Origin of the sequence: Lentilitoribacter sp. EG35, from assembly GCF_040784015.1 — a bacterium.
Lineage (GTDB): Bacteria > Pseudomonadota > Alphaproteobacteria > Rhizobiales > Rhizobiaceae > Lentilitoribacter.
On the sequence record NZ_JBFNGQ010000006.1, the window covers coordinates 1 to 114,940 of the forward strand.

The 114,940-nt window shown below is 45.2% G+C and carries 120 protein-coding genes, 3 tRNA genes and 1 pseudogene (1 of these 124 cut by a window edge); 62 read left to right on the forward strand and 62 right to left on the reverse strand.

Annotation, left to right across the window (positions count from 1 at the left end; translation table 11 throughout):
- Positions 1-293 precede the first annotated feature (293 nt).
- Positions 294-746 (forward strand): GNAT family N-acetyltransferase, encoded by a 453-nt coding sequence (locus tag AB2J24_RS11375; protein ID WP_367385558.1) that lies wholly within the window; start codon positions 294-296, stop codon positions 744-746.
- A gap of 116 nt (positions 747-862) precedes the next feature.
- Here AB2J24_RS11375 and AB2J24_RS11380 read toward each other — a convergent pair whose 3' ends face one another.
- The 9 genes from AB2J24_RS11380 to AB2J24_RS11420 all read right to left on the reverse strand — a co-directional run bounded on the left by AB2J24_RS11380 (position 863) and on the right by AB2J24_RS11420 (position 7,782).
- Positions 863-1,057, reverse strand: a complete 195-nt coding sequence (locus AB2J24_RS11380) for a hypothetical protein (protein WP_367385559.1) — start codon at positions 1,055-1,057, stop codon at positions 863-865.
- 34 nt (positions 1,058-1,091) lie between these two features.
- A complete protein-coding gene (locus AB2J24_RS11385; protein ID WP_367385560.1) occupies positions 1,092-2,180 on the reverse strand; it encodes an alpha/beta hydrolase in 1,089 nt (362 codons plus the stop codon).
- 224 nt (positions 2,181-2,404) lie between these two features.
- Positions 2,405-2,761: a MerR family transcriptional regulator gene (locus tag AB2J24_RS11390; RefSeq protein WP_367385561.1), complete on the reverse strand. Its 357-nt coding sequence runs from the start codon at positions 2,759-2,761 to the stop codon at positions 2,405-2,407.
- A gap of 101 nt (positions 2,762-2,862) precedes the next feature.
- On the reverse strand, positions 2,863-3,627 hold the full coding sequence (locus AB2J24_RS11395; protein WP_367385562.1) for an SDR family NAD(P)-dependent oxidoreductase: 765 nt from the start codon (positions 3,625-3,627) through the stop codon (positions 2,863-2,865).
- 229 nt (positions 3,628-3,856) lie between these two features.
- Positions 3,857-4,774, reverse strand: coding sequence for an MYG1 family protein (locus AB2J24_RS11400; RefSeq protein ID WP_367385563.1), 918 nt, complete (start codon positions 4,772-4,774; stop codon positions 3,857-3,859).
- Positions 4,775-4,937: 163 nt separating this feature from the next.
- On the reverse strand, positions 4,938-5,324 hold the full coding sequence (locus tag AB2J24_RS11405) for a MerR family transcriptional regulator (RefSeq protein ID WP_162653741.1): 387 nt from the start codon (positions 5,322-5,324) through the stop codon (positions 4,938-4,940).
- A gap of 8 nt (positions 5,325-5,332) precedes the next feature.
- Entirely contained in the window at positions 5,333-6,772 is a 1,440-nt protein-coding gene (gene mgtE, locus AB2J24_RS11410) for a magnesium transporter (RefSeq protein ID WP_367385564.1), read from the reverse strand.
- Positions 6,773-7,076: 304 nt separating this feature from the next.
- A complete protein-coding gene (locus AB2J24_RS11415; RefSeq protein WP_162653739.1) occupies positions 7,077-7,484 on the reverse strand; it encodes a phospholipid-binding protein in 408 nt (135 codons plus the stop codon).
- Between the two features lie 221 nt (positions 7,485-7,705).
- A tRNA-Asp gene (locus tag AB2J24_RS11420) sits at positions 7,706-7,782 on the reverse strand.
- A gap of 192 nt (positions 7,783-7,974) precedes the next feature.
- Here AB2J24_RS11420 and AB2J24_RS11425 point away from each other — a divergent pair.
- Positions 7,975-8,050: transfer RNA gene (locus AB2J24_RS11425), tRNA-Val, on the forward strand.
- 190 nt (positions 8,051-8,240) lie between these two features.
- On the opposite strand, the gene AB2J24_RS11430 is transcribed toward AB2J24_RS11425, so the two are convergent.
- The 3 genes from AB2J24_RS11430 to AB2J24_RS11440 form a co-directional block, all read right to left on the reverse strand.
- Positions 8,241-8,591 (reverse strand): hypothetical protein, encoded by a 351-nt coding sequence (locus AB2J24_RS11430; RefSeq protein ID WP_162653738.1) that lies wholly within the window; start codon positions 8,589-8,591, stop codon positions 8,241-8,243.
- 175 nt (positions 8,592-8,766) lie between these two features.
- Positions 8,767-10,524, reverse strand: coding sequence for a methyl-accepting chemotaxis protein (locus AB2J24_RS11435; protein WP_367385565.1), 1,758 nt, complete (start codon positions 10,522-10,524; stop codon positions 8,767-8,769).
- A 14-nt stretch (positions 10,525-10,538) separates the two neighbouring features.
- The gene (locus AB2J24_RS11440) at positions 10,539-10,850 is read right to left on the reverse strand and encodes a hypothetical protein (RefSeq protein ID WP_367385566.1); all 312 of its coding nucleotides are present in this window, start codon (positions 10,848-10,850) and stop codon (positions 10,539-10,541) included.
- Positions 10,851-11,225: 375 nt separating this feature from the next.
- Between AB2J24_RS11440 and AB2J24_RS11445 the strand changes: the two genes are divergently transcribed.
- Both AB2J24_RS11445 and AB2J24_RS11450 read left to right on the forward strand, forming a co-directional pair.
- Positions 11,226-12,008 carry an OmpA family protein gene (locus tag AB2J24_RS11445; RefSeq protein ID WP_367385567.1) on the forward strand — a complete coding sequence of 261 codons (783 nt, stop codon included), beginning with the start codon at positions 11,226-11,228 and terminating at the stop codon, positions 12,006-12,008.
- Positions 12,009-12,262: 254 nt separating this feature from the next.
- Positions 12,263-12,757, forward strand: coding sequence for a GNAT family N-acetyltransferase (locus AB2J24_RS11450; protein WP_367385568.1), 495 nt, complete (start codon positions 12,263-12,265; stop codon positions 12,755-12,757).
- A gap of 79 nt (positions 12,758-12,836) precedes the next feature.
- Here AB2J24_RS11450 and AB2J24_RS11455 read toward each other — a convergent pair whose 3' ends face one another.
- Entirely contained in the window at positions 12,837-13,970 is a 1,134-nt protein-coding gene (locus AB2J24_RS11455; protein WP_367385569.1) for an anhydro-N-acetylmuramic acid kinase, read from the reverse strand.
- 143 nt (positions 13,971-14,113) lie between these two features.
- On the opposite strand from AB2J24_RS11455, the gene tyrS reads away from it, so the two are divergent.
- Positions 14,114-15,367, forward strand: a complete 1,254-nt coding sequence (gene tyrS, locus AB2J24_RS11460) for a tyrosine--tRNA ligase (RefSeq protein ID WP_367385570.1) — start codon at positions 14,114-14,116, stop codon at positions 15,365-15,367.
- Positions 15,368-15,389: 22 nt separating this feature from the next.
- Here tyrS and AB2J24_RS11465 read toward each other — a convergent pair whose 3' ends face one another.
- On the reverse strand, positions 15,390-18,716 hold the full coding sequence (locus tag AB2J24_RS11465) for a DUF3971 domain-containing protein (protein ID WP_367385571.1): 3,327 nt from the start codon (positions 18,714-18,716) through the stop codon (positions 15,390-15,392).
- Positions 18,717-18,883: 167 nt separating this feature from the next.
- Here AB2J24_RS11465 and AB2J24_RS11470 point away from each other — a divergent pair, with 167 nt between their 5' ends.
- From AB2J24_RS11470 to AB2J24_RS11495, 6 genes are all read left to right on the forward strand, one after another.
- Positions 18,884-19,351, forward strand: a complete 468-nt coding sequence (locus AB2J24_RS11470; RefSeq protein ID WP_367385572.1) for a peroxiredoxin — start codon at positions 18,884-18,886, stop codon at positions 19,349-19,351.
- Between the two features lie 34 nt (positions 19,352-19,385).
- The gene (locus AB2J24_RS11475) at positions 19,386-20,222 is read left to right on the forward strand and encodes a ferritin-like domain-containing protein (RefSeq protein WP_162653730.1); all 837 of its coding nucleotides are present in this window, start codon (positions 19,386-19,388) and stop codon (positions 20,220-20,222) included.
- Between the two features lie 129 nt (positions 20,223-20,351).
- Positions 20,352-21,683, forward strand: coding sequence for a peptidoglycan DD-metalloendopeptidase family protein (locus AB2J24_RS11480; RefSeq protein ID WP_367385573.1), 1,332 nt, complete (start codon positions 20,352-20,354; stop codon positions 21,681-21,683).
- Between the two features lie 309 nt (positions 21,684-21,992).
- The gene (locus AB2J24_RS11485; RefSeq protein WP_367385574.1) at positions 21,993-23,408 is read left to right on the forward strand and encodes a DEAD/DEAH box helicase; all 1,416 of its coding nucleotides are present in this window, start codon (positions 21,993-21,995) and stop codon (positions 23,406-23,408) included.
- A 72-nt stretch (positions 23,409-23,480) separates the two neighbouring features.
- Entirely contained in the window at positions 23,481-23,975 is a 495-nt protein-coding gene (locus AB2J24_RS11490) for a hypothetical protein (RefSeq protein ID WP_367385575.1), read from the forward strand.
- A gap of 22 nt (positions 23,976-23,997) precedes the next feature.
- The gene (locus AB2J24_RS11495) at positions 23,998-24,363 is read left to right on the forward strand and encodes a diacylglycerol kinase (protein ID WP_162653726.1); all 366 of its coding nucleotides are present in this window, start codon (positions 23,998-24,000) and stop codon (positions 24,361-24,363) included.
- Between the two features lie 75 nt (positions 24,364-24,438).
- On the opposite strand, the gene prfB is transcribed toward AB2J24_RS11495, so the two are convergent.
- From prfB to AB2J24_RS11525, 6 genes are all read right to left on the reverse strand, one after another.
- Positions 24,439-25,567, reverse strand: a protein-coding gene (prfB, locus tag AB2J24_RS11500; RefSeq protein WP_162653725.1) for a peptide chain release factor 2 whose coding sequence is annotated in 2 segments (ribosomal slippage) — positions 24,439-25,497 and positions 25,499-25,567 — 1,128 coding nt in all. Because the reading frame shifts where the segments join, the coding sequence is not laid out codon by codon here.
- A gap of 139 nt (positions 25,568-25,706) precedes the next feature.
- Positions 25,707-28,169 (reverse strand): penicillin-binding protein 1A, encoded by a 2,463-nt coding sequence (locus AB2J24_RS11505; RefSeq protein ID WP_162653724.1) that lies wholly within the window; start codon positions 28,167-28,169, stop codon positions 25,707-25,709.
- Between the two features lie 228 nt (positions 28,170-28,397).
- Positions 28,398-29,627, reverse strand: coding sequence for an MFS transporter (locus tag AB2J24_RS11510; protein ID WP_162653723.1), 1,230 nt, complete (start codon positions 29,625-29,627; stop codon positions 28,398-28,400).
- 177 nt (positions 29,628-29,804) lie between these two features.
- On the reverse strand, positions 29,805-30,209 hold the full coding sequence (locus tag AB2J24_RS11515; RefSeq protein ID WP_367385576.1) for a GFA family protein: 405 nt from the start codon (positions 30,207-30,209) through the stop codon (positions 29,805-29,807).
- Between the two features lie 155 nt (positions 30,210-30,364).
- The gene (locus AB2J24_RS11520) at positions 30,365-30,793 is read right to left on the reverse strand and encodes a VOC family protein (protein ID WP_367385577.1); all 429 of its coding nucleotides are present in this window, start codon (positions 30,791-30,793) and stop codon (positions 30,365-30,367) included.
- Positions 30,794-30,858: 65 nt separating this feature from the next.
- Complete coding sequence (locus AB2J24_RS11525; protein WP_367385578.1) at positions 30,859-31,275, reverse strand: 4-oxalocrotonate tautomerase; 417 nt, start codon at positions 31,273-31,275, stop codon at positions 30,859-30,861.
- A 92-nt stretch (positions 31,276-31,367) separates the two neighbouring features.
- Here AB2J24_RS11525 and AB2J24_RS11530 point away from each other — a divergent pair, with 92 nt between their 5' ends.
- Entirely contained in the window at positions 31,368-31,772 is a 405-nt protein-coding gene (locus tag AB2J24_RS11530) for a winged helix-turn-helix transcriptional regulator (RefSeq protein ID WP_367385579.1), read from the forward strand.
- A gap of 165 nt (positions 31,773-31,937) precedes the next feature.
- On the opposite strand, the gene AB2J24_RS11535 is transcribed toward AB2J24_RS11530, so the two are convergent.
- The 3 genes from AB2J24_RS11535 to AB2J24_RS11545 all read right to left on the reverse strand — a co-directional run bounded on the left by AB2J24_RS11535 (position 31,938) and on the right by AB2J24_RS11545 (position 35,244).
- Complete coding sequence (locus AB2J24_RS11535) at positions 31,938-33,485, reverse strand: alanine/glycine:cation symporter family protein (RefSeq protein ID WP_367385735.1); 1,548 nt, start codon at positions 33,483-33,485, stop codon at positions 31,938-31,940.
- 18 nt (positions 33,486-33,503) lie between these two features.
- Positions 33,504-33,941 (reverse strand): universal stress protein, encoded by a 438-nt coding sequence (locus tag AB2J24_RS11540; RefSeq protein ID WP_162653720.1) that lies wholly within the window; start codon positions 33,939-33,941, stop codon positions 33,504-33,506.
- Positions 33,942-34,356: 415 nt separating this feature from the next.
- Entirely contained in the window at positions 34,357-35,244 is an 888-nt protein-coding gene (locus AB2J24_RS11545; protein ID WP_367385580.1) for a LysR family transcriptional regulator, read from the reverse strand.
- Between the two features lie 111 nt (positions 35,245-35,355).
- On the opposite strand from AB2J24_RS11545, the gene AB2J24_RS11550 reads away from it, so the two are divergent.
- On the forward strand, positions 35,356-36,099 hold the full coding sequence (locus tag AB2J24_RS11550) for an aspartate/glutamate racemase family protein (RefSeq protein WP_367385581.1): 744 nt from the start codon (positions 35,356-35,358) through the stop codon (positions 36,097-36,099).
- Positions 36,100-36,116: 17 nt separating this feature from the next.
- Here AB2J24_RS11550 and AB2J24_RS11555 read toward each other — a convergent pair whose 3' ends face one another.
- Together AB2J24_RS11555 and AB2J24_RS11560 are read right to left on the reverse strand one after the other, a co-directional pair.
- The gene (locus AB2J24_RS11555; protein ID WP_367385582.1) at positions 36,117-36,824 is read right to left on the reverse strand and encodes a GntR family transcriptional regulator; all 708 of its coding nucleotides are present in this window, start codon (positions 36,822-36,824) and stop codon (positions 36,117-36,119) included.
- Positions 36,821-38,197, reverse strand: coding sequence for a formimidoylglutamate deiminase (locus AB2J24_RS11560; RefSeq protein WP_367385583.1), 1,377 nt, complete (start codon positions 38,195-38,197; stop codon positions 36,821-36,823). Before AB2J24_RS11560 ends, AB2J24_RS11555 begins: the two co-directional genes overlap by 4 nt.
- Before the next feature lie 93 nt (positions 38,198-38,290).
- Between AB2J24_RS11560 and hutI the strand changes: the two genes are divergently transcribed.
- The 14 genes from hutI (at position 38,291) to AB2J24_RS11630 (ending at position 54,540) form a co-directional block, all read left to right on the forward strand.
- Complete coding sequence (gene hutI / locus AB2J24_RS11565; protein WP_367385584.1) at positions 38,291-39,490, forward strand: imidazolonepropionase; 1,200 nt, start codon at positions 38,291-38,293, stop codon at positions 39,488-39,490.
- On the forward strand, positions 39,487-41,007 hold the full coding sequence (gene hutH, locus AB2J24_RS11570) for a histidine ammonia-lyase (protein ID WP_367385585.1): 1,521 nt from the start codon (positions 39,487-39,489) through the stop codon (positions 41,005-41,007). Before hutI ends, hutH begins: the two co-directional genes overlap by 4 nt.
- Entirely contained in the window at positions 41,004-41,789 is a 786-nt protein-coding gene (hutG, locus tag AB2J24_RS11575) for an N-formylglutamate deformylase (protein ID WP_367385586.1), read from the forward strand. Before hutH ends, hutG begins: the two co-directional genes overlap by 4 nt.
- Complete coding sequence (hutU, locus tag AB2J24_RS11580; protein WP_367385587.1) at positions 41,786-43,456, forward strand: urocanate hydratase; 1,671 nt, start codon at positions 41,786-41,788, stop codon at positions 43,454-43,456. The genes hutG and hutU overlap by 4 nt, the downstream gene beginning before the upstream one ends.
- 409 nt (positions 43,457-43,865) lie before the next feature.
- Positions 43,866-44,540 (forward strand): GntR family transcriptional regulator, encoded by a 675-nt coding sequence (locus AB2J24_RS11585; RefSeq protein WP_367385588.1) that lies wholly within the window; start codon positions 43,866-43,868, stop codon positions 44,538-44,540.
- A gap of 199 nt (positions 44,541-44,739) precedes the next feature.
- Positions 44,740-45,780 (forward strand): TRAP transporter substrate-binding protein, encoded by a 1,041-nt coding sequence (locus tag AB2J24_RS11590; RefSeq protein WP_367385589.1) that lies wholly within the window; start codon positions 44,740-44,742, stop codon positions 45,778-45,780.
- 18 nt (positions 45,781-45,798) lie between these two features.
- A complete protein-coding gene (locus AB2J24_RS11595; protein ID WP_367385590.1) occupies positions 45,799-46,389 on the forward strand; it encodes a TRAP transporter small permease subunit in 591 nt (196 codons plus the stop codon).
- Positions 46,386-47,729 carry a TRAP transporter large permease gene (locus AB2J24_RS11600; RefSeq protein ID WP_367385591.1) on the forward strand — a complete coding sequence of 448 codons (1,344 nt, stop codon included), beginning with the start codon at positions 46,386-46,388 and terminating at the stop codon, positions 47,727-47,729. The genes AB2J24_RS11595 and AB2J24_RS11600 overlap by 4 nt, the downstream gene beginning before the upstream one ends.
- Before the next feature lie 11 nt (positions 47,730-47,740).
- On the forward strand, positions 47,741-48,559 hold the full coding sequence (locus AB2J24_RS11605; RefSeq protein ID WP_367385592.1) for an SDR family oxidoreductase: 819 nt from the start codon (positions 47,741-47,743) through the stop codon (positions 48,557-48,559).
- A gap of 21 nt (positions 48,560-48,580) precedes the next feature.
- Entirely contained in the window at positions 48,581-49,525 is a 945-nt protein-coding gene (locus AB2J24_RS11610) for a 3-keto-5-aminohexanoate cleavage protein (RefSeq protein WP_367385593.1), read from the forward strand.
- Positions 49,526-49,568: 43 nt separating this feature from the next.
- A complete protein-coding gene (locus AB2J24_RS11615; protein ID WP_367385594.1) occupies positions 49,569-50,516 on the forward strand; it encodes a 3-hydroxyacyl-CoA dehydrogenase in 948 nt (315 codons plus the stop codon).
- Complete coding sequence (locus tag AB2J24_RS11620; RefSeq protein WP_367385595.1) at positions 50,513-51,781, forward strand: hydroxymethylglutaryl-CoA reductase, degradative; 1,269 nt, start codon at positions 50,513-50,515, stop codon at positions 51,779-51,781. The genes AB2J24_RS11615 and AB2J24_RS11620 overlap by 4 nt, the downstream gene beginning before the upstream one ends.
- 90 nt (positions 51,782-51,871) lie before the next feature.
- Positions 51,872-53,398 (forward strand): UxaA family hydrolase, encoded by a 1,527-nt coding sequence (locus AB2J24_RS11625; RefSeq protein WP_367385596.1) that lies wholly within the window; start codon positions 51,872-51,874, stop codon positions 53,396-53,398.
- An 8-nt stretch (positions 53,399-53,406) separates the two neighbouring features.
- Entirely contained in the window at positions 53,407-54,540 is a 1,134-nt protein-coding gene (locus tag AB2J24_RS11630; protein WP_367385597.1) for a DUF4147 domain-containing protein, read from the forward strand.
- Positions 54,541-55,133: 593 nt separating this feature from the next.
- Here AB2J24_RS11630 and AB2J24_RS11635 read toward each other — a convergent pair.
- The 8 genes from AB2J24_RS11635 to AB2J24_RS11670 form a co-directional block, all read right to left on the reverse strand.
- The gene (locus tag AB2J24_RS11635; RefSeq protein ID WP_197742758.1) at positions 55,134-56,135 is read right to left on the reverse strand and encodes an ABC transporter permease; all 1,002 of its coding nucleotides are present in this window, start codon (positions 56,133-56,135) and stop codon (positions 55,134-55,136) included.
- An 11-nt stretch (positions 56,136-56,146) separates the two neighbouring features.
- Entirely contained in the window at positions 56,147-56,905 is a 759-nt protein-coding gene (locus AB2J24_RS11640; RefSeq protein ID WP_197742759.1) for an ATP-binding cassette domain-containing protein, read from the reverse strand.
- Between the two features lie 23 nt (positions 56,906-56,928).
- Positions 56,929-58,149, reverse strand: a complete 1,221-nt coding sequence (locus AB2J24_RS11645; RefSeq protein WP_162651116.1) for an ROK family transcriptional regulator — start codon at positions 58,147-58,149, stop codon at positions 56,929-56,931.
- A 78-nt stretch (positions 58,150-58,227) separates the two neighbouring features.
- Positions 58,228-58,872 (reverse strand): AAA family ATPase, encoded by a 645-nt coding sequence (locus tag AB2J24_RS11650; protein ID WP_162651117.1) that lies wholly within the window; start codon positions 58,870-58,872, stop codon positions 58,228-58,230.
- Positions 58,865-59,713: a PfkB family carbohydrate kinase gene (locus tag AB2J24_RS11655; protein ID WP_162651118.1), complete on the reverse strand. Its 849-nt coding sequence runs from the start codon at positions 59,711-59,713 to the stop codon at positions 58,865-58,867. Before AB2J24_RS11655 ends, AB2J24_RS11650 begins: the two co-directional genes overlap by 8 nt.
- Positions 59,710-60,783 carry a class II fructose-bisphosphate aldolase gene (gene fba, locus AB2J24_RS11660; protein ID WP_162651119.1) on the reverse strand — a complete coding sequence of 358 codons (1,074 nt, stop codon included), beginning with the start codon at positions 60,781-60,783 and terminating at the stop codon, positions 59,710-59,712. Before fba ends, AB2J24_RS11655 begins: the two co-directional genes overlap by 4 nt.
- Before the next feature lie 10 nt (positions 60,784-60,793).
- A complete protein-coding gene (locus AB2J24_RS11665; RefSeq protein ID WP_162651120.1) occupies positions 60,794-62,281 on the reverse strand; it encodes a family 43 glycosylhydrolase in 1,488 nt (495 codons plus the stop codon).
- Positions 62,282-62,363: 82 nt separating this feature from the next.
- A complete protein-coding gene (locus AB2J24_RS11670) occupies positions 62,364-63,440 on the reverse strand; it encodes a sugar ABC transporter substrate-binding protein (RefSeq protein WP_162653491.1) in 1,077 nt (358 codons plus the stop codon).
- A gap of 496 nt (positions 63,441-63,936) precedes the next feature.
- Here AB2J24_RS11670 and AB2J24_RS11675 point away from each other — a divergent pair.
- Positions 63,937-64,968, forward strand: a pseudogene (locus AB2J24_RS11675) (IS110 family transposase).
- A 345-nt stretch (positions 64,969-65,313) separates the two neighbouring features.
- Here AB2J24_RS11675 and AB2J24_RS11680 read toward each other — a convergent pair.
- Genes AB2J24_RS11680 through AB2J24_RS11690 form a run of 3 tightly spaced genes read right to left on the reverse strand, consistent with a single transcriptional unit; the run spans position 65,314 to position 66,103 of the window.
- The gene (locus AB2J24_RS11680; protein ID WP_162651121.1) at positions 65,314-65,538 is read right to left on the reverse strand and encodes a GDCCVxC domain-containing (seleno)protein; all 225 of its coding nucleotides are present in this window, start codon (positions 65,536-65,538) and stop codon (positions 65,314-65,316) included.
- A complete protein-coding gene (gene merF, locus AB2J24_RS11685; protein WP_162651122.1) occupies positions 65,514-65,717 on the reverse strand; it encodes a mercury resistance system transport protein MerF in 204 nt (67 codons plus the stop codon). The genes AB2J24_RS11680 and merF overlap by 25 nt, the downstream gene beginning before the upstream one ends.
- Complete coding sequence (locus AB2J24_RS11690) at positions 65,714-66,103, reverse strand: hypothetical protein (RefSeq protein WP_162651123.1); 390 nt, start codon at positions 66,101-66,103, stop codon at positions 65,714-65,716. The genes merF and AB2J24_RS11690 overlap by 4 nt, the downstream gene beginning before the upstream one ends.
- Before the next feature lie 44 nt (positions 66,104-66,147).
- Between AB2J24_RS11690 and AB2J24_RS11695 the strand changes: the two genes are divergently transcribed.
- On the forward strand, positions 66,148-66,540 hold the full coding sequence (locus AB2J24_RS11695; RefSeq protein ID WP_162651124.1) for a MerR family transcriptional regulator: 393 nt from the start codon (positions 66,148-66,150) through the stop codon (positions 66,538-66,540).
- Positions 66,541-66,555: 15 nt separating this feature from the next.
- Here AB2J24_RS11695 and AB2J24_RS11700 read toward each other — a convergent pair whose 3' ends face one another.
- Entirely contained in the window at positions 66,556-67,131 is a 576-nt protein-coding gene (locus AB2J24_RS11700) for a hypothetical protein (RefSeq protein ID WP_162651125.1), read from the reverse strand.
- Positions 67,132-67,203: 72 nt separating this feature from the next.
- Between AB2J24_RS11700 and AB2J24_RS11705 the strand changes: the two genes are divergently transcribed.
- The 5 genes from AB2J24_RS11705 (at position 67,204) to AB2J24_RS11725 (ending at position 70,055) form a co-directional block, all read left to right on the forward strand.
- The gene (locus tag AB2J24_RS11705; protein WP_162651126.1) at positions 67,204-67,773 is read left to right on the forward strand and encodes a Crp/Fnr family transcriptional regulator; all 570 of its coding nucleotides are present in this window, start codon (positions 67,204-67,206) and stop codon (positions 67,771-67,773) included.
- An 83-nt stretch (positions 67,774-67,856) separates the two neighbouring features.
- Complete coding sequence (locus AB2J24_RS11710) at positions 67,857-68,312, forward strand: c-type cytochrome (protein ID WP_162651127.1); 456 nt, start codon at positions 67,857-67,859, stop codon at positions 68,310-68,312.
- 8 nt (positions 68,313-68,320) lie between these two features.
- Positions 68,321-68,677, forward strand: a complete 357-nt coding sequence (locus AB2J24_RS11715) for a copper resistance CopC family protein (protein ID WP_162651128.1) — start codon at positions 68,321-68,323, stop codon at positions 68,675-68,677.
- 5 nt (positions 68,678-68,682) lie between these two features.
- The gene (locus AB2J24_RS11720) at positions 68,683-69,558 is read left to right on the forward strand and encodes a copper resistance D family protein (protein ID WP_162651129.1); all 876 of its coding nucleotides are present in this window, start codon (positions 68,683-68,685) and stop codon (positions 69,556-69,558) included.
- Between the two features lie 8 nt (positions 69,559-69,566).
- Positions 69,567-70,055, forward strand: a complete 489-nt coding sequence (locus tag AB2J24_RS11725) for a c-type cytochrome (protein WP_197742761.1) — start codon at positions 69,567-69,569, stop codon at positions 70,053-70,055.
- Between the two features lie 125 nt (positions 70,056-70,180).
- Here the strand turns inward: AB2J24_RS11725 and AB2J24_RS11730 are convergent, their stop codons facing one another.
- Complete coding sequence (locus tag AB2J24_RS11730; RefSeq protein ID WP_162651130.1) at positions 70,181-70,525, reverse strand: hypothetical protein; 345 nt, start codon at positions 70,523-70,525, stop codon at positions 70,181-70,183.
- Complete coding sequence (locus tag AB2J24_RS11735; RefSeq protein WP_162651131.1) at positions 70,506-71,012, reverse strand: antirestriction protein ArdA; 507 nt, start codon at positions 71,010-71,012, stop codon at positions 70,506-70,508. The genes AB2J24_RS11730 and AB2J24_RS11735 overlap by 20 nt, the downstream gene beginning before the upstream one ends.
- A gap of 260 nt (positions 71,013-71,272) precedes the next feature.
- On the opposite strand from AB2J24_RS11735, the gene AB2J24_RS11740 reads away from it, so the two are divergent.
- Positions 71,273-71,929, forward strand: coding sequence for an SH3 domain-containing protein (locus AB2J24_RS11740; RefSeq protein ID WP_162651132.1), 657 nt, complete (start codon positions 71,273-71,275; stop codon positions 71,927-71,929).
- Positions 71,930-71,940: 11 nt separating this feature from the next.
- On the opposite strand, the gene AB2J24_RS11745 is transcribed toward AB2J24_RS11740, so the two are convergent.
- The 4 genes from AB2J24_RS11745 to AB2J24_RS11760 form a co-directional block, all read right to left on the reverse strand.
- Positions 71,941-72,369, reverse strand: coding sequence for a helix-turn-helix domain-containing protein (locus AB2J24_RS11745; RefSeq protein WP_162651133.1), 429 nt, complete (start codon positions 72,367-72,369; stop codon positions 71,941-71,943).
- 205 nt (positions 72,370-72,574) lie between these two features.
- Positions 72,575-72,742: a hypothetical protein gene (locus AB2J24_RS11750; protein ID WP_162651134.1), complete on the reverse strand. Its 168-nt coding sequence runs from the start codon at positions 72,740-72,742 to the stop codon at positions 72,575-72,577.
- A 10-nt stretch (positions 72,743-72,752) separates the two neighbouring features.
- A complete protein-coding gene (locus AB2J24_RS11755; RefSeq protein ID WP_162651135.1) occupies positions 72,753-73,415 on the reverse strand; it encodes an acyl-homoserine-lactone synthase in 663 nt (220 codons plus the stop codon).
- Between the two features lie 105 nt (positions 73,416-73,520).
- A complete protein-coding gene (locus AB2J24_RS11760) occupies positions 73,521-74,249 on the reverse strand; it encodes a helix-turn-helix transcriptional regulator (protein ID WP_162651136.1) in 729 nt (242 codons plus the stop codon).
- A gap of 133 nt (positions 74,250-74,382) precedes the next feature.
- On the opposite strand from AB2J24_RS11760, the gene AB2J24_RS11765 reads away from it, so the two are divergent.
- From AB2J24_RS11765 to AB2J24_RS11780, 4 genes are all read left to right on the forward strand, one after another.
- Positions 74,383-74,571 carry a hypothetical protein gene (locus AB2J24_RS11765; protein ID WP_162651137.1) on the forward strand — a complete coding sequence of 63 codons (189 nt, stop codon included), beginning with the start codon at positions 74,383-74,385 and terminating at the stop codon, positions 74,569-74,571.
- Positions 74,572-74,635: 64 nt separating this feature from the next.
- Positions 74,636-74,812, forward strand: coding sequence for a hypothetical protein (locus tag AB2J24_RS11770; protein ID WP_162651138.1), 177 nt, complete (start codon positions 74,636-74,638; stop codon positions 74,810-74,812).
- A gap of 302 nt (positions 74,813-75,114) precedes the next feature.
- Positions 75,115-76,488: a tyrosine-type recombinase/integrase gene (locus tag AB2J24_RS11775; protein WP_244627802.1), complete on the forward strand. Its 1,374-nt coding sequence runs from the start codon at positions 75,115-75,117 to the stop codon at positions 76,486-76,488.
- Positions 76,489-76,603: 115 nt separating this feature from the next.
- Positions 76,604-77,011, forward strand: coding sequence for a hypothetical protein (locus tag AB2J24_RS11780; RefSeq protein ID WP_162651139.1), 408 nt, complete (start codon positions 76,604-76,606; stop codon positions 77,009-77,011).
- A gap of 144 nt (positions 77,012-77,155) precedes the next feature.
- Here AB2J24_RS11780 and AB2J24_RS11785 read toward each other — a convergent pair whose 3' ends face one another.
- Positions 77,156-77,437 (reverse strand): ribbon-helix-helix protein, CopG family, encoded by a 282-nt coding sequence (locus AB2J24_RS11785; RefSeq protein ID WP_162651140.1) that lies wholly within the window; start codon positions 77,435-77,437, stop codon positions 77,156-77,158.
- 270 nt (positions 77,438-77,707) lie between these two features.
- Between AB2J24_RS11785 and AB2J24_RS11790 the strand changes: the two genes are divergently transcribed.
- The gene (locus tag AB2J24_RS11790; RefSeq protein ID WP_162651141.1) at positions 77,708-77,920 is read left to right on the forward strand and encodes a hypothetical protein; all 213 of its coding nucleotides are present in this window, start codon (positions 77,708-77,710) and stop codon (positions 77,918-77,920) included.
- Positions 77,921-78,009: 89 nt separating this feature from the next.
- Here AB2J24_RS11790 and AB2J24_RS11795 read toward each other — a convergent pair whose 3' ends face one another.
- Positions 78,010-78,570 carry a tyrosine-type recombinase/integrase gene (locus tag AB2J24_RS11795; RefSeq protein WP_162651142.1) on the reverse strand — a complete coding sequence of 187 codons (561 nt, stop codon included), beginning with the start codon at positions 78,568-78,570 and terminating at the stop codon, positions 78,010-78,012.
- A gap of 329 nt (positions 78,571-78,899) precedes the next feature.
- Here AB2J24_RS11795 and AB2J24_RS11800 point away from each other — a divergent pair, with 329 nt between their 5' ends.
- From AB2J24_RS11800 to AB2J24_RS11810, 3 genes are all read left to right on the forward strand, one after another.
- Positions 78,900-79,169 (forward strand): hypothetical protein, encoded by a 270-nt coding sequence (locus AB2J24_RS11800; RefSeq protein ID WP_162651143.1) that lies wholly within the window; start codon positions 78,900-78,902, stop codon positions 79,167-79,169.
- A complete protein-coding gene (locus tag AB2J24_RS11805; RefSeq protein WP_162651144.1) occupies positions 79,166-79,831 on the forward strand; it encodes a hypothetical protein in 666 nt (221 codons plus the stop codon). Before AB2J24_RS11800 ends, AB2J24_RS11805 begins: the two co-directional genes overlap by 4 nt.
- Positions 79,832-79,956: 125 nt before the next feature.
- A complete protein-coding gene (locus AB2J24_RS11810) occupies positions 79,957-81,228 on the forward strand; it encodes a hypothetical protein (protein ID WP_367385598.1) in 1,272 nt (423 codons plus the stop codon).
- 318 nt (positions 81,229-81,546) lie between these two features.
- On the opposite strand, the gene AB2J24_RS11815 is transcribed toward AB2J24_RS11810, so the two are convergent.
- Together AB2J24_RS11815 and AB2J24_RS11820 are read right to left on the reverse strand one after the other, a co-directional pair.
- On the reverse strand, positions 81,547-81,765 hold the full coding sequence (locus AB2J24_RS11815) for a hypothetical protein (protein ID WP_162651146.1): 219 nt from the start codon (positions 81,763-81,765) through the stop codon (positions 81,547-81,549).
- Entirely contained in the window at positions 81,765-81,965 is a 201-nt protein-coding gene (locus AB2J24_RS11820; protein WP_162651147.1) for a hypothetical protein, read from the reverse strand. Before AB2J24_RS11820 ends, AB2J24_RS11815 begins: the two co-directional genes overlap by 1 nt.
- Before the next feature lie 869 nt (positions 81,966-82,834).
- Between AB2J24_RS11820 and AB2J24_RS11825 the strand changes: the two genes are divergently transcribed.
- The 4 genes from AB2J24_RS11825 (at position 82,835) to AB2J24_RS11840 (ending at position 85,560) form a co-directional block, all read left to right on the forward strand.
- Positions 82,835-83,707, forward strand: a complete 873-nt coding sequence (locus AB2J24_RS11825) for a phage integrase N-terminal domain-containing protein (protein WP_162651148.1) — start codon at positions 82,835-82,837, stop codon at positions 83,705-83,707.
- Positions 83,704-84,006, forward strand: coding sequence for a hypothetical protein (locus tag AB2J24_RS11830; protein WP_162651149.1), 303 nt, complete (start codon positions 83,704-83,706; stop codon positions 84,004-84,006). Before AB2J24_RS11825 ends, AB2J24_RS11830 begins: the two co-directional genes overlap by 4 nt.
- A gap of 212 nt (positions 84,007-84,218) precedes the next feature.
- Positions 84,219-84,569 carry a hypothetical protein gene (locus tag AB2J24_RS11835; protein WP_162651150.1) on the forward strand — a complete coding sequence of 117 codons (351 nt, stop codon included), beginning with the start codon at positions 84,219-84,221 and terminating at the stop codon, positions 84,567-84,569.
- On the forward strand, positions 84,562-85,560 hold the full coding sequence (locus AB2J24_RS11840; protein WP_162651151.1) for a 5'-methylthioadenosine/S-adenosylhomocysteine nucleosidase: 999 nt from the start codon (positions 84,562-84,564) through the stop codon (positions 85,558-85,560). Before AB2J24_RS11835 ends, AB2J24_RS11840 begins: the two co-directional genes overlap by 8 nt.
- Positions 85,561-85,653: 93 nt before the next feature.
- Here the strand turns inward: AB2J24_RS11840 and AB2J24_RS11845 are convergent, their stop codons facing one another.
- Entirely contained in the window at positions 85,654-87,102 is a 1,449-nt protein-coding gene (locus tag AB2J24_RS11845) for a MobA/MobL family protein (protein ID WP_162651152.1), read from the reverse strand.
- A gap of 333 nt (positions 87,103-87,435) precedes the next feature.
- Here AB2J24_RS11845 and AB2J24_RS11850 point away from each other — a divergent pair, with 333 nt between their 5' ends.
- Entirely contained in the window at positions 87,436-89,073 is a 1,638-nt protein-coding gene (locus AB2J24_RS11850; protein ID WP_162651153.1) for a type IV secretory system conjugative DNA transfer family protein, read from the forward strand.
- On the forward strand, positions 89,070-89,945 hold the full coding sequence (locus AB2J24_RS11855) for a M48 family metalloprotease (RefSeq protein ID WP_162651154.1): 876 nt from the start codon (positions 89,070-89,072) through the stop codon (positions 89,943-89,945). The genes AB2J24_RS11850 and AB2J24_RS11855 overlap by 4 nt, the downstream gene beginning before the upstream one ends.
- A 43-nt stretch (positions 89,946-89,988) precedes the next feature.
- Here AB2J24_RS11855 and AB2J24_RS11860 read toward each other — a convergent pair whose 3' ends face one another.
- A complete protein-coding gene (locus tag AB2J24_RS11860) occupies positions 89,989-91,146 on the reverse strand; it encodes a tyrosine-type recombinase/integrase (RefSeq protein WP_162651155.1) in 1,158 nt (385 codons plus the stop codon).
- 113 nt (positions 91,147-91,259) lie between these two features.
- Positions 91,260-91,335 (reverse strand) — tRNA-Trp (locus tag AB2J24_RS11865).
- Positions 91,336-91,773: 438 nt separating this feature from the next.
- On the opposite strand from AB2J24_RS11865, the gene AB2J24_RS11870 reads away from it, so the two are divergent.
- The 5 genes from AB2J24_RS11870 (at position 91,774) to AB2J24_RS11890 (ending at position 99,508) form a co-directional block, all read left to right on the forward strand.
- Positions 91,774-94,113: a methyl-accepting chemotaxis protein gene (locus AB2J24_RS11870; protein ID WP_367385599.1), complete on the forward strand. Its 2,340-nt coding sequence runs from the start codon at positions 91,774-91,776 to the stop codon at positions 94,111-94,113.
- A 322-nt stretch (positions 94,114-94,435) separates the two neighbouring features.
- The gene (locus AB2J24_RS11875) at positions 94,436-96,682 is read left to right on the forward strand and encodes a methyl-accepting chemotaxis protein (protein WP_162651157.1); all 2,247 of its coding nucleotides are present in this window, start codon (positions 94,436-94,438) and stop codon (positions 96,680-96,682) included.
- 258 nt (positions 96,683-96,940) lie between these two features.
- A complete protein-coding gene (locus tag AB2J24_RS11880; RefSeq protein WP_162651158.1) occupies positions 96,941-97,534 on the forward strand; it encodes a YceI family protein in 594 nt (197 codons plus the stop codon).
- A gap of 82 nt (positions 97,535-97,616) precedes the next feature.
- A complete protein-coding gene (locus AB2J24_RS11885; protein ID WP_367385600.1) occupies positions 97,617-98,837 on the forward strand; it encodes a cytochrome b/b6 domain-containing protein in 1,221 nt (406 codons plus the stop codon).
- 362 nt (positions 98,838-99,199) lie between these two features.
- A complete protein-coding gene (locus AB2J24_RS11890) occupies positions 99,200-99,508 on the forward strand; it encodes a Dabb family protein (protein ID WP_367385601.1) in 309 nt (102 codons plus the stop codon).
- Between the two features lie 148 nt (positions 99,509-99,656).
- Here AB2J24_RS11890 and AB2J24_RS11895 read toward each other — a convergent pair whose 3' ends face one another.
- Positions 99,657-99,803 carry a DUF1127 domain-containing protein gene (locus AB2J24_RS11895; RefSeq protein ID WP_162651161.1) on the reverse strand — a complete coding sequence of 49 codons (147 nt, stop codon included), beginning with the start codon at positions 99,801-99,803 and terminating at the stop codon, positions 99,657-99,659.
- A gap of 265 nt (positions 99,804-100,068) precedes the next feature.
- Here AB2J24_RS11895 and AB2J24_RS11900 point away from each other — a divergent pair, with 265 nt between their 5' ends.
- The 4 genes from AB2J24_RS11900 (at position 100,069) to folD (ending at position 103,352) form a co-directional block, all read left to right on the forward strand.
- The gene (locus AB2J24_RS11900) at positions 100,069-100,665 is read left to right on the forward strand and encodes a hypothetical protein (protein ID WP_367385602.1); all 597 of its coding nucleotides are present in this window, start codon (positions 100,069-100,071) and stop codon (positions 100,663-100,665) included.
- 60 nt (positions 100,666-100,725) lie between these two features.
- Positions 100,726-101,667 carry a hypothetical protein gene (locus AB2J24_RS11905; protein WP_367385603.1) on the forward strand — a complete coding sequence of 314 codons (942 nt, stop codon included), beginning with the start codon at positions 100,726-100,728 and terminating at the stop codon, positions 101,665-101,667.
- Positions 101,668-101,791: 124 nt separating this feature from the next.
- The gene (locus AB2J24_RS11910; RefSeq protein WP_367385604.1) at positions 101,792-102,283 is read left to right on the forward strand and encodes a hypothetical protein; all 492 of its coding nucleotides are present in this window, start codon (positions 101,792-101,794) and stop codon (positions 102,281-102,283) included.
- Positions 102,284-102,449: 166 nt separating this feature from the next.
- Positions 102,450-103,352, forward strand: a complete 903-nt coding sequence (folD, locus tag AB2J24_RS11915) for a bifunctional methylenetetrahydrofolate dehydrogenase/methenyltetrahydrofolate cyclohydrolase FolD (protein WP_162651165.1) — start codon at positions 102,450-102,452, stop codon at positions 103,350-103,352.
- Positions 103,353-103,355: 3 nt separating this feature from the next.
- Here the strand turns inward: folD and AB2J24_RS11920 are convergent, their stop codons facing one another.
- The 3 genes from AB2J24_RS11920 to AB2J24_RS11930 all read right to left on the reverse strand — a co-directional run bounded on the left by AB2J24_RS11920 (position 103,356) and on the right by AB2J24_RS11930 (position 105,297).
- Positions 103,356-103,820: a GNAT family N-acetyltransferase gene (locus AB2J24_RS11920; RefSeq protein WP_162651166.1), complete on the reverse strand. Its 465-nt coding sequence runs from the start codon at positions 103,818-103,820 to the stop codon at positions 103,356-103,358.
- 100 nt (positions 103,821-103,920) lie between these two features.
- Entirely contained in the window at positions 103,921-104,487 is a 567-nt protein-coding gene (locus AB2J24_RS11925; RefSeq protein ID WP_367385605.1) for a DUF1993 domain-containing protein, read from the reverse strand.
- A 270-nt stretch (positions 104,488-104,757) separates the two neighbouring features.
- Entirely contained in the window at positions 104,758-105,297 is a 540-nt protein-coding gene (locus AB2J24_RS11930; protein ID WP_162651168.1) for a winged helix-turn-helix transcriptional regulator, read from the reverse strand.
- Between the two features lie 40 nt (positions 105,298-105,337).
- On the opposite strand from AB2J24_RS11930, the gene AB2J24_RS11935 reads away from it, so the two are divergent.
- Positions 105,338-105,715, forward strand: coding sequence for a VOC family protein (locus AB2J24_RS11935; RefSeq protein ID WP_162651169.1), 378 nt, complete (start codon positions 105,338-105,340; stop codon positions 105,713-105,715).
- 63 nt (positions 105,716-105,778) lie between these two features.
- On the opposite strand, the gene AB2J24_RS11940 is transcribed toward AB2J24_RS11935, so the two are convergent.
- The 6 genes from AB2J24_RS11940 to AB2J24_RS11965 form a co-directional block, all read right to left on the reverse strand.
- Positions 105,779-108,628, reverse strand: coding sequence for a DUF2339 domain-containing protein (locus AB2J24_RS11940; protein WP_367385606.1), 2,850 nt, complete (start codon positions 108,626-108,628; stop codon positions 105,779-105,781).
- A gap of 146 nt (positions 108,629-108,774) precedes the next feature.
- Positions 108,775-109,299 (reverse strand): hypothetical protein, encoded by a 525-nt coding sequence (locus tag AB2J24_RS11945; RefSeq protein ID WP_367385607.1) that lies wholly within the window; start codon positions 109,297-109,299, stop codon positions 108,775-108,777.
- A gap of 27 nt (positions 109,300-109,326) precedes the next feature.
- Entirely contained in the window at positions 109,327-109,788 is a 462-nt protein-coding gene (locus tag AB2J24_RS11950; RefSeq protein ID WP_367385608.1) for a hypothetical protein, read from the reverse strand.
- Positions 109,789-109,801: 13 nt separating this feature from the next.
- The gene (locus AB2J24_RS11955; protein WP_162651172.1) at positions 109,802-110,008 is read right to left on the reverse strand and encodes a hypothetical protein; all 207 of its coding nucleotides are present in this window, start codon (positions 110,006-110,008) and stop codon (positions 109,802-109,804) included.
- A 23-nt stretch (positions 110,009-110,031) separates the two neighbouring features.
- Entirely contained in the window at positions 110,032-110,973 is a 942-nt protein-coding gene (locus AB2J24_RS11960) for a nucleoside hydrolase (protein WP_367385609.1), read from the reverse strand.
- Positions 110,974-111,957, reverse strand: a complete 984-nt coding sequence (locus AB2J24_RS11965) for a GlxA family transcriptional regulator (RefSeq protein WP_367385610.1) — start codon at positions 111,955-111,957, stop codon at positions 110,974-110,976.
- 149 nt (positions 111,958-112,106) lie between these two features.
- Between AB2J24_RS11965 and AB2J24_RS11970 the strand changes: the two genes are divergently transcribed.
- Positions 112,107-112,643 carry an NUDIX hydrolase gene (locus AB2J24_RS11970; RefSeq protein WP_367385736.1) on the forward strand — a complete coding sequence of 179 codons (537 nt, stop codon included), beginning with the start codon at positions 112,107-112,109 and terminating at the stop codon, positions 112,641-112,643.
- Here AB2J24_RS11970 and AB2J24_RS11975 read toward each other — a convergent pair.
- On the reverse strand, positions 112,640-112,999 hold the full coding sequence (locus AB2J24_RS11975; protein ID WP_367385611.1) for a hypothetical protein: 360 nt from the start codon (positions 112,997-112,999) through the stop codon (positions 112,640-112,642). The genes AB2J24_RS11970 and AB2J24_RS11975 overlap by 4 nt on opposite strands.
- A 159-nt stretch (positions 113,000-113,158) precedes the next feature.
- On the opposite strand from AB2J24_RS11975, the gene AB2J24_RS11980 reads away from it, so the two are divergent.
- The gene (locus tag AB2J24_RS11980) at positions 113,159-113,689 is read left to right on the forward strand and encodes a copper chaperone PCu(A)C (protein ID WP_367385612.1); all 531 of its coding nucleotides are present in this window, start codon (positions 113,159-113,161) and stop codon (positions 113,687-113,689) included.
- A 290-nt stretch (positions 113,690-113,979) separates the two neighbouring features.
- Here AB2J24_RS11980 and AB2J24_RS11985 read toward each other — a convergent pair whose 3' ends face one another.
- Positions 113,980-114,411 carry a helix-turn-helix domain-containing protein gene (locus tag AB2J24_RS11985; protein ID WP_367385613.1) on the reverse strand — a complete coding sequence of 144 codons (432 nt, stop codon included), beginning with the start codon at positions 114,409-114,411 and terminating at the stop codon, positions 113,980-113,982.
- Between the two features lie 40 nt (positions 114,412-114,451).
- On the opposite strand from AB2J24_RS11985, the gene AB2J24_RS11990 reads away from it, so the two are divergent.
- On the forward strand, positions 114,452-114,940 hold the 5' portion of the coding sequence (locus AB2J24_RS11990) for a DUF2938 domain-containing protein (RefSeq protein WP_367385614.1). Its footprint extends 45 nt past the window's final position; the window shows 489 of its 534 coding nt (coding positions 1-489); it begins with the start codon at positions 114,452-114,454; its stop codon lies off the right edge, out of view.

Here is a 114,940-nt window from a genome sequence, read left to right on the forward strand (position 1 = left end):
AGCTTGATACAATGAAAAAGACATAAACCAAGATCAAAACGGGCTAATACCCTGACAATACTACTCGCGATCCAAAACCGCGCTAGACAATCCAAATCAACTCAAACACTTTATCAACAATATCGGCACGAATTTGAAGTCACGAACGCCAAAAGAGAGTTCTGCTCAAGAGCCCAAAGCAGAGCTAGAACTATATGACAAGCATTGTTGAAAGTGGCCCTTTGCAGACTTTATCAACTGTCTTCAGATTGTTAAAATTTAATGATTAAAGCCGATTCATGGAGAAAAACGCTTTGGAATTCGATGATGCACAAATTGAAGACTTGGATGCAATTATAGCACTTAGGCGTCGTGCATTTGAGAAGATAACGCCCTCCCATTATTCTCCCGCCGAGGTTGAAAATTTGCTAAATGATTATGATCGGGCGCAGTTTTCCAAAATGATTAGAGATAGGCGTTTATTTTGCTATAAGAAGGGGACAAAATTGTATGGAACGGCAGGGTGGGAAGGTAGTGCGATCAGGCATGTATACGTCGACCCTGACCAGTTTGGAGTTGGAATTGGTTCCAATTTGATTGAACATACAATTTTGGACTTCAAAAAACGGACGGGATGTGAGCGTATGACAGCTGGAGTGATAATTTATGCTCGAGGTTTTTACGAGAAGTCGGGATTCAACGTCGTTGCAAAGAAAAAAGCGTGGGATGGCAGCGAATTTTATGAGATGAGCAGGCCTCTCAAATAAGCAACTTGAAGACGTATACTTGATATCTCCTCTTGTGCTGGTTTTCAGACCTTCATCAACTCATCAGATCAATCAATTGCAGACATAACAACCCTTGCTAGTGGGCTATCTGTTCCCTAGTTTGAAAGCTCGGCCTTTAGTTTGGCGAGGCGGTCAAGAATGGCGTCTCGTCGTGTGTCCAGCTGATCCCGCAAGCGGTCGATATGGGCAAGTTTTTCAGTCAGTTGGGCAATGTCCAAGTTAAGAAGCTGGTCGAACGACAGCAGTTGAGGTGTGAATTGTGTAGCGCGACAACCCACCTTCTGGAACAAAGCTTCGCTATTCACTCAATGCTATGATCTCTACTTATCTTTCAACATTGGACACGACCATTTTTTGCACCGTCCATGGGAGAATGATGTTTTCAAGTCGCTCGCTGACATGCTGCCGGTGATCTCCAGCGTAAACATCCAACCTATGAGGTATGCGCTCTTGTCCGAGGCGATGCGAAAATTCAAGCGTGCCGGTTGGGATATGCAAAAACTGATCACCAAGGCCCACCCCTATTGCTAATCCACGTAGATCGCGAAGCGCCTTTCGAGCATTATGCACTTGACGTGATGGCAAAGCATCTAGGTAGCGATCATATAAGAGATCATCGAGAACAACCTCTCCGCGCACAATATCGAATGGGAAATTTGCATAGACCGGTGGTGCCTTCGCGTTCGGACTGAATGCATTTAGAATGCCGATGGTCGCGATGGGATAGAAGTCGCGTTTCTCAATAAGGTCGAGCAGATCTTCTTCAGAATTAACAGCAGCCGCTCGTTTCCATGCGTCATTTCCAAAACTAAGATCATCTCTTGCACTGAGGCAGCAGGGACTAAGCGCCCAAACCACCGAAAACACTCCCGGTTGAGTCATTGCTAGATTCAGTGCGCCATATCCACCCATTGAGTGACCAATGATAGCGCGGCTATCAACTTTTGCTAGCGTGCGAAAATTCTCATCGATAAAACTAACGAGATCGTCTGCTATATAATCTGCCCAGTGTCCGCTGACCGATGAGTTGCGATAATAGCCACCACCATATTTGTTGCCACCATCTGGCATAACGACAATCAATTCCGGGATCTTGCCTGTTGAGATCAAACGATCTAGAATTTCTGGCACCTTGTAATTTTCGCTCCAAACCCCACGGTCATCAAAAATCCCGTGAAGCAGATAAATAACGGCATAATTTTGCTCTAAGTTTTTATCGTATCCGGGAGGAAGATAGACTGCTACATTTTGGATATCGGGAGTTTTAAGAAGGTTTCCAGTCAATGCTGGGGCGGGTACCTTTACTTCTTCTATTCTTCCACTCAAATTATCTGTAGATTGAGCCATTGAAATTCCGAGTGTTAGAAATATGGCACCAATTTGGAATAGAAAGAAAATGAACAATTTTCGCATGCGTAAACCTTCTCTATAGACATATTTCATACGTGGGAATTAAACGTTAGATTTTCAATGCTGCCTGACATAGTGATATAATGTAAAATTATGCTTTTTGATGTGGCAGCCATTATCAGTTTGAAATCGTGCATGTCTCCCTATGGCACCTTACAGACCTTCATCAACTCATCAGATCAATCAATTGCAGACATAACTACCCTTGCAAGTGGGCTATCTGTTCCCTAGTTTGAAAGCTCGGCCTTTAGTTTGGCGAGGCGGTCAAGAATGGCGTCTCGTCGTGTGTCCAGCTGATCCCGCAAGCGGTCGATATGGGCAAGTTTTTCAGTCAGTTGGGCAATTCCGCCTTCACAAGGGCCATCAGCATCGTCTGACAGGCAGGCACTCATAGCCAGTATTTCGCGGGTGGAAAAGCCCGTTGCAATGAAATCACGGATGCGACCGGCGCGGCGTAAATCGGCTTCGCTATAAATGCGATAGCCATTGTCTGTCCGGCGCACATCCAAAAGACCAACCTTCTCATAATGACGCAAAATACGCTGTGTAATGCCGAGCCTGTCGGCGGCTTCCTTGGCCTGCATTATGTTTCCTTTTAAACTCACTTCCATATAGATGGTAAACTCGTGGTCGAAGATCAAGTATATCGGGCTGGTGCACCGCTCCTACCCGATATCGCCTACGGTTAGCTACGATCTGCCCAACCACCGTCCACGGTGATTATCTGACCCGTCAGCCATTCGTTATCCGAGCTGCCAAGTCTCAGCACCCAGGGCACAATATCAGAAGGGACACCGCGCCGCCCTAGCGGAACCTGGCTGGCTTCCTGCTCTTCGATTTGTTGCGCCATCTCGTCCGGCAATCCCATCATGCCTGTCAACGCACCGCTTTTAACCGGACCGGGTGCAATGGCGTTAACACGAATACCCTCGCCTGCCATCTCGATGGCCCAGGATTTCGTCAGATGCTCCAGAGCCGCTTTTGTCGCCGCATAATGGGCCATCATGGGAACTGCGTTCCGTGATACTGCGGTGCTAATGTTCACAATCGCACCCTTTGTTTGCGCAAGTACCGCTCGCCCTTCGCTCACCAACATGGAAGGCGCAATAATGTTCACATCAGACATGTTCTTGATCGCGTTGGCATCATATGCGCCCATTGGCATGGGCTGGCCAGCACCTGAATTATTGACAATAAGATCAAGCCGTCCCCACCGGTTCAACACAGCCTCAACAATACGTTTGCCGCTATCAGGGTCAGCACTATCGATTTGCAATGTTTGCACGCCCTCAATTGCCGTAGCCGCGTCAGTGAGCCTTTCGGCATTGCGCCCGGTTATCAGAACCCCTGCCCCACGCTCGGCAAGTGCCTGCGCGGTGGCGTGCCCGATGCCAGAGCTGCCTCCCGTCACAATTGCCACTTTATCCTGCCAACTATTATTCGATATCATATCGCATTTTTCTCCTGTTTTTGAATGCAGCACACATTGATGCGAACGGAGATTTAGCGCATTGACACTAGTGTAAGGGTCAAGGGTTTTTTACGAAATTTATTTAGTGAACTGACCAGAATAACAGAAGGTTTAGATTAACGAACTCTGGAACAAGGCTGACCTATATAGGTTCATCAATCTCAAAGATTAGAAACACATTTGCATTTGTCTAAAAGCTTAAACTGAACTACCTAGCTTCTCTCACTGCAAGGTCAGCCATTTTCATTATTGCTTCGCGTGAATCTGCAACCGCGATAAATAGCGCATTGTGGCAAAACTTGGCACCTTTTACGCCACATGCTTCTTCTAAAGCTGCGTCTGTTAGCCCTGCCCATGCAGCGGGTAAATCTGCGCGTTGATCGAATGTGTCTTTTGACAACTTAATGCCATTAAGCGTCCAATCTTCTCCGCGCGGATTAACAACAAACAGCATGTGATCGGCACCTACCTCATCAAGCGCTGCACCATAAGGCATGCCCATGGGTAATTCCAGAATAGGTGATGCACCAGCTTTGGCGATGGCTTCCATCACGATATTTTTCGCGCGGGCTTTTGCTGTGATATTACCGATTTGTGCCTCTACAAAACTACGCGCGATTGGCAAAGTTGCAAAAAAGGCATCGTCGTAAGCTGTTGGCGAGATATCATCAAACACGGGCTTTAAACTTTCAAAAAACGCTGGGAGTGTTAAATCTGACAATGGGCCCGCCACAGATGGCTCCATCGCACCATTGTCCAACAGATCGATGGGCAGCACAAATTTCCTATCAAACGCTACATGAATTGCCTCAATATTATCTGCGGGCACGTCCAAACTCGTTAAATATTGATGCCCATAATGCGCCCAAATCAAACCAAAAGAGCTAAATGGTTGACCATCTTCTCGTAAAGGACTGGGCCGCTGATGATGATCGAAGACTTGCGCATCGGCATTGTAGTCACCGCCTACATCGTAAATGATTTTATCATCGGCAGGTGCCAGCCATTTATGATCGCGCGTTCGTTTAAGTTCAGCCTTAGGGAAAAGACGGGTTAGGATGACAGAGGATAGCAATTCGTCTGCATGAAAGCCGCCTGAATGGGTGACTAGATGGGTGATCGTCATGATTGGGAAATACTCCAAAGGCATATGGTTCAAAAGCCAACCAATATGGCTGCTTATGGGTTATCTGTAAGGCCCTGTTTACAGGCAATTGCGCCCATATCAACCGTTTTATTCATGTTAGATAGAAACGTTTAAGCAAGATTCATCAGCAAATTCAACCAGATTAGGTTCCGACACCAATTTCAGCGAGTTTTGCAAGGCAGGAATCTTCGAGATTATCCAAATCATCAATCACCAGCTCCAAGTCGCGACGCTGCTGCCTAAGATCGGCGCGTTTTTTCTCAATGCCATCCATTACACCGCGCAGCTGATTGGTAGTATCAGGCAGTTCGACTTGAAGCTTGAGCATCTCTGCAATTTCGGCGACAGAAAACCCTACCCGCCTTGCACATAAGATTTTATCAATCCGGCGACGATCAGCACCTGTGTACAGCCTTGTGCGCCCCCGGCGCTCTGGTCTAATCAAGCCTTCATCTTCGTAAAAGCGCAACGTGCGAGTAGAGATATCAAATTCTCGGGTTAGCTGGGTGATTGTATATAAATTGACCATGGATGCACCTATAAGAACGAGAACCACCATCCCGCAAGCCCCAAGAAGGCAAAAAATCCAACGACATCAGTCACGGTAGTAACAAACACAGTGGACGAAATAGCAGGATCAACGCCAAGCTTATCGAGCATGAGTGGCAACAAGATACCCGCAAGCGCGGCCGAAATCATGTTTATAATCATAGCAATCCCGATTACAAAACCAAGATCAATATTATCAAACCAAAATGCGGCAACAACGCCGATAAGCGCAGCAAAAAGCACTCCATTGACCGCGCCAACAAGTGCCTCACGTTGGATAATACGCCCGGTATTGTATATATCAAGGTCACGGGTGGCGAGCGCCCTCACCGTCACCGTCATCGTTTGAGTGCCAGCATTACCACCCATAGAGGCAACGATAGGCATGAGCACCGCGAGTGCGACCATTTGCTGGATGGTTGCATCAAACGCACCGATGACCATAGAAGCGCCAATTGAGGTGAGTAGATTGATCAAAAGCCATGCGAAACGCGATCGAAATGCTGCAAAAACATTATCAGATAATTCCTCATCGCCCACGCCAGCAAGTGCTTTGATATCTTCTTCGGCTTCTTCGTGGATAACATCAACAACATCATCAATGGTAAGAACACCTACCAGGCGCTCGTTATGATCGATCACGGCTGCAGAGAGCAAGTCATATTGCTCGAACACGAGTGCCGCCTCTTCCTGATCCATCAGGGCCGGAATGGGATGGATCGTATCATTTAGAATTTCTTCCGTACGAACCTGTCGCTTTGTGCGTAAAATTTTATCGAGATCAATGGAACCTACAAGTTTATAGGTCGCATCAATTACAAAAATTTGGCTAAAGCTTTCCGGCAGGTCTTTGTCTATGCGCATATAGTCAATTGTTTGCCCAACCGTCCAAAATGGCGGCACGGCGACAAACTCACTTTGCATTCTACGACCAGCAGAATCTTCGGGATATTCCAGCGAACGACGAAGACGAACGCGTTCTATAAATGGCAACTCGGCAAGAATTGCATCTCGATCCGATGCTTCAAGATCTTCGAGAATAAAAACGGCATCATCAGAATCAAGCTCACCAATCCGGCGCGCAACATCCTTGTTTGGAATATAGTCGACAATTTCAACACGAATTGCCTCATCAACTTCCGTAAGTGCAGCAAAATCAAACGAATCTCCAAGCACCTCAACAAGCTTCTGCCGTCGCCTTGGTTTAAGAGATTCGAGCAGATCACCCATCTCAGACTCGTGAAGAGCTGCAACCAGACCATTAAGATGATCTATATTGCCGCTATCAAGCGCTCTACCGACTGTTTTTCGGAAATCGGATCGAATACGGCCTTCATCATCATAGATGCTTCCATTATCATGGGAATCTTCGAGTGTCTTCACCGCAATATCCACATCCTGATCGTTATGACTATCTGTTTCGACCATTTTGATACCTGCACATACAAGAGTCTGATGTAGCAATCAGTCCCGACTCAAGTTTTAATCTATGTCAAAATAACCACAACGCCACTACCTGACAAAAGGAAAGTGAGTTTTTCCAGACTATGCCAACTATTTGGCCCATCTACACTGCGCCTTGGAAACTATTTTATCGCCAAAAGCTATAAGTCATGTTTATGACGGGTTCGCAACGACTGGTATGGATACACGACAAGCCCCCAGCGTGATGTTGGGAGCGGAGAAATTCACATGGGCTTGTACAGTAAATGCTTACTTCAAAGCTACTATGTTACGGATAACTCCTACGCGCCTTCGCAACGGCTAGTTTTTTGCCTTTGGCATCTCTGGCGGTGGCAGTCCACTCATAGGTATGTTTACCATTGGGAGGACATGGGCTTTTATATTTAAATGCCCCGCGTGCAATGCTTGATCCACCTTTATATTTAACCTTGCCCCCGCCATGATTGTAGGACGGAACATTTCGATCCTTCATCTTGAAATCAATTCTGGCAGTTCCAGTAGGTACGTTCTTAAGCGTAAACGGTGGGTTTTGTACCCGATTGGGCTTACCGCTTGTACATTTTTTTAGACCGCTCCAACTAAACCCAATACTAAAATCCGCAGCAAATGCATGATTGATAGGTAGGAGTGATAGTGAAATTGTTGTGAATATTACGCCAGCACTTAACTTAGCCATTATAACTCTCCATTTCGATTTAGCGGATAATGCAACCAGTTTAGTATAACAGTTAAGTATGACACTTCAACGTGTAAGTAGTTTTACTTTTACATCAGGTATGGCATCGACGCAGAGGATTTAAGTCCGGCAATTATAAAGCACCAAAAACAAAAAAAGCACGATCATCGACCGCGCCGTGTGTACAAGCAAACTTCAAAGATAGCGTGGAAAGTGAAAAATGGCGCGAGTGACGGGACTCGAACCCGCGACCTTCGGCGTGACAGGCCGACACTCTAACCAACTGAGCTACACCCGCCATTTTTCATTTTTGATTTGCTTTTCAGCGAACCGTGATGGGTGATTAAGCTTTATCGTAGAATCTGTCAAGCACTCTATTCATGCTTTTTTGCAAAAAGGAGACATTTTTTCAAAAATACATTTTCTTTGAAAAATGTGGATTTTTCTCTTGCACTTATCTTCACAAGAGCCTAAACGAGACCTCGCAAATGGGCGATTAGCTCAGTTGGTAGAGCGCTTCGTTTACACCGAAGATGTCAGGAGTTCGAGTCTCTTATCGCCCACCATTTGCTTCGCAGGGTTTTCAACCGTTCTTTCAATTACAAGAACTTTGCCTGTGAAAGTGTTAGGTTAACTTCCTCAAGAAAATATCTTCCCTCCTGTTCGCGCTGTAAGTTTCGGCATGAATGATTAAAGTACGACTAAAATGCCTTACTTGCGTGTGGAAGCTTGCGGTGTATTCAATCTTTAACCACTCTACTTCAGTGATTGCAGATAGCGTTCACCAGTATAATCGCCCTTCTTTAGCATCAATTTTGATATGGCTTCTGCCTGATTGAGTTTATTATTTTTGACAAAAGTAAAGAAACGCTTTCTCAGCTTTGCAAGATGAGCATCATCGGTAGATTGCTCAATTTGCCTCGTTTTGATGTTTTGCTGCTTAATCATGTCTGGAATTTGATTTATAATTCCTGTGGCGTAGCTTTCCGTTATCTTGTCTTCCCAAAAAGCGGGATCTTCAAATTTGGGGTCAATGTCTTTAGCACTCGCTATGAAAGAACATGCGCAGCAAATAACGGTGATCGGTATATAATAGATCTTATACATCTGCATTTCCAATGGTCTGTTCAGTAGGCAGGATAACATTTTCTCATTTATTTGGTGTTAACTGCCCCATAATAACAAAAGCCGAGCAACAAAGCCCGGCTTAAATATTTTGATGTTAAGCTCAATCCGACCGCAACATATATTACTGTCGCGATCGCATTTTGCTCACTCTGAATTAAAACTCATCCCAACCATCTGCCTCTTCAACAGCTTCAGCGCTATTTCCATTAAAAGCATTTGCCACTTTCTTCACCATAGCTTTGGCGGGAGATGGTTTTGGATCGTGCTCATCTGTGGCAGATGCAGGCATGACGGGCGTTGCCTGAGCGACGGGGCCTGACGACGGAACATTTGCTTGTTTTGCAACGACTCCGTTACCTATATCAAATGTCTGTATTAGCTCGGCAAGCACTGCAACTTCATCGGCAATATGTTGTGTGACAGCCGTGTTTTCCTCAACCATTGCAGCGTTTCGTTGTGTAACCTGATCCATAGAGTTAACAGCGCTATTAACCTCTTGAATTCCAGTCAACTGTTCTGCCGCACCTTGGGATATTGTGCCAATCTGGGAATCAATCGTTGCGACATGTGTTGATATTTTCTCCAACACTTCACCTGTTTGTTGTACAAGTTGAACACCATTGGCAACCTCATCACCGGATTTGGTAATCAATTCCTTGATCTCTTTTGCAGCGGACGCAGACCGTTGAGCCAACTCGCGTACCTCTTGCGCAACAACAGCAAAGCCCTTTCCTGCCTCGCCTGCACGTGCCGCCTCAACACCAGCATTCAATGCCAGTAGATTAGTTTGGAAGGCGATTTCGTCAATAACGTTGATAATATTTGAAATATCGCCAGATGCTTTTTCAATTCCCTCCATCGCAGCAACAGCACTGATCACAACTTTGCTTGATTTTTCAGAATCTGCACGAGCATTACTTGCACTAACAGCAGCTTCATTGGCTCGTTCAGACGTTTCGCGAACTGTTGCGGTAATCTCATCTAGTGCAGCCGATGTTTCTTCCAATGATGCCGCTTGTGTTTCTGTGCGTTGCGATAGTTCATTTGTCGCATTACTAATTTCAACGGAGTTTTCTCTCAAATTTGTTGAGACACTGTTCATTTCGCACATCGTTTTAGCAAGTTTGGCAACTGAGCCGTTGAAATCGGTACGTAACTGATCAAGTTTACCTTCAAATGGTGATGGTATGTTTGCCGTTAAATCACCATTAGATAACTTTGTTAAACCGTTTGCCAATGTCTCAATAACATTTTGCAGTTTCGCGTTTTCCTCTGTGCGCTCTGCTTCGCGCTGAGACTGCGCTTGTGTATTTGCATCTTGAGCGTCTCCTGCAATTTTAGTTTGCTCTTCCGCTTCTTTCTGAGCAGCTTGCGCCTCAGAAATCGCCAATTGCGTAGAAGCAAAAGATCGCCACATCATATTCGTAAGTGCTAATAACACGCCCGCTTCTGCGACAAGAATTACAGCATGCAAACCAACACGAAGGACCGAACTTTCGCCGGGAAAAACTGCGGCAGGAATAACAAAATAAAGTACGACATGATGAACAGCTGTCAAACCGGTGAAGGCAAGTATTGGGCGCCAATCGATGCATGCTGCACAGATAGCTAGCATTGCAAAGAAATACATATGCATATCTATTTGAAGATCAGAACCGGAAAACGCGCCAACAAGTAATGCCACCTGCGCGGCTTGCGTCAGGCCAGCAGTTGTTCTTGCAACTACACCAGCCTTATCGGCTCGCCATGTAAATGTCCCCAATAATGCCATCGTTAGACCACCGGCAATAAGTACGATCATCTGAGGATGTGCAACAAATATTGCCCGAACAGCAATTAAGGCTGCATTCACCCATAATAGGGTGACTAAGACCTTCATGCCTATATGCCGAATATCTTCAATAGATTTCATTTTCTGTTTCCTCTCTAAAGACAAGCGGCAGCAATGTAGCCATCAATTACTATAACTGCGCCCGCCTGATAAAGTTTACTAACAAAGTCGTCTGATTCTGAGGTAGTGACAGCGATCCAGTCCAACCGTCCGCCATTGACGAGTGCTCCCCCAGCATCTGCGATAACCTGGATAATCTTGCTTGGTTCGCTCCATGGCGGCAGAATAACGGCCACCTTTTCGCTCTTCGGCATAAGTATTGGGATGACTAAAACAACAAAACAAATGAAAACATTCACGCCAATGACGATTCTCATGTTCCGATTTTTATTATTGGTTGCTGTCATCAAGATTCATAACTTATTGAATAAAATAGAAAATACTTAATTCACGAAAAGTACTCGCACTATTTCAAAGTAGAGTTACAACAACATTGTTCATTTATGATTGATTATTTATTAAAATTTGAACGAGTTTCTTACTGGTAGGAAGTGAGAACAATCCGATTTTGCTAAGTTCAAACCCACAAATTTCCGCAAAAGCTTCATCTAATCCATAAACTAATGATCCAATTTCAATAAATATAGTCACCTTTTCTCGCGGCCAGATCACAGAAACGTGTTGTAACTTGAACATATTGGGAATATTTCCCGCTGGATATAATATTCCCGCGTGTTAGTTTTTTCAAAGAATTAAACTTAACCTAAATTCAGGGAAATCTCATGAAACTCATTTCATCCACTCTATTCGTCACGCTTCTTGCAAGCACAACATTCTCTCTGGCTGATAATGCTATTCAGCAAACGAAAGCTACTGCTCTTGAGCGCATCGAAATTGCACAATCCGCCGCTGCTGACGAGATCAAGAAGAAAGCAATGATGCTTGCAGAAGAAGCAAAAAAAGCGATGATGATGGCCGAAGAAGCGGAAAAAAAAGCCATGATGGCAGCCGAAGGTGAAGATAAGAAAAAGGCTATGATGATGGCCGAAGAAACGAAAAAGAAAGCCATGATGGCAGCTGAAGAAGCTAAGAAAGCTGAAATGATGGCCGCAGAAGAAGATAAAAAGGCCATAATGATGGCTGAGGAAGAGAAAAAGAAAGCCATGATGATGGCGGCTGAAGAAACTAAGAAAAAAGAAATGATGGCTGCCGAGGAAGACAAAAAAGCTATGATGATGGCAGTTGAAGCTTGTGATGCGGCCGAGTTTGCGGTCACGGGCTTTGGCAACGCAACAGCTGCTGCCGATTCCATCGCGGATGTTGTCATGAAAGTTAAGGAGCTTTCAGGTGATGCGGCTTGCGCTATCGAAATCACTGGCTATTCAAGCAAAGCAGGGCCCAAAAGCGTAAATATGGCTTTATCTGAAGAGCGTGCGGAATGGGTGAAAGGTGAGCTTATGTCCGCAGGTGTCGATCTTTCCCACACAATGGTAAAAGGTGCTGGCGAAACTGGTCAATTTGGTAGCAGCTCTGCAAACCGTCGTGTTATGATTTCTGTGAAATAGTAACGCTAGTGAATATGACAAAGGTCTCTATGGGTCCCATAGAGGCCTTTCCTCGCAATGGATTGTTGCATTGCACCATACCTTATAATAGAATAGGATTATGGTCCGTACAAATACAAACATGCGATATTATACAAACCGCTCCAGATAGAGGTGGTTGACGTTTAATGTGAAAACATGAACCGCCCAATGAGTAAGTTGGAGTGGTTTTTTTATGCCATCAATTTATTCCAAAATCTAAAAGGATAAATGCAATGGCTCGTCCAACTGACCCCAATTTAACCATGCGCAAGGCAAATGAGCGTGATTTAGATTTTGCATATCGGCTCTATGAGCAAATCCAAGCAATTCACGCCGATGCGGAACCTAAAATTTTTAAACGTCCGCAAGAGAGGAACAATTACGCGCCATTATTCTCCAATCTACTGGAGGTGCCAAACGGAAACTTGCTTATTGCAGAAAATAACAGCGAGGCAATTGGGCTTATCTACTATCTCATCACTGAAACAGAGGACAGCCTTATAGCATTTAAACACAAACGTGTACAAATCGAACAAGTAGTGGTGTCTCAACAACATAGGGGAAAAGGATACGGGACCTATATGATTGAGTATGTAAAACGTTGTGCGAAATCAGCTGGTGCAAAACGGGTCCAGATAGATGCTTGGACATTTAACGAGACGGCACGAATATGTTACAAAAAAGCTGGATTCAATACGGCTCGGAAAATCATGTTTTTAGAGTTGTGATGCGCGCTTATCAGATATTCAATTTTATGTAGAATGTATGTGCTCACACTCCATGTTCACTGTGGGATGAGTACGGGGCTCAAATTAGATTCGCCAACACTCCACCCGAAGCAGGTATATTTACGCCAGTTGTTGAAGGGTATGTCAGTGGTAGACCTTTCATCGAGCGTATTGCAAGGTAGGCCCATGCTTCGGCCTCGACTGCATCGCCGGAAATTCCTGCCTCTTCTGCCGTTACCACATTACAATCAGACGAGAGTGCTTCTTCAAGCTCTACAATGATGGCTTTGTTTAAGCGTCCACCGCCACACAAAATCCATAGTTTCGGCTCAAGCGGCAAACGAGCAACAGAGGCGGCAATGAGTTGTCCAGTAACATGAGCGAGCGTTCGCGCACCATCCTCCAATGAGGCACTGGCTTTGTCTAAAATGGGGAAATCAAGCCGGTCTAAAGATCGTCCATCCGAGATAAGCTCCTTAACATTTCCAATGTAGTCAACAGCAACATCTGAAATAACTTTACCACGCAAACCAATCTTTCCGCCATCATCATATTTTTGACCCGAATGCGCTTCCACCCACTGATCAATCAAAATGTTACCTGTTCCGCAGTCAAATGCATGCAATTCACTATCCGATAGGTTCGCAGGAAATACAGCCGAGATATTTGAAATGCCACCGATATTAACAATCGCCACGCCATTGTTGGCAGAACTCATATTCGCAACCAGTGCTCGGTGATAGGCGGGCGCAAGTGGAGCACCCTGCCCGCCATTCGCCATATCATTGGCGCGCATGTCATAAACGACTGGAATTCCTGTTCGCTCAGACAGCAAATCACCGTTACCAAGTTGAACTGTTAGCGCCTCTCCAGGCTTATGTAGAATAGTCTGACCGTGAAACCCGATCAAATCGACGTCGGACATGCGCAAGTTATGCTGTGCAAGAAACTCTTCAATTGCATCTGCATGTCGTCCCGTCAGTTCTCGCTCAAGATCTGCCAACCCATCGGGCCGCTCATCACGTGACTTTATAACCTTTGCTTCAACTAAAGCCTGCTTAAGCTGGTTGCGAAATTCATCATCATAGGGAATCGATAAAAACGGGCCACGTTCGAGATCGTTTTCACCATCTGATCGCAAAAGCGCTACATCGATGCCATCCAGCGACGTGCCACTCATCAGACCAATTGCATTTAGATGTTTCTGATTCATTGAAACGAATTTAACTGATCTTCTGACTTAATCAAACAAGAGGGGTGAAATCTTGATAAAACAGTGCTAAACGCCGACAAATATATGTTTCGAACTTATTTCTATGCAACATTTTTCGTTGGAAGACCAAAAGGCAATTCGTTATGTCCGCGTTCAAATCTGAATTTCTGCACACTCTCGCAACTCGTGGCTTTATTCATCAAACAACTGATGATTCTGGGCTTGATAAACTTTTTCAAACGGAAACTGTGACTGCCTATATCGGCTTTGATCCAACTGCAGCGAGCCTGCACGCTGGCTCGCTTACTCAGATTATGATCCTGCACTGGCTACAAAAATGCGGACATAAACCAATTTCTCTTATGGGTGGTGGCACCGGCATGGTGGGTGATCCTTCTTTTAAAGAAGAATCTCGCCAACTGATGACGATCGAAAAAATTCAGGAAAATATCGATAGTATTCAGAAAGTATTTTCAAACTATTTGACCTATGGCAACGGCAAAACCGATGCCATGATGGTCAATAATGCTGAATGGTTGGCAAAACTGAATTACCTCGATTTTCTTCGCGATGTTGGTAAGTACTTTTCAGTCAATCGGATGCTGTCCTTTGATTCTGTGAAAACGCGCCTTGATCGCGAGCAATCACTCTCATTTCTTGAGTTCAATTACATGATCTTGCAAGGATATGACTTTGTAGAACTTGCAAAACGTTATGACTGCCGCGTGCAGATGGGTGGATCAGATCAATGGGGAAATATTGTTAACGGTATTGATCTTGGCCACCGCATGGGTACTGAGCAACTTTACGCGGTTACAACTCCGCTTTTAACCACATCTTCCGGTGCGAAAATGGGTAAGTCAGCCAATGGCGCCATCTGGCTAAATCCCGATATGTATTCACCTTATGATTTTTGGCAATATTGGCGCAACACTGAAGATGCGGATGTTGGTAAATTCTTGAAACTTTTCACAACATTATCAATCGATGAGATTGAACGCCTTGCAGCACTTGGCGGCAGCGAGATCAATGAAGTTAAAAAGATATTGGCAACTGAAATCACCGCTATGGCGCACGGTCGCGAGACCGCAGAAGGCGCAGCGGAAACAGCTCGCAAAACCTTTGAAGAAGGTGCTGTTGCGCATGATCTACCGAGCATTAACCTACCATCTTCGGATATCGCAGAAGGCGTTGGCCTGTTGTCGCTTATTGTAAAAGCGGGTTTTGCCTCTTCCAATGGCGAAGCACGTCGTCACATTAAAGGTGGTGCGATCAAGATCAACGACAAGCAGATGACCGATGAACGCATGCTCGTGAATGAAAGTGCCATTTCCGATGATGGTGTTATCAAACTTTCTATGGGTAAAAAGAAGCACGTCCTAATCAGGCCTGAATAGACCTAAAACCTAAGTATTTTTGTTAAAACTCAAAGATACTTCGGAAAATACCCGGCGCTATAATTGATAGCGGGTTCACCTGTATTTGTGGGCTATCAGCATTTCCGCTAACCTTAAACGTTATACCTAACAGTGCCTTGTCCTTACCGTTGCCCAACAAGGCACCCAAGATCGGGATCTCACCAAAAAAGCTGTTAAGTGCATATGCGGGCATGAATGTGCCTGAAATGTTGGTATTGTCTTTTCTGTCATAAAGCATGCCATCAAAAGCCGCACCAATTTGTGGTCCACGCACGATACCTTCTTTAATATCAAGACGCCCGTTATTGAGTTGAACACTAATATTTGCTTGGGTGAAATTCACGCGGCTTACGTCCAAGCGACCTTTCAGTGCTTCATTTAAGCTGCGTTCCTTTGCACTTGCACGCGTGGAGACAAGCGTCTTAAGGCGCTCATCACCAATGACTTTGAAATTACGCATATTTACATTGCCAACATGAGGCCCGTTGCCGCTTTTGGTTAGGCGCAGGTCCACAGAGCCTCCTTGAACAAAAGCATAGATGTCAAAAAACCGCCAGAAACTGCCAGAATCATCGCTGGCAACGGTCACGACATCACCGTTTTTGTCGCCTTTTAACTGTGCCGCAACCGATCCACCTGCGCTCGTTCGACCTGTGAACTCAGCTAAGCTAGGTATCCCGCCACGCTCAGAATATTTCATGGTTGAAACTGATAAAACTTCATTCCCGAAGCCATAAACTTTGTCGATCTTACCCGTCAGGTCTATTGCCGCTTGGCTACTGTCATACTTTAACGTTGTCGTTTCGTCTGCCTTCAATTGAGCAATCAGAGGGCGCATATCAAAAGATTTACCACTAATGTTGATCTTGTAACCATTCCCCTGTCTTGTGACAGTAAAGCCATAATTATCTTTGGGTGATAGTTTCACATTAGAGAAATTAGCGAACTTTACGCCACTCGCATCTAAATCAAGCGCTCCGATTGCAGAGAACCCTTTTCCGAAAAACTTGAAATCTGACAATTTCGCAGAATTTCCGTTCTCTATGACAACAAAAGTTGCTTTTGCCGGAACACCCTTTGCCTTTTTCCATGCAGTGCCGGGCGCAATAACGACGCTGTTTTTGAGATCAATCTCAATATTATTTCGAACACCGTCAACACGCTCTTGCTTAAACCCAACTTTGCCAATGATCACATCATTTACATCTAAGCCGAATTTAGTTCGATCTTTTGCATCTAGAATACCGTTCAACGCAAGTTTGCGAGGGACATCGGAATTACGGATGGGTTCCGTCACCTGTGCACTTAGGTTTACACCATCAACTCTGAGCTTGGCGTCCATAATTGCGCGTTCGCTATTAACGTCAACTTTACCCGTAATATTCGTCAAAATATGCTTCTCAATCGGCACAGAAAGGTCAACCCCATTTAGATCTAGCTCAACTTTCCACACAGGATCTGGTGGGTTTTGATCAGGGATTAGGCCCAATTTGGCGATGACGTGCGCATCCACTAAGCCTGAAATGTCCTCTGGTACGATCCCAATATCATCCAGCGCATCGATAGGTTTAAAGCTGATAAGTTCCGCGGCGGCATCAGCCCAGCCCGTCAGGTTAAAGTCAACATTAGCCATAAGCGGCACTTGGTTCGTATCAGGAATGGTAATGGTGCCATTCACAATATCCATTTTCCGATTTGATGGAAAAAAGGACGTACCCTTATCAATGGAAATTGAAACTTTGGTACCACGCAGTTTCATATGCCCGTTGGCATTTCTGACGGGCGGAACATCTCCGACAATATTCACTCTGGCGTTGGTGAAATCATAATCAACTTGATAATCTTCGTCTTTGTGCATGATTGGTCGAACAGGATTTGCAAAACGGCCCGCATCGACATGCAGATATAGATTTACATTCTTTATATTCCCACCAAATATATTGTTTGTTGCCCAACCGCGCGTGCCGCGACCTAACCAAAACGGCCAAAATTGTTTGGCAACCGCTGTCTCGATTTCCGGCACCTGAATAGCAATATTTAGTTCGGGAGAACCTTTGCCCATAAACCTGATAACGGCATTGCCAGCTGCATATTTTCCGCCCGTTGCTATAACTAATTCTTCAGCATTAAGTTCGCGCTTTTCAAAACTGTAATATCCAAATGCTTTAGCCGAGAAGATTATCGGAACTTCATTGGTATCAATTGGTGCCAAGACCCCCTCGCCGACGACAAAGTCAAAAACGATACCTTCCTTGCCCTTATCTTTAAAATTTTCAGCATCAATTAGCCCGCCAGAAATTGGAAAGACAGATTTAGAAACTGCAATGTCAGATTGAGCGAGTTCTATGGCTTTTTTGCCTGCATCATAGAACCAATTGAGCTGAGACTTTTTTAGTTCAGCCAATTCACCACCCATTTTAAGATCACCAGGATCAATATCTAGCGACAGTTTAAACTCCGGCAAGCTGGATTCGCTTGCACGCTTGAGATTAAAACTCGCAACCATTGTTGTATCTAAACCGGATCGGAACTCGGGATTTGGGTCATTCGTTTCGAACTGAACGGTAAACTTTCCAATACTACCTTCAATGGTTTGATCATCGGATTGCACTTTTCGTGTGAATGATAACGGAAACTCATCTTCGCCCAGTTGGATAATACCATCAACAGCTGATAAATGCCCTTCAGTACGAAGCACAGTCGCTTCCTTTATGATCAAACCACCAAAACGCTCAAATGCCAGATGGCTTATCTTTACATCCTCAAACGTAATCGAATCGGCATCGCGTAAAATATTATTTCTCTCAGCACTTTCAATTTGAGAGAATATCATCTCAATGAAACCATCAAATTCCTGTATTTTTGGGATAAACGTACCCTGATTGCTTGTATCTGTTTGCTGGTTTGGTGTTAAATTGAGTTCCACATCGGAAATGTCTACCGCCGATATTGTGGCTGTACCCCGAGCGAGTGTAATCGGATCAATTTTCATTTGAGCACGATCCACATTAAGCTCGTAAGCTAATTGTGCATCACGACCACCGCTAAACGAAAACTCACGTGCCTCGACTGAAATGCGCCCATCTCCCGATAGTCGCAACGCTGTTTTTTCAATATTTATAGCACGGTTTTCACCAACGATATTCTTGAAAGTACTTTGTGAATAGTCAGAAATGTACGTATCAGCCATACCGCTTTGCAACACGCCGACGGCCACGCAGAATAGAATTAGCACTACAATGACAACCCAGGAAAAGTAATGGACGCAGTTATAGCATAGGCCCAGAAAGGAACCTTTGCCATATTCGACATTTCCATTTTTCTTCAATTGTCGCACCTTATTGTCTTTATCTTGTTGATCAGAGTTTAATTAGAACCCAAATCACTTCTCCCCGTCTTGTGAAGCAGATAATACAATCCAGTGCGTTTCAAAGATAGGCTTGAAACTCCAATAATATTATCAATGAACCACTAATATGGACAGAGGATCCACCAATGAGCGAAATCATAGAAAATATGACAGCCCCAAGTTTTAATTTACCAAGAGATGGTGGCAAAACTGTGAATCTTTCCGATTTCAAAGGCAAGAAAGTAGCACTATTCTTCTATCCAAAAGATGACACCAGTGGCTGCACTAAAGAAGCCATAGAGTTCACAGAACACGTAGCTGACTTTGAAGCAGCAAACACCGTTGTTATTGGCATGTCTCCTGATCCGGTGAAGAAGCATGACAAGTTTATCGCCAAGCATGAACTCGGCATTATTCTTGCGTCTGATGAGGAGAAGACAACACTTGACGCATATAATGTTTGGAAAGAAAAAAGCATGTACGGCAAGAAATATATGGGCGTTGAACGTTCAACATTTTTGATCGATCAGGATGGAAAAGTTCAAAAACTTTGGCGCAAAGTAAAAGTTCCAGGACATGTGGAAGACGTTTTAAAAGCAGCACAAGAGCTTTAGCCCTTCCTACAGGAGCATTTTAAGGTGACGGATCATGAATAATCAAGCTACAGCTCCATTATTTCATTCTCTCAGAGATGGTGCAAATCGTGCCATTTCTTCACCTGATCTTGAAGAGAAGATGTTACTTGCACAAACCGCCGCCACCAAATGGTTTAGTGGCACGCTTTCCTTGAAATCGCCGCTAGACAAGAAAAACGTCCTGCGACCCGGACGACCTGAAAAACCTGAGCTCGTCCCTCCCATGCAAGTTGGCCGTCGGGCTATCAGTACCGTAGAAGGTCGTATAGCTCTCATGCATGCTATTGCGCATATCGAACTTAATGCAACAGACCTTGCGCTCGACATTGTTGCTCGATTCGCATCTAAGCCCATGCCGAGATCTTTTTATGATAATTGGATGCAAGTAGCGTTCGAAGAGGCCAAACATTTTAAACTGATACGCGATAGATTACGCGAAATGGGCGCAGATTATGGTGATTTGTCTGCTCATGATGGCCTATGGGAAGCCGCCCACGATACACGCAATGATTTGACAGCGCGATTGGCAGTTGTTCCGCTGGTTCTTGAGGCACGTGGGTTGGATGTAACACCTGCACTACAGGCCAAAATGCGTCAAACCGGGGATCATGAGAGTGCTCGCATTCTGGATATTATCTATGAGGATGAAAAAAAGCATGTAGCGGTGGGCGCCAAATGGTTTAGGTTTTTATGTTCACGAGAGAAGAAAGACCCAAGTGCGACATTCAAAACTTTGGTTCAGGCAAATTTCCGCGGAAAATTTAAAGCCCCCTTCAATGAACTCGCAAGAGCTGAGGCTGGAATGACTCCTTCTTTCTACCGCACTCTTTCCCCTCAAAGTAGATCTTGACCTGCCCGTACTGTTAAACTTGGAAAAATTCTCATATTGTGATGATGATGAGCCCTGAAAAAATAATTTGTTAACCATAATAAGGCTTAATGACCCTACCAAAAGATTCTCATAAATGGTGGAGTTAGATTGCATAACAAGGGCAAATCAGTTTTCGGTCAAAAAAAGTCCAAACATGTGTTGATCCTCGCAAATGATGATAAAGTTCGTCATATGGTGATCAAGCCATGGATTTTGGGTATTGCAGTTAGCTTTGTCGCGGTTATGGTGATTGGCCACTTGCTTGCAACAACTTATCTGGTTGTTCGCGATGACTTGGTGGGCAGCTCCATGGCCCGTCAAGCGCGTATGCAACATTCATATGAAGACCGTATTTCGCAACTCCGCTCCGAGCTTGATCGCGTAACCAGCAAACAGCTCCTGAACCAACAGCTGGTTCAAGATAAAGTTGCAGAATTGATGCAACGTCAGACGACCCTATCTGATCGACATGGGCAACTATCGCCTATCTTGGATCGCGCAGGAATTATTGACGTAGAACCACAACAAATCCCCATTCCGATGATTAACCCATTAAAACGGGCTAAGAGCGCATCTCTTAATCGCAATGTTCTGCAGGACCATGTCTCAAGCAATAAAAAACCAAAGATATCTTCATTTGATACAGCATCTATTTCAGCTGTAAGCGCTTTTGCTCCGGTCCAACAAATTACCAACTCAATATCACCTACTCAAACATTCGTAAAAACCAGTTCGGATAATCTATTTGGCAATGTTGCATTATCATTACAAAATATCGAACACGAACAAATAGCTCGCATTCAAGCCTTAGCGGAAAACACCGCTACCAGAACCGCACAAATCACGCAGATACTTAAAGGATCCAAACTGCCTGCACCAAAAATTGATGCGGACGATGAAAGTGCCATCGGCGGACCGTTTGTACCTCAGAGTGAAAGTGACACATTTAATTATTCTCTACGTGGTCTGGATTTAGCACTCCGCCATTATGATCAGGTCCTCACCCATATTGAAAACCTACCACTGAAACATCCGGTTATTGGTTCAAAAATATCAAGCAAATTCGGTAATCGTCGCGATCCATTTCTTCGGCGCTACGCCTTTCATGCTGGCATTGATTTCAAAGCGCGCACCGGCACATCTGTTAAACCAACAGCAAATGGACGTGTGATAAAAGCCGGATGGCAAGGCGGCTACGGGAAGATGGTTGTAGTCGATCATGGAAATGGCACAACAACGCGCTATGCCCATCTATCACGCATTCTAGTTAACCATGGCCAAATGGTCTCAATTCATACGATCATTGGAAAAGTAGGCAGCACAGGTCGATCAACTGGTCCTCACCTGCATTATGAGATTCGGGAAAATGGCAAAGCAATTAATCCATTAAAGTACCTTAATGCGGGCTCAAAGTTACGCCCTATCTTGAAATCATCGTAAATAAATCGATTTGATTTAAAATTGAGTAAAATTGTATAAACTGATTTCTGATTTAAATCAATTAATTCAATTAGTTAACGCACTAAATGGTACGATTTCTCACGTGAACTCCAACTAAATTCACTTTCATTCCGCCATTATCAAAAACCTTACTCTGGGGCTAATGTCATATCATTGCCACAATGGAGCAAAAACATTGCGCAAAGCGCCTGCAATTTCTTGACTTTAGAGCTGTTAGCTACTACGCCACGGTAAAATTAAGTGGCATAAAACGTTAATTTAAACTTTAAAAACGGAAGCTAGCTGCATTTGACAACTTTTTCAGATCTCGGACTTAGCACTAAAGTACTAACAGCAGTTGAAGATGCTGGTTATACAACCCCAACACCAATTCAGGCGGGAGCAATTCCACCAGCATTGCAGCGTAAAGATGTTTTGGGGATAGCTCAAACTGGTACGGGTAAGACAGCCTCATTTGTTTTACCAATGCTAACGCTTCTTGAAAAAGGCCGAGCTAGAGCGCGTATGCCGCGCACCTTGATCTTGGAACCAACTCGTGAGTTGGCGGCACAAGTCGCCGAAAATTTCGACAAGTATGGCAAAAATTTACGCCTCAATGTTGCGCTTCTTATTGGCGGCGTCTCATTTGCCGAGCAAGATCGTAAACTTGAGCGTGGCGCGGATGTGTTGATTGCGACACCTGGCCGATTGCTCGATCATTGTGAACGCGGCAAGCTTTTGATGACAGGTGTAGAATTGCTTGTGATCGATGAAGCTGACCGCATGCTGGATATGGGCTTTATTCCTGACATTGAGCGAATTGCAAAACTTATTCCGTTTACACGCCAAACATTGTTTTTCTCCGCAACTATGCCGCCAGTAATTCAAACATTAGCGGATCAGTTCTTGCAGAACCCAACACGTATCGAAGTCGCGCCACCATCTTCTACTGCAGCGACAGTAACCCAGCATTTGGTGAAGTGTAAATCTAAAGACTATGAAAAGCGCGAGACTCTACGCGAATTAATCCGCACTCAAGAAGATGTGCAAAATGGTATAATCTTTTGTAACCGAAAGAAAAGCGTTGCTGACCTCCACAGATCGTTAGAGCGTCATGGGTTTTCGGTTGGCGCACTTCATGGTGACATGGATCAACGTTCGCGTATGACGACATTGCAAGGCTTTAAGGACAATGAAATCAAGTTCTTGGTTGCCTCCGACGTCGCTGCACGTGGGCTTGATATCCCCGCAGTAAGCCATGTATTCAACTATGATGCGCCTACGCATGCAGAAGATTATGTACACCGCATTGGCCGCACGGGTCGTGCTGGTCGCGAGGGAGCCGCTTTTACAATGATCGGTAAGTCTGACAAAAAATATATCGATGCTATCGAGGCACTTATCAACACTAAGATTGAATACTTTGAACTTGCTGGCGACACAAAAAATAGCGCGCCGGTGGACGCTAAAGCCAAACCTGCGAAGCGCACTCGCAAGCCAAAAAAGCAAGATGCTAATGAAGCGGCAGCGCCAGTACGATCAAATAACACACTGGATACAACCTCAGAAAACGTGGTTAGCAGTGTTGGCAACAACCGCAACGACAATGTAAAAAAACCACGCAACAATAACCGCCGAAAAAATGACAGAGATGATGGGCCAACCCCTGTAGGTTTTGGTGATGAAATCCCAGCATTCATGTTGATCAGCGCAAAAGCGAGTTAAAAGCTCATTTTTGACACGAAATTGTGCTATTGATTCTGACATCAGATTACTGATTTTGGAGAATGTAGTCGCATGTTTAAAAAATTTATTATAACCCTCGTACTCAGCATTGCTTTTAGCACCAGCATATTGTCGCTCAATATACAGACGCTGAGCGCACAAACACTAGAGGAAGCGCTTGCACTCCCAACTCGACTTCTTTTTACCATTAGCGGAGGCTCTTGGGCTGAAGAGCTTGAAGTAGACGGCACCGCCACGACACGCAAAGGCTATTACCGCCTGTCAGCATTTCGCCAACAAGATAATACAAGTGCTTTGTTCCTTCAAAAAATTGCAAATACGGATCAGGGACCTGAAGAGGTTCTCACACTTGAACTGGAAGAAGTATCTGCAATGAATGCCTATATCACGGACATGCGCCCTGAAAGCTCTACAGGCAGCAGTTCAAATGCAGGCTTTGCTGCATATGTCTATCTAAAAACCGATCCAAGCATTGTCGAACCTACGACCTATTCTATCTATGTTGATGATTTAGATGATATTTTTATTGAACAGGCTTCAAACTAGACCGAGGTAGAGATTGCTGATCGTGAAACATACGGGACTAAAGCGCATATTTTCAGCAATAGGCTATTCAATTGATGGCCTTCTGGTGCTTATGAAAGAGCCTGCCCTTAGGCAAGAACTCATCCTATCTCTTCTGGTGCTGATTTCTTTTACTCTTGTTGGCGCAAGCGCCATTCACTTTGTCACCATGTCCATATTACTGCTTATGGTTATCGCAGTCGAAGCCCTTAACACGGCAATAGAAAATATTGTCGATAGGATTTCACCCGAAATTTCCGATTTTGCAAAACGGACAAAAGATCTAGGTTCCAGCGCAGTTTTTCTACTGATCTGCGGTATCGTAATCTATTGGATATATGTCTTGGGGAGCACACTGAGTGTATTCTAGAGCCTGAATTGTGTTGCCACTTTAAGCATCTGCACCTATCAAATTGATTCATATAACTCATTTAAAGCATTGAATTTAATCGATATCTTCGACACTGACATTGCCGCCAAAGGCACGATGCGCAAGTGTTGCTTCCATAAAGCCGTCAAGCTTTCCATCCAACACGTCATTTGGAGACGTGCTTTCATACGCAGTTCGAAGATCTTTGACGAGCTGATATGGCTGCAAAACATAAGAGCGAATTTGGTGCCCCCAACCAATTTCGGATTTTGACTCAGCCTCGGCGTTTGCAGCATCTTCACGCTTTTTAAGCTCGTTCTCATAAAGCCGAGCTCGCAACATATCCCAAGCTTTTGCCTTGTTTTTATGTTGTGAACGCTCTTGCTGACACTGTACCACTATGCCTGTAGGTTGGTGGGTAATCCGAACTGCGGAATCAGTCGTATTAATGTGCTGACCGCCCGCGCCCGATGCGCGATATGTATCGATACGGCAATCACTCTCTGCGATTTCGATATTGATTGAATCATCAATAACGGGATACACCCAAATACTGGAAAATGACGTGTGCCGACGCGCATTACTATCAAACGGTGAAATACGTACAAGGCGATGCACACCTGATTCTGTTTTCAACCAACCATACGCATTGTGGCCTTTGATGTGTAATGTGGCAGATTTAATACCCGCCTCTTCACCATCATGGATCTCCATGAGTTCCACTTTCATGCCGCTGCGCTCGGCCCAACGTGTATACATGCGCAACAACATATTTGCCCAGTCCTGACTTTCCGTTCCACCAGCGCCGGAATGAACTTCCAAATAGGCGTCATTTGCATCCGCTTCGCCGGAGAGCAGAGATTGCAGCTGTTGTTTGGCGGCATCAGCCTGTAATGCGCGAAGAGCATCCTCGGCCTCGGTAACGATATCACTATCGCCCTCTTCTTCGCCCATCTCTATCAACTCAACATTATCAGAAAGTTGAGATTCCAGATTATTCAGTCCATTGATAGACTCTTCCAAGAACTGACGCTCTCGCATGAGTTTTTGCGCTTCAGTTGGATCATCCCATAATGTTGGATCTTCGGCTTTGTTGTTTAGATAGCCGAATCTCTTAATGGCTTGATCCCAGTCAAAGATGCCTCCTTAGCAGCCCGATTGTCTGCTCAATGTCATCGGCAAGTGCTTGTATTTCTGCGCGCATTTTTTATCTATTCGTATTGGATTATCTATAGAAAATGAATGTTGCCCGATGTTAGTCCCGAGCTTCAGCGCGGAACTTAGTCATCAACCGAATGAATGTAAAGCTTTGGTTTCAACCATATTGAGATAAGCGCAGACGCCTAGTAGAGACCACCCGTCCCGGAACCAACGGCTCTATTAGCTTGTGGCGATACTTCCAAAATTTCATCGCCTGTCGCAAAATCTTCCATGCCAATTACAGAGAAAATATCTGCAGGACCGGTACCAGGCTTAAATGCTTCCAAGATTACGTCTTGCTCGCCCTCAAATGCCTCCATACCTGTTTTGCGGTTAATTGGAATGAACTTCATCCCCTGTGGAATACGAAACTCGACAGGATGCGCATCTTTAAGAGCCGTTTTCATAAACTCATTGAAAACTGGTGCAGCTAAGCCACCACCTGTTGACCCGCGCCCCATTGGTCTTGGCGTATCATAACCAATGTAAACGCCAGCAACGAGATCAGGTGTATAGCCCACGAACCAGGCATCGCGCTCGTCATTTGTGGTTCCGGTTTTACCCGCTGTTGGCTGGTTAAGCTTGATTTTACCTGCCGCAGTTCCGCGTCTGACAACGCCTTCCATCATGGACGTAATTTGATAGGCAGTCATTGGATCTAGAACCTGTTCACGCGTATCTGTGATTTCCGGCTCTTCCTGTGAAAGCCATGCCGTAGCAGAACAAGCTTCACAAACGCGCTGCTCGTGGCGGAAAATTGTGCGTCCATAGCGATCTTGAATACGGTCAATCAATGATGGCGTGATCTGCTTACCACCATTTGCCAACACTGAATAAGCTGACACCATGCGCATAACTGTAGTTTCCGCAGAACCAAGAGAAGCCGCTAAAACAGGGTACAATTCGTCATATAGACCAAAACGTTCCGAATATTCTGCAACAAGGGGCATGCCCATGTCATTGGCAAGACGTACCGTCATCAGGTTACGGGATTTCTCAATTCCAAGACGCAAAGTTGATGGGCCAGCCGAACCGCCACCATAGTTCTTAGGTCTCCAAACCTTACCACCGGAAACAAGCTCAATTGGGGCATCTAAAACCACAGAGGCCGGTGTATATCCATTATCTAGTGCTGCCGCATATACAAAAGGCTTAAATGAAGAGCCTGGCTGACGCATTGCTTGCGTGGCGCGGTTAAATTCACTTTGCGCATAGGAGAAACCACCAACCATGGCCAAAACTCGACCTGTATGAGGATCCATAGCAACTAGGCCGCCCTGAATTTCTGGCAACTGGCGAAGACGCCAATACTCTTCTCCATCTTTGTTTTCTGTTTTCTGAACGTAGACGACATCTCCAGGAAGAAGAATATCACTAACCTTCTTAACTTTGCGACGTTTTCCATCTTCGGAAATTGTAAATGCCCATTTCATCGTGCTACCCGAAATGGAAATTTGCTCGCGCGCTTTTTTCACATTGCCTGCAACATTCTTGCCCGGGTTAAGGCCCAGTTCTGCATCCTCATCCGATGCGGCCAAGACAACAGCTAAATTCCAACTCGGCAAGTCAGACAATCTATCTATCTTCGATAAAGCCTCACCCCAATCAAGATTAACATCAACCTGCTGAATAGCACCGCGATAACCACGTTGCTGGTCAAATCGCATGAGGCCATTTTGAAGCGCATTGCGGGCTGCAGCTTGTATTTTGGGATCAAGCGTTGTGCGAACGGATAAACCACTTTCATACAGCGCTTCATCACCAAACCTACCAATTAAACGTCGGCGGACCTCTTCCGAAAAATATTCAGATGCAAACAGGTAATTGCCGCGCGGACGCGGGTTTACATCCAGTTTTTTCTCTTTTGCTTTTTTTGCCTCTTCAAAAGAAACATAACCATTGTCCATCATCCGATCGATAACATAATTACGCCGCTCAATAGCTGCCTCGGTTTTACGATAAGGATGGTAATTGGAAGGCCCCTTTGGCAAGGCAGCCAAATAAGCAATTTCGTGCAATTCCAACTCATTGACTGATTTATCATAGTAAGTCAGCGCAGCGCCAGCAATGCCGTAAGAGCCTAGACCAAAGAATATCTCATTGAGGTAAAGCTCCAAAATGCGATCTTTACTATAGGCTTCTTCAATGCGGAATGAGAGAATGGCTTCCTTGATTTTTCGGTCAATTGTTTGATCAGAAGTCAGAAGGAAGTTTTTGGCCACTTGTTGCGTAATTGTCGACGCGCCAACCAAACGGCGACCTTTGCCGTAATTTTCAACATTGGTAACAATAGCACGCGCAAAACCTTGCCAATCCATACCACCGTGAGAGTAGAAATTCTTATCTTCTGCGGAAATAAAAGCAGCTTTCACACGATCTGGAACGGCCTGAATGGGCAGGTAAAGGCGTCGTTCACGGGCATATTCTGCCATCAGCTCACCTGTTGATGAGTGAACCCGTGTTGTCACAGGAGGTGCGTAGGAGTTCAAAACTTCGAAATCAGGAAGATCTTTGGTTACATCAGATACATACCAGGCAACGGCAGCTGCAATGATGAAGAAAAAGATTGTTCCGATGCCAAAAAAATAGCCGATAAGACGCATCATTTGATTCTATTTAACCCTTATATGCCGCAGTGGTCAGTCATTATGAAATCCCCAAGGTGGAGAAAATTTATGCCAAGATTGTGTACAAAATTAGGCTCTGGCGACGAAAATACATATCGTCAGTTACGCGAACCATTACGTCTGGCTCCTTTTATAGCACGATTCGTGTTTTTCAAGCAGAAAAGCTAGTCTGCACATTAATCCACCGGGCAAAGTTTCACAATGTGATCAGGCTTGACTTGGTATCAGTCTTTTGAAAATCGTTTCATGTCCATCTGTTGGGAAACGAGGGACTAAAGTTGCCAAGACCAAAGACACACACGCCATTAATGCGGCAAGCGTATAAACCATGGACGGGTCATACAGCCAAAGATACCCAAGGGCGGCAGGTAAGAAAACCGCAGCGATGTGATTGATCGTAAATGCAACGGCTGCCGTTGCAGCTTGATCTTCCGGGCTTGCAATCTTCTGGAAATAGGTTTTTTGCGCAAATGCCATGGCAAATAATATATGATCGATAATGTAAAGCACCGCTGCCACTTCCCATGGCCAGCTAAACCAGTAAACACCTGCATACAGCAAGAAAACACCTAAAAGACCTATATACTCAACAATAAGAGAAAAACGCTCGCCCATTCTGGCAATCATTTTGCCCACTAACGGACTTGCGATCATCGTCGTCAGGTGGTTGATCAACATAAGGCCAGCAATATGGTGGAGTTGAAAACCATACAATTCGACCATCATGAAAGCGGCGAAAACCACGAAGATTTGCCGCCGCGCACCGCCCATAAAGACCAGCGCATAATAAAGCCAGTAACGCTTCTTAAGCACAACCTTCCTACTTTGAACGGTGTCTGGTCGAAAATTGGGAAATGCAAACCAGCAATAAAGCGCAATAATCATTGATACACTGCCAGAGGCCCAATAGACAGTTCTATAGTCCAGATCAAACAGCTCCCAAAGACCTATAATAGCAGCATAGGAGATGAGTGCACCAAAGGCCCCTGCGGATACAATCCAGCCAAGTACTTGCGGCGCTTTTTCTTTTGCCAGCCATTGCAATTGCAGGCTTTGCGCCACGGTTTGATAATAATGAAACCCTAAAGATGAAACGAATGTAATAACCAAAACGCCCTGCTGCGTTGGGAATTCTGCGGTCAACGCCGAGCCTAATCCAAGAAGAAACAGCGACATAATGCCAAAGGATTGTTCACGAATGAGCGCATAGATGAAAATCGCCAGAAACGCCAGAAAACCCGGAATTTCTCGCACTGTGTGCATCCAACCATTGTCTGATCCGTCAAATTTAACGACCTCAATTACAAAATTGGCAGCAACGGCCATCCACGTTGAAAATGTCATCATCGTGGCAAATGCCATGAGAACCAGCATAGCTTCCGGTCGTTTATACAATGGGAAAGCCTGCGCTTGTTTCAGCGAAACTTCAGATTTCATGAACAATTTTGGGACCTTTATTTCTTTCTTCGACAAATGTCTTAGAAAACACCTGATTAACTATTCTATTCCTGATTACCGATAAAACAAACACCTTTTAGCAGCTAATCGACGACCCTCTTCAAGTTATTAATTTCATTAAAGTATTTGTGTGAACGATACGAAAATCATCGAAACTTAATCCTCAGACACATAGTCTCCAGAAAATTTCTTTAAATCATCATCGATTTCATACCAGTCTGGTTTTGAAGCTGTGTGGATGTGAAGTGAAGGGCGTATCTTGGGATCATCATCCAGAGCGGAAGCTGCGACCACATATATATCTCCAGAATTCATATCACCCAATGATGTGCCGCATTCCTTACAAAAACACCGCTCAAATTTGGCATCTGGCCCACCTTTGAATTTACCAATTTCATCTTGCCCATCCGTGATGACAAGATCATCGGACTTGCCAATCAGCACTGCGGAGAACACGCCAGCAGCTTTGCGGCATCTTGAACAGTGGCAATAACTGAGCGAATATGGTTCGCCAGAAATTTGAAACTTAATATTCCCGCACAGACAACTTCCCCTGATCATATTATATTTCACTTTTTGGATGTGACAATAAAGAACACAACATGAACAAATTACTCCCTCTTGTCAATATTCTTTCTCTCCAATGTTAAAACAACGGTGAAATTTACAAAAAATGCATTGGGTGGTTGATCACATGCTGTATCTTATGCTTCACCTCATTTTTTCTCAATTAATTCAAGTATATTGCCGTCAGGATCTTCAATAAAAGCAATAGTTTCCGGATGATCGCCAGCGTCATTTTTAGATTTCATTGGGCCAGGTTCCCTAAGGTAGGAAATACCGCATTCAGAAAACAGTTCGTTTATTTCTTCAAAACTATCCACTTCAAGGGCTATATGCCCAAACTGGTTTCCACGTACAAAAGATCCTTCGTCCCAATTATAGGTCAACTCGATAACACTAGCTTCCTGCTCGCTTTGATATCCGATAAACACCAGAGTAAATCTACTGTCACTAAAGCTTTCTCGCCGGACCTCCTCCATCCCAAGAATTTGGCAGTAAAAATCAATTGAACGATCAAGATCACTCACACGTAACATGGTGTGCAATATCCTACTTGGTCTTGTCCATGTACATATCTCCATTAGTCAAGGCTCCAACTGTTGGAAATTGTTCCAACAGTTGGGCTGAACACGTTCATAAATTGGCATTAGCCCTGCGAAATTGCCTCTTCTAATTCCGCATTCGTCATGGCTCGACCGTCTAAATTCCATGACCCATCTACTGTATGCACTAGGTTGGTGTAGATTTGCCGACGTTCAACTCGACCCTGACTGTATTGTTCTAAAATGTCGGTCGCCTCAGCGAAGAAGCCTTGTTGTATTGACCTATCAGCCAGCGCAAATGACGGTGTTAAACATTCCAACCATATTCCCGGAACAGAAACACCTCCCGCAAGTGTCAAGCCATCGCCGTATTCTTGGATATGCATTGTGATGTTTGGTGTCATCACGCTATTACCCGTAAGGTCATGCCATTTAAGGAACGCGTCCGTGATCTTTTTTCCAATTTCTTGAATTAAACTTTTATCCAGAACAGATTCTGAATAACTTAGAGTGAGTGGCATTTTTATCTCCTATTATTAACTTGCAAAATGCAATACGTGATAATTAAGCTTACGTATTGCATTTTGCAAGTAAAAAATATATATTTCAATTCATGAGCAAAAATGAACAAATAAGATCATCTGGATGCCCTATCGCTTACGGATTGGATATTATCGGTGACCGCTGGAGCTTACTGGTCATTCGGGATATCATGATTAGGGGTAACAAGACTTACAGCGACTTTCTGGAAGCTGAAGAAGGCATCGCATCGAATATTCTCAATGATAGATTGAAGAAGCTAACCAACCTTGGAATTCTTGATAAATCAAGAGATCCTAACAATCGACGTAGTTTTGTATATGAGTTGACTGAAAAAGGTCACGACCTAGCTCCGCTCGTCATCGAAATGGTTATTTGGAGCGGCAAACATGATACGCGTGAAAATGCCAGCAAAGAGGTCCTAGCGAAGGTTCTGGAAGATAAACGCCAGTTCGAAATGGAGCTTCGCGGGAAATAAAACTAGGGTGAGAACCCGCGCTAGTTAATGCACTACCCAAATCATGCTCGGAACATTGTTACGTCACTTTAGTGCATCTAGGTGCACGTTTTTCATAATAAACATGTAAAAGGGCGGCAATTATGCCGCCCCTCATCAAAAGCAAATTCAAATCATATCATCTTGTTATGAATTGAATTTTTTGATCTCGCCAGATGCCAATCGTGAGCTATAGGAAGCGAGCTCTTTTCTCACCAAACCAATCAGGAAGTACAAGGCAAAGATGTTCACAACTGCCATTGCAAAGATCGCGGCATCAGAGAAATCGATAACCGGGCCCAAGCTAGCTGCCGCACCAATCACAATGAAGATACAGAAGATTGATTTAAACGTAAGTTCAGATCTTTTTCCTTCTCCAAAGAGGTATGTCCAGCTTTTCAAGCCGTAATACGACCATGAAATCATAGTCGAAAATGCAAACAATACGACGGCTATAGCAAGCAAAAACGGGAACCATGAGATTGATGCTCCGAAGGCTGCAGATGTGAGAGCAACGCCTGATGTACCACCTACCGTCTGAATAGCATTACCTGCCTCATTCAGCACAAAGTTTCCGGTTTCGGCATCCATAACCAACTGACCGGAGATTGTGATAACCAACGCCGTCATAGTACAAATAACAACTGTATCGATTAGCGGCTCGAGTAGTGACACAAACCCCTCAGTAATAGGCTCATTGGTTTTCACCGCCGAGTGCGCAATCGCTGCAGATCCCACTCCAGCTTCGTTGGAGAAGGCTGCTCGTTTGAAACCCTGAATAAGAGCGCCAACAAAGCCACCTGCAACACCTAAACCAGTGAATGCACCAGCGAAGATTTGACTAAAGGCCCAACCAATTTTGTCATAATTGACAAGAAGGATTATAAGCGCTGCACCAACATAAAGAATACCCATGAAAGGCACGACTTTTTCGGTAACACTGGCGATTGACTTGATGCCACCGACGATGACGGCAAAAACAACACCGGCAAAAATAATGCCCGTGATCCAACCCGGATAATCTCCAACAATTCCGCTAATTTGCGCATGCGCCTGATTGGCCTGGAACATATTACCACCGCCAAGTGCACCCAAGATACAGAAAACAGAGAATAGAACCGCAAGAAATCTACCACCTGGTAAACCAAGTTCTTTGAAACCTTTGGAAATATAGTACATCGGGCCACCGGAAACGGTGCCATCTGCATATTCATTCCTATATTTTACACCCAGCGTACATTCGGTAAACTTTGATGCCATACCTAAAAGGCCAGCCAAGATCATCCAAAAGGTTGCACCGGGTCCACCGATGCCGACAGCAACGGCAACACCTGCAATGTTACCCAGACCAACCGTACCGGAAAGCGCTGTTGCTAAAGCTTGGAAATGGCTAACTTCACCGGCATCATTTGGGTCTGAATAATCACCCTTAACAAGGCTGACCGCATGTTTGAAGTAACGGAACTGAACAAACCCGAAATACAGCGTAAACACGGTCGCAGCTATGACGAGCCACATTACGATCCAGGGGAATGATGTCCCCGGAATGGGTGCAAAGATCAGACTTACAAATGGTCCGGTTACAGTTGCAAATACCTCATTTACTTTTTGATCAAGTGTCATTGCTTCTTGCGCATAAGTCGGCAAGACAACAGATAAAAAGGTGATTATTGCTAAAGAGATTGTTTTAAGCATTTTCATTTTGGCTGCCCCCTAGTTTACGACGGTTACAGGCACGGATGCGCTCATAACCAGGTTAGAAGTGGAACTGCCAAAAATACGGTTGGATATCCCCCCTTCAGATGAACGCGCGACGATGATTTGTTCCGCATTTTCTTCATCAGAAATACGACTCAACGTCTCTGCAACATCACCATGCTTCACCAAACCACGTACGGTTAAACCGCTGTCGCGAAGCTGAGCAACGGCAGGATCAACAACCCGCTCCATAGCCAAGGAAATTTCTTGTTCCCTGCGTTTATGACGTTCGGCGTTTTCTTCTGCGGTTTGGAATGAAAATGGTGACCATTCCACCACATAAACGACCAGCACTTCACAGCTGCCAATGAGTTCGGCCAGTTTTTTGGCATAAGCAAGCGCCCGCTCGCCCGAACCATGTCCGTCAAGGCCGACTACTAATTTAGTAGACATCATATCTTCTCCTGTTTTTGTCCCCTTTTATATGAACTCACGGACACTCATCCATCAGTTCATTGGGTAGAATCCGGCATATAGACGAAAACTCCCACGTGTGATGGTACACTAAATGGAAAAGGAAAATTACCTTTTTTAAAAAGGTTAAGCTAAATAGTAGACTGAATTTTATAACTTTTTAAGCTATATTGCCTGATATATGCACGTTAAGAGTTGGATAGCCCAGAAAGAAAACAAGGAAAAATCGAGATGTATATTCTGGATAACACTCAAAAAGTGTATTTTTAAACACTCATAAATTGGAATAACTAAGAACATAAAACTTGCTGTCTGGATTGGGGAAACTTGTCAGCATATGGCATATTAAACCCATACAGATTATCAATCTTTAATTAATTTTTGAATGGTGATCTTAGTTATGATGAGAGATTTCTGACAAATCCAACCATACGGAATTATGTTGTTCATTGCGAGCATCGGTAAGACTGAACATTTTGATCCCCAACTCCTGTTCAGGCAAAACTGAGCTGAGACTGATTAGGCGCTGTTCATCTATGTGATCAAAAACAAGCGATTTTGGCAACCAAGCGACGCCATAACCGTCAATCGCAAATTGTAACATGGCAAGTGTCAATGATGTTTCAGCTTTAGGGGACACTGTTACACCCGATGGCAATTGGGGAACAATTGCCCGTTCAAACACCTTCCCCAAGAACACATCCGACGGATAACTGATGACTGGAACTTCATTCTGCTCCGCTGCTGAGCGCATGGATGGTGCACATACTGGTATCAGCGTATCCACTCCAAGTGATATGGATTCAAATGCCTTGGGAACGACAGCCTTACGAATACCAAGCGTGTCATACATCATTGCAAACTCAACTTCCCCCGAAAGTAAAAGCATTAAACATTCATCACCATCGCCGGATCGAACACGTACTTTTCGTTTCTGTGGCCGAAGAACCCCAGCAAGTTTTGATGATAGCAGCGTTGTTAGTGCGTGTTGACATGCTATTGTGACCGTATGACCATGCGGGTTTGATACTTCTCTCATTGTATTTTGCAAACGTTGCAGCCGGCTACACAGGTCACGTAGTTCTGGCTCCAATGCGGCAACACCGGGCATTAATGTGACGGGCTTACGAGTGCGATCAAACAGAACTGCACCAACACTATTTTCAATAAGTCGAATACGGCGGGTGAATGCGGATTGCGTCAAAAACCTTTTTTCCGCAGCGTGTGCAAGTGAGCCATGGTCAAGCACAGCCAATATGTCTTCTATCCATTCAAGTCGCATAACTCACCTCATTCATAACTTGCATTTTTTGCATATTATATGCGGAATTTCGCATTATGAAACGTATTTTTCAATTGATAATATGAGCAAAACAAAATTTTGGAGAACACCATGCGTCTCAATAAAATGCAAATGAAAGATACAAAGTCAGATAAGTTGCGCCGCATCGGCATGCTTGGCGGCATGGGTGTTGAAGCAACCATTGCATTGATGCAGCGTGTACATGGGGCAACACTTGCCGAAGATGATAAAGATCAGGTTCCGATGATTATAGACATGAACCCGCAAGTTCCGTCTCGTATTGAGCACCTCATTAAACAAAGCGGGGTTAACCCCGGACCTACCCTTGCGGATATGGCAGCACGGCTTGAAGTTGCCGGCGCAGAGGCATTAGTTATACCCTGTAATACAGCGCACTATTATGCTGATTGGGTGGAGGCAAGCTCTGAAATCCCGCTTATTCACATGCCAAAATTGACTTGCGCACATCTTGCAAAGCTACTTCCCGCAGGCTCAAGAGTAGGGATTTTGGCATCTCCTGCCACAGAACAAATTGGTCTTTTTCAATCGCTGCTTGAGGATGTTGGCTTAACTGCCATTTATCCAGAAAATACAACAGCCATCTTAGCGTCTATTCAGCGGATTAAGAAGGCCGGTCCATGCGCTGATGATCTTGCTTTGCTAGATGAAGAAGTTATACGGCTGAAGAACCGCGGCGCTTGCGCAATATTGGTAGGTTGCACAGAATTTTCATTGCTCAGCAAGCAGATAAAATCGGACATTTCGATCGTTGATGGCCTCGACATTCTAGTAGATGAGATTATCGCATTCTCAGGAGCCAAAAGAAGGCAATAGTGCTAGGTTCGGAACACCTAATTTGTTATCGATCTTACAATACGATGACCCGGCATATGAGATAAAATAACATGAGTCACTGCTTTATTGGCAATCCATGTCTGTCTTTCTAGATGCATAAGCGGAGAACTGTGCGGTATATTCAAATGTTCCTGTTGGGATTTACTGGCTGAACCTGCATAGATTGTCAAAGCTGCCCGATCATACGAGATGTTTTCCAAGAGCCATTCATTTGCAGAATGAATGGTGAAATCCACATTTCGAGCTTCTGGTACCGTGCTTAGACTTATCCAGCGATCTTCAAGCGCATAAGGCGCGCCATCAGCCATATGGAGCGCAACGATATGCAACATCTCTTCGCCACGAGATTGTTCTAACGCAAAGGTAACGCCATTTGGCGGCATCTTAATTTCGCGCCCTAACATTCCATAGCTATAAACGGACCCGCGATCCTCTACTTCATTTCGCACGATCTGGATATCTAAAACAGCTTTTGCAACGGGATGCCTTGCAACTCGTGTACCCGACTTTCGTTTCCGCTCTAGAAATCCATTTTCGGCAAGCTCTCTGAGTGCGCGGTTGACGGTGGAGCGAGAACATTCGAATTCTTTAGCAAGATCCATTTCGTTGGGGATTTGCGCGCCGGGCTTCCAAACACGGTTTCTGATGCGGCGAAGAACTTCCTCTTGAACACCCTGCCAGGAATTAATGCTTATCTGGTTCAAAACTCTTCCCTCAACCCCTTTACAGCGCGTAGATATTCGTTGGTAATTTCGTCTTTATGTATATGCCTGCCAGATGAAACCATATGCCGTCCTGCACTCCACACATCTGTAATCATCCGGTTATCTCCGGTAAAGACAAAACTATCGATCAGCTTGTCCTGATGAAGTCCGCAAAGATCCGCATGCTTCATATCGAACGCTAACATGTCGGCCCAGAAACCTGCTTTTAATGCTCCAGTCTGGCGACCCGCACTTGCCGCCCCCCCTTGCAGGACGGCATCATAAAGCCTGCGCCCGGTTGAAAATTCCGACGTTGCCAATGCCGCACGAGAATTGTCCCGAAGCCTTTGAGAATAATCAAGAGTGCGCAATTCCTCACAAAGAGAGATACGTATATTACTGTCAGACCCAATGGCAACGCGACCACCAACATCAAACCACCGCGGCCCGTCGAAAATACCATCGCCAAGACTAGATTCAGTAATTGGACATAAGACAGCCGTTGCACCAGTTTTTGCCAATTGCTCGGTTTCATGCGGCAACATCTGCGTAAGATGGATAAAATGCCAACGTGCATCTGGTCCAATTTGGTCCAAAACCCACTCAACTGGACGCGCGCCTAGCTCTGAGACAACCTCCTCAACTTCTGGAATTTGTTCGGCCAGATGCATGTGAATGGGGCCATTTGGAAATAACGTGGCCATTTGTTTAAGATCCGAAGGCGCAACAGCACGCATACTATGGGGCGCAACACCGCTGGACCAGTCACTTGCGCCATTGCGAACCAAACCAGCACAGTCTGACGCTAATGTCCTAAAGCGGTCTAAATCGTTGCAAAATCGATCCTGACCACTCACGGGAACGCGTTTGTTTAATCCACCATATTGATAATGAACTGGTAAAAGCGATAGACCGATGCCTGTTTGCTTTGCGGCTTCTGTAATTCGCATAGCCATTTCGCCAAGTTGACCATAGGGTTGGCCGCCTTGTGCATGGTGAAGGTAGTGAAACTCCACATTTGTCGCATATCCTGCTTCCAGCATCTCCATCTGTACATAGGCCGCAATTGCTTGAACCTGCTCTGGTGTTATCTCTTCCAAAAAACGGAACATGAGGCGTCGCCAGCTCCAAAAGCTATCACTTTTGCTTGCGCCGCGTTGCTCGGTCAATCCAGCCATTGCTCGTTGAAAACTATGAGAATGGGCATTGGCGGGTGCAGCCAGGATGCAACTATATTTTTCAGCATCCCCTACACCATCTAGCGGTGAATCGGGCGTCACCTGCTTTATTCTCCCATCTTGATCGACATCAATCAAAACATTGGTTTGCCAGCCGTCCGGTGTAAGTGCACGTTCTGCCCAAATTTTCTGCATTTTGTTCTCTTGACTCCAATTCGTGTATATTCTTATATGTTTGCACATAATAAAAAAATGAGCAAACATAATATATTTGAGGTTCAGTAGAATATGCAAATATTGCTGCACAATTTAACCGCTGCAACCATGTCCTTGGACGGCCCATATGGACTGATCGAAGATGCGGCAATCCTTATTGAAGACGGTAAAATTGCATGGGTCGGTCACCAAATGGATGCACCAAAGAACAGTGCAGAACCGATAGACCTGGAAGGTCGCACCGTTACGCCCGCTCTGATCGATTGCCACACACATCTGATCTATGGCGGGAATCGCGCCAAGGAATTTGAGATGCGTTTGCTCGGTGCAAGCTATGAAGAGATTGCACGCGCCGGGGGCGGCATTAACTCCACGGTATCCGCGACCAGAAATGCCAGCGAAGACGAACTTGTTGCATTGGCACTTCCTCGTCTGGATGCTCTGCTGGCCGAAGGGGTCAGCACCATCGAAATCAAATCCGGTTACGGCCTATCGCTTGAAAGTGAGCTTTCAATGCTTCGCGCCGCACGCCGCCTTGCAACCTTGCGCCCGGTGCGTATTAAAACAAGTTTTCTTGCCGCTCATGCCGTTCCAAAAGAGTATGCAGGACAGGCAGACACTTACATTGATGACGTTTGCATTCCCGCTCTAACTTCCGCTCATGCGGAGGGATTGGTAGATGCTGTTGATGGATTTTGCGAAGGAATAGCTTTTACCACTGATCAGATAAGTCGTGTTTTTGATGCAGCGGAAGCTCTTAAACTACCGGTCAAACTGCACGCAGAGCAGCTCAGCCATATGGGTGGCACCCAATTGGCTTCGTCCCGTGGCGCATTGTCAGCAGATCATTTGGAATATGCGATGGAAGAGGACGCGAAAGCGATGGCAGAATCAGGCACCGTCGCAACGATTTTGCCCGGCGCATATTATACCTTGCGTGAAACCAAACAGCCACCCATCCAAGCGTTTCGCACTCATGGAGTGGATATGGCGGTTGCAACAGATGCCAATCCCGGCTCATCTCCCATGTGCTCTCTGCTTTTGGCAATGAATATGGCTTGCACAATGTTCAAAATGACACCGGAGGAGACTTTGCGTGGCGCAACCATAAATGCAGCACGTGCATTGGGACTAACAGACTGCGGAACCCTTACAAAAGGCAATCGCGCAGACCTTGCCATTTGGAATATCTCATATCCATCCGAACTTGCTTATCGTATCGGATTTAACCCCCTTCACTCTCGTGTTTTTAACGGAAAGCATATTTTATGATCCTCACCCCAGGACAAGCTACACTCGAGCAACTGGAAACCATTTGGCGAAGTTCCTGCCCGGTAAAACTCATACCAACCGCGCAACAAGGCATCAAAGCCTCTTTTAACATGGTGGCAAAAGCGGCGGCGGGTAGCGCAGCGGTATATGGCGTTAACACAGGATTTGGAAAACTTGCTTCGGTCAAAATTGCCCACGAGGATACAAGCACCCTACAGCGTAACCTGATCCTATCACATAGCTGTGGCGTGGGAGAACCTATTGAACCTTCAACAACCCGATTGATGATGGCGCTAAAATTGCTTTCTCTTGGGCGCGGCGCATCAGGCGTAGCACTTGAAACAGTGACACTCATTGAGGATATGCTTGCGGAGGATGTTTTGCCTCTAATCCCTGAGCAAGGCTCCGTTGGCGCATCGGGTGATCTTGCTCCGCTTGCACATATGGCAGCCGTGATGATTGGAGAAGGTGAAGCCTTTTATAAAGGTACTCGCATGTCAGGTGCACAAGCTCTTAAAAAGGCGGGACTTACACCCCTCGCCCTTGGTCCGAAGGAAGGTCTAGCCCTGATCAACGGTACGCAATTCTCCACCGCATCAGCATTGGCGGCACTGTTTGATGCATGGCGCATGGCCTGTACCGCACTGATTACAGGTGCCATGTCGACCGATGCGATTATGGGGTCCACAGCACCACTACAGCCTGAAATTCACACATTGCGTGGCCATCGCGGGCAAATTGAAGCCGCCAATGAAGCGCGCCGATTGCTCAAAGGAAGTGAAATTCGCGAGAGTCACCGTGAAGACGATCTAAGAGTGCAAGACCCCTATTGTATTCGTTGTCAGCCGCAAGTTGCGGGTGCCGCAATAGATATTTTGCGTTTTGCCAGCCAAACACTGGAGATTGAAGCAAATGCCGTGACCGATAATCCACTTGTTTTAGCTGACGCCGGAATGATTGTCTCTGGTGGTAATTTCCATGCGGAACCAGTGGCATTTGCAGCTGATCAAATCGCGCTCGCAATTGCCGAAATTGGTGCAATTTCGCAAAGACGAGTTGCCATGATGGTTGATCCGGTGATGAGCTTTGGTCTGCCTGCATTCCTCACACATAAACCTGGTCTTAATAGTGGTTTTATGATTGCCGAGGTTACAACCGCAGCACTCATGAGCGAAAACAAATTCCTCGCAAACCCCTGCTCCACAGACAGCACGCCCACCTCAGCCAACCAAGAAGACCATGTATCGATGGCAGCTCATGCTGCGCGGCGCTTGATGCGTATGAACAAGAATTTTTCAACCATACTGGGCGTAGAAGCACTTTGTGCCGCTCAAGGGATTGAAGCGCGGGCACCGCTTAAAACTGCACAAAACCTTGCATCCGTGGTCGCATGTATCCGCGCCAAAGTGCCAGCTCTTGATGAAGACCGCCATATGGCGGCTGACTTGGAATTGGCTTCAAAATTAGTGCGTGAGGGTGACCTTGTAGCTGCGGCAAGCTGTGAGGTGAGGCTTTGATCAATATTGAAATTACCGAAAGTAGTTCGCCTTTAATCCTTGGTTTGCCGCACACGGGAACTATTGTTCCAGATGATATTACCGACAAACTTAACCCGGTCGGCCGAGCTTTGGCCGACACCGATTGGCATATTCATAACCTCTATGATGGCTTGGCAGATGCGACCACAGTGCGCACTCCTATCCATCGCTATGTTATTGATGTAAACCGTGATCCAGCGGGAAAAAGCCTCTATCCGGGACAAAATACAACAACGCTCTGTCCGCTGACTGATTTTGATGGTCGTACAATCTATAAAGATGGTTTTGAGCCGGATGAGGATGAAATTAATCATCGTTGTGAGACTTACCACAAGCCCTATCACACAGCGTTGGCAGACCAGATAGCGCGAGTTAAATCCAAACACGGGTTTGCTATCCTATATGACTGTCACTCAATCCGAGGGGAAATTCCCTTTCTGTTTGAAAATCGCCTGCCGGATCTTAACATTGGCACCAATAACGGCACGACATGCGACGGCTCCGTTGAAGCGCTTGTTACAAAAGAATGCCAAGATTCCGAGATTTTTTCAAATATCTTAAATGGGCGGTTTAAAGGCGGCTGGACAACACGCCATTATGGGAAACCCAAAACGAGCGTCCACGCAATACAAATGGAAATTGCGCAAGCCAACTACATGATAGAAAAGGCACCATGGACGTATCTGCCAGAGCGAGCGGAACCATTACGTGCCCTTCTAAGCAACATCTTAATATCCTTGACAAATTGGAGACCCAATTGACCGATCAGCGCAAAAATTCACGTGACATATATCCGCCAACAGGCACAGAGTTGAACGCAAAACATTGGACGACAGAGGCTCCCCTTCGCATGTTGATGAACAACCTGCACCCTGATGTTGCTGAGAACCCACATGAACTTGTGGTTTATGGTGGCATTGGCCGCGCTGCGCGGACATGGAAAGATTTTGACCTGATGATCGACACGCTTAAAAAACTGGATGAAGACCAAACCATGTTGGTGCAATCTGGCAAGCCTGTGGCAGTTGTGCAAACGCACAAAGATGCACCCCGTGTTTTGATAGCCAACTCAAATCTTGTGCCGCACTGGGCCAATTGGGAGCACTTTAACGAACTCGATCGCAAGGGCCTTATGATGTACGGTCAGATGACCGCTGGAAGCTGGATTTACATTGGCACGCAAGGCATTGTTCAAGGCACCTATGAAACCTTTATTGAAGCTGGTCGGCAACATTATGATGGTGATCTAAAGGGTCGCTGGATTTTAACTGGCGGTCTTGGCGGCATGGGCGGAGCACAGCCACTGGCAGCCGTTTTTGCAGGCGCGTGTTGCCTTGCAGTGGAATGTAATCCAGACAGTATTGATTTTCGCCTGCGCACCAAATATCTGGATGAGAAGGCAGAAACGCTGGACGAAGCGATGGAGATGATCGAGCGGTGGACAGCAGCTGGAGAAGCAAAATCTGTCGGTCTTCTGGGTAATGCAGCCGATATTTTTCGGCAGATTTATGATCGTGGCATTCGCCCGGATATTGTGACAGACCAAACCTCCGCGCACGATCCAATCAACGGTTATCTACCGCAAGGCTGGACGATGGCTCAATGGAAAAACATGCGCGAAACTGACCCCAATGAAGTTGAAAAAGCAGCAAGAGCCTCGATGAAATATCAGGTTTCTGCCATGGTAGACTTTTGGAATGATGGCGTACCAACTGTAGATTATGGCAACAATATCCGACAGATGGCACTGGAAGAAGGGTTGGAAGACGCTTTCACTTTCCCGGGTTTTGTTCCAGCCTATATTCGACCGCTGTTCTGCAAAGGTATCGGCCCATTCCGTTGGGTTGCATTGTCGGGTGATCCGGAAGACATCTATAAAACCGATGCGGCAATGAAAGAATTATTTCCTGAAAACAAACATCTGCATACCTGGCTGGACATGGCGCAAGAACGAATTTCGTTCCAGGGATTACCAGCGCGGATATGCTGGATCGGGCTGGGAGATCGCCATCGTGCCGGACTAAAATTCAATGAAATGGTCGCAAACGGCGAACTAAAAGCACCCGTTGTGATTGGTCGTGACCACCTTGATAGTGGCTCAGTCGCATCGCCAAACCGCGAGACTGAAGCTATGATGGATGGGTCCGATGCCGTATCTGACTGGCCTCTCCTCAATGCACTGGTCAACACGGCTTCTGGCGCGACGTGGGTATCCATTCACCATGGCGGCGGTGTTGGAATGGGTTTTTCCCAGCATTCTGGTGTCGTAATTGTGGCCGATGGTTCAGAAGATGCCGCAAGGCGACTAAACCGCGTTCTTTGGAATGACCCGGCCTCCGGCGTGTGGCGACATGCAGACGCTGGATATGAGGACGCCAAAGATTGTGCCCGCCTCCATAACCTCAACTTACCTGGAATTCTGGGTTAAGAACTTCCCAGCCCCCTCATAATGACCTAACTATAGATTGGCTCTTGTGAGGGGCTGAAGAGTTAGAACCCTCGACCTACTTTTTAGACCGTGTTCAAATTAATTATTAAACTTCTGGCAGAAACATTAATTAGATGCGTTGTTTCTTTTGAAGGCGAATACTATGTTCTTGTTCAAATTACCTATATCGACCGAAAGCAAACACATTGTGGTTAGCTGGATAGGTTTGTCCAAAATTCGTCAATCAAGCTTGACCTATCTATTACATGCGGTTCTCCCACGAATCGAAAGAAGTTAGCGAACGTGCATTCTAAAGACTTCCACTCTGAAACCAGCACTTAACTCGTAAATTTACGATCACCAACTGAACTCTGGACTTCTACGCCAAAAATATGCGAAGACACGCGACATGTTTAAAAACGCTAAACCAATCCATAAAGACAAATTAAACGATCAAGTTTACGATCGGTTGTGTATGCTACTGCGAGAAGGTGAGTTTACACCTGGCGAGGCTGTTCGTGTTGCGCGTGTCGCCGAGGCCTTTGGTGTCAGCGCAATGCCCGTACGTGAAGCGTTGACGCGGCTTCTTGCCATTGGTGTGGTTGCAAATGTCTCAGGCCGCTCAGTAGGTGTGCCAAGCCTGGGGTATGAAGAATTGACAGACTTGCGCGATGTTCGCCTTGAGGTAGAGGTGCTAGCTGTCAAATGGGCACTGCAGAATCGGAACGATGCATTCATCGCTGATCTGGAGGCATTGCTGGAACGGCTCGAAAAAACCGAACAATCTGGTAATATTAGAGGCTATATCAAAACCAATTACGAGTTTCATCTAAGACTCTATCAACAATCGCACTCCCCTGTGTTGATCGATATAGTCGATACGCTCTGGCTGCGCGTCAGCCCGCACCTTTATCAATTGGAGCGCGAGAGCCAATACAAGGTTTCCAACAGCCATCACCGTAAGATCGTACATTATGTTCGTGAAGGTGATGTAAAAGGTGCCTCAGATGCTCTCGTCGATGATATCTCAGATGCATATGACGTACTCGTCAGAACAATGTTCTCAGGCGAGACCACGCGCTAAAGTGTGCAGTTTGCGCTTTCCAATAGCAATTCTCTCTCCCACCTACCGCTAACCACAGATCTCAAATGAATTGCTCGATATATTTTGCTTCTTGATTTTTGATCAAAAATCAATTATTGAAATTTTATTGATCAAAAATCAGTCGTTACTTTTGAGGACATAGTGCCATCAAAAGTGACGCAAATGGGAGGAATAACAAATGAAATTTAATGGTTTAAGCGCGGCTATAGTCGCTGGCGCAATTGCAGTTGGCGCATCACAATCAGCGGCAGCCGATACTCTGGACGTGCATATGAGCATACCCAAGGATCTAACATTCTTGGCAGACAGCGCTAAATTGATGGACAAAACCCTCAGAGATATGAGCGGTGGAGATGTAGGTCTTAATCTATTTGGTTCTGGTGAACTGGTTCCTGCCGGAGAGATCCTTGAAAATGTTAGTTCAGGCGCTATTCCAGCTGGTTGGAGTTTCCTCGGTCAATGGGGCGGCAAAGTACCCGTTGCGCAAATTGGTGCCACACCATTTGGTGCAGGACCGGAATCTCTAGCTGCTTGGCTGCATGTGGGCGGTGGTCTTGAGATCGTTCAGCGTGGCTTTGACGACTTAAATGTCAAAGTTCTGGCTTGCCACGTCACCAATCCAGAGCCTGGTGGTTGGTTCAACAAAGAGATTACTTCTGTCGAAGACTTTAATGGCTTAAAGATGCGAATGGCTGGTGTAGGAGCACGTGTGCTAAATGAATTTGGCGCCTCAGCGCAATACTTGCCTGCTAGCGAAATTTACCTTGCGCTAGAGCGTGGACGCATTGATGCAACAGAATTTTCCCTACCAATCATTGATAAAAACCTTGGCTTTAACGAGATCGCCAAGTTCTATTACTACCCTGGTTGGCACCAGCCAGGCAGCGCCGATGTTCTTATGATCAACATGGATGTTTGGAATGACATGGGTTCCGAAAAACAAGCCATGTATGAAGCAGCTTGTCAGGTCAGCCTTGCATGGACTTTGCAATACGCCCCATCCGCACAAACACCGCAAATTGAAGAATTTGAGGCTGGTGGTACGATCGTAAAAACATTCCCAGATGAAGTTTTGGCGGAGCTGCGGGTTGCAACAGAGCGAGTATTAGGCACAGAAGCTGAAAAGGACCCGCTATATGGTGAAGCTTATAATTCAATGAAAGCTTTCGTAGCCTCATCGGGTCGTTGGACTTCGCTTCAAACTCTCCCTGCCGAGTAAGCCAAAATGGCAACTGATATGGACTCACCTTCAAGTAGTCCAGATCGCGGCATAAACCCTGTCCATACGGTGCTTCGCGGAATCGTATGGATAGGTCGGGCCGCGGCTTGGCTCATTGTTCCAATTCTTGTCCTCGTTTTGATCAGCGTTATACTTTCAGCTGCAAAAGTCGGCACAATCTTCCAATGGGAAAATGATATCTTCCTGTTTGGCTCAAAACTAACTTTGGCAAGCCTTGGTGATCTTCAATGGCACCTGTTTGGTATCATGCTGATGCTTACTATGGCCGGAGCGATCGTCAGCGATGCCCATGTACGTGTCGACTTCATTCGGCAAAATATGAGCGAGCGGCAAAAGATCATCGTAGACATCTTGGGGCATCTTATCTTTCTACTGCCGCTCTGCGCGATCGTTGTCTACAACGGATATGACTTCACTGATCGCTCCTTCAATATGAACGAAGGTTCGGACTATGACGGGCTCTACAACCGATTTGTCCTAAAGGCATTCATCCCTATCGGATTTGGACTGATGTTTCTGGCCGGGATCGGATTGACCATTCGAAATATTCTCAAACTATTTAAGTCTACAAAGAAAGCGAACCAATGATTGAGCACATTATTCCTCTGACGATGGTTGTGTGCCTGCTCATCGGCATATTCAGTGGTTATCCGGTAACTTTCGTCCTTGGAGGTATCGGTATTCTGTTTGCCTTAATCGGAGGACTGCCCTTCGCATTCCTCAAAATTGGGGTCTCCCGTATTTACGCCGGGGTTATCGAGAATTGGTTGCTACTCGCGGTGCCGCTATTTGTGTTCATGGGTGCGATGCTTGATAAGTCGGGGCTTGCACAAAATCTTCTTTATTCGCTTGAACGAGCGCTGGGTCGTAAACGTGGCGGGTTGGCCATTTCGGTTGCTTTACTTGGCATCATCATGGCGGCAAGCACAGGCATCGTCGGCGCTTCAGTTGTCATGCTCAGCACGCTCGCTTTGCCCATCATGTTACGTGAAAAATACAAACCTGAATTGGCTGTTGGAACGATTGCAGCTTCGGGTACGCTCGGCATCCTCATTCCACCGTCGATCATGCTTGTACTAGTGGGTGATATCCTCCAGATTTCCGTTGGAGAGCTTTTTCTTGGGGCGATTGTTCCTGGCTTGCTTTTGGGTGGTCTCTATATCGGCTACATTGTCTTCGTTGCATTGACAAAACCAAATGATGCACCTGTTTCGACGGAAATCCCCGCTGAAGGCTCCTTAGCGGTGGCTCTTCTGCGCGATTTGTTCGCGCCGCTTGTTCTTATCCTGACAGTTTTAGGTTCTATTGCCACTGGGACAGCAACACCAACCGAAGCAGCAGGGCTTGGTGCAATTTGCGCAATGATACTAGCAGCCATCAATCGCAAACTTACATTTCAAACGCTTTCCACATGCGTTCGTGAAACTGGCAACACCTCGGCGATGATCCTAGGTGTGCTGGTTGGTGCAACGATCTTCGGGATGGTGTTCAAAGGCCTCAAGGGCGACAAAATGATCGAAAACGCCATCTTGCATTTTGACCTAAGCGCTTATGGTACATTAGGCCTGCTTCTCTTGTTGATCTTCGTGATGGGCTTTTTTCTGGAGTGGGTGGAGATCAGCTTTATCATACTTCCGCTTTTCGCACCCATTGTCGCAGGTTTGGATTTTGGACTGGGCATTTCGCGCGAGCAACAACTATTGTGGTTTGCCATGCTTGTCGCGGTCAACTTACAGACTAGTTTTCTGACCCCGCCGTTTGGATATTCTCTATTTTACATCAAGGGTGTAGCCCCACCCGAGATCACTATTCGAACAATCTACAGAGGCATCATTCCCTTTGTTGGTTTGCAACTCGTCGGCCTAGCGCTGTTGATCATCTGGCCAGATCTTGTGCTTTGGGTCCCAGATGCAACATTCGGCAAATAAAGGAGAAAGAAATGGGTGATCATTCAACTGATTCTTCATTGGGCATCGATGCCATACGCTTACCTGGGTTAAACCAAAAAAAAGCCGTCATCACGGCTGGCGCCAGTGGCATTGGCTATGCAATTGCTCATCTCCTGTACGCACAAGGTGCTCAAATCGCAATTTGTGACGTTGATGCTGATGCACTGCAATTGGCCAGCAGTAAGCTTGGCAATTGCATCGCTATACAGGCTGATGTTTCAAACGAATCCGACGTCGAGGCTTTCTTCAATACTGTTGGTGAAAAATTCGGTCAATTGGATGCATTAGTGAACAATGCTGGAGTTGCCGGCCCAACAGGCAATCTCGAGGACTTGTCTGCGAAAGATTGGCGAAACTGTCTTGATGTTTGCCTAACCGGTCAATTTCTTTGCGCGCGTAAGGTCATCCCTATGATCAAGGCAAATGGTGGTGGTGCGCTGGTGAATATGTCATCGGCCGCTGGGAAACATGGTTACGCTTATAGAACGCCGTATTCAGCAGCTAAGTTCGGCGTGATCGGCCTAACGCAAAGCCTAGCCAAAGAGCTAGGCCCGGACAATATCCGTGTGAATGCTGTTCTACCCGGCATTGTCGAGGGTCCGAGGATGGAAGGTGTCATACGTGACCGCGCTGAGGCAACTGGCGTCGATTATGAAACAATGAAGGACGAATATCTTCAAAAGATATCTTTGCGCCGCATGGTCTCACCCAAGGATGTCGCTGCCACTGTGGCGTTCTTGATTTCGGACGCTGGTGCAAATCTCTCGGGCCAGTCCTTATGCGTTGACGCAAATGTCGAAACACTTTGATCCAAATTGGAATTTTTTAAAATGAGTACAACAAACAAACACACAGGTAAGGTCATTATCACCTGTGCTATCACTGGCGCCATTCACACCCCATCCATGTCGCCACATCTGCCGGTCACACCCGAAGAAATTATCAAAGATTCGTTGGAAGCAGCCAAAGCCGGAGCGGCAATTCTACATCTACATGCACGTCATCCCGAAGATGGTCGTCCTGACCAAAGTCCTGAAGGCTTTGCCAAGTTTTTACCCAGAGTAAAACAAAGCACAGATGCCGTCGTAAACATTACCACGGGCGGCAGCCCATATATGAGCGTTGAGGAGCGCGCGGCTCCTGCTGCTAAATACCAGCCAGAATTGGCCTCTCTGAACATGGGTTCGATGAATTTTGGGCTCTACACGATGCTCAATCGATTCAAAGAGTTCAAACATGATTGGGAACGTGAGCACCTTGAGGGATCACGTGACCTTGTCTTTCGTAACTCGTTTCAAGATATCGAATATGTTCTGGAAACCTGCTACGGCAACGGAACACGGTTCGAATTTGAATGTTACGATACTTCGCATCTTTACAATCTGGCGCATTTTGCCGATCGTGGTTTGGTAAAGGCTCCGTTCTTTGTGCAATCCGTTTTCGGCCTGCTCGGCGGCATTGGCACGCACCATGAGGATGTCATGCACATGAAACGGACGGCAGATCGTCTGTTTGGCGATGATTACCGCTGGTCGGTGCTGGGCGCAGGTGCCAACCAATTCCGGATTGCAACACAGTCGGCCACATTAGGCGGCAACGTGCGAGTTGGGTTGGAAGACAGCATTTGGGCTGGTCGTGGACAATTGGCAAAATCCAATGCTGAACAGGTTCGCAAAGTGCGCGCGATCATTGAAGGCCTTGGCTTGGAAGTTGCAACGCCTGACGAAGCGCGGGAAATCCTTGGGCTCAAAGGCGGTAGCGAAGTCGCATTTTAACTAAACGTCAGATTACGTACCATGTACAATAAGGAAAAAGATCATGGAAAAGATTGCAGTAATTGGCTGCGGATTGATTGGCCAAGGCTGGACTGCTGTGTTCGCTCAGGCAGGGTTTAACGTTGCAATGTATGACGCATCTTCTGATGCAGCTAAGCGAGCACTTAAAGCGATGGAACCTCGAATTTCGGATCTTGCTGAGTTTAATCTAGTAGAGACCGATGAAGTCCCGCAAATTTTGGGTAGAATTTCAGTCGCCGGAAACCTTGAAGAAGCCTTAGACGGAGCTGTATACGTACAGGAAAATGGCCCGGAAGATGTTGGTATTAAGAAAGAAATCACGGGATCTCTCGACGCGATTGCTGCTCCGAGCGTACCTATCGGGAGCTCAACATCCGGCATATCGGCTTCACGTTACTGCGAGGGCATTGCAGGCCGACATCGGTGCCTTGTTGTCCACCCTATCAATCCACCACATCTTATTCCCGCGGTCGAAATCGTCCCTACCCCATGGACCGACCAAAACATCGTCTCAAGGGTAAACGAGCTGATGCTTCAATGCCGCCGCGAAACGATTGTTCTGAACGAAGAAATCGACGGATTCATTGTGAATCGCCTGCAAGGCGCATTGCTTGAAGAAGCGTTTAAACTGGTGGGCAGCGGCATCGTATCAGCTACAGATCTGGATAAGGCAATTTGTGATGGGCTGGGACTTCGCTGGTCTTTTATGGGGCCTATGCAGACCATTCACCTGAATGCGCCAGATGGCGTTGACGATTATGTTGCGCGATATGGAAAAATGTATCGTGGTTTCGGAATTGGCTCGTATGAAACAGTTGATTGGGCCAAGATTGCCAACGAAAAACTCGTAGCTGAATTATCACAGAAAACGCCTGTTGCCGAAATTCCCGAAGCGCAAATAGACAGAGACAGAAAATTGATGGTTCTATTGCGCCACAAAGCAACTCAATCCAAGAGGGATTGCCCATGAAAGCGATAACCAATTCCCGACTTGAAGGCCTGCGTGATTTGATGCCGAACGAACGATTGCAGACAGTTGCACAGGCCGCCAACACAGATATTGCTGCGCTTGGGGGAAACGTTTTAGGCGATCAACTGGCCAATGGCATGATTGAAAATGTCATCGGTAAATTTGAGCTACCCCTTGGTGTGGCCACCAATTTCGTGGTCAATGGCAAAGATTATCTGATACCCATGGCTGTTGAGGAACCCTCTGTTGTGGCAGCAGCGTCTTACATGGCCCGGATTGCCCGTGAAAGTGGCGGGTTTACTGCTGATGCAGATGATCCCATCATGCGAGCACAAATTCAGGTTTTGCGTGTTCCCGATCTGGAAGCCGCCAAGACAGATCTGGCGGCAGCCGAGCCTGATCTGATCAAAGCGGCCAACGAAGTGGATACCGTTTTGGTTCAGTTGGGCGGCGGTTGCCGCGGCATTGAGGTGCATAGCTTTCCAGACACACCTGTCGGTCCGATGCTCGTGGTTCACTTGCTGGTTGATGTGCGTGACGCCATGGGCGCCAATGCTGTCAATAGTATGGCTGAGCGACTTGCCCCCTCCATCGCCTCTATTGCCCAGGGCGATGTGCGCCTGAGAATTCTTTCCAATCTCGCAGACAAAAGGCTGGTCAGAGCACGTGTCAGAATTGATGCGGCGACGCTCAAGACCAGTTCGCTAAGTGGCAATGATGTGGCGCAGGGTATTGTCGAAGCCTGCGCGCTGGCGTTGGTTGATCCATATCGTGCTGCGACACACAACAAGGGTATCATGAACGGGATCGACCCGGTGGTACTGGCAACAGGCAATGACTGGCGCGCCATCGAGGCCGGGGCTCACGCCTTTGCCGCGCAAAGTGGACGTTATACGTCTCTGACACGCTGGGAATTAAAAGACGGCTTTCTCGAAGGCAAAATCGAACTACCTATGGCACTGGGTCTGGTTGGTGGAGCTACCAAAACGCACCCGGCAGCACAAGCAGCCATCAAGTTGTTGGATGTAAGCTCTTCGAGCGAGTTGTCACAAGTCGCTGCCTCGGTGGGGTTGGCTCAGAACATGGCCGCGCTACGCGCCTTAGCGACGGAAGGAATACAAAAGGGGCATATGGCCCTGCATGCCCGCAATATAGCGATCGCAGCTGGTGCTGTTGACGACCAGATCGATGAAGTTGCCCGCAAGATAGTACAAACTGGAGAGATCACCGTTGCCCATGCCAAAACCCTGCTTCAGCAAAGGTAACCCTAGAAAACTAAATTCGCCACCAGACAGAAACAAATGATCATCGGTGGCGTCAAAAATAATGCGTACACTCATAGCTCAGGAAAAAACATGCCAACTTCCCCTATCCTAAATTTAAATGACAATGACAATATCGCTGTGGCTTCGCGAAAGATCGAAAACGGTACAGCGCTTACACCATCTGGTCTTGTTGCTAAGGATAACATACCATCTGGGCACAAAGTGGCTCTAACTGAGATCAAAGCCGGTGAACAGATCACCAAATATGGCAGCATCATTGGCGTCGCCACGCAAAACATCGCCCAAGGTGCTCATGTTCACACGCAAAACGTAGCAATGGCCAGCTTCCACCGGAATGAGAACTATGGTGAGAATGCACAGGATACGAATATTCTGCCGCAGTCACAAAGGGCAACTTTCAATGGTTATCGCAGGGCAGATGGGGGTGTCGGCACTCGTAACTATGTAGGCATTGTTACATCGGTAAACTGTTCGGCGTCGGCGGCAAAACTATTGGCAAGAGAAGCCGAGCTTTCGGGCCTGTTGGAAAAATACCCGGGCGTGGATGGTGTTGTTCCAATTGTACATGGTGCGGGGTGCTGCATCGGTACCGATGACGACGCTTTTCGCAAGCTCCAACGCGCAATTTGGGGCTACGCCACACATCCCAATTTCGCATCCGTCTTGATGTTGGGCCTTGGCTGTGAGGCCAACCAAATTCCTCTGATGCTCGAAGCTTATGGCAGACCCCTCGATGAAAGTTTTCAATACTACACGCTACAAAGTGCAGGTGGCACACGCAAATCCATTGAGAAAGGTTTATTGTGGCTGGAAACAGCTTTGGAAAAGGCCAATAAGGCCGAGCGCGAGCCAATCGACGCGTCCCATCTAACTGTCGCGTTACAATGTGGTGGTTCGGATGGGTATTCAGGGATAACGGCCAGCGCAGCGTTGGGTTATGCCGTTGATCTGTTAGTCAAGAACGGCGGGACTGCCGCATTGGCGGAAACACCTGAAATCTACGGGGCTGAAAATCTATTGACTGATCGCGCAGCCTCGCCCAAGGCCGGCCAGAAGCTAGTGAATTTGTTGGAATGGTGGGAAGATCATGCCCAAAAGCACGGCTCTGAGATGAACAACAACCCGACACCGGGCAACAAGATGGGCGGTTTGACGACAATTTTGGAAAAATCTCTGGGAGCCGTTGCCAAAGCAGGGACAACAAATTTGAATGGTGTTTACCAGTATGGTGAGAGGATCATCGAGAAGGGCTTGGTGTTTGTCGACAGTCCCGGTTATGATCCAGTTTCCATCACGGGAGAAGTTGCTTCGGGCTGCAATATGATCTGTTTCACCACTGGACGCGGGTCCTGCTATGGTAATAAGCCCGTGCCGTCGATCAAGATTGCATCCAATAGCGCGATGTACAAGCGGATGCAGGACGATATGGACATCAATTGCGGAACATTTGCTGATGGAAGCGAAACGGTGGCGGAAGCCGGCCAACGAATTTTCAACACAATGCTGGAGACAGCCTCAGGTAATAAAACGCGGTCAGAAGAACTTGATATTGGTGATGCAGAATTTGCACCTTGGCAAACCTATGCTCAGATGTAGTTTACAAGATGCACGAAGCCCAACGAAATACACTATTGCAACTCTTTAAAGAGGCTGTCGCAGCGGTTAAAGGTGATGCGAGCGTGAATGCATGGCTAACGGCCAACAAGCTTCACCAGCCGACACACATTCTCGCTGTCGGGAAAGCTGCCTCCGCAATGTTTGAGGGACTGCCAAGTGAATGGCGTAAATCCGTGCCAACATATCTCGTTACCAAAACCGGTCATATCGGGCGCGCAATATATAATGGCAATGTAACAGCACTTGAAACAAGTCACCCCCTGCCCGATAAAACCTCATTGGACGCAGGTAAAGGCGCGTTAGATTTCATCACAAGTTGTGGCGCAGATAGCCGCCTGCTTATGCTCGTTTCGGGAGGCGCTTCCTCACTTGTCGAGCACCTGAAAACCGGGTTTCGATATGAAGATTTGGAAGCCCTGACAAGTGCTGCGCTGACCGAAGGTTTGGACATTGAAGAAATCAACAAACGTCGAAAATCCATTTCCGCTATCAAAGGTGGTGGATTACTGGCGTCTTATAGAGGCGTAGAAGTCAATGTTCTCGCCATATCAGATGTGGCTGGCGACAGTATAGGGATCATCGGTTCAGGAGTTGGCTCACGTCCCGATGACGCACGCTTTACGTATAGTTGCGACATTGTTGCTTCAAATGCGGTTGCACGAAACGCAATTGAGCAAAATGCCAAATTGAACGGGCGTACCGTTATTTCTAACGAAGAAAATATGTATGCGAACGTACCCGAAATCGCAGCTCAGATTGCAAATGAAATCATAAATGGGAAACCCGGATTATACGTCTACGGTGGTGAACCAACTATAATTCTCCCCCAAAACCCCGGTCGAGGTGGCCGCAACCAAGCGCTCGCGTTGGAGATTGCGCGGCACATAAGCAAGCGGGATGACATTGTTGGTTTAGTTGCCGGCACCGATGGAACAGATGGCCCTACCGATGCCGCTGGCGCTTTTTTGGACGGAGAAACTTACTTAAAATTACCTGGCGCAGAAGGAGCACAAGAACGCGCTGATTCAGGCTCCTACCTTGCACAAGCAGGCGATTTGATCATTACAGGTCCGACAGGAACGAATGTGATGGACCTGGCAATTTTCCTAAAGCACACATAACGATTTAATCGAGATCCTAAATTACTCATTTTAAATTGCGTTCATCCTAAACAGATTTGTCGAAACAATGGCAGGGGCAGAAGGGTTCGAACCCTCGACCTACGGTTTTGGAGACCGAATATCTACATTTTATGCTATTGTTTTCAAACAATAAATCATACGGTTATCATATTTTGGGTAACTTTATGGGTAAATATAAAGTGCTATATTTAGGGCATATTTCATAAATTTATTCAAAACTTTCCTCCCATTAGTCAAATACTTCTACTTCGCGCTAGATCAAATTACTTTCTGCATCCACTCCAAAAGCAGATACCAAAATCAATATTGCAAACTTCAAAGTTTGGCCCAGTGCGGACGTTGATTAATACATACAACATAGCAACGGTGGAATGTAACTTATAAACTTGTAATTCATTGGGACTTTGAATGTTTTACTCATCTAGTCTAAGATAGGATGTTTAACACCTTGCAAAATGCAGCACAAAAAGCTTCGGGAAATTGCTTGCTCACACGGCTGCCGTTTTTAAAACTCCACACGACCCGTTAAGGTCAATGTGGAGGTCTCTGACTTCATTTAAAATCCAAACGGGTTATTTGACTACGTCAATTTTGCTGCGATTTAGGGATATTGCAATTGCTGCTATGAGCAGTAAACCAAGCGCAACTTGGCTCCATGATGGTGGTACGCCTGCAATGGTTAAACCGTTGCGGACAATCGTGAGGGTTAATGCACCAATGATGGTTTTGACCACGCTGCCATAGCCACCAGTAAGCGGTGTTCCCCCAAGGGCCACGGCTGCAATGGCATCAAGCTCCATCATCATTCCTGCCTGTGGTGTGGCAGCGCCTGCTCGTGCAAGGTTGACGCAAGCAGCTAGTCCAACCATCAAACCCGCTGCCGCAAAGACCTTTATTTTGAACGTCGTTACGTTGATACCCACAAGACGCAAAACCTTCTCATTGCCACCTACAGCCCGCAATTGTTGACCAAACACTGTCTTCTCGTAAAACGCCCACATAAAAAGCGCGACAATGGCTGCGAGAATAAAGATAGCTGGGAACTTACCCATCGAAAGCAGCCAGGGCGCTGTAACGGACGATATATTGCCCCCAGAGGCGCCACTGTCTGTTGTGATGTAAATTGCCGTACCATCAGAGCTTATAATCACGAGTGCACGAACAATGATCAGCATAGCCAAGGTGGTGACAAACGAAGGGATTTTTAACAATGAAATGATCAATCCATTTGTCATGCCAACGAAGCCACCAGCGAGAATGCCGAGAACCAAGCCAACATCGCCAAACCACACCATGCCCAAGGCACCAAGGAAAGCCGAGAATGCTAAACTTGACCCAATCGAGATATCGATTGAACCTGTTGTAACAATCATCAATTGCGCAAAGGCTAAAAGCATAAGCACAGGGGTCTGTTGCGCAATGAAAACCCAGTTGCGAGTAGACATAAAACGGTCGCCTGAAATAGCCCAAAACAATAGAATAACTGCAATAATTGCGATAAACGGCACATAATCACGCAGCTTTTCTAAGATTACGTCTGCCATAAATGGTTTGGAAGTCACTATATTTGTCATGGATTTTTTCCCTATTCGCCTAGTGTGATGGCTTTGACAAGCCGATCAGAAGTAATTTCGTCACGTTTGAATTCGCGAGATGTTACACCGTGATGCGTGACGACAATGCGATCAGCTAGGCGTCGGACCTGATCTAGATTATGGCTAATGAGAATGAACGAGGTTCCATGTTGGTCACGAACATCTTCGACCAGGCGTTCCACCTCAGCCGTTTCGTTCGGACCGAGTGCGGCAGTTGGTTCATCCAGAATAACAATTTCGCTACCCCATGCAATTGCTCGACCGATTGCGATGCTTTGCTGCTGTCCGCCAGACATGGATGAAATTGGCTGAGACAAATCTTGCACGGTGGTCACATTGAGTTGTTTCAGCACCTCACGTGTTTTTTCGCGCATTTTCTTTTCATCAACAAATACCCCCCATTTTTGGGGAATCCGGCCAAGGAAGAGATTATAAGGAGCGGTCATATTGGGAACAAGCGCTAGATCTTGATAAACGACTTCAATCCCGCAAGTTTGCATATGCGCAACACTGTGTTCCCCCCGTGCCACTTCAACTCCTTTGATGCAAATTCGTCCTGAATCTGGCACATGTGCGCCGGAAACGATTTTAGCCAGCGTTGATTTTCCGGCTCCGTTTCCGCCCACAATCGCGACAACTTCACCTCGTTTTAGGTCAAACGAACCATCACGCATGGCATGCACGCCACCGAAGGATTTTTTCACATTCTCAACAGTCAAAACAGTTGGTGGTGAATTTTCTTCCATCATTTTATTCCTCCCAATTGGCATGTTCAGATGGTTTTATGTTTTAGGGGTTCTCGACGGGAACCCAGATATATTTGTGAAAATACCTCCAAAAATGCCCCTTTTAGCACAGTATCTTCCGCAGAATTACTCAGTTCAATTTTTATCGAACTGTACACGCTTGGGAGAATTGCTTTTTCAACCCACTCTTTGATCGTGTTCAAAAAGGGTTCTCCAAACTCGGCGTATTCATCGCCAATGACGATCAGATCAGGATTGGAAAAATTGATGCAATTTGAAATACCTTGCGCCAGATAACGGGCGACCTTACTCACTTCTTCAGTGACTAATTTATCGCCAGCAGCGTAGGCATCGACGACTTGTGCAAAAGTAGCTTCGCCTGTTAGGCTTGTATCGTTCGATTTAGCAGCGCGCTCACGAATGGCTCGCATCAATACAATGCGAGAGGCATAAAGCTCCAAGCACCCTGTATTTCCACATTTGCATTGATGACCATCGAAATTAATTGACATATGCCCCAATTCACCAGCTATTCCGAGTGCACCACGATAAACCTCGCCGCCTACGATTAGAGCGGAGCCGATACCTTGTCCTGCGGACACATAAAGCAGCACGCGAGCATCAGTTTTGTGTGCAACGTTTCGCCATTCAGTGAGCCCGGCGGCCTTGGCATCATGGGTTGAAAAAATCGGTATATCGGGGTTACGTGATCGTAACTCAGCAATAAACTCAAAACCCTGCCATTCAGGACTTTCCGTAATTAGAATGACACGTTCATCGCGTTCTAGAAATGGTCCCGGAACGGCAATCCCAATGCCGTCAACGTGGCCCAAATCGGCGATACGTTGATCAATCGCTACTGCAATATCGGTAAATGTCTGAGCCGCGGATTGTCCACGTTGAATGGTATATTCCATGGGTTCAATAGATTCACCACGAAGATTGAATACAGCAATTGAAAAACTGCGTCGCTGCAGTCTGAGACAAAGAATATGTCGACCTTTCGTTGTAAAGTCGAGATTGATTGACCGTCTACCGCGATCGCTTTTAACCAGACCTACTTCTTCAACAATACCGCCCTTTAGCAACGATCCTATAGCACGCGTGATCGTTGCCTGATCTAAACCACTGGCAACGCTGATGTCCTTGCGCGAACAAGTTCCAAGATCATGAAGTGCTTTTAATATAACTTGCCGATTGTGACCTTGCACGCCTTCGATGGACAATCCCTTTTGTGTTGCCTTCATACCCGATCACTCCCCATCTGCTGATTTCCCCCATATAGTGGGATATTTTTGCAAACTGCAATGAATTGTTGGCTGAAATTAGACATTTGGTTCAAGCCGATAAATAATGTCAACGTCTTGTCGTTGATCCCGGATTTCTTGGGTGTTTGGCATGTCAACTTGTTCAATTTTTTCTAAAGCTATTTGCTCGGAACGACCGCTTTGTTTGTGACGACCCAAAAGTCGTTGACGCAAGATAGTATCAGGCGCGTCTACAAAAATTCTCAAATTAAAGGTTTTCGCAGCAGAGAGCCATGGTTCATCTGGAACAAGGACATAATTTCCCTCGATAACAAATATTTTCTCATTTCCTAAAATTCGAGTTCCTTCGGGAATGGGATTGTGCCTCTGGCGAGAATAGAGCGGCCACCAGAAGGGTACTCGAGCTGTTAGACACTCAACCGCTTTGGCAAAGGCAACTCCGTCAAATGTATCAATACGTCCCTTTGCCTTTCGTAAACCTTGCTGATCAAGCTGTTTGTTTGTTAAATGAAAGCCGTCCATTGGACAAAAACAAGATTCCATTCCTGCATCGTTTAAATCAGCAACAAGCCTTGCTGCTAAAGTTGATTTTCCAGAAGCTGGTGGGCCTGAGATAGCGATAAGGAATGGCGTTTCACTGCTGGTTACTTCTGCTGTTATTATTTCGATGAGTTCCTTATAGTTGGGTATCGTTTTATGCATCCATCCAGCTCCGGGTGCCTGAGCTTTCGCAGGATTTGGCGGCAATTTGATTTGCTGCATTTAGTGCCTCAACAAAATTTCCGGTCTCACAAAACGTATAACAAAACGCCCCGTGAAAGATATCACCCGCGCCCATTGTGTCGATTGTAGACACTGATACTGAGGGGATCTCACCGTTATTCTCGCCATCGCGCCAGAGCACGCCGTTTGTCCCACGGGTTATGGCCCAGCGCGTGAGCCCCAAATCTGTACACATATCAGAAAATGCCTGCGAACCATCTTGGCAAAATACTTCAGATACAATCGGAATATCGGCAAGACGAAGGAAATCAGGCGAGCAATCCTTCCAGCTACCACCATCTAATATAACTGGTCCAGCAAAGGCTTTGATATCATCATAATACTTTTCAACAAAAGGACGTTCATATTGGTCCAGCTGAATTAGATCGAAGTTATGAGTAAACAAATCAGCACAGTCGTTGAATAGACTGCATTCGTTGCCAGAGCCATTTACAATCATTCTGGTTCCGAGACTACGTGTTGAGACGACAGACGAAAAAGGGATTTGGTAATTGGGATCATTACAAATGTCGCGAGTTTGAATTCGACGTGTTTCTAGATCGGCTTTCACAAAATCGCGCATGATGCTGGGTGCACCCAAAGATGACGCCAGCGTGGCAGTCCCGCCTAGGTGTGCAAAGACGACAGCGGCATTTAGTGCGGATCCACCTGACATCAAATCATTCGACAATGCCTTGATTTTTTCGTCCGGACCGGGGAAATCTTCGACCAGCGACACCACGTCTAATACGGAACGGCCTATGAAAAGTGCACGGCTCATGTCTTAGTGATACGCGGGTCAAGCGCACCCTCCGAATAACGTTGTGCCATTTGAGCCAAAGTAATAGGTTTAATTTTGCTACCATGCCCAGCTGTTCCAAAGCGTTCAAACCGATCACGAACAAGAGTTTCTAGCTCATCCATCGCTGAGAGTATGAAAGCACGAGGGTCAAATACGTCCGGGTTCTCTTGCGCAAAGCGACGCATTGCGCCTGACATAGCCATTCGACAATCAGTGTCGATGTTTACTTTTCGCACACCGTGGCGAATACCACGTTCGATTTCTTCAATGGGAACACCCCAAGTTTGTGGCATTTCTCCGCCATGTGTATTGATCATGTCCTGCAAGTACTGCGGCACGGAACTTGATCCGTGCATAACCAGATGAGTTTCTGGAAGGCGTTTATGGATTGCCTCAATCTGATCCATGGATAGAATGTCACCATCCGGCGCACGTGTAAACTTGTAAGCGCCATGCGATGTGCCACAGGCAATCGCTAATGCGTCAACCTTTGTTGCGGCAACAAAATCGGCAGCCTGATCAGGATCGGTCAAAAGCTGATCGCGATCCATCTTACCTTCGGCACCGGACCCGTCTTCCACACCAGCTTCCCCTGTTTCCAGAGAGCCCAGCACGCCAAGTTCTCCCTCAATCGATGCGCCAATCCAATGAGCAACCTGCGCCACACGTCCAGTGATATCCAAATTATGCTCGTAATCAGCGGGTGTCTTGCCGTCACCCATCAACGAGCCATCCATCATGGCTGAAGTAAAGCCTGCGCCAATGGCACTCACGCAGGCCTGTTCATTGTGACCATGATCCTGATGCAAGCAAATCGGATTATCAGGATACATATCAGCTAACGCCTGCACGATAGCGACGATCATACGGTCGCCTGCATAAACGTTGCGCACGTTCAGACTTGCTTGCAGGATCACAGGCGCATCACAGGCGCGGGCAGCGTTCATAATCGCCAACCCTTGCTCCATATTAGATATATTGAAGGCAGGAACGCCGTAGCCGTGTTCGGCGGCATGGTCAAGCAATTGTCTAAGTGTTATCAATGGCATGTGTCTGCTTTCACTTTCTAAATTTCAAGTCATGGAATGTTGCGGAGCCTTCCTGCACAAAAATGCCCCACGCATCGGTATTCGAGATGTCATAGACCCGAAACGAAGCTACCACCTGTCCGGCTACATAACATTCAATAGCCGAACCGTTGCGTAAGATTTGTACCCGATAACGTCCATCTTCCGGGGTGAAGGCGAGCGGGCGTTCGACCAATGGACTATCTATTTCCTGACTGACTTCAATGCCATGTCTTTCGTTTAGAACCAGACTGTCCCAAAGAGGGTCCATTGCCGCAGGCCAACGATCGAACACTACACGCTGTTTCATAGGTTCAATGGCAAGACTATACCCACTATCAAGGTGATCACCACCACGCGGTTCAAGCAAAATGCCAACAGATTCGGTGTTTTTAGTTGGTTCAATTATGACATCCAGAAGTACATCATCACGGTCAGGACCATCAAGGAACGCGTAAGCATAGGTGCCAATAGCATTGCAGCTTAGATTTTGCCCTTCTTGCCATTCACCCAATTTCGGGCGAAGCGAATGCTCTATTGGCGTATTATAACTTTCATCCACTTCTTTCGGTAGCTGGCAGATCAGTGTACCGTCAGATAACGCAGTTAATTCACGTGGGCTTCCCAATTCTCCACCCCAAACCCAGCTTCTTTTGGGTCCGTGATGCTTGCGAAATGGAATCCAGGCAAAACTGAAGCGGCGCTCGCCATCACTGGCAGATTTAGCGGCATAAAAACGACGACCATCAAGACTGTCAAGCTTCCGGCTTTCCCATGGGCCTTCCGGTGATTTGGCGACACGGTATACGGTTTGCATTCGTTCGGAATAGCGGCTTTCAACCAGATACCACCAGTCCCCCAATTTGAATATTTCAGGACATTCGGGACAATGGGTTAACATGGAAGACGCCAATGGAGGTCCGACTTCCCAATTTTCCAAATCATTTGAGGTAGCAACCGCCACGCAACCACGGCGGAATTGCGGGCCTTCTTTCAGGCGTGCGGAAATCAACATTTTGAAGCAGCCAGCTTCATCATCCCGGTAGACGAAAGGGTCGCGCCAGTCGACCGTTTCATACCAACGCGGGTCAGGCGAGATCAGGGGATTACCTTGGGATTTATCCCAGGTCTTCATATCGGTCGAAGTTGCCTTACAGATGGTTTGCGGCGAAGCGGACTGGCGATTATAACCGGTGTAAAAGAAGTGAAAAACACCTTCATGTTCAATTACAGAACCAGTCCAAATTCCGTCGCCGTCGCAATCACCATGAGCGCCGGGACCAAATGCATCGGGCATAACCTCCCAAGTGACCAGATCATCAGAACGAAGATAAGCGGTTGAAACGCGAGCGCGTTCCACATACTCCCAAGCGCCAACAGGGGGCTGGGAGAAAAATAGGTGCCATTTTCCATCGTGGTAAAACGGCATTGTATCGCCGGCGGCGGCGCCTCGTTCCGGAGCGTAACCGAATAGTTTCATTGTGAATCTCTCAAAATATGTTGACTTATTTAATGCGCCCGACGCCATCAAGATATCGGGCGCACCAACTTGGGAGCAAAATTTACTTTACGTAGTTTTGCCAGTTTGCTTGCCAGTCATTAATGAAACCGGATAGATCTGCATCTGGGTTGTGCACCTTACTCAGACTACGAATTGTTTCGGGTGACAAAATGCAGCCATTTAGAAGACCATTTGCATAAGTTTCCACATTGGCAGCAGTCACCGGGATAAGACCGACACGCGGCTGAGTGTCTGTAATTGGGTGACCGTGTAGATAGTCATAAAGCTGAATTAGGCCAAAACCACCTACCATCCAGTGTCCGCCAATCGAAAATTCCAGTTCGCCTTCTTTGATAAACTGGGCAACCTGTTCATCGATATCTGTCGTAATAACAGCAATGTCATCACGCCCTGCTTGATCAATGGCAAATTTGCTACCTAAACCTGCAACGGCACCGATAACAATAAAAGCGTCAACCTCACCCGGTGCAAAGCGCGCAATATACTGCTCGGCATATTTCTGGCCATTTTCACGGCTCAGTACATCCCAGGATTCCGCGACAACTTCAACACCCGCAGCGTCAAGCTCTTTTGCAACGCCTTCCCAAATTTCAGTTGCGCTGATATTTCCCTTTTGGGTCCAGATCATTCCGACCTTTTTATAGCCAAGTTCAGCAGTAGCTTTACCCATCGCTTCACCCCATGTGGTATTATTTTGGGTAACCTGAGCGATAAAATCATTGCCTTCATAATCATTGTCATAGTTTGAAACAACAAGTCGTCCGACAGCGACACCCGGGACGTCATTTTCTTCCAAAAGGCGAGCAACTTGAATTCCAGCCGGTGCTGTGAGTGGATTAAAGATCAGGCCGTCTGGTCGACTGGCAATGATCGACTCAGCTTGAGCCACATGCTGCTCTTCTGAATTCTGATCATCAAATTCTTTCAATTCGACACCGAGTGCATCAGCAACGCACCCTTCAAATCGGTGGCGATTAATTACCCACGGATTGGTTTCCGGTTGACCAAGGTCAGCAATTACCAGATTGGTACGCGCTTTGGTTTCGGCTATCGCATTACCTGCAAGCGGCAATACGGATGCTGTAGCAAGTAATGCGGTCAAAAATTTCTTTGTCATCATGATCTCCTCCCAGAGAATTATGCAAATTGAATTATTTCAAAGGTGCCTTAAGGCATTTAAATGCATAATGCAATTAATTGCATGTTGCAATTAAAAAATCAAAATTTCGGATAAAACTCATTTTTTTTGCAAAGGATACTGGAGCTTCCCGGCATCCTTTGGCCAACAAGGTGCTTTCGATATATGGGAAATTTATTCCTTTGAATTGGTGGTCGACGCTGCAACTCCTTGGTACACACTATGCTGATCGCCTGTCGCAGAGGGCACGGAACTTTCTATGGTGACCACACGCCATCACCAAACCCGAAATTTCATCACGCTGGAGGGCACAGTCGTTGTAACTACAGCTGATTGGCAAGCCTATATCCGAAGAATTTTGCAGAGTAGCTTCTGCATTTGATGCTGTGGACGGCTCCTTTCACCGGCATTGGTCCTAAAAATGGATGTGCCATAATTGCGGTGTTTTTTGAGAACCGCTTGAAAGGAGCTATCCATGAAAGAGATTACCACAATTGGCCTGGACATTGCCAAGAATGTATTTCAGGTCCACGCGATTAATGAAGCAGCCGAAGTTATTATTCGTCGCCAGCTACGACGTAAACAAATTCTTTCATTTTTCGGAAGATTACAGCCCTGCCTTATTGGTATGGAAGCATGTGCTACATCACATCATTGGGCACGTGAGCTTGAGAAGCTGGGTCACGAAGTTCGCATGATGCCGCCACGCTACGTAAAACCCTATGTTAAGCGTAACAAAAATGATGCAGCAGATGCTGAAGCCATCTGCGAAGCAGTGACTTGACCGACGATGCGGTTTGTCCCGATTAAAGCACCTGAGCAACAATCTATTTTGATGATACATCGAACTCGGCAAATGTTTGTTCAGCAACGCACAAGCCTGATCAATGCTATCCGGGCTCATTTGGCTGAATACGGAATTGTTGCTGGCATTGGTCGCAATGGTGTTGAAGTATTATTGGAGTTGATTGTTAAGGGCGATGATGATCGCTTGCCGGAAGTCGCACGAGAATGTGTATTAGCATTAGCTGCTCAGCTTGCCTTGGTTCGAAGACAGATCAACGATGCAGATCGTAAAATACTTACTTGCCATCGTAACAGCAAAATGAGTAAACGACTTGAAGGCATTCCGGGCGTTGGCCCAATCATAGCAACAGCTTTAGTCGCGAGTGTTCCTGATCCTCATATCTATAGATCTGGTCGTGATTTAAGTGCATGGATAGGGCTGGTGCCTAAACAAAATTCTACTGGTGGTAAGGAACGGTTGGGATCAATTTCCAAAGCTGGAAACCGATACCTGAGAAAGTTACTTGTCGTAGGAGCATTATCGGTTATCAAGCGAGCTAAGCAGTTAGGCTACACGCGTCATCCGTGGTTGGTGAAGTTGATGGAGCGTAGGTCAACAAAGATTGCTGCAGTCGCATTGGCCAATAAAATTGCAAGAACAGCATGGGCCATGATGGCACATAATCAAGATTACAAAATACCTCAGGTTACTACGACCTGAGAACACAGGTTGGAAAGGCAACGATTGAATAATGCACCCAGCTAATCAGCCCAAAGATCGAGACAACCCATTCGTGCCAGTGAGTCTAACGAACTCGTGCTTTTGACAGGGACTCAATCTGCGGAGAGCATTATGGCCAGCGGACATGTAAAAGCCGCATTAACAGGCCGAACACATGGCAGCTCTGAAAAGCAATGCATTAACAATTAAACCTTGACAACACTGAGCCGTCCACACATGGCACGAGTTGGGCGTTTCTAATTAATCAGATCATTTCCGAACTTAGGTGATAAGCAGCTACCTTAAATATGGACCACTTGGGCAACTTTTGGCCCATAACAGACATCAGCTACAACACGAACCACCTTCTTGAATAGGCGGACAAGGAACATCTGCGTAAGAGCAATAGACGCAGCAATCGCCTTCCTTGGGCTTTAAAAGCGCATTGCAACCCTTGCAATCATAAAACCATTGGCAGGCATCTGTCGGCATTGTTTCGGTTTCGACATGGCCGCATTCTGGACAGGTGATCGTCGATTTAAGTTCTATTTTGTTTTCTTGCGTCGGCATAAAGCAACCCCCGTGAGAATGATAAAAAAGCCCAATGCTGGCAGTAGAAAGATGTCTAGGTAAGATATCACTGCCGATAATCCTATCGCAGTCAAAGCCCAGACTAATAAAGGTGTAAAGCAACATAGTGCGGCGATGATTGTGCCTATGATGCCAGTTGTTAGAAGTTTGTCACTCATCGATTGTCCCTCAAATATTCCCACATTGATCTGGCTATTCCGTCTTCCCAATATGGCGCGGTGAACGCAGCGATAAAGACAAAGGTTACAAACAGTCTGATAAGAAATGCGTTTCTGTTTCCCAGCAAACCACATGGAGAACGCCACAAGCTGATCCATGACCACAGCACAACGAGGCCAACGACTACCAGCAGATAGCTTCGATACTCAACAAATGGACCAAGTATGGATAACCACGAACCACCTAAGCCGATAATCGCTAAACCAAGTGGCAAGATGCAGCATGAAGCAGTCAGAACCGCCAATACAGACGCTCCTGCCAAAACAAGTCCACTCGTTTTTGTGCTGATGTTCTCAGCCTCTAATTGATTTTGCGTTTGTTCCATTTGATCTATATACATCCTGTAGCTACTACAGGAGCAAGCATAAAATGACACATGCCATAGGAACAGCCGCAAAGCTAAGCGGCGTAAACATCGAAACAATTAGATATTACGAGCGTGAGGGTGTTGTTCCAAAAGCAGAACGTACCAGCAATGGCCGCCGAGCATACGATGATGAGGCTATTTCAAGACTACGGTTCGTTAAACGTTGCCGTGAGCTAGGGTTTGCAATTGCAGATATCAGAACTTTATTGAGCTTATCCGATCAAGACGCGGGAACTTGTGGGGAAGTTCGCAAATTAAGCGAGGCCAATCTTGTTTCTGTGTCTTCCAAGATAGATGATTTGAACAGCATGAAATCAGCATTGGAAGAACTGATAACCTCTTGCGAATCTGGTCAAACCGAATGCCCCATGCTGAAAAACCTGTTTGCTGAGTAAGTTCTATAGTTGGTTTCAATGAATCATTTGTCCGGTTGCCATTCCAAGATGGTGAGGTTGGTGATGTGCACCTGTCGCCATCAGTCCGAAGAAGCCCAAGGCTTTGGTCTTCGCAAATGTTTCTTGATCAGGAGTTTCTATCATTAGGCGCGCGCCATTGCTGGTCACTTCACCCACTGCATTCCATTCTTTCATCTTGCTCAGCTCTCTTGCGTGCGCAGGCACCATGTTTTGGGCGGCTCTAAGGATATTGCCATGACCCGTAACAATGAATTCGATGCTATCCTCTGTTTCAATTACTTCCACATTTGCATCAAGAGTCAACGCATTCATATCAACCAAATGTTCCCTAAGGGCCGCAATATTGACCTTTGACCAGTTGGTCTCAGGATTTTCATCTAAGATTGATACAATCTCGGCAATAGCTGCAAATGCGGATTGTCCCGTCTCTGTTGGGAGTGAGGCAGTGTCACTTCCATGGCCTTGGTGCGTATCGCGATTGTTCATTGATGTGGCAAGTGCAAACCCTGAAATTGCACTTACAGTTACCGCTAGAAGTAATAATGATATTGCTTTGGGTGTGAGGCGCATTTGGTTCTCCTTTGAAACAACCCTAAATCAAATCAGCTTGATCAAATATGATTTCAATCATATAATCTGGATATGCTTCCTGACCCATTTTCCCGCTTACCACTATCTGCAACTAAGCACATTGGCTACCAAGCAGATGAATGTATTTTTAGAATGGGAGAAAAAACGGACGCTGTCTTCTTTGTAATAAGGGGCGAAGTTCACTTGCGCAGATACACGCAAAATGGTGACCTAATTACAATTCATAGAGCATTTTCAAATCAATATTTCGCAGAAGCCTCACTGTTTTCGGACAACTATCATTGCGACGCCGTTACAGTTCAGAATGCTGATTTAATACATATAGATCGTTTCAAGGTTTTGGAATTGATAAAGGCGGATTCTGACTTTGCACTGCAAGTCACAAGTTTCCTCGCCAAACAAGTACAAGATTATCGAAGACTGCTGGAGTTGCGATCCATCCGCTCAGCAAAAGATCGAGTATACGCTGGACTTGTGGAAGGTTGGATGAAGGATAGCATTACGTCATTTGCCAGCCAAATTGGACTAACTCACGAAGCGACATACAGAGCTTTGAGCCAATTGGTCAGATCGAAACGAGTTGCGAAACTCGCCCGTGGAAAATATCAAATAGCATTTTGACGTTAGTTAGTTCCTGCAAGGGCTTGACCTTCCAGCTAGTGGAGGGGTTACGATTGGGCCATAGAAATGGGAAACTTGTGCCTATGAGCAGAAAAATGATGATTATAGCAATATGCATTATTGCAATCCTGCTTCTTGCATGGCTTGTCTTTGGAGGACGCATGAATGGCCATATGTGGTCTGGTGATCATATGTCGGGCGGTCCCATGCATCAGAATACGCCCATAGCAACTGGCATTGTTATTCCTAATTTAAGCGCAATTGAACGCAAAGGCGAGCGGCTCTTTAACGAAAATTGTGCGGTATGCCACGGTGAAAACGGCGCGGGAAATGAGGGTGCTGGACCGCCATTGGTTCACAAAATATATGAACCAAATCATCACGCTGATATGGCTTTCCAACTAGCAGCAAAGAATGGCGTTCGTGCCCATCATTGGCCCTTTGGTGATATGCCACCCGTTTCAGATGTCACAGAAAATGATGTAACCGACATAACGGCTTATATTCGGGCGTTACAAAGAGCAAACGGAATTAATTGAGGATCATCATGAAAAACATCATCGCAACATTGATTTTAATGGGCGCATTTATAAACAGTGCTTTCGCACACTCGAAGGTGGATACATTCTCACCTGCTGATGGTGACGTTTTGACGGAAGTACCAGAAGTCATAACAATGAATTTTGCTAAGCCAGCGAGGATCACCAAAGTCAGCGTTTCCCACACCGAAGGCTCAGAAGATCATGATATCAGGTTAGATATTCCAACCAAGGAATTCGTGAAGATAATAGAGTTCTCTCCCAAATTATTTGGTGCTGGAACCTATCAAGTTGAATGGAGAGCATTGGCTGAAGACGGTCATGCGTTAAAAGGCGAGTTTAGTTTCTCAGTGAAGAGCGAATAAACCGAATGCTGGACTGGGATATATGGCTTGTTTTAACAGTCATCGCCAAATTTGTGATCTACCTGACCAGTTTTCTAGCTGTCGGGTCATTGTTATTTTTATGGACGCTTAATCCTGCATCGGACGAGATTAAGCGTCAGTTATTGAAACTTACGGTCTTGGCCGCGTTGTTGTCCGTCATTGCCACCTTTATCCGTATCTCTCTGCAAGCTGGTCAGCTCTATGATGATGGGCTGGTTGGGATGTATGATCTGGAGATGATTGAGCTGGTTGTCGATGGTCCACTTGGTTTGTCATCGCTTATTCGATTTGTTGGCTTAGTGTTACTATTCATCGCAATATTTGCACCAATTACCCAAACGCCCCTGACGATTGTGAGTGGTTTTTCGTTGGCGGTTTCGTTTGCATTCGTTGGCCATGCCACGTCCGATCAGATTATATTAGGCGTGCTGATCACAATTCATTTGCTGGCGGTCAGTTATTGGTTGGGCGGTCTGTACCCACTACATAAGATGGCGAGTTCAAATGGTGATCTAAAGCATGCAGGACAAACCGCCCACAAATTCGGAAAACAGGCGTCGATCATTGTCCCCATTCTTATTGTCGTTGGCGTCGCCTTTGCAGTTCGATTGACGGGAAGCCCGGTAAATTTATTTGGTACTGAATATGGTTTATTACTGCTTCTAAAAATTGTTGTAGTTGCTGGATTGTTACTTCTTGCAGCGATGAACAAGTTAAAACTTGTGCCTAGATTACTTGAAGGCGATGTGTTGGCCGCCCGTCAATTACAAACATCAATCAAAGTTGAGTTTGTTGTGTTCCTAGCGATTTTTGTAATCACTGCAATCCTGACTTCAGCCGTCAATCTTCCCGAACATTAGGGTTTAATATGCTGCGATATTCTAAGTATGCTCCATCCACATTCATTATTATGGCGTCCCTGCTTTCTGTGTTTACTGTTTCAAGTATTGAAGCAAACGAAAGCGCAGGTCAGATATTCAACCCCGACGACAAACAACTCGTGAAAATTGGAAAAGAAATCTACGCTGACAATTGTGCCTCTTGTCATGGTGCTAATTTGGAAGGGCAAACACCAAACTGGCGATCTCCGGGGCCAGACGGAAAATTACCAGCTCCGCCACATGATCAAACGGGCCACACTTGGCATCACACAGATGCGCTTTTGTTTAATCTCACAAAATACGGATTGGCCAAGGCAGCAGGGCTTAAAAACTATGGATCAAACATGCCTATTTACGAAGACATTTTGACCGATGAAGAAATCGTCGCTGTTTTATCATTTATCAAAAGCACGTGGCCAAAAGAAATTATTGAACGTCACGATCAAATGAATGCTGCACAAGCTGGCACTAACTAGAAATTGTCCGCAAATTGGCACGAATTTGAAGTCGAAACCTTCCGATTTAACTTCGGCAGTTAAACGGAAAGCAGACATTTCAACCGCAATTCAATAATTAACATTCAAAGTGAATTACTTTAAATTTAAAACAAACCCAATTGCATATCACTACAATCACTAATCCCATAAACCTCTCTCGCCATTTCAATCGTTTTCTGCGCCGCAAAAACAGGCTTCGATTCATACGGATTAATGATCTCCCAACTGCCCCAAATCTTAAGCCCTGCCCCTTGATGGGTCACAGAAAGACAATCAGGACCACAAGAACCAGCAAAAATGCCCAATGATTGCTTCAAAGCGGCTTCCAGCTCCTCATCTGTCATGCCTGCTTCAAACTGAGCGAAGTAACACCTTTTAAAACCAGATGTCGCCATACGGAAAACTTCCAACTTATCCGCACGGGTAAGCTCACGCGCAACGGTAAACATAACGCTCTCCACCGATTTCAATTTCAGAATAATCCATCGCCAGATCTCGAGCTATTGCGTCAAAATCCAAATAGCATTGAATGCTTTCTGGAATTTCTCCAAAAAGACCTTCATCAACAAATTGCTCCGCGAGGTCGCACATGTTCATATTGGGATAAATATCGACGTCCAAACGGTCCAAATTGTCTTTACCAACCTCAAAGTCATACCCACACTCACCAATGGCACAAATCAGCTTGACCTTATCTTCTTCACGCCATTGCTCGAGAGCATCAATAAAGGCTGCAATACTACCCTGCCCTACGGACAAAACATCAAACAAACGCGCATCAATGCTTTCTCCATCAATAAATTGAATTTCAAATTCCTCGACGGGATCACCAAATTCATTTCTGGCTTTATCGAATTTCTCCCGAAACTCGTCACCATCATCAAAGTAAAAACCATTTGCATGTAAATCGTACGATTGAGCAAAGTAAGTCGTCATATCTCCATCTTTCGTTTTGTTATGGGTTGCGCATATGCAACCTTGCCCTTTGGCGAAAACGGGATTGGGAGGGGACAAACAAAATCGATAAGGTTGGTGCGGGCGCACAAGCGCAGCGCGGAGCCACGGCCTTGTCTATTTTGTTTGTGGGGAGAGTAAGGGCAGCGCCCTCGGCTTCCCCAATACTAATTTTCAGACATTGACTCAATCATGAGGCTATGCTGACTTGTATTTACCGCAATACGCGTATGGGAAGTATCGTGAAAAATAAGGCTATGTGGGCGCTCATAGGATTTATCTCAATTGGTTGGTTAATCGGTGATGACGATAACCAAGCCACCACACCACGTGACTTAACAAAGGTATCAACCAGCCCAACCACCAACATACAAACCCAAAAACCAAAAGCTCAAGACGAAACGAAGGTAGCAAAGCTCCCCGAAACAACAACACCTCAAATCACGACCAACGCCCCAAATATCAAAGAAACGCCCATGTACGTGGATGCCAACCGCCTTAACGTGCGTAACGGCCCTAGTACCAGTAACAAACAGATCTGGACACTCAAACGCGACCAACGCGTCGCAACATATCAAAGAGATGGAGATTGGGTATTCGTGAAGGGACAGCGCTTTGAAGGCTGGGTTCATGGCGGATATCTCACCCCAAATAAGTCTCAACCAAAACCCAAGGTAATAACCAAACCAAAAATCAGCGATAACCAGATCGCAAAACAACTTGTAACCCGCTCTATTGGCCTCTATCGTGGAGCATGTCCATGTCCTTACAATAGAATGCGTAACGGACGCCGATGCGGCGGCAACAGTGCCTATTCCAGACCAGGCGGCGCTTCACCCCTTTGTTATGCAAGCGATATCACACCTGGCATGATTTCTGATTACCGTTCACGGCTTTAGATCACATAACGCTAGCCGTTTTTTGTGCTTTGACGTAGCGCAGCTACTAATTGTTCTAGCTTGAGGCGAGCATGTTTGATTTCGTCCTCTGACATATGTTTTTCTTGTTTAGAAATAGCATGTACCAATAAGACAATATCTCGCCGTAGCGTTACGTCTTTAACATCAACAAATGCACGATTGAGTTCAAGGCCTTGTAGTCGCAACTCATCGTATGTCGTATCACCCGCCTTATCGGTGTTTTGGGAGATTACATCTTTCATAGTAATAGCAATAGGCATTCCTAAAGCAGCAGAAAGCTTCTGAATCTTATCGACACCTAAATCACGTAATCCGTTCTCGAAATCAACAATATGGCCAACTGGCACACCGCAGGTTTTACTCAATTCAACAACATTCACATCGAGTTTCTGGCGTTGCGCTTGGATACGCCGTCTCAATCGGTATTCCTGTGAATTTGACGGATCTGAAGAAGTCAAAGGTTATCTCGCACATAAAAACTATACTAATCTATGCATGGATATTACACGATCAAATATGGGTCGCAATACTTTTAGTTGTAACAATAACTATTATCACGTTATATGTTAAGAAAAGCAAAACCGCCTTATTAAGAAGCGGTTTAAACTTGAATGGTATATTTTATCAAACAACTGATAACTTTGCCTCCTTTGGAGCATCGGCTTCTAACAACGCCATTTCGATTAGATATACTAACATATCTGCCTCTAGTAGACCTGCGGCAAGTAGGGCCTCTCTGAGATTAATCTCTACTTTTTGTTTCAAACTATCTTTATTATGTTCTTTGCTCATGGGGGACCTCCTAAGCTGCATGACTGAAGTAACTTGCGATATTCCGCTCTGGTTTAGATGTGACATATAGAGGCTCTGTGACAGTCAGTTTTTCACGCATTGAACTTAAAACTGTTTGACTTATTTCAAATTGACCACAACAAACAGGACGTTTTCCATATCCATCTGCGCGCCCCAGCTCTGAAAAAGCAGCCCCTGAACGCTGATAGATGCGCTTCATCTGTGGTTCGTAATTGGAAATCATCGTATGAATACCGTGTGCAAGCCCCGTTTCACACATTGCAATTAACATTAATGCAGAAGCACGCCCCGCAACCATATCTGGGTGATCAGCCTTTATACTATCCATATCCATGCACATGCGAGTTGCCTCCCAAATTCCTGGAGCCTCGAAACTAACGACATTTGGAAAGGTTTTTCTAAAAACATCATACAACAAAGTCGGACCTGTTGTTGGCATAAGGCGCACAACAGCATAAAGCTCCATGCACGTATTATCGCACCACATCAGATAAGCTGGTTGATGATTGTCATAGACGTCTTTTTCATATTCTCCAATGACCGGAACATCCCACCCCAACTGATCGGCAAACACACGCTTACGCAGTCTAAACATCTGATCCATGAGTTCTGGGTACTTATGGTATTCGTGAGCTTGTATTGTGATGAACATATCTGCCTCCGGTTTTGTTTGTGAGGTAAACATGACGTCTATTTTGTTTTTTGAATATTCCTACAGATGTACCGACACAACTGTACCCGTACAAATGTACGTGCCTTATTTCGGGTTTATCAATCTCATCTGGATCGCCTTAGCAACAGCCTGTGATAGTGAAGAGCAGTCCAATTTATAACGTGCTGACCTTGAATAAGAACGAATTGTATTCTCAGAAATACCGATAATGACGCCTATATCTTTGTGGTCTTTTCCTAGTGCAGTCCAATGTAGGACTTCTAATTCACGGGGTGCTAGCGCAGGTGTTGGATCACTCTCGCCAAACAATTCAGAGATAGCTTTTTTATGAAGAACATAACCTAGTTCTGACCAGTCTTCACGATATTGCTCGACGATTGAACTCCAGTCTTCTCCATCCTTACCGCCATTAAGAGAAAGAAGGGCACGACGGCTAACTTTATCAATGATTGGTATTGAATATCCATTTGGATCTAAGCCAAAAGTTTGGAAATCAGTAAAAAGACCAATTGCACTTTCGTCAGGTTCTAACTCAGACCAGTCAAAGGGAAGCAAGCGCTTTACGCCCTCTTTAATTACAGGATCTACATTGACGTAACCCTTCATGACATAATGCCCAACCCATTCAGCAGGATATGTTGTTTTAACATAGGGCGCATCTATGTTAACGCTCCCAGCAACAGTTTGCGCAAGATGGTATGAAGCATGTTCAATAGAGTAGTTATCCCGCAGGATATGAACGCCCTCTTGAACACTTTCCGCCGCTTGGATTTTTTCGAACGTTTCAATCCGACGTTGTTCTTGTTCTTCCATAGCTTACCCCTGTCCGCCCAAATATCCTTAGCAAAATTTCTAATAGGCAAGCAACCCTACACGTACATATGTACGTAGTGACAAAATGGTTACCTTAATATAACGCTGGATAAATTACCTATTAGAGGCACAAATGAACGTTTCAGACGCGAGTATCGAGGATATTTTAAGTTCTTTGGAAAGCTATGGTGATCTTGCTGGTTCAGAAGTCCTCACGCGTGCACTCATAGCAGAGCGAAACGGCGAGCGGGATAAAGCACTATTTTGGTTTGATGTGTTCAAAAAACTTGCAAATCAAGAATCACAACTCACTACAATTTAAACGTTTATTTCTCATTTGATTGAGGTAAGATCCATTCATTCACGTGTAAATGTAGGTCACTCCAATGAATAAAAACAAACCAACCAAACAATATATCGCGCAAAAATCAACACAGATAACTGCTTTAGAATTACTTCGGACTGAACTTGAAAATGCTGGCGATGATATGGCTGCTTATTTGTGCGAACAATTGATTAATGAACTTCAAATGCTCATTAATCAAAATCTTAATGATGCTTAAACTTAACTTCGTATGATTTTTCCACTTAAGACCTTCTAACAATCTCAATTGTTACATAACTGTTACATAGAAATTCTTGGACAAATAAATCTTAAGATAAGTCATTGAAATATATGGTACGCCCAGAGGGATTCGAACCCCCGACCGTCTGCTTAGAAGCGACAAAACGGCATACAATATTAATACCATAAAAACCCAATAAATAACTGTTTTATATAGATAAAATGGGGTATTATAAGCTTATGCAAAAGTCGTTTTTAGGCGATTTTTAAGACTAATTTGTTACATGGGTGTTACATGAGGTGCCACGTTTATATCTAACAGACAGCTTTATATTGAATGTAAAATGTCCTTCTAACAAGGACCAAATTCTTTACTGGGATCACCCTAAAACACTTGAGGGTAATATTCGCCATGGCGCACAAGCAGGCTTAGGGCTGCGCGTTACCAGCCAAGGTGCTAAATCTTTCATTCACACCTTTCACTTTAATGGCAAACGAAAACGAACTGTCATTGCCAAAGCAGAGAAAATAGGTATTTCATCTGCTCGACTACTTGTTCAGCAAAGAGATATTCAGATTGAATCTGGCTTAAACCCAGACGCTATTAAAACCAATTATCGTAGAAAACATGCCCTCACCTTTAGAGATATTGTAGACGAGTATTTTGATACGCACATTTGTAAACTTTCTCCAAAATACCAGCAAGAATATGCCCGTTATATTGCACCATGGCACGCTAAGCAAAGAAACACCAAAAACAAACGCGGCAGAAATATGAACTCAAACCTCATCGCTTTTGGCGCAACCCATGCAGATTCCGCTGCAAAAGATATAACACCATCCGATATTGGCGTGTTTATTCATAAAATTAATTCAGACCACATCGCGAATGCTGCCCTTAAACAACTTAAAGCTTTATATAACTGGGCTATACGAATGCAGTTGATTGATATCCGTAATCCTTGCTCACCACATCAAAACCGTAAAATTATTCGCCAACGCAGAGATTATACACCAGAAGATATCGCCACCCTCGCCGCTTATATTTTTAACCCACCGATTGAGGCAAGCAATGCACTCCTTGATGCAACACCAAGAGAACGACAAATAGCAGCCCTTAAACGCGGCGCATTACACCATCAAAACGCGCAGATGGACGAGCTGTGCCATTTTCTAGGCATATTGTTTCTCACAATGGCAAGGCCTAATGAGCTAAAACAAGCTCAATTTGATCATTTCGATCTCAAGCGCCTTATCTGGCATAAACACAACACCAAAGGTATTAAGCTCTCTAAGGCTACCTATGAATACGCCTACCGTTCTGTGCCCATTCACCCAAAAGTCGCTGAACTTGTGAGACAACAAAAACAACGCTGGCCTGAATCCAATCTAGTCTTTCCATCTCACACAGATTTCACCAAACCGCGTGATAACTTTAACAAGGCCCTAAGTCGTTTTAAAAAGCTTGATGGCGTGCCAAACCACTTCCAATTGTACGATGTTAAACGTATAGCGATTTCACTCATGCTCACTGGCCAAGGCATCAACCGTGAAGACGTAAGCCATTACGTGGATCACAAGGGTAACCTTGAAACAACGATGATTTATGATCTCGGATTTGTGGATCCTATGCGACCTGTTGCTGAACGGCTGGGCGAACTTCTTGGTGTTTAATCTTTGACTTTTGCAACAACTTGACCCCTAATATAACCAGAATCGGGAGAAAATCCCACCAATCCAAGAAGGCGCCAATCGGTGCCTTTTTTTTATGAATAATCGGGAGATAAAAATGCAGGGGACAGCAGCACTTGTGGTGACCAAAGAAGAACTAAAGAAGATGTTGGAGGAAGTTGGGCGCATCAGCGCTACACAAATACTAAATTCATTTAAGGCCGAACTCAATACCAATCCAATTGAGAAACAAACCAAACGCCTACAAACCTATATCCAAGATAGAAACAGTATCGAAAACCCAAGAGAGGAATGGGCAAATGGCCGCCATATCCGCCGCCTTAACCCATCGAAAAACGGCAAACCTAAATCCATGTCATGGTTTAAAACATTCAAGGAAGAAAGCACCCTCAATAAATGCTTCAACCGCCCCTCACCTGATCATGGTCGCCTGCAAGAATGGACATTTGAAGACGTTGCTAATGCATGGGATCACTTTCATCGTCAGCGATGCGCGACAAATTAAAAATAAGACAGCAAATGTGTAAGCTGCCTTATAATAAGTGAAACCGTTTGTAAGAAGAAACCGAATACAGTGTAATGAATAGTATTTTTCAAATTTAAAAGGCAGCCAATTGGCTGCCTTTTGTTCGAGCTATTCCACTTTAATCTACTCCGTATAAATAAATAAATTTAGCGGAGTTGTGCTGTTATTTCCTTCATCATGAATAAGAAACCTTTTCCCGTCCATATGAGCACGCAATAACATTCTGTGCATTCTCAGCGCATTGCGGAATACTTCAGAATCTGTATCTGCTCCAGTCAATTCTTTGAGCTCTTCAAAGGCTTGAGCTGAAGATTGGGACAAAGATATAGAAAAACGCTCTTTTGCTTGTTTAGGCTTACTAGTTCTAGTTTTACGCTCTTTAATAGTAGCGATATTGGATGTCATAGTGACACTCCTTTCAAAGGTGATGCGAGTGATGTCTCAATATGCACAATCATTTGGCATACAAATTATATATCATATTATAGTATGTCAACACATAATTTCAAGGTATATAATATTTTTACGTACAGTGTAATATATTGTAATACACATATTGACATTTTAGTCAAATCGATTATATTAGAAGTTGTATTCACAATTAACACTTTCAAGGAAAAAGATTATGAAAATTCAATATTCCCCTCACGAGACGGCAAACCATAGGAGGAAGCCATGTCTGCACGCAGCCCAACAAGGCAAATCAAACGAAAGGCTAAAGGATTCAAAATTAGAATAGGAGAAGGTGAAATTATCAGTGAATATTATAGAGAGGAAGAATTTGACGGATTAGACGCAAAGCACGTACCTGAAGATACACAGGTTTCAAAATCATCGATATTAAATAACCCTTGGGTCATCGGCATTCTGATTGCAATAATTTTCTAAAAATCTACGAATATAATCCAAACCCTGCCCTTTGTGAGCAGGGTTTTATTTTGTGCATCTTTCTGCAGAACAACATTAATTGGAACGCTTTACCAAACCCTTTCAGCCAGCTCGCGTTCTTGTTGGCCAATGATATTTGTGTAGATGAATGTGGTTTGGATGTCTTTGTGGCCCAACCACTTTTGGATGCGGTCTAGGGGAATATCTTTCATGACACCGCGCGTGCCATAGGTGTGACGTAGGCCTCTCGGGGTGGCTTTGATGCCTGTTATGCCCGCCTGACCCATGGCTTGCTTGATGATCTTCCAAGCATGTGTTCTGCCCCAAAGGAATAGACGATTATTTTCTAATAACGTCAAATCAAATAGTGCGGCAAGGTGATCTTGCGGTGCTGGCACGCAGCGCATCACAATCCGCCCGCGCTTTTTGAGCGAGCGAAAAACGATAAACCCCTCTTCCACATGAATATTACTTGGGCATAGTGATAACGCCTCAGAAATCCTACATCCTGTGTAGAGCAAGGTCAGGCAAAATAATTGCTCTGTGGGACCTAAGCAATTGAGCGCCTGCTTAAAAGCTTCGCGCTCATTGCTGGTAAGATATTTACGGCTGCCGTTTGATGAGAAAATTGAGTGAGTTGATTGACGCATTAGACGCTCCTGTTTGTAAGCGCTTTTGGTATCAACCAGCCGATATTTTTAGCTCTCTCTTATTTCAGAATAATCGCCATAATCTTGTGAACAAAATTGGTGTATTTTGTTCACTAATTTGAATCACCCATTAACAATAATGGGTTAGCGCCCTGCGTATCAGGCCGTCTATGAACCTTACATGAACAGGAATCTCTATTTCAAGCTGTATTTTGGGCTTTTTTGAGGTGTGAACAAAATACACCAATTTTGTTCATATCACTACTTTAGCAGAAGGTGGCCGCAAAGTCTTTGTGACGCTTCTTTTGCTCTGTCATGGAGTACATTTTATGTCTGTTCAAACTATTCAGGTGAGCTCATCTGCGGCTATTGATAGCGCCGTAACTGGCTATCTCAATCAAGGTTTTACGGTTGCAAACCGCACCGATACCAAAGCCATTATGCAGAAGAACAAAGCGCCACTAAGCGCAGCTATGATTATTCTTGGCCTCATCGTCCCTATCTTTGGCTGGGCGTTCCTCATTGGCTATCTGATTATCCACGGTTCAAAGCCCGCATCTCAAGTGATTGAAATCAATCTGGCGGCTGAAGACTCATGAAGCGCATCATCTATCCCGTTATTGCTTTGGTTCTCGCTGGCTGCGTCACCGATACAGAAATACTCGGCAACTGGCAGCAAACAGTAAAACAAGCAAACCTTAAGCCAGACCTCGTCTGGCTTGGCGGAGACGGCCATAAAAGCCATTTCCACGGCATTCCAACCCGTGCCGAAGCTGTTGCGCTTGTGGGCGCTAACAAAGGCAAATTCGGCGGCATGGTTGGCTATGTCCATAAGCTCAACATTAAGAGCAATCGTGCAGCCATTGAGATAGCACCCCGCATTACGTCAGAAAACAATCGGGACTGCTATTTTAGATATGGCGGCGGTACGGATTATCTTGATTGTTTGCAAAGCAATAAGGGTATTTTTACATCAACCGTGACTTGCCATATCTCCAACTGGAAGGCCGTTAATCAAGCCACGGGCGGTACCATGCAATCAAACTTCAACAACCGCGAAAATGACCGCAACGCGTGGGATCACATCATGGTTGAAGGCGTTATTCACCGCGTTGAAGACAAAATCAGCAGCTACGACACAACGCCTCGTTATGGGTATGTTGGTTATGGCCGTAACGTGACCGTTTTCCAACATCGCACAATTCATATCAATAAATGCCGCATAGCTGTCTATCGCGGCAAAGTCATCCCAAAAATCTAAATATTATTCGGAGAAACCCCATGACAACCATGTGGACATGTAAATTTTGTGAAAAACCAGTCGCGCCCAACGCCTCCAAATGCCCTGCTTGCGGCGGTCATTTTGGTGTTGCTGAGCGTGGATATATGCGTGGCCAAGCTCGTGTGACGAGTAGAGCTCAATCCAATAAAAGTAAGAACGTGGGGTGTTCCATCTTTCTTGTTCCGCTCCTTGGCGCAGGCATTTGGCTGGCATCCAGCGTGTTTGGGGAAGCCAGCGAATGGGAAGCCTTTGGTAAGAATAACGCGATGGTGACCAGCGCAGATGGAAAATTGATTATTCATTGCGAAAGCGGTGAAGGCAGCTCGCTAGATCCCGGCATTAGCTTTTTTATTGAACCCACCAAAACCCTCCCACCATCGAAAGGTATGTTCTGGGGTATTTTTAATCGGGTTAAGGGAGAATTGATTGGCGGCGGCGAACGGGTTCGTTTCGACAATGACCGTTGGATATTATGGTCTAGCATCAAAGGGACTCTCAAAAACATGAAAGCGGGGAGTGAAATCCTCTTTCGTTATGACAAAGATCAATACCTTACTTTCCCCCTCACAGGCTCAAGTAAAGCGCTCGATGAATGCTTTAAACCCATTGTAGAACAAGATACCTACGCGCATAGCAAGGTTGATATCATCGGCATTAAAACAGGCATGGCTTATTCAACCGTTGCCAAACAAGTGACAAAGCACCTTGGCGTAGAACGCGTTGACTTTAATGATACAGATGCCACCTATTTTGGCACGACTACCCGATCAAATACGACCATCAAATTTGATTACTCGGCAACATGGCGCAAGAGTGAACCTCACCTACGCGAATATATCAAAGTTACTTTATCACCTGACTTGCTGGGCAAGCGGGTTCTTACAACTCAACGCGATCTATTTTATGAAACATCAGGTCGCAATTCTAAACCACCGCTCTTTAAAACGATCTACAACGAGGGTTTAAAGGCGAAATACGGCAACCCGTCCATCTGGTATGAAAGTAATGATAAGTTAAGCGGAAGTATTGTTTGGTTTTTTAATCCAGACACGGGGAAGGCCTTTGGTGAATCTTACCCAATTGAATGCTTTGATGCGCAGAAAATTCATGAACCAACGTGGAACGTTGCTGCTTCAACCCAAAACTATAGCCGCTTTGAAAACCAATACAGCCAAATTGCTAAAACTTGCGGCCCTTACATCAAAGTTAAATATGATAAGAGTGGCCAATTTCTAAAAAACCTCACCACAACCATGGTGGACGTTCCCCTTATCTTTGATACGGTTATGTATCTGTACCGTAACCTCAAAAGTGCGACTGATACGAAAGAGGAGAAACTGTTGAAGCAGTCATCTGATGTGAAGACGAAGTTTTGATTATCATAAAAGGAACAGACCCTTAATGTCATTCAAAACCTCAGTGCGATGAATAGTTAGAAAAACATAAAAATATGTTACAACTCAAACATCAACTAGAGACCTTCCGAACCTTCAAGCAACGCTTCATTATATTTACTTTTTGCAACATCAAATTCAAAATAATCTGACTTATAACAAGTTTCCTAAATGCTTCCTTGTGGTGACCTATCAAGATGGGGTAGGTAAACTCATTCAATCGCGGGTTTCTTTGAATGGCGTCACAGCGGGTTTGGAAAATATAAATTAGAGGGGACGGGCCCCTTGTAATCTCCATCCCTATTTAGGGCTTGTAATTAGAGAATGGATGGCTTCATGAGCTTCTCGAAGCTCAGATCGCTCATCATCAAGAAACAACGTATGCACGTTGTTGATGGCTGTTTCTAAATCTATGGCATCCACTGTTATTTCGTAAATAATTGTTTCCTCCACCTCTATGTCAAAAGAACGCTGGCCGTTGAGGGCCAGCGCATTGAGATGTGATTTGAGAAGAGGCATTATGCAGCCTCCTTTGTTTTGATCTTGATTTTGCGAACAACCATTTTACCCTCAACAAGAGGTGTGTAGTTCACCGCAAGGTTCATGCCCTCGCCGTCTTTATGCTGCCAGGCAACACCTATTTTCGTCCAACGTGCATTGTCGTTTTCTCCAACGACGTGAAAGATTTCATGTGTTGGCTTGTGGTTTTGTTTTGTCATTTTATTTCTCCTTTTTAATTGCCTCAGCGCCATTCGCTTCGGTTGTGAATTTTTAAGGAACGTGCGCTTGAGCAACGACGCAATGTCTCTTCTCGGTTTGGTGCGGAAGACGACTTGCGGTGGGGCTGCAAACGTTCATGTTCACAAACGATCCGATTGCGAAGCGCTGAGGTTTAAAAAGTGAGAAATCACAAAACAGACGACCACAAACCATGACTATTTTACAGCTTGGAAACAATGCACTTGGTCAGGATGAAGGCTGCATAAGGAAGGTGGGACAATCCATAAACACACCCCACTTCATAAAATGGTTGTTTGCGAAAAGGCGGTGCAGCAAAATGTATGATGTTGGACACATCGCAATGCGCTGCCCGTGCAGGCCGTCACTAGACGAAATCGGGTAGTGACGGCTCTGCCGAAAACGGCTGCCATGCAGGGATGACCCGCACTCTTAGGCAATGACGGTCCAATGATGACACCAAGATTCTTTGTCATTTTTTGACGAATACTTTGGACAAAAGCAACGATCTATACCATGATTTTATCACGATGCCGATCACTGTAAGGAACGTGCATCCAAACTAATCACCTCATATTTTTACTTGTAAACTGCAAAGGAAATAGCCATGAAGCTATGCTGTCCACGACCGCCACCGTGCGGAAATTAAACTGTATTTATAGAATACAGCGCCCATCTGGGCACGGTATGAAACAAGCACCTTCGGGTGCTTTTTTATGCCCTCGTCTTTCCCGCAATACATCGAAAGGAGAAACAGACTATCGGTCTTTACCGCAGTCTTATGCGGGCTATGCCACCCACGGGTACGTAGCGACCATGAACACTAACCAACAAAATGAAAGAATAGAATATGGATCATCTCACGATGGACCTTGTAAAGATAAGCCGTCGCCACCGCGACGGTTCAATTGGCACACAGAAGAACCGCCAGCGAGGCCTAACCGCTATGGCTAAACAACTAAGTTCACTAGGGTATCAACTTAAATCTGCGCATAGCCTTAAACCAAAACACGTCCATGCTTTGGTAGAAACATGGCAGAACACAGATTGCACACCTGCAACGATTAGAAACAGATTAAGTTGGCTGAGATGGTGGGCAGAAAAGATTAATAAATCAGCGATTATTGAACGGAATAATCGCGCATATAATGCAGCAGACCGCAACACAATTGAGATCAATCGAGCACAATCTCTCGATCATGAGAAACTCAACGCTATAGAATGCCCACATGTCAAAGCTGCCCTATTACTACAGGCCGCATTTGGCCTGAGACGTGAAGAAGCTATGAAGTTCCAACCAAGCTTTGCCATGGGGCAAGATAGAATTAAGCTGAAAGGAAGCTGGACAAAAGGCGGACGTTATCGAGAAATTCCAATAACCAGCGCCCATCAATACAAAGTATTAGATTTAGCGCAACGCATTGCAGGCAAAGGCTCATTAATCCCATCTGATAAATCTTATAGAAAACAGCTTAAGTCCTATGAATACCAGACGCTTAAAGCGGGTCTTAGAAATACCCATGGCCTAAGACATAAATACGCCCAATGGCGATATGCAAAGCTCACAGACATGCCCTGCCCTCACGCTGGCGGTAAACGCTGGCGCGACATGACCAAGCAAGAAAGAGCTAAAGACAGAGAGGCAAGACGTATGATTTCAAATGAGCTGGGCCATAGCCGCCTTGCGATTACCGATATTTATCTTGGAAAGGCAATGCGATGAATTATGCTGAAGACATAAGAGCAAAGACGCAAGCCTCCCGCCATGACTATGCACACATGCTTTTTAACATCCAAAGAATCCAAGATTTTATAAAAAACAAAGCCAGCGATGGCCACTGCCAACTGCGCATCTTTCAAAGTCATCCGCATGAACTCAAGGATGAGATTGCAACACAAGCACTTCTTCAATGGCTAGATGAGAATGGATTTCATTACTCATGGGAAGAAACATTTATCCAAGCAGATAAACTAAGACCACGTACTTACGGCAAGTACCATGAGCTTGTGATCAACTGGTGAGAGGACTAACCTTCATGTTGGACAAATGCATTTCAACAAAACCCATAAAAACGCCTATTTTATAGGCATTAGCGGCTTAAAACTCAACACAACCTTAGTTAGATGTTACAATACAATTTAACATCATAAGCTTCACTTTTCCCCCGATTTTTTATGATCGCCCATTGAGCGGAATACAAGAATCGGATTTTCTAACCGCAAAGGAGATAATATTGTCTGCAGCACTACCAATGTTACATCGACTTTTACAAGGTGAACCCACCCTTCCTCATAACAAAGGGAAATGCATACTAGTACAATTTGAAGGTGAACCTCATATTTTGAGATCTGGTCAGATTGATGCATTCGCATTTGAACTCGAAAAATACTTTGACATGAAATTCCATCTGACTGGAATCGAAGATCGCTGTATTTTAACTTACTATAGACCTGAAATGTTCACAAAATCCATATCAAAATATATCCGTGAAAATATGACAGTAAGTTTCATGGGACATTGCTCTACACGTTTTGGTATAGTTAGGGCAGATTTTTACGGACGGATTTTTACACTCCATGAGTAATGAAACCTTTAAGCGGATGGCGGGCAAGAGCCCGCTTTCTTTTGCAATAATAATTCCAACAATTAAAGAATTTGACGTAATCGTACCCACGATCAAAGGTGCATTGGCGGAATTTATTTTGATAAATGCGAGCAGACCATCTGGACGAGTACCAGCAAAGGAAGAAAAGAGAGATAATCAGACCTTAACAAGCCAGATTATCGAAGTCGCTATCGGTGAACATTTCCATAAAGTTGGTTTTTTCTGTTCTACTCAGATGGGAAACGCATTCTCTGCAGCAATCACAGGGTACGTAATAAGTGAATATTCGCCATCAATGATCATCAGCGCAGGCATTGCAGGTGGATTGAATCCGCTTAAAACAAAACTTGGTGACGTTATTATCCCATTCGAAGTTCGATATCTCGGTTATGATAAGGTTGGTGATTATCTAAATTATGAAAAAGAAAAAAAACACACACAGGCTCTAGAAAAAATAACTATGTTTCAAGAGAATGACTTTTATATGAGATTTAAACAAAAAAGTGCTAACTTTTTCGATACTGACGGTTCAGCATACCTTGCACTTAAGGATTACCTCTCAGAATTAAAACTTGAAAGTACTGAATTGCAAGAAAGCGTAACCAATTCTCTTAATAAAAATGAAATCGAATATTCTGATCATGATTGTAAAATTTTTCGTGGCGATAAGACTGCTATTTTTTCTTGGGAAAAGGTTTTAGACAGCCGCAAGTTTGCAGAAGGCATCTCAGGCAAAAATGCTACTTTATTCGACGATTGCCCAGCAGTAGATATGGAATCTTATGGCTTTCTTCAAACAATTAACATTTTACCAAAAGGCAAAAGACCTGACGCTTTAATCGTTCGAGGCATTTCAGATTATGTTGGGTTAAAACATGTTACAGATAATTTAGATTATAAATGGCGCAATCATGCAATGCGAAACGTTGGCTATACAATTTCAGAGATCATAAGAAAACGGAGTAAGTAGTCGATTTTTCACCAGTCATCTATCAGTAGACATATAAAAATTCGATTTAAAATATTATCATAATAATGATTCTATATAGTGTTTTAAAAGAAGCTAACGCTCCCTATCTTGTTCCGGCTCCCTTTCGAGTTCCTGTATCATTTCGTTCATAGCCTCATCCATTTCCTTGGGATGGCGAGGTTCACGATATGGCCCAGGCACCGGATGATCGTTTTCCGCTTCAGGTAGTTGCAAATAGTTTTTGAGGCGTTCGATCATTGGCTGCTTAATAGCTTTTTGATAAGCACCTATTCTGTCAATATCATCTTGCCTCTGAATTTCCTGCATTCGCCGCATTAAAATAACATCTTTCGCAGCCTGGACAGCGTATTTACCCATTTCAGCAGCTTCTTCTAAAAGCTGTTTTTCTTGGTAGGTTCGATACATATTGGATGCGCGAAGATAGACACTTTTTTGTGCATTTTCTATACGTTCACGCCGTGCCGCATCCATTTCTAAATCTTGCTTGTAAAGCTCGTGACGTGAGGCACGGTCATCCTGCGGTATATATGTTGCATCTTGCTGAAGCTCCGACGTTTGCTCAACATCTAATTCAAGCGACTGCGCCTCATATTCTGGCGGTACAAGTTCTTGTTCCTCTATCCGTTCAAGTTTTTGATCCTGCCAGTAACGGTGTAGCTCTTCCCGCTCCGCTAATTTCATATCATGGGTGGGGACCTCTTTCGGTGGCCAATCATCTCTTTGCGTCAAGTTTGGATAAAGTTCTTTATCTGTTTGAGTTGGCTCTTGCATGTCACTCTCCTGTTCAGGCCGTTCCATTTCGTTTGATGTTTCTTCAACCTGTGCATGTTCATGCACTATCGGCTGAGAAGTATTTTCATGGTGATGCGAAGCATCTCGATGAGGCCCGCGATGCTTGGTCGGTTCCGCCTCAATCCCACGGGCCTTATAACTGCGGTGATCAACCCGTAGGGATGATCCCGATTTTTCTAAATATAGGTTGGTTATATCCGCCCACGCTTTGCGCGTTTCGGTAATAAACTTGCGTGTATCAATTGCTGTAATCTTGCCGCTAAATCCATCACGATCTAACGCAAAGGTCGTCAGTAAAATATGCGCATGGGGATTATGATCCTTTGGATCGTTATGAATGGCCACATCCACCACGCAGCCCATCGCAACAAACGGTTTAATAAAATCTTTGAGAAGCTGAATGCGATCACGTGCGGGAACATCCCGCGTGAACGCCGCTTCAATCTTTTTTGCTAGTCGCGAATCTTTACGCTTGGCATTTTTTTCTACTGCATTCCAAAGTTGAGCACGATTTTTGGCCCAATTCGCTGTTCCGTTTGGCGCAAAAATCTCTGCAAAAATCACATCATCATCACCCGCGTCTCGCGCGATGATCTCTTTATTTCTCTTATCGCTAAACAGCGTTTCGCCCGACTGATAGGATGCCGCCACAATCGCGCTGCGCTGCCTCACATCTTCATTTTTGGCTGAAACATTGCCAATATGGCAATGGATATTTCCGTCCTGCATAGCCTCACCAAGTACAATTTATCCAACAAGTGCGGCGAGCCGCGCTGTTGGTTTCCTTCTAAATCTGTCAAACGGCACGCCGTTTCCTATAAAAACCCATCCGCACGGTAAGTGCGGGGGTTGTAGGGGGTCGCCCCTACCGCACTCCGCGTTTTGACGTGCGGAACGCCGTTGAAACGCGGTTATAGGTTGACCAACTTGGGCTGCTTTATTCAAACCTGTAATACAAGTTGGGCAACCTGTAAGTGCGCTCTACAGGTTGCCGAGCTTAGTATTGACTCTTTTAAGTTGCAATGCCTAAGTTATACACCACGAGTTTCGGGGAGTGTAAATGTGAGTAACAACCCATTTGATATTAAGAACGCTGTGGGCTTTTCAATTGACGACATTGGCAAGAGTGCAAAGACGGGCGTGGATGTTTATCGCACCATGTCTAGCTGGAGCTTAAAACGCCGCCTTCAAAAAGAAGGCTATGACCCCATCACCATTGATGCAGCCGTTGAGGCCGCCAAAGCAGGCCGAGACCCAACCAGCATTTTAGCGCAAGCACAAGAAGCGTACGCGCTGCGCGACAAGCAAACTCATATACGCAACAACCCGCCGCCCATTCATGGCTCTGCGCGATGGAGCCAACGAGCAGATTTAATGCGGCAAAATATACTGGTTCCAAATAACGGTAAAGGTCTGTCACTGGGGCATTACGGCAATGAAGCACTCACATGGAACGGTGAGAGCCATTTATTGACGATTGCGCCAACCCGCACGGGTAAAAGTACGCTACAGATCGTTCCTAATCTGTTGCAATACAAAGGGTCAGCTGTTGTTCTTGATCCCAAAGGTGAACTCTTTGCGCTTACATCAAAATGGCGCGAGGAGAACGTTGGCCCTGTTTATGTTCTTAATCCTTTTGGCCTTGAACCGCTCAATAGTTTTACTGACAGTTTTAATCCATTAGATAGTGTCAAAGACAGCCTGAGCGCGACGAAGCTCGCCGAGGTTATTTACCCTCGTTCCAATAACCCGCAACAGCAATTCTTTGACCACGAGGCCATTGGCTTTTTATCCGCTGTCATCGAATATGTGGCGTGCTATCGGCCAAAGTCTGATCGTAATCTGTCGTTTATTCGCACCCACCTTTCCTCCTTAAATAAACGCTTCTACGATCTCCTTAAAGAGATGTGCCAAACCCATTTACCAGCATCCATTCAAAATGCAGCAGGTAACTTTTGGACCAAATCAAATGACACGGGCAAACCGCGCGTTATGGACAGTATCAACCAGCACATGCGTATTTGGGATAACGAAGGACTACAGAAAGCAACGGCACATTCCTTCTTCAACTTTAAAGACCTCAAAGACAAGCCAGCCACCGTGTATCTCATGCTGCCATTTGAGGAGATTGAAGCTTATTCTACGTTTGTGCGCATGGTGTTTGCCACTGCTCTCAACGCCATGCTGGAGAACAAAACGAAACCAGAAATTCCCGTATTGTTCGTGCTTGATGAGTTTTTAGCACTGGATAGTGATGATCGCTTTGTGTCCGCCCTGCGCACCCATGCAAGTGCTGGTGTTCGTTTGTGGTTCTTTCTACAAGATTTACCGACACTTGAGCAAAAATACCCCACCACTTGGAAATCCTTTCTGCAAGTGGAAACCAAAACCTTTTTTGGTACAGATGATCCCTACACCGCTAAACTTGTTAGCGAATACCTCGGAGATCAAACCGTCGCCTACGAAGTACCGAATATGTCTGCGAGCACAACGAGCGGCACTTCCGCCAGCACCTCCTACTCCATCAGTGAAAACCTTCACCTGACCAGTCGTAATCTCATGACACCAGATGAAGTTATTCATTTTATGTCCGGCGATGGTTCTGGTCGCAATGGCATTCATTTTATGCGCAACATAAGGCCAGTACAGGCCCAGTTGACGCCATGGTTTCGTAATCCAGAGTTAAAGGCACGTACATGAAAACGACCAATTTTAAATCGAACTCAATGTTTGAAACATTGTTCATCATGGCTTTCAGCGCGATAGTTGGTGGCGTCATTGCTGTCATTGTAGCCCTCCCTGCGGCTATCGCCGCTGTTGCCTTTATGGGGCCTGTTGTTTGGTTTACAGTAGGCCCCATACTCCTTGCTGCGGCCTCTGCCTCCATTATGTGGGCAATCATCGGCGTACCTATCTGGGCAATTATAGGCGGCTTTTTATTCGCAAACATGTTGTCCGGAAATGGCCGAGCTTCAAGACAAAATAATGTTACGTTCTTCTCGTCTACACACCCAATTGCCAAACGAACAAACGAATTAGCAGAAAAACTCGCCCTACCCAATATCCCTTACATTGGCTGGTACGAAGAGAAGAACATCAATGCTTTTGCCATGGGAACAAGGTTGGATAATACGCTCATCGCTTTCAGCAAAGGCGCGATTGAAAAACTTTCAACAGAAGAACTTGATGCTGTGATTGGCCATGAACTAGCCCACGTCGCCAATCAAGATATGTATCGCATGACCTTCTTGCGAGGTGCTCAAGAAGCCCTCACCTTTTTTCTTATCTTCCGTTCAGCCAAGAAAATAGCCCGTTGGGTTTTTACGCCACTGTCCGAATTATACATCTTGAAATTTTCAAGAGAACGAGAATTTGAAGCGGATAATATCGCTGCACAACTCACATCACCAAACGACATGACCGCTGCATTAATCGCCATTCAAAACCAAAAGCACCTCAACAATCAACCAGACCCCTACGCAAATACCCGCATATCTGGCTGGAATACTGAGGGGCTGTTTAGCACCCATCCGCCGCTAACAAAGAGAATTGAGACGCTAAGTTACTTTTAGTCGCGGCGCTGTTTGATGGTTTTGGTTGCCTCTTTTAAGAGAACTACCGACCTCGCCGTACATTAATCGCCCGTGCATCAAGACTATTCTTTAAATGCACAGCATAGTGCTTTTCAATCATCTCAACGCTCGTGCGGCAGTTTTTTGCAATTTGATAGATATCTGCACCTTCAAGCAATCTGAATGAGATATAACTGTGCCGCAACGAATAAAGTGTCCGGCTATTACCGTTACGATCAACCTTTAGGTTTAACTCTTCCAGTATTCGATTAAATTGCTTCTTGTGGTCAACACTAAACAATCTGTCTGTTGGGTTAGGTTTATTACGTTTCACCATTCGTTTAAAAGGCCACACAGCGCCTTTGGTGCTTTTGCAGAACCCAACACCCCTTTTGCCCCGCACTTCAATTTCTAGGATCGTTTCATCGGTATCTTTGTCATCGACGATGTCAATGTCTCTATACTCCAGCCAATTGGCTTCATCAGGACGAATTCCCGTATTAGCCATGAATAAAATCTTATCATGTAATTGCTCTGCTAAGTACGTCTGCCGCGTACCCTTGGCCTGTTTGATATTTTCCCGTGTGGCCTCATAGAGCTGCTTATATTCATCTGGTGAAAACCAAGCGCGGTGCACTACTTTGCCAGAAGATTTATATGGCTGCGATAAATCAGGGACATATTGAAGCCAACCAGAACGAACTGCTGTTTTTAGCACCATCCGCAATGTCACCGTCTCATGATGCAAGGTGCTTCGCGATGGCGGTTTCTTTTCTTTACCTCTTTCATCTGTACCAGGATTATTAGCGCGATGAATGCGGTATTCTTGTAAAGTACCTGCGTTAATGGTTGAGAGGCCCAATTCACCAAAATACGGAATGAGATGCATTTTAATACGGCGATAATGATCTTTCACCCAACGCTCATTTCTTTCGCCTTCGGTAAGAACCTCATATTCATTCATAAATTTTTGTGCGGCATCGTCAAAAGTATGTTCACTTAGAATATCCCCGCTGCGTTTCTTATCTAAAAGATCAAAATACCAATCTTCAGCGATTTCCTTAGCGCGGCTTAGGCTGTCTTCTTTAGTGCTTTTACGGCGATTCTTACCTGCAATATATGCTGCACAGAACCAGTTATTCCCTGTTTCACGCCGATATATGCGGACTTTATCACCTAGAATCTTATGTGTTTCGCCCATTTCCAACACCTTTTCATCACATGGGTAATTTTGGGTAAGTCTTGGGAAACACTAATTTGCAGTAGAATCACTGTCAAATCTGAAAGCTATATCATTGATTTTATTGATAAAAATGGCAGGGGCAGAAGGGTTCGAACCCTCGACCTACGGTTTTGGAGACCGTCGCTCTACCAACTGAGCTATACCCCTATTAAATGTCGTCCGGTTCGCGTTTAAGCGAGCTGGGAAAAAAATGCAAGGGGAATATGAGAACAATTCGCGACATACTTAACGATGCTACGGTGTTTTTTATTGTAAGCTCACTAATATTCCGCCTGCGCAGGCTGTTTCATTAACAGTCAGTGTTCAACAGGCGTCTCTGCACATGAATAACGTTGCCTCAATCCTTAACAGACAATTATAAATTCTAATAACGAGAAAACATACATCAACCACAACCCCGCTAAATGACTCATATCCCTATAATTCAAAGGCTTATGCCAAAAAGTAGATAATTCTCGGGCATTTTCAATAAGCTTATAACGAGTGATCAATACTTTGTTTACCATCCAACATTAATACTCTTTCACGTTCATGAAGAGCGCTAAATTGACACTATGACTGTGTGAAATGACAATGGGGTTCTTCATGTTCAAAAATCTAGCTATATCTAAGCGTGTCGCGCTTGGTATTTCCATTCCACTCATCGGACTTACGATTCTCGCGGGCATTGCGATCTGGGAAGCCTATCGAAATTACCAATCGATGGTTTTTCTCAGCTATGTTTCAGAAACTATAGATGAGCTAGCTACATTAACAAACAAGCTGCAGGTAGAACGCGGACAAACCGCAATTTTTATTGGTTCTGGTGCCAAAGCACCTCAGCCTGAGTTGATCAAAGCGCGAACAGAAACAAATGGTGAAGTAGATCGCCTTCATGTTGTTGTTGAGCATATTAAAGAAACAAATGACATGCGACTGGCTAAAGAGCTTGCTGAACTTGAAGATGAAGTTCGATCATTGGAAGCTGTGCGTTTGCAAATTAACAATGGTGAGATCGAACTGAAAAAAGCGATGAGCTTTTATACAAAGAAGATCGGTCACATTATTGAAATCGGTTTTCATGCTTCTAAAAGAGCAAATAACGCTGAATTGGCTTTAGAAACCGTCGGTATGATGGAACTTGCTGAAGCGAAAGAATATGCGGGTCAAGAGCGTGGCCTGGTTGCCGGTCTTATTTCTAGCGGTACGGTTGACAAAGAGCAGCTTGTTAAACTTGAGAAGAATATTGGTAAGCAAGAAACATTATTATTTAATTTCATCAATAACCAGCCCATACGAAACCAAGACCATTTCACAAAGCTTATTAAATCTGTCGATCTTGCACCTGTTACGGCGATGCGGAAAAAAATTGCTGACTATGCGCTAGATGGCACTCCATTGGATTTCACAGCAACAGATTGGTTTACTACTTCTACAAAACGGATCAACCAGTTTCGTGATATCGAAATTGCTGCAGCTGAAGAAATAGCTCATGGTGCTACAAAAATTACGAGTTCTACATTTAACCATTTGCTCATTGTCATTCTAATTTCGACAATAACTTTAGTTACAGCAGTCATCATCGGCTTCTTCATCGCTCGTTCAATTTCCAAGGCTATCAACAATACTACAGACGAGATGAAAGCGCTTGCACAAGGTGATACAAGTTTCGAAATATCCGGCCTTGGCTCCAATACAGAACTCGGTGAAATGGCACAGGCGATTGCGGTATTTAAAGACAATGCAATTGCTCGTATTGAAATGGAAGCTCAAGTCGAAGAGGAGGAGCTGCGTACGAAAGAAGCACAAGAAAAAGACGAGAAAATTAAAGCACAGCAAAAACATGAAGTTGAAACAGTTGTAAACTCTCTCGGAAATGCGCTTCAACGCCTTGCGAGCGGAGATCTCTCCAAAGGTATCTCTACAGAATATGCAAGTGAATTTGCGAAATTAAAGAGCGACTTCGGTGACTCTATCGCCCGCCTTTCTACTGCAATGAATGAAATCAATCAAACGACCGTTGAGATCGGAGATAATTCTAACGAGTTACGTATTGCAGCCGATGATCTGGCACAACGCACAGAACAGCAAGCAGCGTCACTTGAGGAAACATCCGCCGCTCTTGAAGAAATTACAGGCACGGTTAAAGAATCCGCCGAACGCGCACAAGAAGCCCGTGAAAAGGCTGGTGTTGCGAAAGAAAGCACAGCAAAATCTAGCCAGGTTGTGCAAGACGCCGTAAATGCCATGGAACGGATTGAAAGCGCATCGGGCGAGATTGAGAATATCATTAGCGTTATTGATGAAATTGCGTTCCAAACAAATCTCTTGGCATTGAATGCCGGCGTTGAGGCTGCGCGCGCAGGGGAAGCAGGCAAAGGCTTTGCCGTTGTCGCCCAGGAGGTGCGTGAACTAGCTCAGCGTTCCGCAACTGCTGCAAAGCAAATCAAAGAACTAATCACCAACTCTGGCGAAGAAGTATCAACTGGTGTGTCGCTTGTGAAAGCAACCGGCGACGCGCTTACCACAATATCTGAGCAGGTCATCGAGATTGATACGCATATTCAGTCAATTGCCAGAGCATCATCAGAACAGTCAGAAGGCCTTAATGAAGTCAATAAAGCTGTAAATGCAATGGATCAGGTCACACAGCAAAATGCGGCGATGGTTGAAGAGACTAATGCAGTTACCCACCGTCTTTCTGAGGAAGCAGAAAAGCTGACTGGTCTTGTTGGTCAATTCCAAACAAAACAAACAGCAAAACAGCAAAGCAATGCGCCTACCCCACCACAAACTGTTCAGGCCGCAAAACAACCAACTCAGGTTGCCGTGGCTTCCGCAAAGCAACATGACACTGTTAAATCTCCAGCACGTGCCATGGTCCAGAAGGTTGCTGCCGGCATGGGAAGCGCTGCCACTGCCGAGGACAGTTGGGATGAATTCTAAACACCTCTAAACTTGAATTAGCTATAAAACAGACCCCCAAGGTAATCCTTTGGGGGTTTTGTTTTGCAATATGAGTTTCATGTTTTTGTCATCTGAACATTCACCCATCTCAACGAACGCAAATTCTGGCGTTGCAAACAAAGGGAAAGATCTATCCAGTAGAAAATCGCACCATTCGATAGGACTCTGTTTACCATATATCGATACACTTATAAAGTATCGTTAATGAATGATGATGCTTTAGGTTGTATTTTCTGTAGAATGCCCTACCGATACCCCTTCCCCCACTATTTCTTCTATGATTTATAAGGTGCGTAGAACAATGAAAAACATCTCAATATCAAAACGAATTGCTTTAGGTGTTCTTATCCCCATCACTGGATTGCTAATTGTAACAGGGCAACAGGCATATAGTGGGTATCATGAGTATAAAGAAAGTAGATTTCTCTATCAAATTTCAGGTGTGGTGAAGGGACTGCTTAACATTACTCACAATGCGCAGATAGAGCGAGGAACTTCGGCGGGTTTTGCTAGCTCAGTGCAAACACAACCTACAGAAGCCATTATAATGGCTCGTATCGCTACTGACAAAGAGGTTGCAATACTTAAAGAACAGGTTGACCACCTAAATTCGGAGGGTCACGACGAGATCGTTAGCCATTTAAACAGCGTCATGGATGAACTTGAAAACATCTCCGAATTTCGTTCTAAAATTGATACAAAATCGGTGCAAGTGGGTGATATTGTGAATTATTACGCAGTGCTTGTTGATCACATGCTTTCAATTGGAGTCGAGAGTGCGGGACTTTCTGTTGATCCAACGGTTGCACTTGAGATCACTGCTATGCTTGATCTTTCTTCTGCAAAAGAGCTTGCAGGTCAAGAACGCGCCCTCGTCAACGGCCTTTTAGGCACTGGTTCCATTAATGAAACACAAATACAAAAAATTCAGACATTCATTGCACCTCAAAACGTTATGATCGAAAATTTTATTCGGCACATTCCGGAAGCACACAAAGAAGAATATGCAAGGTTGATAGCTGATATGGACTTGGGGACTGTCCAATCTTTACGTGATAAGATTATAAAAAATGCCGATGATTTATCAGCTAGCGGCGTTAATCAGGATGAATGGTTTGATACAACGACCAGTCGGATCACTAAACTTCGTAACTTGGAGAAGCTGGTTGATGATAACATTCATTTATTTATAAAAACGACACTTGATAGCCAGTTCATATCGTTGGTAATCTCGTTGGGGTTTGCGACCATGATCCTGCTGGTTGCAAGCATTGCAGGCTTCCTCATAGCTCGCTCAATTACGCGGCCAATGAAGAATTTACAAGAGAATATGGGTCGATTGTCTGACGGCGAAGTAGAATTTGATGTTCAAGGCACGGAACAGAAGAATGAACTTGGCCTTATGGCACTTGCACTGGAAAGCTTCCAGGGAGCAGAAATACAAAAGCGCAAACTTGAGGCAGCAGCTCTTGCGGATAGTAAAGCGCGCAATGAAGAAAAAGCACGCCATGAAGCGGAAAAAGCCAAGCAAGACGAAGCTTATCGCGAAGCAGTTGATATTTTAGGTGCTGGTCTCGAACGTTTTTCAAAAGGCAACTTCGAGCAACCAATCGACAATGCTTTCCCTGATGTTCTTGTTTCTCTTCGTGAGTATTACAATGATACACGTTTACACCTTGCAGGTACGCTAAGCAAAGTACGCGCCACCGGGAGTTCGCTCCTAGGTGACGCTGACGCGTTGAAAGATGCATCTACAGAACTTGCAAAACGCACAGAATCGCAAGCGGCGGCATTGGAAGAAACATCCGCGGCACTTATCGAAATAACTACCAATGTGCGTGAATCGTCTAAACGCGCTGAGGAGGCAAGTTCAAACATCTCAAGTGCACGCCAGAATTCTGAAAACTCAGATAAAGTCGTATCGAGTACAATTAATGCCATGAAACAAATTGAAAAAACATCAGGCGAAATTGCATCGATTATCAGTGTGATAGACGACATTGCCTTCCAAACCAATTTGCTTGCACTAAATGCAGGTGTTGAGGCCGCTCGTGCGGGTGAAGCAGGCAAAGGCTTCGCAGTTGTTGCACAAGAAGTTCGTGAGCTTGCGCAGCGTTCGGCATCTGCGGCTAAAGAGATCGAGACACTTATTAGTAACTCGGGCCGAGAAGTTGAAAACGGAGTAAAGCTCGTCAACGAAACAGGTAATGTTATTGCTGAAATTGTGAAAGATGTTTCCAACATTGATGGCCACATGCAAAATATCGCGCAAGCCTCAAGCGAGCAGTCTGCTGGCCTTAATCAAATCAGCACAGCAGTTACGGAGATGGATCATGCCACGCAACAAAACTCTGAGATGGTTCAGCGAACAAATGACATAACAAAACGTGTTGCTGGAGGAAGCCACCTTCTACACGACCTAATGGCTGATTTTAAAACTCGAGATATCAATGGGCAACGCCGAGCAAATAATCGTGGATCGCATATTCAACAAGATATTGAGGAACTCGCAGATGCAGAACTACCAGTGCAGAAAGTAGCTATTTAGGCACCTCTGTTGTGCTGTTTAACGATAATCCACTTTTATAGAAAATCATAATTTGCACATAATTAAGCCCGACAAGAGAATAGTCTCATGTCGGGTTTTCATTTGATTGCGTCATATATTGCAACAATAAATCACATATTTGCTGACTACCAAAAGTAAATATTTCAATTTAGATTGAATAAATGTGCTCTCCGGCACGTAGATAAGATTAAATAATTCAAAACTATCTATTTACGACATTCAAAGGAAACTTTCAAAATGAAAACTCTCTCCAAAACACTTGCCGCATCTGCAATCTTGCTATCGTCAGCTTTTGCCTCAACATCGAGCTTTGCCGCTGACAAATATGAATTTGATGCCAGTCATTCACAAATCGTATTTTCATACAACCACTTGGGGTTTTCAACAACTTACGGCATGTTTTCCGGCTTTGAAGGCTCCGCAATGCTAGATATGGATGATGTCTCAAAGTCATCAGTGCAACTTGAAATTAAGACTGCTGACATGATTACAGGTTGGGATGCACGTACTGGTCATTTCTCTTCACCAGATTTTTTCAACGTTGCAGAATTTCCTGTCGCAACATTTGTTTCCACATCAGTTGAATCAACTGGTGAAAAAACAGCAAAAATCACTGGCGATCTAACAATCCTTGATCAAACAAAATCAGTTGTACTTGATGCTACGCTGAACCAAATTGGTAAGCATCCACAATCACAAAAAGACTGGGCTGGCTTTGACGCCACAACAACATTAATCCGTAGCGATTTTAATCTTGGCAAATTCGCACCATATGTCAGCGATGAAGTTAAGCTCGTCATTTCAGTTGAAATGGGTAAAGTTGACGGCTAATCCGCGCTTAACCTAGACTACCAGCAAAAGAATACGCGAGAGGAGATTTTTTCTCTCGCGTTTTTTAAAAATTGGGGATCACATGAAACTGAATAATTCCGAAGAGAGCTACGGCCTCATTCATCAGGCTCTACATTGGGCCACCGCATTACTCATTTTATCCTTGCTCCCTATGGGCGTTTATATGCATGAATTGCCGATGCAAAACACTGCGCAGATCAATGATAAAGTCTGGTTGTACTCCCTACATAAGACCCTTGGTATTTCAGCCTTAACAGTTGCCGTTTTACGCATCATTTGGGCAAAATCCCAGCCCCACCCTCGCCCGCTTCATGGTGGCATGGAAGGTTTTGCTGCAAGTACCGTTCATAACCTTTTATATGTCGCAATCATTGCCATGCCCGTGATGGGCTGGCTGCACCATGCGGCGGCCGAAGGGTTTGCACCTATCTGGTGGCCTTTGTCGCAAGACCTGCCTTTTATTCCTAAAAGCGTCGAACTTTCCAATTTCTTCAAAACCGCGCATTTCATCACTGGTATTGTGCTTGTCGTATCGTTATTTTTGCATATCGCTGGCGCGGTCAAACACGTCGTAATAGATAAAGATGATACGCTGTCTCGCATGGTTCCTGGTGTTTATCAGGAAACGGGCCAATTACCTGTAGAACAACCTAAGTCTGCTTCACCAAAATTAGTAGCGCTATTAGCTATTGTGGTAGCCATTGCCGCGGTATTCATTGTTGATAACATCAATACACCCGCAACCAAGCAAGTAGAAACAGCTAATGCCAGTTCTAACAACGCAGAACAAGCAATTGAAGGCGCTTGGGTCATCGATTATGCATCTTCCGAATTGGCAATTTCGGTTACCCAACTCGGCACACCCATCAAAGGCATATTTAGTGACTGGTCAGCTGATGTCGTGTTCGATCCAGAGAACCCTGAAAATGGGTTTATTACAGCTAGCGTTGGCATTGCTTCTCTCAGCCTTGGCGATGTTTCTGAACGGGCTATATCAGCTGAGTTTTTAGATGCAGAAACAAACCCAAAAGCCTCCTTCATCTCAGAAGACATTACAAAGACCCAAACAGGCTTTGCGGCCCAAGGCATCATGACACTTGCAGGTGTTGCTCAGGATTTCACAATCGAGTTCACTTTCGATGAAACAGATGGCAAGGCAAATGTATCAGCCACAGGTAAAATCCAACGACTTGATTTTAAAATCGGTGAAACTTTTGCAGATGATTCCAGTGTGGGACGCAGCATTGACTTGAATATCGCGATTGACGCAACCCGTCCTTGATGCAACCTTAGCTCTGGTTCTTTACCGCCGGAGTTAAGATTGTCTGATTTGCAAAACACAATTGTTAAATGTACTTGGATTATCTTAGTAACAATAACTTTGATTGTTTCTGTTTTTCGGTGCATTCTTGTACCAATTGGTACTTATCTAAGCGTATCAAGTGTCTATTTCACATTTCCCAGCATCGCGTTCTACTCAATACTTGGCATTCCAATTATGTTCGTTTTGTTACTCTATGTAATCAAACGTTTTAAAATGAGTGTTCAGCAAACGGAATTTGTCGTTATGTTAATTTCATTCACGGTAGTACTAAGCCAAGTCTACCTTGGAATTTTGGCAGTAATACACACATAGGGTTCCCCATGATTCGGCATTGCGTATTTCTAAACTTCAAAGACGATGTAACTGAAAACGATAAGCAGCAGCTCTATGCTCAGCTTGCAGCTCTTAAAGATATTATTCCGGGACAAGTTGCTGACCACTATGGTCCAAGTGCCAGCCCAGAAGGCATGGAACATGGTTTTACCGATGGTTTCATCATGGACTTTAAAGATACCGAGGCGCGTGATGCGTATTTAGTGCATCCCGAGCATCAAAAAGCGGGTGCGGCACTGGTGGCTGCGTGTAGGGACGGTGCAAATGGCATTCTCGTCTTTGATCTGGAAATATGACCTTACCTGTTGGTTTCGACCAGCCATTACGCAGTCTCTCACAGACAACAAAAAACCCCGCTATTTCTAGCGGGGTCAGACATTTTAAGGAGCTAAATGTCTTCTAGTCAATTATGGCTTGACTATAGTGGCACTTAAACTCGGATCGTCAAGCGTTGTGAGGGTTTCTTACAACTGCTTCGATGCCTGAACGAGTTAGACCGATGTCGTCAAGTTGACGAGGTGTCATGCCGTTTAGAAGATTGCGTGTTTCGCGTTGTTGTTTCCAATTACGAACTTTATTCAAGATATTCATTTTAATTCTCCTTATGCCCCGATTTTCGGGTGATCAAAGATCAATTTGTTTCAAGTATTTTGGGAACAATGATTGTTTCCCGATTTGATATATGCGCTTGGTGGGTCATTTTTACCAGAGATAAGATTGCACATTAGATATGCAGTTTCTGCATGTCTTTGCCCTATTAATAGCCACAGTAAAAGACTGTTGCTTTTCTCTATTGATTCTTAACACATTTCCGCCGTTATATAGTTTACAATACGTTTAGCTGGGAGGCGAGGAAATGAAATCAATCTTCAAAATCATATTATTGACGGGAACGCTGGTATTCGGGGCTTCTGGCACGCAAGCAGGCAATATAGATGGCAAATGGTTTTTGCACGAATTTGGCGAGTTACGCGCCTATCATGGTGACTTTTTAAATGTGTGCTCAGGAACTGGATTTCGCTCATGCAGAACAGTACAATATGGCTTTAAAACAGACAACAATGATACATTTTTTGGCAGTAGCCGGTTAAGCATAGCGCGAACTTTAGGCGGCGGCAGTAGTGGCGTTTCCGGACCGCCTCAATACACGATTGAGTTTTTTGTAAGAAACCTTCCCGACGACCTAAAAGGACCAATTACGCTATCCATAGATGGCGAAATTTTTCAACTTGAGGACAAAGACTGGCAGATGGGAAGTCCTGAAGGTAATAATGTGTCTGAAACTATTTCGCTCATCAATCCAACGCACATAGATGAATTAATTGCCGCGATGCGAAAGGGTAATTCAATACGTTTCCTTTATGAAGGCTGGAAGGAAACACGGTTTCAGCTTCGGGGAATATCAAACGCACTTGATGCAATTGAGAAGCAGATAAAGCTACCCTCGTCATAATTTTTAAGATGTTTAGCGCGCGATATTGACGCTTTTATTTAACAGGCGTAGAGCTGTGCCATGAATTATCTTAAAATGCTCATCATACGCTCCTGGCGCATATTCATCGCACTTGCCAAAATCATGATACCCATCATGATTATTGTGCGAATACTAGACCAGTACGGCTTTTCTGAAGCTATTGGCGAGTTTATTGGCCCTGCACTTGAAATTGTGGGCCTTCCTGCTGAGGCTGGCATTGTCTGGGCGGCGGCGCTTGTCTCCAGTCTTTATGGTGGTGTGGCAGCTACGATCACGTTAGCACCGACAATGGATCTCAATGTTGGTCAGATGAGCGTTCTGGCATCTATGATGCTGTTTGCACATGGCTTGCCCATAGAACAGGCTATTGTCCACAAAGCGGGCGCAAATTTCTTTGTCACATGCTTCCTGCGCATACTAGCTGCGATTCTTTATGGTATTATCGCATTCATGGTCATTTCTCATTTCCAAATTCTACAAGAACCCATGAGCATTGGTTGGCTACCAGATGGGCTTAACAGCACGAGCTGGTCGGAATGGACCTATGCGACGGCCAAGTCACTCGTGATGATCTTCCTCATTGTTGTGGCACTTATGATGCTCATGGACAGTGTTGAAAAAACGGGCATTGATAAGTTGATCAGTCTTATCTTGGCCCCCATCCATAAATTTATGAGCATCCGTCGCGAACTTGCCCCTATCACCACTGTTGGCCTTCTTATGGGGCTCACGTTCGGCGGCGGTCTGTTGATTGAACGTTCGAAAAACGGATCAATCACCAAGCGGGAACTGTTTCTCACACTTTCATTTCTCTCCCTATTCCATGCGGTAATTGAAGATACGCTCCTCATGGTGGCACTCGGAGCCGATATCTGGGTAATTCTTGCTGGTCGCGGTGTGTTTTCAGTCATCTTCATCGCTGCTTTGGCCCGCATATTGCTAATGAAACCAAAATCTGTTGCAAAACCGATAAACAGCTAAGTACAGTTACAATATAAAAATGCACGCAGCAGCTACGGCCTCGCGGTAATCTTAGCCTGGCCCCGTGACATTCAGCATATTTCCTGCCACGATGACCCTATATAACAATAGGAGTAATTACGAAATGAGATCATCAATTTGTTTCATACTGCTTTGTTTCTCTTATATTGCATCAGCGGCCAACTCTCAGGCATCTGAAACACCCAAATCAGGTAAAGTTGCGACTTATAAAAACTGGTCCGTCTATGTTCTGGAAGGCCCAAAAACATGTTGGGTAGAGGCTATCCTCAATGAACATGGAGCAGAAAGTCGTCTCCGTTTTACCTATTTTCCGAACGGAGGAAAACGCGAACCTAGTTACTATACCAGCAACAAACAAATTGAGAGCGGTAAGCTTATTATCGGGCGCAATGCTTGGGATCTGCTTTCTATAAAAACCGACACGTCATGGGTAAAACCCGAAGATGATATCGACGTTTTTGGTGGCCTTTGGACTGGCGTCAATGCGACTGTCGAGATTACGACCACCGCCGGACACGTGGAGCCCGTTAAATTATTCTCATTAAGTGGTTTTGCTGCTGCATCTCGTGATGCTCAACGACGCTGCGGGATGTAGGCGCTGTCAACTCAATTTTATGTCGTTGATTTTGTAACGCTAATTCGACCTATATAGCAATGTCTTAATATGAATGTTTTCCGGCTGAATTCGGCTGGTATTTAGCCAATATTTAAGCTAGGTTTCGCGCAGAATCTTCCAAAACATAGATAATTCCGAGGATATAATGAGCGCCAAAATTATTGATGGAACTGCATTTTCAGCAAAAGTTCGCGGACAGGTCGCACAGTATGTGACCAAGCTAAAAGCGGAGCATAACATCACACCTGGCCTTGCAGTAATTTTGGTCGGACAGGACCCCGCATCAGAAGTCTATGTGCGCAATAAGGGCGTACAGACTATTGAAGCTGGTATGAATTCTTATGAACACAAGTTGGATGCAAGCACTTCTGAAGAGGACTTGTTGACACTTATTACTAAGCTCAACAATGACCCGGCCGTGCATGGCATCTTATGCCAACTTCCCCTGCCCGATCACTTGAATGAAGATTTGGTAATCAACTCAATTTCACCCGCAAAAGATGTTGATGGATTTCACATCTCAAATGTCGGCCTTCTTGGTACGGGGCAAAAATCCATGGTCCCTTGTACCCCGCTTGGCTGCTTGATGATGCTTCGTGATTATCACGGCTCGCTCTCTGGCCTCAACGCAGTTGTGGTTGGCCGCTCAAACATTGTTGGCAAACCGATGGCAAACTTATTGTTGCGCGACAGTTGCACGGTAACTATCGCTCATTCTCGTACCAAAAACATCAAAGAGCTTTGCAAATCCGCCGACATTGTGGTGGCCGCTGTTGGCCGGCCTGAGATGATAACTGGCGAGTATATTGGTAAAGGCGCAACCGTCATTGATGTGGGTATCAACCGCATCCCCGCACCAGAACGTGGGGAAGGCAAAATGCGTCTTGTGGGTGATGTCCATTTTGAAAGCGCAAGTAAGGTTGCCGGAGCGATTACGCCTGTTCCAGGCGGTGTCGGGCCAATGACCATTGCATGCTTGTTGGCAAACACACTGACCGCCTGTACGCGAGCACATGGATTACCTGAACCAGAAGGTCTGACAGCATAGAAGCTATTTACGATATAATTTTGCCATCTCAGCAGTTGGTCGCCATCCAATCTGCTCATAAACAGGTCGAGCCGCAGATGTCGAATGCAAGATAGCGTATTGAATATCGCGTTCCTTGAATTCGTTGTCAGCAAGTCGCATTAAATTTTTCGCAATACCCTGTTTTCGATATTTGGGATCTACAAATAGATTTAACACATATCCACGACGACCATCTTCTGGATGTGACGGATGTGGCGGCCAATCCAATTCCATCAGGCCGACACCGGCGATCGGTGTTTGGTCATCGGAACTTATGAACCCAAAATATGTTTCGTCTTTCAACCTTGGTTCTAACCATTTACGGAACGAGGTGTCCATAGCTGTCAACTCATGCTCGGTGCGCCGCCCACCATCGGTGAACATTGCTACTCTGTGCTGACAAATTAGATCCAAATCTTCTTGATTTATTTTACGTGTATCAATCATACCATCTAAGCCACCTGCCCATTCTACCAGAGAAAACACTAAAATTCAGACATCACGCCCGACAAAATCTATTGCAGCTTCCCCTCCCACATAATGCTCATCACCCCTGCGGCATTGTTCCGGGACGAAGGTAGGCAAACATGTGTGGCACGTAATCAGCTTTTCCGAGTTCAATTTTTTGATTTCTAAGAATTGCGTATGCTGTATTAAGGTGAAAATAAAACTGAGCCAAGGCCCAGTCCCGAGCATATTGTTCACCCGTTAAATCGAAAATCATTCCGGTGGGTAGTTCAATCGACATCTCACGTTCAGCAGCAGAATCAAGAGCTTTTGCATCAAGCTCACTTAAAAATGTTAAAGCGTCGGCAATCTTGTTCTCAGCATCTTTTAGCGAACCGGGCTTATCGCCAGCATTGCGACCATCGGCAGCTAATTGCATTAACGCCTCAGGCACTGGTTCTTGCTTTAGTCGATATACTGCTTCTTGCGCCTGAAAACAGACGAAACTAACTTGCGATGATAGAGGATACATATCAGGTGCAAGCCTTACGGATAGCAAAGCTTCTGCTTCCGCCTCTGGTAATTGTTTTTTCGCCTTATCAAGCCAGCCGGCAAGCCCTTTCAACATTTGAATATAGGTCGGAACAAGTAGGTTGGTTACTGACATGGGATCGGCCTCACATTTATAAAAATTGTTTGGCTCTTTCATATCTAAATAATGCGGATAACTAAACTAAATTATATCAAATCGGTCTCGTATATGTCTATCAGACACTCAAATTCGGTTTCATCTTAAATACTATCATTCACAGCATCAGCAATCTGTACACCAACTCATTGACAAACCTACCAAGTAAATTTCGTAACGAACTCAACGGGATATTTACTTCACACTAAAAATTTCAATAAGGTATAGATATCGTGTATCTGCCCATGCTTACACGGACCCCAAACCTATAACTTGACTAATCTGACTCCCGATATTGGTGGCTTGGTATATGGGTCGAGGGGGTCGGCTAGTGATGTCCACTTCACGTTCAAGCCAGTTTTGCCCATGCAGAAGATTTAAAGATTGCGACAATGCTCTGTCGGTCACAGATTGCAATTCCGATTTGATCTCGATGAAATGTCGAGGGCTTCGAGTAACAGCCAAAACAGGGACCGACCATGATTTCCTTAATATTAAACCCTCTGCCGGTGCTGGAACAGCATCAATTATCTCGGCCGCAATCCTAGCCCACTCTATTCCCTTTGGTGTTAGTCTAAATTCAGGGCGCAAGGGATGGCCATGACCGGGGTTCCTCTCCAGATGCCCCAGATCAACCAAATGATAGAGGCTTGCAACAAATGCCGTTCGGCTTGCTTTAGCCGCAGAAAGCAATGGTGCTTGTCGCCCGGGCACTCCACTATGCATCAAAGCCAATATTTTTAATGACCAAGCACGAGATGTGATCTTGACAAGTGTATTTATGTCCATAAAGTATAGTTACTATATTTTTCATCAAAAGGAAATAGTTATGTCAATTGTAACATTAGATAAAACAATCACAATCGCAATTTCGGTACGAGATCGCCATCTCAGCGCTGAATGGTATGCGGACAAACTTGGCTTTACGCTCAATTATCATATTGATGAAGCCGGGTGGAGCGAAATGCAAACCAATACCGAAGGTGTTACATTGGGCCTAGGAGAACATGTCGAACCAGTTCCAGGAAACTCGGTGCCTGTATTTGGAATTTCTGACATTGCGACCGGGCGCAAAAACCTTGAAGCAGCGGGTGTTAAGTTTGATGGCGAGACTGAAACCATTGAGGGCATGGTCAGCACCGCCACATTTTACGACCCCGACGGAAATGCAATGATGCTTGCGCAAGACCTTTCAAACAGCGGCTAGTCTGATCCTTAAGTTCCTATTTAAACCAATATCAAATAGATCGCCCAGCGAGGTTAAAAACTATTATTCGCTGGGTGTTTCGACATTTTGTTTATCACCATCATCTTCTTGAGTAGCAAACATGCCACGTAGCGCTCGTTGATAAACGAAACCGATACCCATAAGCGTTCCACCCAAACCGATAAATGATATGGCGCGAAGCACGCCTTCAAGATGAGACATATCAATAATAAAGGCTTTGAGTACGACAGCTAAGATAATCAGGCCGGATGCTTTGCGCAACAATTGTTGACGCCATCTGATACCCAAGAACAGCACAATTATTCCAATGATCAACCAGACCAGAGAATAGGTATAATTTTCAGCTTGCAATATTGGCGCGGAAGCAATTTTCACACCATGGAAAGCATGGCGGATGGTAAGATTAATCCAGAAGAAGCCAAGTAAGGCGGTGAACCCAAGCGCTGTCCATTGATAATATTTGCTTTTACTTGCGCGGCCCTGCCAGACAATCAGTGCAAACAGAATGAATGGCAATGCATAGGCATAACCAATGAGGTTAAACAACAACCCCTCACCCATATGAACGTCGGTCGAGCTGTACTCCCAGGTCGCCATAGGTAACATTGGATTGAGCCCGATGAAGAGCGCCAACGCACCGATCAACATACCCAATATACCCAGACCCTCGGCGGCCCAACGGAGTATGCGTGATGAACCACCCTTACGCTTTGCAATGCGCGTAAGACCAAGCGAGAACGCACCACCAACCATAACAAGCGTAGCAGAAGCGGCAATTGCTGATCTGTAAGTATTGAAAGAAAAGCTAGGATCAATAGCGTGAAGTGCCAACATTGTGATCGTTATCACAGACGAGATAATTGCTAGAGCCTGCAAGCCTTGCGTCCATAAATCATCTTTATGTTTTGTGGCTATATAGCTTGCAAAGATGAAGCCGAGTGCGGGAATACCATATCCAAGTGTCAGGATGTTGAAAAATGGGGTCGCATCAAGCAAAGCCGACTTATCGATGAACGGTTGCCACAAAAGGCGCACAATATACGGCGCTACAGCGATAACGGCGAAGATGCGCAAGCCGTTGAGTGGATAACGCATGTGCGTAAGCATGGTTGCTGCTGTAATCAGGCCAAGCGCGATTGTAAGCCCCACGCCGCTGAAATAAATACTTACGGCCAGTGCGAGTGATACCAGCGAACCAATCAGCGCTACGGCAATGGTGGCGTCTCTGGCTGGCAGTTTCTCATCAAGTTTGTTGTGATAATAATTCGCTTGCAGGTGGAATAGCGCAAAGAGAATAAGACCAACCAGCGCAAACTGGGTCGATTGTTCCAATTCGGCAATGCGGATATAGCACGAAATGAAGATGGCAAGACTGACGGATGTGCTCACCGATGCAGTAACAAGCCGCGCACGCGCTTTTGGTGCGGTCAAAACAGCAAAACCAATGAGAACCAGCACTGTGAGCGTTGCGACCATCATATAGGTCGTGTCCGTCAGATATGGCACAAATGATTCAGATGGGTAAAGCTTGCCATTTGGTCCAGCTATCTGATTACCAAGCTGATCTGCCCATGTTTGCCATTTTTCAACCGTATTATTATGAGGTGCAAACATCGTCCAGAATTTAAGAACGGCCAAGATGGATGGCACAATGGTGACAAAACGCAGAGCCGGATAACGATAACTGGCGGCCAGCGGTAATGCGAGCAAAAGAGCAAGTTCAATAATATGAACCGCTAGGCTTTGATCACGACTAAAATGGAATAGTACAGGCACAAATAGAGCTGACAATGCAATTGTTGGCTGCCAGTCAATAGCCATTTCCGCATCCGGCTTGCGCTCATGCACGGACCAGACAAGCGACAGGTAAGTCAGCGCCAATGTGCCGAGAATGTAAATCCCGACAATTATTGAATTCTCGTCTCCTTCTGCGATTTCAAGCAGGAAGGAGTAGCACAACATGGCAGCAACACTTGTCAGCGCGCACCACAGCCAAGCTCTATACCACGCCACATACATGGCCGCTGCCGATACCAAAAGCACGTATGATGCCAATACAGGTACATTTGCGCTATCGGAATTAATGAGAAACGGCACAACATAAGAAGCAAGAAGACCGAGCGCAGCCAGTACTGGCCCATGCAGCAGTGATACAAGCAGCGATGCAAGCGCTAGGATTGCCAAAATGATGAAGCTGGTTGTCGGTCCGATAAGCCCATAAAGCGAATGGGCGGCGTAAATCGAGCCGAACATGATGAAAATGCCCGCACCTGACAGAATTGCTGGAATATTGGCGCTTTCAAAGCCTGCCAGAGAAAAACGATCCGGGCGGCGTCTTGTCCATTCGCCACCGGCTGCAACTAACAGGCCGAATAGGAAACCAAGCGTAACGCGCGCTTGTGGGCCAAGCAGACCAGCCTCAATAGAGTATTTGGCCAAATATAGCCCACCAATTGCCAGCGTTAGTCCGCCAACCCAGATGGATAATTTGCCGCCAATATTGCTTTCGGTATCAATTTTTGGCGTTTGTGGAACCGTTTCTTTCTCAACATCTTCAGAGATAGTCTCATCATCTGATACGCGCGCAGCTATTGCAGGCTCCGGCTCGGAAGTCGCCTCACCTTCTTCGTCCTGAGCTACCGCATCGCTTAGTTCAGGCTCCTCAGGCGGTTCAATTTTCTCGGTAGTAACAGGTTTTGCCTCCTCTCCTTCAGGAGAGGTTAGAGTATTTCCACCATCGGCAATCTGTGATTTGAGAGCTTTGATCTCTATCTTTAATTTCTCAATATCAGCACGCAGTCTGCCTTGCGAGAAATATGCAATAGCACCCAGAATGGAGCCAATCACCAGCGCCAAACATGCCAAACCTATTAAGAATAAAACAGAATCCATCTAAACTGCGCCCCACTCGCTCGACAAAAGACTAACTATAGGAATCGTTGTCTTATAGCTGGATATTTTATTTAGAGCCAGATACGCGCCAGAATATGGCAAATATAGTCGGCGACGTCATAATTGCACAAGCTATGTATGATTTTCTATTTTGGCGGCACGCAGATTGAGCGTGGGACGGATTGCAACAGAAAGCTTGTATCATCAGGCTCGCGCATCAATGTCCGATCGCCAGCATCGCAACTATCAAATGAAAGATCACTACCACCCGTGAGCAAAAGCCCACCGCTTTTATGTTCTGTTAAATAGAAATTGCCTGCATCACATTCCAGATTACACTTGATGCGCTTACCATCCGGCTCACAAAATGCATCCGCTTCCCACCTGATATCTTGCCCCCGCTTAAAAAGCGCAAGCTTTGCCACAAATTTTGGCGTATCAGGATATGGCTGATTGGGGCTATCCATACCCAAAAGCTGTTGCTTGGTCGGAAAATGACTAATGCCAATATCAATCACTTGCTGATCAGGATGCTTATCCAAATGCGCAGCTGAATAGGTCCGACCATAACAACTTTCGATGCCGTGAAAGTGGCTTTCCAGCGGAAGTTCTTGTGCTATGGCTGGTGTTGCGATCAGAACACTAAGCAATATAGATAGAGCTTTCATCATAGACGTTTCCTATTATATTTTTTCGGTTCAAGCAGAACTAAAGATGGTTAGGACAGTGCCAATAGTAATTAAAGCTGTACCTAAGATGAAAAGGGCTCGAAAGATCCACTGATTTGCTCTTTCACTTAAAGTAACCCCGTCCATACTTTGTATATCCCAACCCCTTAGAGCAAATGTTGCCCACATGAGAATTCCGGCCCCGAAAATTAATGCAACCGCACCATATATTAGCTCATGATTAAGGAAAGTTAAAAGTCCTAGTCCAATAACAACGCTAGCCGTTACAGTTAAAACGAAAGACTTAAACGACTGCCAAAGGCCTCTCCTAATTTTCTGTATCCGGCTCATTGTATTACAATCAGTTTGAGCACGGCGAACCTTATTATCCTCTTCTTCCTCTTTTTCGAATTGTGTAGGATTAAAAAAGACCAAATAAACTAAATGAAGTTTCCGAAAAAAGGAATCATAAGTAGAGTTTTTCAAAGTCACGAGTTTCCCCTTCCTAATACCGCTTGGGGTTGGCGTTTAGCAGTCTGACGAACAGGTCCTCGTTGCCCTCGCTTGGTTTTCCTACGGTTCGTAGGTTAAATTCGACTTCATCTTGGTCAGCAATGATTGAAACGCGGCCGCCTGTCAGGCTGGGTTGTACTTCCCTGCCCGCCATAAAATCTGCATGATCTCTGATATCTATTGAGAACTGATATTTCATATCTACCTCCCTTTATGCCTACACTATGGTAACTTCCGCAGTGCCTCGATAATCAATTCGAAAAAGCCGTCTGCATCCACATTATCCAGGAAAAACGCGTTCTTGGGCCTGTCGGTAATGTTCCAGTAATCTGCAACTGTCATGCCCATGGTCAACTCGCTTTGTACCTCGATCTGCACATTGCACATACGGCCTGTAAACAATTCAGGCTTCATCAAATATGTTATCACACACGGATCATGCAACGGTGCGCCTTGCCATTGGTACTTTTCCAGATCAAAACGTTCGGAAAATGATAGCATCTCAGCAACGGCGATGGCTGATTTTGTGCCGACTTTGCGGATTGCTTCGATACGTTCTTTGGTAGACAGCGCTTTATGGGTGACATCTAACGATGCAACAGTAATCGGAATACCTGATCTGAACACAATATCGGCAGCCTGCGGGTCGACATAGATGTTGAACTCGGCGGATGGCGTGATATTGCCACCTTGAAAATAGGCACCGCCCATCATCACAATTTGCTCGCAACGCTTCACTGCTTCGGGGTCTTTTTGCAACGCTGTTGCAATATTGGTCAGCGGGCCTAATGTCGCGAGTGTGACAGTGGCTTCATCATGAGCGCGGAGCGTTTCGATGATGAAATCAACGCCGTGCTGTTCTTGAAGTTTTATTGTTGGTTCCGCTAGCTCTGGGCCATCCAGCCCGGTTTGACCGTGGACATGCTCGGCGGTAACCAGCACTCGTTCAATTGGATCTGAACAGCCAGCATAGACCGGAATTTCAGGCCTGCCGCCAAGCTCAACAACCTTGAGCGCGTTTTGTGCATTAAGCTTTAGCCCGACATTGCCCGCGACGGCGGTAATGCCCAAAATGTCAAACATATCTGGATTTGCCAGCGCCACTAAAATGGCCACCGCATCATCCTGACCGGGATCGGTATCAATAATGATCTTTCTTGGCATTTACGCCTCTCCACTTCGATAATCTGCTGATCTGTAATCAGATGGCGCAATACCAAACTTCTCTCGAAAGTCTCGTGAAAAATGAGCCGAACTTACATAACCCGTTGCAAAAGCGATATCAGTGATTGAAAGCGTTGTCTGCTTTAAAAAGTTACTGGCCTTTTCTAACCGTAACTTTTTATAAAACCCCATCGTACTTTCGCCCATCTTGTCTTTAAATTGTCTATTGAGCTGACGTGTGCCAAGGCCGACCGACCTTGCCAACTGAGCGAGCGTTAGCGGCTCGCTTAAATTATTTTGCATCACTTCGATAGCGGTAATAACAGCGGGATTATTAACCCCATAACGCTCGACCAGGCCTGAACGCTGAGGCCCTTCACCGGGTCGCACATTGGTGTGCATAATATAATCGGAAACATCGCGTGCAAAAGCCGGACTATGGTGCTTGGCTATCAAAGCGTGCATCATATCAACAGGCGCCAGCCCCCCCGCACACGTTAATCGATCACGATCAAACACATAAAGCGCGCGCTCAAGCAGAATGTCGGGATCCATTTCGGCAATAAGGTCTGCAAAGACCCAATGTACCGTCATACGCCGCTCATTCATAATGCCAGCCTTTGCCAGCACCACCGGACCACCCGAAATTCCACCGATCATTACATTTCGGCGCGACAAAAGCCGTAACCATTGCAAAATGCGTGGACTATCAAAATCCTTGGTAACATAGCCACCAACAGCAATGATAAGATCAAAATCTACATGCTCGCCAGGAAATGCATCTGCCTTAATGACCGCACCCGAAGAACTAACTGCCTGCGATCCGCTAGCGGGTAGGTTTCTGATGCTGTAAAGCTCTTGACCGCTCAACTCATTGGCCACCATTAATGGTGATAGCGCCGATGAATAGGCAATGAGCGCAAAACCATCAAATAGTAAAAACCCAATTCGAAATGGGCGGTCAATATGCGTTGAAAAGTCCATAATTTATAAAAATACGTCTGCTTTAAGCTCAAAAAAATCGAATTTCAATATTTGCACTATTTAACTGACATTAGAACCATGTAATTTTAGAATCTGATTCAACGAGCTACCAATCTGATTCCGTCAACAGGCGTAAGACTTTGAAAAATATGATAAACATACCCTACTCCGGCACATATTACATTTCTTCACAACGCGATCAGGATCTCGCTGATCGGGTGATACGATTGATAGAGGGCGAGAATCTGGCTTTTTCAAAACAATTACTTACTGGACACGTCACAGCGTCGGCTTTTTTGCTCAATATGAAGCATGACAAAGTGCTCCTCACCCACCACGCAAAACTCGGTAAATGGCTGCAACTTGGCGGGCATTGCGATGGTATAAAAGACCCCAAATTTGCGGCACTAAAAGAGGCTTATGAAGAAAGCGGATTACCGCGGATTGATCATATATTCGACCAAATTCTCGATATCGATATTCATGAAATACCAGAACATAAAGGCGTTCAGGCGCATCTGCATTATGATATTCGCTATGCGCTGGAAACCGACGAACGACATCCATTTATTGTTTCCGATGAATCAAATGATCTGAAATGGATACCACTTGACGAACTTGAAGATTATAATCCCGAACCATCGCTTATAGCGATGCGCGATAAGCTGCAAACCTTGCGGCTTTAGTCGTAATAGATCTCATTGTCATCAAGGTAAACATTGGACGCATCGCAAATATCAATATCAATTGGATCATCTAAAACTTCGCCGCCATCACTTGAGAGCCAGCCAACTTGCAGGGTTTGTGCACAATTTCCAGTGTCCGCTGTGAACTCGGCTTTAAGAACTTGGCCGGGTTCAACATCAGACCCGTCAATCCAATTTGTACTCCAACCAGAGCCATCATTTGTATAAAAGCCTATCAGGATATTTTGCTCTGTATTGTTGTGTATTGTGAAATAACCCTCTGCGCCTGTTCCAGCGAGGGCCTGTATTACAAACATAAATATAATTGCAAATGCGGAAAGAATTCTTTTGGCCATAGTTTTGTCCCTGCATGTATTGTTCTTATATGACACATATTAGTCACTTTCACACACAATGCCAATATGTCGCAATCTGGTGACAAATTGTCATCTGGTTTTGAACATATGAAAGACTGCATAATATATTCAAAACGCAAACAAAGCGGAGACGACCCCATGAATACGAGATCAATTGTAATTATCGCCATATTTGCGGTTGTGGCCGTCGTCGGCGCACGTATCATTCTTGATCCACCCAGCGGCACTGCATATGCCGACGAGGTAAAAAATGAGATGACGACGGGGCAAATATTCAGCGCAGGTGATATTACGATTGCGAACGTTCGTGCGCGCGAAACTGTTCCCGGCGCATCCGTTGGAGGCGGCTATATGGTCATTACCAACAACGGTTCGGAAGATGATCGTTTGATGGGCGGCAAAACATCCGTCTCTCCCTTGTTGGAAGTACATGAAATGAAAATGGAAAATGACGTGATGAAAATGCGTCAGCTAAATGATGGACTTGTCATTAAGGCTGGCCAAACAGTTATGCTCCAACCGGGCGGTTTTCATATCATGTTTATGGATCTTGAAGCCCCTCTTACAAAAAACACGAGCTTTGATGCAACACTCAACTTTGAAAAATCGGGATCGGTTAGAGTAGAATTCAACGTTGTAGACATGAAAATGTTAAAGATGGCACACTAACTGGCGCACCCTCACAGGAATACTAATCCAAAATTCTTATGTCGATTATTAATTTGGACATAGTTACAATTTTACCGAATTACTGCTCTGAATAGCCCCGAATTTGTTAGACACCCACGGCTTTCATTTTCTGCCGTTTTTCGAAGTCGGCGGGTGACAGCATTCCAGATATCAAGCAAAAGTTTTGGCTAGCTTCTGTAACATTCTGCGTTGCATTTTGGGCCACGCTCATCGCAATCGTCAGTCAAGGCTTTGCCTAACAGACGCTTATCCAACCGATAGGCAACTGACTAACGGACCAACATATTGGCTCGTTTAGTTGCCTTGGCCTGCTCCTTTGCAGCAACACGCATCATTTTTTGGAACCTTGGACACTCCAAATGGCTTGATGCTGGGCATTCGGCGGCATGAATTAATCCGTTTCGGACTTGTTGCAACACACTTATCTGCCGATCGATCTCAACAGCCTTTGCACGTAACACGTCGCGATCAATGAACGTCCCCTGATCAGACAGAAGAAGCGATCGAATTTCTGATAAGGAAAAATTTGCCATCCTTCCTAATGCCACGAGTGCAAGACGCTGTAACACTGACGGATCAAATAATCGCTTAAGGCCGCGCCGACCAATTGAACTTATTAGAGATTTTTCTTCGTAGTATCGCAATGTCGATGCAGGTAGTCCCGTCTTTTTTGACAGTTCGGCAATATCTATATCTTTCATACTTGACCTCAAGTGCACTTGAAGTGGCATGGTAATTCCAATGACACGCACAAACAAGAGAAAAGGAAGTGTTGTGAGTTTGATAGATTTAATATTCCCTACAGTTATCATTGGTCTTGGCGCAACTGCATTCATGGATATGTTTGCATGGCTTCAACGCAGCTTATGGAACATCCAAGGTTTAGATTATGCGTTGGTCGGCAGGTGGATTGCTGGAATACCAAAAGGGCAGTTTACCCATAAAACAATCTTGCAATCACCCCAGAACCGTTATGAACGGACAATTGGTTGGGTGTTTCATTATGCAATAGGAGTATTATTTGTTGGCATAATGCTGGCATTTACGGGGAAGAGCTGGCTTGATGCACCAAGCCTGTTGAATCCGATGATAATCGGCATTGCAAGTGTAGCTGCACCTTTCCTGGTAATGCAGCCGGCTTTCGGATTTGGTTTCGCCGCTTCAAAAACCCCATCTCCCTGGATAACGCGTCAAAGAAGCTTAATTGCTCATTTGTCCTTTGGTTTGGGT

Excerpts from the sequence above, each read along its gene's own strand:
- AB2J24_RS11385 (WP_367385560.1), bottom strand. The coding sequence starts at position 2,180 with ATGCGAAAATTGTTCATTTTCTTTCTATTCCAAATTGGTGCCATATTT.
- AB2J24_RS11390 (WP_367385561.1), bottom strand. The coding sequence starts at position 2,761 with ATGCAGGCCAAGGAAGCCGCCGACAGGCTCGGCATTACACAGCGTATT.
- AB2J24_RS11395 (WP_367385562.1), bottom strand. The coding sequence starts at position 3,627 with ATGATATCGAATAATAGTTGGCAGGATAAAGTGGCAATTGTGACGGGA.
- AB2J24_RS11400 (WP_367385563.1), bottom strand. The coding sequence starts at position 4,774 with ATGACGATCACCCATCTAGTCACCCATTCAGGCGGCTTTCATGCAGAC.
- AB2J24_RS11405 (WP_162653741.1), bottom strand. The coding sequence starts at position 5,324 with ATGGTCAATTTATATACAATCACCCAGCTAACCCGAGAATTTGATATC.
- mgtE (WP_367385564.1), bottom strand. The coding sequence starts at position 6,772 with ATGGTCGAAACAGATAGTCATAACGATCAGGATGTGGATATTGCGGTG.
- AB2J24_RS11415 (WP_162653739.1), bottom strand. The coding sequence starts at position 7,484 with ATGGCTAAGTTAAGTGCTGGCGTAATATTCACAACAATTTCACTATCA.
- AB2J24_RS11430 (WP_162653738.1), bottom strand. The coding sequence starts at position 8,591 with ATGTATAAGATCTATTATATACCGATCACCGTTATTTGCTGCGCATGT.
- AB2J24_RS11435 (WP_367385565.1), bottom strand. The coding sequence starts at position 10,524 with ATGAAATCTATTGAAGATATTCGGCATATAGGCATGAAGGTCTTAGTC.
- AB2J24_RS11440 (WP_367385566.1), bottom strand. The coding sequence starts at position 10,850 with ATGACAGCAACCAATAATAAAAATCGGAACATGAGAATCGTCATTGGC.
- AB2J24_RS11445 (WP_367385567.1), top strand. The coding sequence starts at position 11,226 with ATGAAACTCATTTCATCCACTCTATTCGTCACGCTTCTTGCAAGCACA.
- AB2J24_RS11450 (WP_367385568.1), top strand. The coding sequence starts at position 12,263 with ATGGCTCGTCCAACTGACCCCAATTTAACCATGCGCAAGGCAAATGAG.
- AB2J24_RS11455 (WP_367385569.1), bottom strand. The coding sequence starts at position 13,970 with ATGAATCAGAAACATCTAAATGCAATTGGTCTGATGAGTGGCACGTCG.
- tyrS (WP_367385570.1), top strand. The coding sequence starts at position 14,114 with ATGTCCGCGTTCAAATCTGAATTTCTGCACACTCTCGCAACTCGTGGC.
- AB2J24_RS11470 (WP_367385572.1), top strand. The coding sequence starts at position 18,884 with ATGAGCGAAATCATAGAAAATATGACAGCCCCAAGTTTTAATTTACCA.
- AB2J24_RS11475 (WP_162653730.1), top strand. The coding sequence starts at position 19,386 with ATGAATAATCAAGCTACAGCTCCATTATTTCATTCTCTCAGAGATGGT.
- AB2J24_RS11490 (WP_367385575.1), top strand. The coding sequence starts at position 23,481 with ATGTTTAAAAAATTTATTATAACCCTCGTACTCAGCATTGCTTTTAGC.
- AB2J24_RS11505 (WP_162653724.1), bottom strand. The coding sequence starts at position 28,169 with ATGATGCGTCTTATCGGCTATTTTTTTGGCATCGGAACAATCTTTTTC.
- AB2J24_RS11510 (WP_162653723.1), bottom strand. The coding sequence starts at position 29,627 with ATGAAATCTGAAGTTTCGCTGAAACAAGCGCAGGCTTTCCCATTGTAT.
- AB2J24_RS11515 (WP_367385576.1), bottom strand. The coding sequence starts at position 30,209 with ATGATCAGGGGAAGTTGTCTGTGCGGGAATATTAAGTTTCAAATTTCT.
- AB2J24_RS11520 (WP_367385577.1), bottom strand. The coding sequence starts at position 30,793 with ATGGAGATATGTACATGGACAAGACCAAGTAGGATATTGCACACCATG.
- AB2J24_RS11525 (WP_367385578.1), bottom strand. The coding sequence starts at position 31,275 with ATGCCACTCACTCTAAGTTATTCAGAATCTGTTCTGGATAAAAGTTTA.
- AB2J24_RS11530 (WP_367385579.1), top strand. The coding sequence starts at position 31,368 with ATGAGCAAAAATGAACAAATAAGATCATCTGGATGCCCTATCGCTTAC.
- AB2J24_RS11535 (WP_367385735.1), bottom strand. The coding sequence starts at position 33,485 with ATGCTTAAAACAATCTCTTTAGCAATAATCACCTTTTTATCTGTTGTC.
- AB2J24_RS11540 (WP_162653720.1), bottom strand. The coding sequence starts at position 33,941 with ATGTCTACTAAATTAGTAGTCGGCCTTGACGGACATGGTTCGGGCGAG.
- AB2J24_RS11545 (WP_367385580.1), bottom strand. The coding sequence starts at position 35,244 with ATGCGACTTGAATGGATAGAAGACATATTGGCTGTGCTTGACCATGGC.
- AB2J24_RS11550 (WP_367385581.1), top strand. The coding sequence starts at position 35,356 with ATGCGTCTCAATAAAATGCAAATGAAAGATACAAAGTCAGATAAGTTG.
- AB2J24_RS11560 (WP_367385583.1), bottom strand. The coding sequence starts at position 38,197 with ATGCAGAAAATTTGGGCAGAACGTGCACTTACACCGGACGGCTGGCAA.
- hutI (WP_367385584.1), top strand. The coding sequence starts at position 38,291 with ATGCAAATATTGCTGCACAATTTAACCGCTGCAACCATGTCCTTGGAC.
- hutH (WP_367385585.1), top strand. The coding sequence starts at position 39,487 with ATGATCCTCACCCCAGGACAAGCTACACTCGAGCAACTGGAAACCATT.
- AB2J24_RS11585 (WP_367385588.1), top strand. The coding sequence starts at position 43,866 with ATGTTTAAAAACGCTAAACCAATCCATAAAGACAAATTAAACGATCAA.
- AB2J24_RS11590 (WP_367385589.1), top strand. The coding sequence starts at position 44,740 with ATGAAATTTAATGGTTTAAGCGCGGCTATAGTCGCTGGCGCAATTGCA.
- AB2J24_RS11595 (WP_367385590.1), top strand. The coding sequence starts at position 45,799 with ATGGACTCACCTTCAAGTAGTCCAGATCGCGGCATAAACCCTGTCCAT.
- AB2J24_RS11600 (WP_367385591.1), top strand. The coding sequence starts at position 46,386 with ATGATTGAGCACATTATTCCTCTGACGATGGTTGTGTGCCTGCTCATC.
- AB2J24_RS11605 (WP_367385592.1), top strand. The coding sequence starts at position 47,741 with ATGGGTGATCATTCAACTGATTCTTCATTGGGCATCGATGCCATACGC.
- AB2J24_RS11610 (WP_367385593.1), top strand. The coding sequence starts at position 48,581 with ATGAGTACAACAAACAAACACACAGGTAAGGTCATTATCACCTGTGCT.
- AB2J24_RS11615 (WP_367385594.1), top strand. The coding sequence starts at position 49,569 with ATGGAAAAGATTGCAGTAATTGGCTGCGGATTGATTGGCCAAGGCTGG.
- AB2J24_RS11620 (WP_367385595.1), top strand. The coding sequence starts at position 50,513 with ATGAAAGCGATAACCAATTCCCGACTTGAAGGCCTGCGTGATTTGATG.
- AB2J24_RS11625 (WP_367385596.1), top strand. The coding sequence starts at position 51,872 with ATGCCAACTTCCCCTATCCTAAATTTAAATGACAATGACAATATCGCT.
- AB2J24_RS11630 (WP_367385597.1), top strand. The coding sequence starts at position 53,407 with ATGCACGAAGCCCAACGAAATACACTATTGCAACTCTTTAAAGAGGCT.
- AB2J24_RS11635 (WP_197742758.1), bottom strand. The coding sequence starts at position 56,135 with ATGACAAATATAGTGACTTCCAAACCATTTATGGCAGACGTAATCTTA.
- AB2J24_RS11640 (WP_197742759.1), bottom strand. The coding sequence starts at position 56,905 with ATGATGGAAGAAAATTCACCACCAACTGTTTTGACTGTTGAGAATGTG.
- AB2J24_RS11645 (WP_162651116.1), bottom strand. The coding sequence starts at position 58,149 with ATGAAGGCAACACAAAAGGGATTGTCCATCGAAGGCGTGCAAGGTCAC.
- AB2J24_RS11650 (WP_162651117.1), bottom strand. The coding sequence starts at position 58,872 with ATGCATAAAACGATACCCAACTATAAGGAACTCATCGAAATAATAACA.
- AB2J24_RS11655 (WP_162651118.1), bottom strand. The coding sequence starts at position 59,713 with ATGAGCCGTGCACTTTTCATAGGCCGTTCCGTATTAGACGTGGTGTCG.
- fba (WP_162651119.1), bottom strand. The coding sequence starts at position 60,783 with ATGCCATTGATAACACTTAGACAATTGCTTGACCATGCCGCCGAACAC.
- AB2J24_RS11665 (WP_162651120.1), bottom strand. The coding sequence starts at position 62,281 with ATGAAACTATTCGGTTACGCTCCGGAACGAGGCGCCGCCGCCGGCGAT.
- AB2J24_RS11670 (WP_162653491.1), bottom strand. The coding sequence starts at position 63,440 with ATGACAAAGAAATTTTTGACCGCATTACTTGCTACAGCATCCGTATTG.
- AB2J24_RS11680 (WP_162651121.1), bottom strand. The coding sequence starts at position 65,538 with ATGCCGACGCAAGAAAACAAAATAGAACTTAAATCGACGATCACCTGT.
- merF (WP_162651122.1), bottom strand. The coding sequence starts at position 65,717 with ATGAGTGACAAACTTCTAACAACTGGCATCATAGGCACAATCATCGCC.
- AB2J24_RS11690 (WP_162651123.1), bottom strand. The coding sequence starts at position 66,103 with ATGGAACAAACGCAAAATCAATTAGAGGCTGAGAACATCAGCACAAAA.
- AB2J24_RS11695 (WP_162651124.1), top strand. The coding sequence starts at position 66,148 with ATGACACATGCCATAGGAACAGCCGCAAAGCTAAGCGGCGTAAACATC.
- AB2J24_RS11700 (WP_162651125.1), bottom strand. The coding sequence starts at position 67,131 with ATGCGCCTCACACCCAAAGCAATATCATTATTACTTCTAGCGGTAACT.
- AB2J24_RS11705 (WP_162651126.1), top strand. The coding sequence starts at position 67,204 with ATGCTTCCTGACCCATTTTCCCGCTTACCACTATCTGCAACTAAGCAC.
- AB2J24_RS11710 (WP_162651127.1), top strand. The coding sequence starts at position 67,857 with ATGAGCAGAAAAATGATGATTATAGCAATATGCATTATTGCAATCCTG.
- AB2J24_RS11715 (WP_162651128.1), top strand. The coding sequence starts at position 68,321 with ATGAAAAACATCATCGCAACATTGATTTTAATGGGCGCATTTATAAAC.
- AB2J24_RS11720 (WP_162651129.1), top strand. The coding sequence starts at position 68,683 with ATGCTGGACTGGGATATATGGCTTGTTTTAACAGTCATCGCCAAATTT.
- AB2J24_RS11725 (WP_197742761.1), top strand. The coding sequence starts at position 69,567 with ATGCTGCGATATTCTAAGTATGCTCCATCCACATTCATTATTATGGCG.
- AB2J24_RS11730 (WP_162651130.1), bottom strand. The coding sequence starts at position 70,525 with ATGTTTACCGTTGCGCGTGAGCTTACCCGTGCGGATAAGTTGGAAGTT.
- AB2J24_RS11735 (WP_162651131.1), bottom strand. The coding sequence starts at position 71,012 with ATGACGACTTACTTTGCTCAATCGTACGATTTACATGCAAATGGTTTT.
- AB2J24_RS11750 (WP_162651134.1), bottom strand. The coding sequence starts at position 72,742 with ATGAGCAAAGAACATAATAAAGATAGTTTGAAACAAAAAGTAGAGATT.
- AB2J24_RS11755 (WP_162651135.1), bottom strand. The coding sequence starts at position 73,415 with ATGTTCATCACAATACAAGCTCACGAATACCATAAGTACCCAGAACTC.
- AB2J24_RS11760 (WP_162651136.1), bottom strand. The coding sequence starts at position 74,249 with ATGGAAGAACAAGAACAACGTCGGATTGAAACGTTCGAAAAAATCCAA.
- AB2J24_RS11765 (WP_162651137.1), top strand. The coding sequence starts at position 74,383 with ATGAACGTTTCAGACGCGAGTATCGAGGATATTTTAAGTTCTTTGGAA.
- AB2J24_RS11770 (WP_162651138.1), top strand. The coding sequence starts at position 74,636 with ATGAATAAAAACAAACCAACCAAACAATATATCGCGCAAAAATCAACA.
- AB2J24_RS11780 (WP_162651139.1), top strand. The coding sequence starts at position 76,604 with ATGCAGGGGACAGCAGCACTTGTGGTGACCAAAGAAGAACTAAAGAAG.
- AB2J24_RS11785 (WP_162651140.1), bottom strand. The coding sequence starts at position 77,437 with ATGACATCCAATATCGCTACTATTAAAGAGCGTAAAACTAGAACTAGT.
- AB2J24_RS11790 (WP_162651141.1), top strand. The coding sequence starts at position 77,708 with ATGTCTGCACGCAGCCCAACAAGGCAAATCAAACGAAAGGCTAAAGGA.
- AB2J24_RS11795 (WP_162651142.1), bottom strand. The coding sequence starts at position 78,570 with ATGCGTCAATCAACTCACTCAATTTTCTCATCAAACGGCAGCCGTAAA.
- AB2J24_RS11800 (WP_162651143.1), top strand. The coding sequence starts at position 78,900 with ATGTCTGTTCAAACTATTCAGGTGAGCTCATCTGCGGCTATTGATAGC.
- AB2J24_RS11805 (WP_162651144.1), top strand. The coding sequence starts at position 79,166 with ATGAAGCGCATCATCTATCCCGTTATTGCTTTGGTTCTCGCTGGCTGC.
- AB2J24_RS11810 (WP_367385598.1), top strand. The coding sequence starts at position 79,957 with ATGCGTGGCCAAGCTCGTGTGACGAGTAGAGCTCAATCCAATAAAAGT.
- AB2J24_RS11815 (WP_162651146.1), bottom strand. The coding sequence starts at position 81,765 with ATGCCTCTTCTCAAATCACATCTCAATGCGCTGGCCCTCAACGGCCAG.
- AB2J24_RS11820 (WP_162651147.1), bottom strand. The coding sequence starts at position 81,965 with ATGACAAAACAAAACCACAAGCCAACACATGAAATCTTTCACGTCGTT.
- AB2J24_RS11825 (WP_162651148.1), top strand. The coding sequence starts at position 82,835 with ATGGATCATCTCACGATGGACCTTGTAAAGATAAGCCGTCGCCACCGC.
- AB2J24_RS11830 (WP_162651149.1), top strand. The coding sequence starts at position 83,704 with ATGAATTATGCTGAAGACATAAGAGCAAAGACGCAAGCCTCCCGCCAT.
- AB2J24_RS11840 (WP_162651151.1), top strand. The coding sequence starts at position 84,562 with ATGAGTAATGAAACCTTTAAGCGGATGGCGGGCAAGAGCCCGCTTTCT.
- AB2J24_RS11845 (WP_162651152.1), bottom strand. The coding sequence starts at position 87,102 with ATGCAGGACGGAAATATCCATTGCCATATTGGCAATGTTTCAGCCAAA.
- AB2J24_RS11855 (WP_162651154.1), top strand. The coding sequence starts at position 89,070 with ATGAAAACGACCAATTTTAAATCGAACTCAATGTTTGAAACATTGTTC.
- AB2J24_RS11860 (WP_162651155.1), bottom strand. The coding sequence starts at position 91,146 with ATGGGCGAAACACATAAGATTCTAGGTGATAAAGTCCGCATATATCGG.
- AB2J24_RS11870 (WP_367385599.1), top strand. The coding sequence starts at position 91,774 with ATGTTCAAAAATCTAGCTATATCTAAGCGTGTCGCGCTTGGTATTTCC.
- AB2J24_RS11875 (WP_162651157.1), top strand. The coding sequence starts at position 94,436 with ATGAAAAACATCTCAATATCAAAACGAATTGCTTTAGGTGTTCTTATC.
- AB2J24_RS11880 (WP_162651158.1), top strand. The coding sequence starts at position 96,941 with ATGAAAACTCTCTCCAAAACACTTGCCGCATCTGCAATCTTGCTATCG.
- AB2J24_RS11885 (WP_367385600.1), top strand. The coding sequence starts at position 97,617 with ATGAAACTGAATAATTCCGAAGAGAGCTACGGCCTCATTCATCAGGCT.
- AB2J24_RS11890 (WP_367385601.1), top strand. The coding sequence starts at position 99,200 with ATGATTCGGCATTGCGTATTTCTAAACTTCAAAGACGATGTAACTGAA.
- AB2J24_RS11895 (WP_162651161.1), bottom strand. The coding sequence starts at position 99,803 with ATGAATATCTTGAATAAAGTTCGTAATTGGAAACAACAACGCGAAACA.
- AB2J24_RS11900 (WP_367385602.1), top strand. The coding sequence starts at position 100,069 with ATGAAATCAATCTTCAAAATCATATTATTGACGGGAACGCTGGTATTC.
- AB2J24_RS11905 (WP_367385603.1), top strand. The coding sequence starts at position 100,726 with ATGAATTATCTTAAAATGCTCATCATACGCTCCTGGCGCATATTCATC.
- AB2J24_RS11910 (WP_367385604.1), top strand. The coding sequence starts at position 101,792 with ATGAGATCATCAATTTGTTTCATACTGCTTTGTTTCTCTTATATTGCA.
- folD (WP_162651165.1), top strand. The coding sequence starts at position 102,450 with ATGAGCGCCAAAATTATTGATGGAACTGCATTTTCAGCAAAAGTTCGC.
- AB2J24_RS11920 (WP_162651166.1), bottom strand. The coding sequence starts at position 103,820 with ATGATTGATACACGTAAAATAAATCAAGAAGATTTGGATCTAATTTGT.
- AB2J24_RS11925 (WP_367385605.1), bottom strand. The coding sequence starts at position 104,487 with ATGTCAGTAACCAACCTACTTGTTCCGACCTATATTCAAATGTTGAAA.
- AB2J24_RS11930 (WP_162651168.1), bottom strand. The coding sequence starts at position 105,297 with ATGGACATAAATACACTTGTCAAGATCACATCTCGTGCTTGGTCATTA.
- AB2J24_RS11935 (WP_162651169.1), top strand. The coding sequence starts at position 105,338 with ATGTCAATTGTAACATTAGATAAAACAATCACAATCGCAATTTCGGTA.
- AB2J24_RS11940 (WP_367385606.1), bottom strand. The coding sequence starts at position 108,628 with ATGGATTCTGTTTTATTCTTAATAGGTTTGGCATGTTTGGCGCTGGTG.
- AB2J24_RS11945 (WP_367385607.1), bottom strand. The coding sequence starts at position 109,299 with ATGATGAAAGCTCTATCTATATTGCTTAGTGTTCTGATCGCAACACCA.
- AB2J24_RS11955 (WP_162651172.1), bottom strand. The coding sequence starts at position 110,008 with ATGAAATATCAGTTCTCAATAGATATCAGAGATCATGCAGATTTTATG.
- AB2J24_RS11960 (WP_367385609.1), bottom strand. The coding sequence starts at position 110,973 with ATGCCAAGAAAGATCATTATTGATACCGATCCCGGTCAGGATGATGCG.
- AB2J24_RS11965 (WP_367385610.1), bottom strand. The coding sequence starts at position 111,957 with ATGGACTTTTCAACGCATATTGACCGCCCATTTCGAATTGGGTTTTTA.
- AB2J24_RS11970 (WP_367385736.1), top strand. The coding sequence starts at position 112,107 with ATGATAAACATACCCTACTCCGGCACATATTACATTTCTTCACAACGC.
- AB2J24_RS11975 (WP_367385611.1), bottom strand. The coding sequence starts at position 112,999 with ATGGCCAAAAGAATTCTTTCCGCATTTGCAATTATATTTATGTTTGTA.
- AB2J24_RS11980 (WP_367385612.1), top strand. The coding sequence starts at position 113,159 with ATGAATACGAGATCAATTGTAATTATCGCCATATTTGCGGTTGTGGCC.
- AB2J24_RS11985 (WP_367385613.1), bottom strand. The coding sequence starts at position 114,411 with ATGAAAGATATAGATATTGCCGAACTGTCAAAAAAGACGGGACTACCT.